The sequence below is a fragment of the Pantoea sp. EEL5 genome (assembly GCF_049892805.1).
Lineage (GTDB): Bacteria > Pseudomonadota > Gammaproteobacteria > Enterobacterales > Enterobacteriaceae > Pantoea > Pantoea ananatis.
This window is the reverse complement of the sequence record NZ_JBNDNJ010000001.1, coordinates 2225474-2339320: the sequence shown is the minus strand read 5'-3', so window position 1 is coordinate 2339320 and position 113847 is coordinate 2225474. Positions and strand designations below refer to the sequence as shown.

At 53.7% G+C, this 113847-nt stretch carries 111 protein-coding genes, 6 tRNA genes and 3 other RNA genes (2 of these 120 only partly in view); 69 read left to right on the top strand and 51 right to left on the bottom strand.

Annotation, left to right across the window (positions count from 1 at the left end; genetic code table 11):
- On the top strand, positions 1-167 hold the final stretch of the coding sequence (locus tag ACPXSQ_RS11005; RefSeq protein ID WP_013026686.1) for an AI-2E family transporter. Its footprint begins 904 nt before the window's first position; only the last 167 of its 1071 coding nucleotides appear in the window; the start codon falls outside the window, past its left edge; the stop codon is at positions 165-167.
- A 37-nt stretch (positions 168-204) separates the two neighbouring features.
- Here ACPXSQ_RS11005 and bcp read toward each other — a convergent pair whose 3' ends face one another.
- Positions 205-672 carry a thioredoxin-dependent thiol peroxidase gene (gene bcp, locus ACPXSQ_RS11000; RefSeq protein WP_014605294.1) on the bottom strand — a complete coding sequence of 156 codons (468 nt, stop codon included), beginning with the start codon at positions 670-672 and terminating at the stop codon, positions 205-207.
- 142 nt (positions 673-814) lie between these two features.
- Positions 815-1396 carry a glycine cleavage system transcriptional repressor gene (locus tag ACPXSQ_RS10995; RefSeq protein WP_089517136.1) on the bottom strand — a complete coding sequence of 194 codons (582 nt, stop codon included), beginning with the start codon at positions 1394-1396 and terminating at the stop codon, positions 815-817.
- 143 nt (positions 1397-1539) lie between these two features.
- On the opposite strand from ACPXSQ_RS10995, the gene dapA reads away from it, so the two are divergent.
- From dapA to ypfH, 6 genes are all read left to right on the top strand, one after another.
- Positions 1540-2418, top strand: a complete 879-nt coding sequence (gene dapA / locus ACPXSQ_RS10990; protein WP_014594282.1) for a 4-hydroxy-tetrahydrodipicolinate synthase — start codon at positions 1540-1542, stop codon at positions 2416-2418.
- A gap of 14 nt (positions 2419-2432) precedes the next feature.
- Positions 2433-3464: an outer membrane protein assembly factor BamC gene (bamC, locus tag ACPXSQ_RS10985; protein WP_015699760.1), complete on the top strand. Its 1032-nt coding sequence runs from the start codon at positions 2433-2435 to the stop codon at positions 3462-3464.
- A 146-nt stretch (positions 3465-3610) separates the two neighbouring features.
- Positions 3611-4324, top strand: a complete 714-nt coding sequence (gene purC, locus ACPXSQ_RS10980; protein ID WP_014605296.1) for a phosphoribosylaminoimidazolesuccinocarboxamide synthase — start codon at positions 3611-3613, stop codon at positions 4322-4324.
- Positions 4325-4455: 131 nt separating this feature from the next.
- Entirely contained in the window at positions 4456-5319 is an 864-nt protein-coding gene (gene ypfJ, locus ACPXSQ_RS10975) for a KPN_02809 family neutral zinc metallopeptidase (protein WP_014594278.1), read from the top strand.
- Entirely contained in the window at positions 5316-7283 is a 1968-nt protein-coding gene (locus ACPXSQ_RS10970) for a tRNA(Met) cytidine acetyltransferase TmcA (protein WP_426143681.1), read from the top strand. The genes ypfJ and ACPXSQ_RS10970 overlap by 4 nt, the downstream gene beginning before the upstream one ends.
- A gap of 73 nt (positions 7284-7356) precedes the next feature.
- On the top strand, positions 7357-8037 hold the full coding sequence (ypfH, locus tag ACPXSQ_RS10965) for an esterase (protein WP_014605298.1): 681 nt from the start codon (positions 7357-7359) through the stop codon (positions 8035-8037).
- Positions 8038-8072: 35 nt separating this feature from the next.
- On the opposite strand, the gene ACPXSQ_RS10960 is transcribed toward ypfH, so the two are convergent.
- Genes ACPXSQ_RS10960 through ACPXSQ_RS10950 form a run of 3 tightly spaced genes read right to left on the bottom strand, consistent with a single transcriptional unit; the run spans position 8073 to position 9781 of the window.
- On the bottom strand, positions 8073-8261 hold the full coding sequence (locus ACPXSQ_RS10960; RefSeq protein WP_013026677.1) for a YpfN family protein: 189 nt from the start codon (positions 8259-8261) through the stop codon (positions 8073-8075).
- Between the two features lie 22 nt (positions 8262-8283).
- On the bottom strand, positions 8284-9411 hold the full coding sequence (dapE, locus tag ACPXSQ_RS10955; RefSeq protein ID WP_013026676.1) for a succinyl-diaminopimelate desuccinylase: 1128 nt from the start codon (positions 9409-9411) through the stop codon (positions 8284-8286).
- 1 nt (position 9412) lies between these two features.
- Positions 9413-9781, bottom strand: coding sequence for an ArsC family reductase (locus tag ACPXSQ_RS10950; protein WP_014605300.1), 369 nt, complete (start codon positions 9779-9781; stop codon positions 9413-9415).
- Positions 9782-10093: 312 nt separating this feature from the next.
- Between ACPXSQ_RS10950 and ypfM the strand changes: the two genes are divergently transcribed.
- Positions 10094-10228 carry a protein YpfM gene (gene ypfM / locus ACPXSQ_RS10945; RefSeq protein WP_022623485.1) on the top strand — a complete coding sequence of 45 codons (135 nt, stop codon included), beginning with the start codon at positions 10094-10096 and terminating at the stop codon, positions 10226-10228.
- A gap of 129 nt (positions 10229-10357) precedes the next feature.
- Here the strand turns inward: ypfM and acrD are convergent, their stop codons facing one another.
- The 3 genes from acrD to narQ form a co-directional block, all read right to left on the bottom strand.
- Entirely contained in the window at positions 10358-13474 is a 3117-nt protein-coding gene (gene acrD / locus ACPXSQ_RS10940) for a multidrug efflux RND transporter permease AcrD (RefSeq protein ID WP_014594274.1), read from the bottom strand.
- 165 nt (positions 13475-13639) lie between these two features.
- Complete coding sequence (locus ACPXSQ_RS10935) at positions 13640-14272, bottom strand: response regulator (RefSeq protein WP_013026673.1); 633 nt, start codon at positions 14270-14272, stop codon at positions 13640-13642.
- 189 nt (positions 14273-14461) lie between these two features.
- Complete coding sequence (gene narQ / locus ACPXSQ_RS10930) at positions 14462-16150, bottom strand: nitrate/nitrite two-component system sensor histidine kinase NarQ (RefSeq protein WP_426143678.1); 1689 nt, start codon at positions 16148-16150, stop codon at positions 14462-14464.
- Positions 16151-16403: 253 nt separating this feature from the next.
- Here narQ and ACPXSQ_RS10925 point away from each other — a divergent pair, with 253 nt between their 5' ends.
- From ACPXSQ_RS10925 to nudK, 3 genes are all read left to right on the top strand, one after another.
- Complete coding sequence (locus ACPXSQ_RS10925; protein ID WP_013026671.1) at positions 16404-16676, top strand: DUF1471 domain-containing protein; 273 nt, start codon at positions 16404-16406, stop codon at positions 16674-16676.
- Between the two features lie 272 nt (positions 16677-16948).
- Positions 16949-18421: an L-asparagine permease gene (gene ansP / locus ACPXSQ_RS10920; protein ID WP_014605303.1), complete on the top strand. Its 1473-nt coding sequence runs from the start codon at positions 16949-16951 to the stop codon at positions 18419-18421.
- 155 nt (positions 18422-18576) lie between these two features.
- Entirely contained in the window at positions 18577-19155 is a 579-nt protein-coding gene (nudK, locus tag ACPXSQ_RS10915) for a GDP-mannose pyrophosphatase NudK (protein WP_013026669.1), read from the top strand.
- A gap of 44 nt (positions 19156-19199) precedes the next feature.
- Here nudK and ACPXSQ_RS10910 read toward each other — a convergent pair whose 3' ends face one another.
- The 8 genes from ACPXSQ_RS10910 to ACPXSQ_RS10875 are packed head-to-tail and all read right to left on the bottom strand — an operon-like array spanning position 19200 to position 27120.
- The gene (locus ACPXSQ_RS10910; protein ID WP_015699767.1) at positions 19200-20159 is read right to left on the bottom strand and encodes a ribokinase; all 960 of its coding nucleotides are present in this window, start codon (positions 20157-20159) and stop codon (positions 19200-19202) included.
- The gene (gene alsK / locus ACPXSQ_RS10905) at positions 20156-21052 is read right to left on the bottom strand and encodes an allose kinase (protein ID WP_088900722.1); all 897 of its coding nucleotides are present in this window, start codon (positions 21050-21052) and stop codon (positions 20156-20158) included. Before alsK ends, ACPXSQ_RS10910 begins: the two co-directional genes overlap by 4 nt.
- A complete protein-coding gene (gene alsE, locus ACPXSQ_RS10900) occupies positions 21049-21741 on the bottom strand; it encodes a D-allulose 6-phosphate 3-epimerase (protein ID WP_015699768.1) in 693 nt (230 codons plus the stop codon). Before alsE ends, alsK begins: the two co-directional genes overlap by 4 nt.
- Positions 21741-22793: an ABC transporter permease gene (locus ACPXSQ_RS10895; protein WP_426143674.1), complete on the bottom strand. Its 1053-nt coding sequence runs from the start codon at positions 22791-22793 to the stop codon at positions 21741-21743. The genes alsE and ACPXSQ_RS10895 overlap by 1 nt, the downstream gene beginning before the upstream one ends.
- A 14-nt stretch (positions 22794-22807) precedes the next feature.
- Positions 22808-23797, bottom strand: coding sequence for an ABC transporter permease (locus tag ACPXSQ_RS10890; protein ID WP_024471243.1), 990 nt, complete (start codon positions 23795-23797; stop codon positions 22808-22810).
- Complete coding sequence (locus tag ACPXSQ_RS10885; protein ID WP_013026664.1) at positions 23790-25295, bottom strand: sugar ABC transporter ATP-binding protein; 1506 nt, start codon at positions 25293-25295, stop codon at positions 23790-23792. Before ACPXSQ_RS10885 ends, ACPXSQ_RS10890 begins: the two co-directional genes overlap by 8 nt.
- A gap of 2 nt (positions 25296-25297) precedes the next feature.
- Entirely contained in the window at positions 25298-26278 is a 981-nt protein-coding gene (locus ACPXSQ_RS10880) for a substrate-binding domain-containing protein (RefSeq protein ID WP_064374165.1), read from the bottom strand.
- A gap of 11 nt (positions 26279-26289) precedes the next feature.
- Complete coding sequence (locus ACPXSQ_RS10875) at positions 26290-27120, bottom strand: DeoR/GlpR family DNA-binding transcription regulator (protein WP_013026662.1); 831 nt, start codon at positions 27118-27120, stop codon at positions 26290-26292.
- Between the two features lie 490 nt (positions 27121-27610).
- Between ACPXSQ_RS10875 and ACPXSQ_RS10870 the strand changes: the two genes are divergently transcribed.
- Complete coding sequence (locus ACPXSQ_RS10870; RefSeq protein ID WP_029570414.1) at positions 27611-28678, top strand: DUF1176 domain-containing protein; 1068 nt, start codon at positions 27611-27613, stop codon at positions 28676-28678.
- Here ACPXSQ_RS10870 and ampH read toward each other — a convergent pair.
- The 3 genes from ampH to ACPXSQ_RS10855 all read right to left on the bottom strand — a co-directional run bounded on the left by ampH (position 28675) and on the right by ACPXSQ_RS10855 (position 32364).
- Positions 28675-29838: a D-alanyl-D-alanine-carboxypeptidase/endopeptidase AmpH gene (gene ampH / locus ACPXSQ_RS10865; protein ID WP_014594262.1), complete on the bottom strand. Its 1164-nt coding sequence runs from the start codon at positions 29836-29838 to the stop codon at positions 28675-28677. The genes ACPXSQ_RS10870 and ampH overlap by 4 nt on opposite strands.
- A gap of 212 nt (positions 29839-30050) precedes the next feature.
- Complete coding sequence (locus tag ACPXSQ_RS10860; RefSeq protein WP_013026659.1) at positions 30051-30737, bottom strand: response regulator; 687 nt, start codon at positions 30735-30737, stop codon at positions 30051-30053.
- Positions 30727-32364, bottom strand: a complete 1638-nt coding sequence (locus ACPXSQ_RS10855; RefSeq protein ID WP_029570413.1) for an ATP-binding protein — start codon at positions 32362-32364, stop codon at positions 30727-30729. The genes ACPXSQ_RS10860 and ACPXSQ_RS10855 overlap by 11 nt, the downstream gene beginning before the upstream one ends.
- 304 nt (positions 32365-32668) lie before the next feature.
- Between ACPXSQ_RS10855 and ACPXSQ_RS10850 the strand changes: the two genes are divergently transcribed.
- Complete coding sequence (locus ACPXSQ_RS10850; RefSeq protein WP_014594259.1) at positions 32669-34030, top strand: 2-hydroxycarboxylate transporter family protein; 1362 nt, start codon at positions 32669-32671, stop codon at positions 34028-34030.
- Between the two features lie 222 nt (positions 34031-34252).
- Here the strand turns inward: ACPXSQ_RS10850 and tkt are convergent, their stop codons facing one another.
- Both tkt and tal read right to left on the bottom strand, forming a co-directional pair.
- Positions 34253-36253 carry a transketolase gene (gene tkt, locus ACPXSQ_RS10845; RefSeq protein ID WP_019106053.1) on the bottom strand — a complete coding sequence of 667 codons (2001 nt, stop codon included), beginning with the start codon at positions 36251-36253 and terminating at the stop codon, positions 34253-34255.
- A gap of 63 nt (positions 36254-36316) precedes the next feature.
- Complete coding sequence (gene tal / locus ACPXSQ_RS10840; RefSeq protein WP_014594257.1) at positions 36317-37267, bottom strand: transaldolase; 951 nt, start codon at positions 37265-37267, stop codon at positions 36317-36319.
- A 360-nt stretch (positions 37268-37627) separates the two neighbouring features.
- On the opposite strand from tal, the gene maeB reads away from it, so the two are divergent.
- On the top strand, positions 37628-39907 hold the full coding sequence (maeB, locus tag ACPXSQ_RS10835; protein ID WP_013026654.1) for an NADP-dependent oxaloacetate-decarboxylating malate dehydrogenase: 2280 nt from the start codon (positions 37628-37630) through the stop codon (positions 39905-39907).
- A gap of 98 nt (positions 39908-40005) precedes the next feature.
- On the opposite strand, the gene hemF is transcribed toward maeB, so the two are convergent.
- Positions 40006-40920 carry an oxygen-dependent coproporphyrinogen oxidase gene (hemF, locus tag ACPXSQ_RS10830; RefSeq protein WP_013026653.1) on the bottom strand — a complete coding sequence of 305 codons (915 nt, stop codon included), beginning with the start codon at positions 40918-40920 and terminating at the stop codon, positions 40006-40008.
- Positions 40921-40968: 48 nt separating this feature from the next.
- Entirely contained in the window at positions 40969-41814 is an 846-nt protein-coding gene (gene amiA, locus ACPXSQ_RS10825) for an N-acetylmuramoyl-L-alanine amidase AmiA (RefSeq protein ID WP_029568366.1), read from the bottom strand.
- A gap of 209 nt (positions 41815-42023) precedes the next feature.
- Here amiA and ACPXSQ_RS10820 point away from each other — a divergent pair, with 209 nt between their 5' ends.
- The 10 genes from ACPXSQ_RS10820 to ACPXSQ_RS10775 all read left to right on the top strand — a co-directional run bounded on the left by ACPXSQ_RS10820 (position 42024) and on the right by ACPXSQ_RS10775 (position 50804).
- Positions 42024-42449 (top strand): GNAT family acetyltransferase, encoded by a 426-nt coding sequence (locus ACPXSQ_RS10820; RefSeq protein ID WP_006117810.1) that lies wholly within the window; start codon positions 42024-42026, stop codon positions 42447-42449.
- A complete protein-coding gene (locus ACPXSQ_RS10815; RefSeq protein WP_013026651.1) occupies positions 42439-42900 on the top strand; it encodes a DUF2919 family protein in 462 nt (153 codons plus the stop codon). The genes ACPXSQ_RS10820 and ACPXSQ_RS10815 overlap by 11 nt, the downstream gene beginning before the upstream one ends.
- 65 nt (positions 42901-42965) lie before the next feature.
- On the top strand, positions 42966-43586 hold the full coding sequence (locus ACPXSQ_RS10810) for an RpoE-regulated lipoprotein (protein WP_014605310.1): 621 nt from the start codon (positions 42966-42968) through the stop codon (positions 43584-43586).
- A 207-nt stretch (positions 43587-43793) separates the two neighbouring features.
- On the top strand, positions 43794-44807 hold the full coding sequence (locus ACPXSQ_RS10805) for a sulfate ABC transporter substrate-binding protein (protein WP_015699780.1): 1014 nt from the start codon (positions 43794-43796) through the stop codon (positions 44805-44807).
- A gap of 2 nt (positions 44808-44809) precedes the next feature.
- Positions 44810-45643: a sulfate/thiosulfate ABC transporter permease CysT gene (cysT, locus tag ACPXSQ_RS10800; RefSeq protein ID WP_014594252.1), complete on the top strand. Its 834-nt coding sequence runs from the start codon at positions 44810-44812 to the stop codon at positions 45641-45643.
- A complete protein-coding gene (gene cysW, locus ACPXSQ_RS10795) occupies positions 45643-46518 on the top strand; it encodes a sulfate/thiosulfate ABC transporter permease CysW (RefSeq protein ID WP_426143665.1) in 876 nt (291 codons plus the stop codon). Before cysT ends, cysW begins: the two co-directional genes overlap by 1 nt.
- Positions 46508-47596 (top strand): sulfate/thiosulfate ABC transporter ATP-binding protein CysA, encoded by a 1089-nt coding sequence (cysA, locus tag ACPXSQ_RS10790; RefSeq protein WP_013026646.1) that lies wholly within the window; start codon positions 46508-46510, stop codon positions 47594-47596. The genes cysW and cysA overlap by 11 nt, the downstream gene beginning before the upstream one ends.
- A 117-nt stretch (positions 47597-47713) precedes the next feature.
- Positions 47714-48595 (top strand): cysteine synthase CysM, encoded by an 882-nt coding sequence (gene cysM, locus ACPXSQ_RS10785; RefSeq protein WP_028725107.1) that lies wholly within the window; start codon positions 47714-47716, stop codon positions 48593-48595.
- A 179-nt stretch (positions 48596-48774) separates the two neighbouring features.
- The gene (locus ACPXSQ_RS10780; RefSeq protein WP_013026644.1) at positions 48775-49455 is read left to right on the top strand and encodes a response regulator transcription factor; all 681 of its coding nucleotides are present in this window, start codon (positions 48775-48777) and stop codon (positions 49453-49455) included.
- Complete coding sequence (locus ACPXSQ_RS10775) at positions 49452-50804, top strand: ATP-binding protein (protein WP_013026643.1); 1353 nt, start codon at positions 49452-49454, stop codon at positions 50802-50804. The genes ACPXSQ_RS10780 and ACPXSQ_RS10775 overlap by 4 nt, the downstream gene beginning before the upstream one ends.
- A gap of 49 nt (positions 50805-50853) precedes the next feature.
- On the opposite strand, the gene crr is transcribed toward ACPXSQ_RS10775, so the two are convergent.
- The 5 genes from crr to cysZ all read right to left on the bottom strand — a co-directional run bounded on the left by crr (position 50854) and on the right by cysZ (position 55806).
- The gene (gene crr / locus ACPXSQ_RS10770; RefSeq protein WP_013026642.1) at positions 50854-51354 is read right to left on the bottom strand and encodes a PTS glucose transporter subunit IIA; all 501 of its coding nucleotides are present in this window, start codon (positions 51352-51354) and stop codon (positions 50854-50856) included.
- Positions 51355-51396: 42 nt separating this feature from the next.
- Positions 51397-53124, bottom strand: coding sequence for a phosphoenolpyruvate-protein phosphotransferase PtsI (gene ptsI / locus ACPXSQ_RS10765; protein ID WP_013026641.1), 1728 nt, complete (start codon positions 53122-53124; stop codon positions 51397-51399).
- Positions 53125-53284: 160 nt separating this feature from the next.
- Complete coding sequence (ptsH, locus tag ACPXSQ_RS10760) at positions 53285-53542, bottom strand: phosphocarrier protein Hpr (protein WP_003848868.1); 258 nt, start codon at positions 53540-53542, stop codon at positions 53285-53287.
- A gap of 388 nt (positions 53543-53930) precedes the next feature.
- On the bottom strand, positions 53931-54899 hold the full coding sequence (cysK, locus tag ACPXSQ_RS10755; protein WP_013026640.1) for a cysteine synthase A: 969 nt from the start codon (positions 54897-54899) through the stop codon (positions 53931-53933).
- A gap of 145 nt (positions 54900-55044) precedes the next feature.
- A complete protein-coding gene (gene cysZ / locus ACPXSQ_RS10750; protein WP_013026639.1) occupies positions 55045-55806 on the bottom strand; it encodes a sulfate transporter CysZ in 762 nt (253 codons plus the stop codon).
- Positions 55807-56024: 218 nt separating this feature from the next.
- Between cysZ and zipA the strand changes: the two genes are divergently transcribed.
- From zipA to ACPXSQ_RS10735, 3 genes are all read left to right on the top strand, one after another.
- Positions 56025-57023 (top strand): cell division protein ZipA, encoded by a 999-nt coding sequence (zipA, locus tag ACPXSQ_RS10745; RefSeq protein ID WP_014594250.1) that lies wholly within the window; start codon positions 56025-56027, stop codon positions 57021-57023.
- A gap of 67 nt (positions 57024-57090) precedes the next feature.
- Entirely contained in the window at positions 57091-59109 is a 2019-nt protein-coding gene (gene ligA, locus ACPXSQ_RS10740) for an NAD-dependent DNA ligase LigA (protein ID WP_013026637.1), read from the top strand.
- Position 59110: 1 nt separating this feature from the next.
- Positions 59111-59329, top strand: a complete 219-nt coding sequence (locus tag ACPXSQ_RS10735) for a DUF3820 family protein (protein WP_013026636.1) — start codon at positions 59111-59113, stop codon at positions 59327-59329.
- A gap of 55 nt (positions 59330-59384) precedes the next feature.
- Here the strand turns inward: ACPXSQ_RS10735 and ACPXSQ_RS10730 are convergent, their stop codons facing one another.
- Complete coding sequence (locus ACPXSQ_RS10730) at positions 59385-60392, bottom strand: bile acid:sodium symporter family protein (RefSeq protein WP_013026635.1); 1008 nt, start codon at positions 60390-60392, stop codon at positions 59385-59387.
- Between the two features lie 95 nt (positions 60393-60487).
- On the opposite strand from ACPXSQ_RS10730, the gene ACPXSQ_RS10725 reads away from it, so the two are divergent.
- Positions 60488-61408 carry a LysR family transcriptional regulator gene (locus ACPXSQ_RS10725; RefSeq protein WP_014605313.1) on the top strand — a complete coding sequence of 307 codons (921 nt, stop codon included), beginning with the start codon at positions 60488-60490 and terminating at the stop codon, positions 61406-61408.
- On the opposite strand, the gene ACPXSQ_RS10720 is transcribed toward ACPXSQ_RS10725, so the two are convergent.
- The 8 genes from ACPXSQ_RS10720 to ACPXSQ_RS10685 form a co-directional block, all read right to left on the bottom strand.
- Positions 61405-61755: a FlxA-like family protein gene (locus tag ACPXSQ_RS10720; RefSeq protein WP_013026633.1), complete on the bottom strand. Its 351-nt coding sequence runs from the start codon at positions 61753-61755 to the stop codon at positions 61405-61407. The two genes, ACPXSQ_RS10725 and ACPXSQ_RS10720, sit on opposite strands and share 4 nt — an antisense overlap.
- 119 nt (positions 61756-61874) lie before the next feature.
- Positions 61875-62006, bottom strand: a non-coding RNA gene (locus ACPXSQ_RS10715) — RtT sRNA.
- 43 nt (positions 62007-62049) lie between these two features.
- Positions 62050-62181, bottom strand: a non-coding RNA gene (locus tag ACPXSQ_RS10710) — RtT sRNA.
- 43 nt (positions 62182-62224) lie between these two features.
- Positions 62225-62356: non-coding RNA, RtT sRNA (locus ACPXSQ_RS10705), on the bottom strand.
- A gap of 31 nt (positions 62357-62387) precedes the next feature.
- A tRNA-Lys gene (locus ACPXSQ_RS10700) sits at positions 62388-62463 on the bottom strand.
- 4 nt (positions 62464-62467) lie between these two features.
- Positions 62468-62543: transfer RNA gene (locus ACPXSQ_RS10695), tRNA-Val, on the bottom strand.
- A gap of 41 nt (positions 62544-62584) precedes the next feature.
- Positions 62585-62660 (bottom strand) — tRNA-Val (locus ACPXSQ_RS10690).
- Positions 62661-62707: 47 nt separating this feature from the next.
- A tRNA-Val gene (locus ACPXSQ_RS10685) sits at positions 62708-62783 on the bottom strand.
- Between the two features lie 270 nt (positions 62784-63053).
- On the opposite strand from ACPXSQ_RS10685, the gene gltX reads away from it, so the two are divergent.
- Complete coding sequence (gene gltX / locus ACPXSQ_RS10680; protein WP_426143654.1) at positions 63054-64472, top strand: glutamate--tRNA ligase; 1419 nt, start codon at positions 63054-63056, stop codon at positions 64470-64472.
- Positions 64473-64608: 136 nt separating this feature from the next.
- On the opposite strand, the gene ACPXSQ_RS10675 is transcribed toward gltX, so the two are convergent.
- Positions 64609-64962: a YfeC-like transcriptional regulator gene (locus ACPXSQ_RS10675; RefSeq protein ID WP_024471562.1), complete on the bottom strand. Its 354-nt coding sequence runs from the start codon at positions 64960-64962 to the stop codon at positions 64609-64611.
- A gap of 112 nt (positions 64963-65074) precedes the next feature.
- Positions 65075-65863 (bottom strand): formate/nitrite transporter family protein, encoded by a 789-nt coding sequence (locus tag ACPXSQ_RS10670; protein ID WP_013026630.1) that lies wholly within the window; start codon positions 65861-65863, stop codon positions 65075-65077.
- Between the two features lie 360 nt (positions 65864-66223).
- On the opposite strand from ACPXSQ_RS10670, the gene ACPXSQ_RS10665 reads away from it, so the two are divergent.
- A tRNA-Ala gene (locus ACPXSQ_RS10665) sits at positions 66224-66299 on the top strand.
- 46 nt (positions 66300-66345) lie between these two features.
- Positions 66346-66421 (top strand) — tRNA-Ala (locus ACPXSQ_RS10660).
- Positions 66422-66564: 143 nt separating this feature from the next.
- Here the strand turns inward: ACPXSQ_RS10660 and ACPXSQ_RS10655 are convergent.
- The gene (locus tag ACPXSQ_RS10655; protein ID WP_105082234.1) at positions 66565-67326 is read right to left on the bottom strand and encodes a nucleotidyltransferase domain-containing protein; all 762 of its coding nucleotides are present in this window, start codon (positions 67324-67326) and stop codon (positions 66565-66567) included.
- A gap of 225 nt (positions 67327-67551) precedes the next feature.
- Positions 67552-68742, bottom strand: coding sequence for a NupC/NupG family nucleoside CNT transporter (locus ACPXSQ_RS10650; protein ID WP_014594244.1), 1191 nt, complete (start codon positions 68740-68742; stop codon positions 67552-67554).
- A gap of 361 nt (positions 68743-69103) precedes the next feature.
- Here ACPXSQ_RS10650 and ACPXSQ_RS10645 point away from each other — a divergent pair, with 361 nt between their 5' ends.
- Positions 69104-70345 (top strand): Nramp family divalent metal transporter, encoded by a 1242-nt coding sequence (locus ACPXSQ_RS10645; RefSeq protein ID WP_013026627.1) that lies wholly within the window; start codon positions 69104-69106, stop codon positions 70343-70345.
- 117 nt (positions 70346-70462) lie between these two features.
- A complete protein-coding gene (locus tag ACPXSQ_RS10640; protein WP_019106046.1) occupies positions 70463-71140 on the top strand; it encodes an O-methyltransferase in 678 nt (225 codons plus the stop codon).
- A 56-nt stretch (positions 71141-71196) separates the two neighbouring features.
- Here ACPXSQ_RS10640 and ACPXSQ_RS10635 read toward each other — a convergent pair whose 3' ends face one another.
- Complete coding sequence (locus ACPXSQ_RS10635; RefSeq protein WP_064374160.1) at positions 71197-71559, bottom strand: DUF2502 domain-containing protein; 363 nt, start codon at positions 71557-71559, stop codon at positions 71197-71199.
- 152 nt (positions 71560-71711) lie between these two features.
- On the bottom strand, positions 71712-72701 hold the full coding sequence (gene mgrA, locus ACPXSQ_RS10630; protein WP_014594242.1) for an L-glyceraldehyde 3-phosphate reductase: 990 nt from the start codon (positions 72699-72701) through the stop codon (positions 71712-71714).
- 220 nt (positions 72702-72921) lie between these two features.
- Between mgrA and ACPXSQ_RS10625 the strand changes: the two genes are divergently transcribed.
- Together ACPXSQ_RS10625 and glk are read left to right on the top strand one after the other, a co-directional pair.
- Entirely contained in the window at positions 72922-74574 is a 1653-nt protein-coding gene (locus ACPXSQ_RS10625; protein WP_029569052.1) for a thiamine pyrophosphate-binding protein, read from the top strand.
- Between the two features lie 162 nt (positions 74575-74736).
- Positions 74737-75702 (top strand): glucokinase, encoded by a 966-nt coding sequence (gene glk, locus ACPXSQ_RS10620; RefSeq protein ID WP_014594240.1) that lies wholly within the window; start codon positions 74737-74739, stop codon positions 75700-75702.
- A 53-nt stretch (positions 75703-75755) separates the two neighbouring features.
- Here the strand turns inward: glk and ACPXSQ_RS10615 are convergent, their stop codons facing one another.
- Together ACPXSQ_RS10615 and ACPXSQ_RS10610 are read right to left on the bottom strand one after the other, a co-directional pair.
- Positions 75756-76484, bottom strand: coding sequence for a LytR/AlgR family response regulator transcription factor (locus ACPXSQ_RS10615; protein WP_013026621.1), 729 nt, complete (start codon positions 76482-76484; stop codon positions 75756-75758).
- Positions 76481-78151 carry a LytS/YhcK type 5TM receptor domain-containing protein gene (locus tag ACPXSQ_RS10610; protein ID WP_426143804.1) on the bottom strand — a complete coding sequence of 557 codons (1671 nt, stop codon included), beginning with the start codon at positions 78149-78151 and terminating at the stop codon, positions 76481-76483. The genes ACPXSQ_RS10615 and ACPXSQ_RS10610 overlap by 4 nt, the downstream gene beginning before the upstream one ends.
- A 265-nt stretch (positions 78152-78416) precedes the next feature.
- On the opposite strand from ACPXSQ_RS10610, the gene ACPXSQ_RS10605 reads away from it, so the two are divergent.
- Positions 78417-78941 carry a GNAT family N-acetyltransferase gene (locus ACPXSQ_RS10605; RefSeq protein WP_013026619.1) on the top strand — a complete coding sequence of 175 codons (525 nt, stop codon included), beginning with the start codon at positions 78417-78419 and terminating at the stop codon, positions 78939-78941.
- Between the two features lie 117 nt (positions 78942-79058).
- The gene (gene alaC / locus ACPXSQ_RS10600) at positions 79059-80294 is read left to right on the top strand and encodes an alanine transaminase (protein ID WP_013026618.1); all 1236 of its coding nucleotides are present in this window, start codon (positions 79059-79061) and stop codon (positions 80292-80294) included.
- A 50-nt stretch (positions 80295-80344) separates the two neighbouring features.
- Here alaC and ypdK read toward each other — a convergent pair whose 3' ends face one another.
- The 3 genes from ypdK to ACPXSQ_RS10585 all read right to left on the bottom strand — a co-directional run bounded on the left by ypdK (position 80345) and on the right by ACPXSQ_RS10585 (position 83251).
- On the bottom strand, positions 80345-80416 hold the full coding sequence (gene ypdK / locus ACPXSQ_RS10595; protein ID WP_006120362.1) for a membrane protein YpdK: 72 nt from the start codon (positions 80414-80416) through the stop codon (positions 80345-80347).
- Positions 80417-80614: 198 nt separating this feature from the next.
- Complete coding sequence (locus tag ACPXSQ_RS10590) at positions 80615-81643, bottom strand: HlyD family secretion protein (RefSeq protein ID WP_013026616.1); 1029 nt, start codon at positions 81641-81643, stop codon at positions 80615-80617.
- A gap of 6 nt (positions 81644-81649) precedes the next feature.
- Positions 81650-83251 carry an MFS transporter gene (locus ACPXSQ_RS10585; protein ID WP_105091648.1) on the bottom strand — a complete coding sequence of 534 codons (1602 nt, stop codon included), beginning with the start codon at positions 83249-83251 and terminating at the stop codon, positions 81650-81652.
- A 150-nt stretch (positions 83252-83401) separates the two neighbouring features.
- Between ACPXSQ_RS10585 and ACPXSQ_RS10580 the strand changes: the two genes are divergently transcribed.
- From ACPXSQ_RS10580 to ACPXSQ_RS10560, 5 genes are all read left to right on the top strand, one after another.
- On the top strand, positions 83402-84187 hold the full coding sequence (locus ACPXSQ_RS10580) for an IclR family transcriptional regulator (protein WP_072138917.1): 786 nt from the start codon (positions 83402-83404) through the stop codon (positions 84185-84187).
- 7 nt (positions 84188-84194) lie between these two features.
- Positions 84195-84647 carry a universal stress protein gene (locus ACPXSQ_RS10575; protein ID WP_014605321.1) on the top strand — a complete coding sequence of 151 codons (453 nt, stop codon included), beginning with the start codon at positions 84195-84197 and terminating at the stop codon, positions 84645-84647.
- Between the two features lie 9 nt (positions 84648-84656).
- The gene (locus ACPXSQ_RS10570; protein WP_013026612.1) at positions 84657-85466 is read left to right on the top strand and encodes a hypothetical protein; all 810 of its coding nucleotides are present in this window, start codon (positions 84657-84659) and stop codon (positions 85464-85466) included.
- 257 nt (positions 85467-85723) lie between these two features.
- Positions 85724-86005 carry a lipoprotein gene (locus ACPXSQ_RS10565; RefSeq protein ID WP_014605322.1) on the top strand — a complete coding sequence of 94 codons (282 nt, stop codon included), beginning with the start codon at positions 85724-85726 and terminating at the stop codon, positions 86003-86005.
- Between the two features lie 467 nt (positions 86006-86472).
- Complete coding sequence (locus ACPXSQ_RS10560; RefSeq protein WP_426143645.1) at positions 86473-87348, top strand: SMP-30/gluconolactonase/LRE family protein; 876 nt, start codon at positions 86473-86475, stop codon at positions 87346-87348.
- A 32-nt stretch (positions 87349-87380) separates the two neighbouring features.
- Here ACPXSQ_RS10560 and ACPXSQ_RS10555 read toward each other — a convergent pair whose 3' ends face one another.
- Complete coding sequence (locus ACPXSQ_RS10555) at positions 87381-88601, bottom strand: L-lactate MFS transporter (protein WP_014605324.1); 1221 nt, start codon at positions 88599-88601, stop codon at positions 87381-87383.
- 265 nt (positions 88602-88866) lie between these two features.
- On the opposite strand from ACPXSQ_RS10555, the gene ACPXSQ_RS10550 reads away from it, so the two are divergent.
- The 17 genes from ACPXSQ_RS10550 (at position 88867) to ACPXSQ_RS10470 (ending at position 102228) form a co-directional block, all read left to right on the top strand.
- Entirely contained in the window at positions 88867-89106 is a 240-nt protein-coding gene (locus tag ACPXSQ_RS10550; protein ID WP_013026608.1) for a hypothetical protein, read from the top strand.
- A gap of 383 nt (positions 89107-89489) precedes the next feature.
- Entirely contained in the window at positions 89490-89819 is a 330-nt protein-coding gene (locus ACPXSQ_RS10545) for an STN domain-containing protein (RefSeq protein ID WP_210456128.1), read from the top strand.
- A 321-nt stretch (positions 89820-90140) separates the two neighbouring features.
- Entirely contained in the window at positions 90141-90674 is a 534-nt protein-coding gene (locus tag ACPXSQ_RS10540; RefSeq protein ID WP_014594232.1) for an RES family NAD+ phosphorylase, read from the top strand.
- Between the two features lie 56 nt (positions 90675-90730).
- Positions 90731-91099, top strand: coding sequence for a hypothetical protein (locus ACPXSQ_RS10535; protein WP_246872860.1), 369 nt, complete (start codon positions 90731-90733; stop codon positions 91097-91099).
- A gap of 1023 nt (positions 91100-92122) precedes the next feature.
- Positions 92123-92698, top strand: a complete 576-nt coding sequence (locus tag ACPXSQ_RS10530; protein WP_013026604.1) for a fimbrial protein — start codon at positions 92123-92125, stop codon at positions 92696-92698.
- A 75-nt stretch (positions 92699-92773) separates the two neighbouring features.
- Positions 92774-93310: a fimbrial protein gene (locus ACPXSQ_RS10525; protein ID WP_013026603.1), complete on the top strand. Its 537-nt coding sequence runs from the start codon at positions 92774-92776 to the stop codon at positions 93308-93310.
- Between the two features lie 42 nt (positions 93311-93352).
- Positions 93353-95827, top strand: a complete 2475-nt coding sequence (locus ACPXSQ_RS10520; RefSeq protein WP_426143640.1) for a fimbria/pilus outer membrane usher protein — start codon at positions 93353-93355, stop codon at positions 95825-95827.
- Positions 95828-95884: 57 nt separating this feature from the next.
- Positions 95885-96634, top strand: coding sequence for a fimbrial biogenesis chaperone (locus tag ACPXSQ_RS10515; RefSeq protein ID WP_210456131.1), 750 nt, complete (start codon positions 95885-95887; stop codon positions 96632-96634).
- 58 nt (positions 96635-96692) lie between these two features.
- A complete protein-coding gene (locus ACPXSQ_RS10510) occupies positions 96693-97271 on the top strand; it encodes a fimbrial protein (RefSeq protein WP_217268014.1) in 579 nt (192 codons plus the stop codon).
- Positions 97271-97825 (top strand): fimbrial protein, encoded by a 555-nt coding sequence (locus ACPXSQ_RS10505; RefSeq protein WP_019106037.1) that lies wholly within the window; start codon positions 97271-97273, stop codon positions 97823-97825. The genes ACPXSQ_RS10510 and ACPXSQ_RS10505 overlap by 1 nt, the downstream gene beginning before the upstream one ends.
- 161 nt (positions 97826-97986) lie before the next feature.
- Entirely contained in the window at positions 97987-98205 is a 219-nt protein-coding gene (locus tag ACPXSQ_RS10500) for a FaeA/PapI family transcriptional regulator (RefSeq protein ID WP_014605330.1), read from the top strand.
- Positions 98205-98879, top strand: a complete 675-nt coding sequence (locus tag ACPXSQ_RS10495; RefSeq protein WP_426143637.1) for a hypothetical protein — start codon at positions 98205-98207, stop codon at positions 98877-98879. Before ACPXSQ_RS10500 ends, ACPXSQ_RS10495 begins: the two co-directional genes overlap by 1 nt.
- Positions 98858-99652, top strand: coding sequence for a fimbria/pilus periplasmic chaperone (locus ACPXSQ_RS10490; RefSeq protein WP_015699801.1), 795 nt, complete (start codon positions 98858-98860; stop codon positions 99650-99652). Before ACPXSQ_RS10495 ends, ACPXSQ_RS10490 begins: the two co-directional genes overlap by 22 nt.
- Entirely contained in the window at positions 99642-100154 is a 513-nt protein-coding gene (locus ACPXSQ_RS10485; RefSeq protein WP_072138912.1) for a fimbrial protein, read from the top strand. The genes ACPXSQ_RS10490 and ACPXSQ_RS10485 overlap by 11 nt, the downstream gene beginning before the upstream one ends.
- Positions 100155-100163: 9 nt before the next feature.
- A complete protein-coding gene (locus ACPXSQ_RS10480; protein WP_072138911.1) occupies positions 100164-100667 on the top strand; it encodes a fimbrial protein in 504 nt (167 codons plus the stop codon).
- A gap of 87 nt (positions 100668-100754) precedes the next feature.
- The gene (locus ACPXSQ_RS10475) at positions 100755-101234 is read left to right on the top strand and encodes a fimbrial protein (protein ID WP_233516634.1); all 480 of its coding nucleotides are present in this window, start codon (positions 100755-100757) and stop codon (positions 101232-101234) included.
- 136 nt (positions 101235-101370) lie between these two features.
- The gene (locus ACPXSQ_RS10470; protein WP_013026593.1) at positions 101371-102228 is read left to right on the top strand and encodes a hypothetical protein; all 858 of its coding nucleotides are present in this window, start codon (positions 101371-101373) and stop codon (positions 102226-102228) included.
- Between the two features lie 201 nt (positions 102229-102429).
- Here the strand turns inward: ACPXSQ_RS10470 and ACPXSQ_RS10465 are convergent, their stop codons facing one another.
- Positions 102430-103620 carry an ROK family transcriptional regulator gene (locus ACPXSQ_RS10465; protein WP_042676770.1) on the bottom strand — a complete coding sequence of 397 codons (1191 nt, stop codon included), beginning with the start codon at positions 103618-103620 and terminating at the stop codon, positions 102430-102432.
- 60 nt (positions 103621-103680) lie between these two features.
- Between ACPXSQ_RS10465 and ACPXSQ_RS10460 the strand changes: the two genes are divergently transcribed.
- The 6 genes from ACPXSQ_RS10460 to ACPXSQ_RS10435 all read left to right on the top strand — a co-directional run bounded on the left by ACPXSQ_RS10460 (position 103681) and on the right by ACPXSQ_RS10435 (position 110015).
- Positions 103681-105057 (top strand): ABC transporter substrate-binding protein, encoded by a 1377-nt coding sequence (locus ACPXSQ_RS10460; protein WP_014594220.1) that lies wholly within the window; start codon positions 103681-103683, stop codon positions 105055-105057.
- 44 nt (positions 105058-105101) lie between these two features.
- A complete protein-coding gene (locus ACPXSQ_RS10455; protein ID WP_013026590.1) occupies positions 105102-106016 on the top strand; it encodes a carbohydrate ABC transporter permease in 915 nt (304 codons plus the stop codon).
- On the top strand, positions 106016-107080 hold the full coding sequence (locus ACPXSQ_RS10450; RefSeq protein ID WP_014594219.1) for a carbohydrate ABC transporter permease: 1065 nt from the start codon (positions 106016-106018) through the stop codon (positions 107078-107080). Before ACPXSQ_RS10455 ends, ACPXSQ_RS10450 begins: the two co-directional genes overlap by 1 nt.
- A 5-nt stretch (positions 107081-107085) precedes the next feature.
- Positions 107086-108195, top strand: a complete 1110-nt coding sequence (locus ACPXSQ_RS10445) for an ABC transporter ATP-binding protein (RefSeq protein ID WP_015699810.1) — start codon at positions 107086-107088, stop codon at positions 108193-108195.
- A 15-nt stretch (positions 108196-108210) separates the two neighbouring features.
- Positions 108211-108924 carry a glycerophosphodiester phosphodiesterase family protein gene (locus tag ACPXSQ_RS10440; RefSeq protein ID WP_014594217.1) on the top strand — a complete coding sequence of 238 codons (714 nt, stop codon included), beginning with the start codon at positions 108211-108213 and terminating at the stop codon, positions 108922-108924.
- Positions 108925-109691: 767 nt separating this feature from the next.
- Positions 109692-110015 (top strand): hypothetical protein, encoded by a 324-nt coding sequence (locus ACPXSQ_RS10435; protein ID WP_013026586.1) that lies wholly within the window; start codon positions 109692-109694, stop codon positions 110013-110015.
- Here ACPXSQ_RS10435 and ACPXSQ_RS10430 read toward each other — a convergent pair.
- The gene (locus tag ACPXSQ_RS10430) at positions 110012-110830 is read right to left on the bottom strand and encodes a DUF4225 domain-containing protein (RefSeq protein WP_426143628.1); all 819 of its coding nucleotides are present in this window, start codon (positions 110828-110830) and stop codon (positions 110012-110014) included. The two genes, ACPXSQ_RS10435 and ACPXSQ_RS10430, sit on opposite strands and share 4 nt — an antisense overlap.
- Positions 110831-111380: 550 nt before the next feature.
- Between ACPXSQ_RS10430 and ACPXSQ_RS10425 the strand changes: the two genes are divergently transcribed.
- The 4 genes from ACPXSQ_RS10425 to ACPXSQ_RS10410 all read left to right on the top strand — a co-directional run.
- Positions 111381-112193 (top strand): DUF6387 family protein, encoded by an 813-nt coding sequence (locus ACPXSQ_RS10425; RefSeq protein WP_426143626.1) that lies wholly within the window; start codon positions 111381-111383, stop codon positions 112191-112193.
- Between the two features lie 320 nt (positions 112194-112513).
- Positions 112514-112795 (top strand): hypothetical protein, encoded by a 282-nt coding sequence (locus tag ACPXSQ_RS10420; RefSeq protein WP_426143624.1) that lies wholly within the window; start codon positions 112514-112516, stop codon positions 112793-112795.
- A gap of 17 nt (positions 112796-112812) precedes the next feature.
- Entirely contained in the window at positions 112813-113499 is a 687-nt protein-coding gene (locus ACPXSQ_RS10415; RefSeq protein WP_426143622.1) for a hypothetical protein, read from the top strand.
- Positions 113500-113847, top strand: partial view of a hypothetical protein gene (locus tag ACPXSQ_RS10410; RefSeq protein ID WP_426143620.1) — the 5' portion only. 216 nt of this gene lie beyond the right edge of the window; only the first 348 of its 564 coding nucleotides appear in the window; it begins with the start codon at positions 113500-113502; its stop codon lies off the right edge, out of view.

Sequence of the window (113847 nt, the reverse complement as noted above, 5' to 3'; positions counted from 1 at the left end):
CAGAAGCGGTCAATCTGCATCCGCTGGTGATCATCTTGTCAGTGGTGATCTTTGGCGGAATGTGGGGATTCTGGGGCGTGTTTTTTGCGATTCCGCTCGCCACCCTGGTCAAGGCGGTGGTGCACGCGTGGCCTGAAGCCCCGCTGGATGAAACGCTGAGTCGCTAAACGTTCAGGGCGCGGACGATGCCGCGCCCTGAAGACATCAGGCTGACTTGAGGTAGTCCATCACGATGTCGTGGTGGTTTGACGTTTTGAAATCGTCGAACACCTTTTCGATTTTGCCATTCGCATCCACCAGGAAACTGATGCGATGAATGCCGTCGTAGGTTTTCCCCATAAAGGTTTTTTCACCCCAGACGCCAAACTGCTCGCAAACCTGATGCTCCTGGTCCGACAGCAGCGTGAAGTTAAGCAGCTCTTTTTCTGCAAAACGTGACAGCTTTTCGGGTTTATCCGTGCTGATCCCCAGCACCTCGACGCCAGCTTTTTTCAGTTCATCCATGTTGTCACGCAGACCGCATGCCTGCACGGTACAACCCGGCGTCATGGCTTTTGGATAGAAATAGACCAGAACACGCTGCCCCTGGAAGTCGGCTAAATTTACTTGTTCGCCATCCTGATCGGGCAAGCTAAATTTCGGTGCGGTATCACCGGCTTTCAGTGGATTCATCACATCTCTCCATTTTGAGTTCATGCTGTGGTTAATACACCAAGAGGCGAGAAACTGCCAAATGGAAAATTATCTGTTTCAGACGTATTCCTCACCTGACTGCACTTTTAACGTAGCAGAACAGTCACGGGGGCGCTCGTCTTTACCTGCCGGGTGCGGCCAGTTCACGATTATCGGCATCGCTCAGGCTGTAGAGACGCAACGAACCCTGCGCGTTAAGCTCCTGGCATAATTCATTAAAGGCCTGTTCAAAGGCCGGACCATCGCTCCGCGTCGGGCTGTGCGCCGTCATCTGAATATAGAGCGTAGCGGGCCTGTCGTGCTGGGCTGGCTGAATGCGTGACACCAGTTCAGCGATGTTCATCAGGTGCTTGTCCGTTAAATCCGTAAAGCGCTCAATAATATGCGGTGAGTCAGCGACTTCGACCTGAATAAACGCCGTATCCGGCATCGGAGGGCGGGCGGTCGCATGGGTGCGTTTCATCACGATGAGCAGCTCCAGCTCTGCGCCTTTAAGCGGCAGCGTTGACTCAATCAGCGTAATGGCGTTCCAGCTACCGGACAGCAGCATAATGAACGTGAATTCATCCCCAAGCATGGCAAGGCGACTGTCTTCGATGTTGCAACCGCAACTGCTGACGTGACGGGTAATCGTATTGACGATACCCGGGCGGTCAACACCCAGTGCGGTGATCACCAAGTGGTGGGGTTGAGATTGCTGCAAAATAGGATTCCCTGTGCATTTGCTAATAACCATAAGGTAAACATAAAAAAAACTGCTGACAAGCGCGGGAATAGCGGAGCTTGCTTGCTTTTCCCTAAGTGTAAAACGTACCATGAAGCACTTGTTTGTCGAGGGGATCGCCAATGTTTACGGGAAGTATTGTTGCACTCGTTACGCCGATGGATGACAAAGGTAATGTCTGCCGTGCGAGTTTGAGAAAACTGATTGATTACCATGTCGCCAGCGGTACGGCGGCGATCGTTTCCGTCGGCACCACCGGCGAGTCTGCCACGCTGAGCCATGACGAACATGGTGATGTCGTGCTGCAAACCCTGGAACTGGCGGATGGGCGTATTCCCGTGATTGCCGGAACCGGTGCGAATGCCACCGCTGAAGGCATCTCTCTAACCAAACGCTTTGAAAATTCTGGCGTTATTGGCTGCCTCACCGTCACGCCTTACTATAACCGCCCCACGCAGGAAGGCCTGTTTCAGCACTTTAAAGCGATTGCCGACAGTACCAGCCTGCCACAAATGCTGTATAACGTACCTTCGCGCACCGGCTGTGATATGTTGCCGGAAACCGTTGCCCGCCTCGCCGAAATCAAAAATATTATCGGAATCAAAGAGGCAACGGGGAACTTATCCCGTGTCAGCCAGATCCAAGAGCTGGTTAATGATGAGTTCATCCTGGTGAGCGGCGACGATGCCAGCGCACTGGACTTTATGCAACTGGGCGGCAAAGGCGTCATTTCGGTGACGGCTAACATAGCAGCACGCGAAATGGCCGAGCTGTGCAGGCTCGCACAGCAGGGTAATTTCGTTGAAGCTCGCCGTCTCAATCAGCGTCTGATGCACCTGCACCAGACGCTTTTCTGTGAACCTAATCCAATCCCGGTTAAATGGGCGGCAAAACAGCTAGGATTAATCGCTAATGACACGCTGCGTCTGCCAATGACACCACTGACTGCGGTTGCACAGCCGAAAGTGGAGCAGGCGCTGGTGAAAGCGGGTTTGCGATAATTTAGGGAGTTTGAATGAATTACTCAGTAAAGCGGTCAACGATTGCAACAGTGGTGGGGCTTTCCACCCTGATGCTATTGTCGGCCTGTTCGAACGATCAGCGTTACAAACGCCAGGTCAGCGGTGATGAGTCCTACCTGCAGGCCAGTGGTCTGCGGGAGCTGAAGGCACCGTCGGGCATGATTCTGCCTGTCCAGAACGGGGAATACGATATTCCGCCTTCAACCAGCAAAGCACCGGTTGGCAAGCAGCTGGATATTCGTCCACCAGCCCAGCCTCTGGCTCTGATGAACGGCTCACGCGCCCAGTTCAGTAATAACACTGGTGTGCTGATGTTTGATAACAGCCGCGGATCGATTTGGTCGCAGGTTGTGGGTGTCGTCCAGTCTAATAACTTCCCGATCGCTTCCCGTAATGACGCCGGACAACAGCTGACCACCGACTGGGTACAGTGGAACCGTGCAGACGAAGATAAGCAGTACCGTGGTCGTTACCAAATCAGCGTTCAGTCGCAGAGTTATCAGCAGGTCCTGACCGTCCGTCTGCTGGAGCTGCAGCAGGAAGGCAACAGCGTGACCTCGCCAGTGCAGATTCAGCGTTATACCGCGCAGATGCTGAACGACATCGCCGCAGGAATGGACAAAATCGCCACCGCGAATGAAAACGCTGCCGCCGGCCGCGTCAGCGGTGCGATTGATGTGCAAAGCGGTGCCGACGACACCGGCCTGCCTATGCTGGTGTTACGCACGCCGTTCAATGTTGCCTGGCAGCGTCTGCCTGCGGCCATGAGCCGTGTAGGAATGGACGTTACCGACAGCACGCGCTCAACCGGCAGCATGAAAGTGACCTACAAAGCGCCGGGCAGCAGCACCTGGGACAGCGTGGGCGCCAAAGATCCTGAGTTGCCAAACGGCGATTACAAGGTTCAGGTTGGCGACCTCGACAACCGTACCAGTCTGCAATTTATTGATCCTAAAGGCCATGTGCTGACGCAGGCGCAAAACGACGCGCTCGTGGCAGTGTTCCAGGCCGCAATGAACAAATAAAAAATTACCCCAGGCCGGAGATTCTCCGGCCTTTTTATTTCGTTTTTTGGCATAATAGCGCGAGACGAGGTAATCGATTGCGTCACGGCAATCAACGCAAAATGCCTGCCTCAGAACCGGATCTTTCATGTTTGGAGTTAAATAAGATGCAAAAGCGAGCTGAGTTGTATCGCGGTAAAGCGAAAACCGTATACAGCACCGATAACCCGGATCTGCTGATACTTGAATTCCGCAACGATACATCAGCAGGCGACGGCGCCCGCATTGAGCAGTTTGATCGCAAGGGCATGGTGAATAACAAGTTCAACCATTTCATCATGACGAAGCTGCAGGAAGCGGGCATCCCGACACAGATGGAAGCCCTGCTGTCAGATAACGAAGCGCTGGTGAAAAAGCTGGACATGGTCCCGGTCGAGTGCGTAATCCGTAACCGTGCGGCCGGTTCGCTGGTGAAGCGTCTTGGCGTCGAAGAAGGGATTGTGCTGAACCCGCCGCTGTTCGACCTGTTCCTGAAGGACGATGCTAAACACGATCCGATGGTTAACGAATCTTACTGCGAAACCTTTGGTTGGGTCAGCAAAGAGAATCTGGCCCGTATGCGTGAGCTGACCTATAAAGCCAACGACGTACTGAGCAATCTGTTTGATAAGGCAGGTTTGATTCTGGTGGACTTCAAGCTGGAGTTTGGCCTGTTCAACGGCGAAGTGGTACTGGGGGACGAATTCTCACCCGATGGTGCGCGCCTGTGGGACAAAGAAACCCTGGATAAAATGGACAAAGACCGTTTCCGTCAGAGCCTGGGTGGCCTGATTGAAGCCTATGAAGCGGTAGCCCGTCGCCTGGGCGTCAAACTTGACTGAGTAACGCTCAGCAGGTCACGAAAAGGAGAGCGCAGGCTCTCCTTTTTCATTTTGGTGTAAAGCTGGTGATTGCGCCGTCACGCATCTAAAATCATGCCATCTGAGTTAATACGCCACAGGGAGCAAAAACCATGCGCTGGCAAGGACGTCGCGAAAGCGACAATGTCGAAGATCGCCGTAATCAGTCATCCGGTAACCGGGGAGGACGCATTCCTCTGCCACGCGGCAAGGCGGGCATTATCATGCTGATTCTGGTCGCGGTGGCGGGTTATTACGGTTATGACCTGACCCCGTTGCTGACCGGGGGCGAGGTGACATCGGGCAACCAACAGCAGCAGCGCACCGCCAACCCGAATCAGGATGAGGCGGCAAAGTTTACGTCGGTCATGCTGGCGACAACCGAAGACACCTGGGACAAGTTGTTCAAACAGATGAACAAACAGTATACGCCGCCGAAGCTGGTGATGTATCGCGGCGCTACGCGCACCGGCTGCGGCACCGGACAGTCTGTTATGGGGCCCTTTTACTGCCCGGCAGACCAGACTGTTTATATCGATCTGTCATTCTATGACGAAATGAAAAACAAGCTTGGGGCAGGCGGCGATTTTGCCCAGGGCTATGTCATTGCGCATGAAGTCGGCCACCATGTGCAGAAGTTGCTGGGCATTGAACCCCGGGTACGTCAGATGCAGCAGGGGGCCAGCCAGACTCAGATTAATCAACTGTCCGTGAAAATGGAGCTTCAGGCCGACTGCTTTGCGGGCGTCTGGGGCCACTATATGGAACAGGAAAAAATCCTCGAAGTGGGGGATTTACAGGAAGCGTTAAACGCAGCCGAAGCCATTGGTGACGATCGTCTGCAGCAGAAAACCCAGGGCCGGGTTGTGCCGGACAGCTTTACGCATGGTACGTCCGCGCAGCGGTATACCTGGTTCAAACGCGGATTCGACAGCGGTAACCCTGGCCAGTGCGACACCTTTGCTCTTAAAGGATGAACCTGAAAGCAGCGACCTGTGCCATGCAGGCCGCCGGTATACGGCGGCTGGCCGTGATCGGCGGCGAAGCCGACTGGTGCCGGGACACCGCGCTCTCATGGAGCCAGACGCTGGAAGGCGACTGGCTGTGGCTGAGCGATAACCCACCGGAAACCGGCACGCACTGCGCCCCGACCGCATTTCGTACGCTGCTGGGGCGTGAATTCCATCATGCCGTGTTTGATGCCCGCCAGGGGTTCCATGCCGAGGCGCTGGCGGCGCTGGCCGGAACGCTGACGGCCGGTAGCTGGCTGCTTCTGTTAGTGCCCCCCTGGGCGCGCTGGGCGCAGCAGCCCGATGCGGACAGCCTGCGCTGGGCTGATGTCAGCGAGCCGATTGCCACGCCCCATTTTGTCCATCACCTGCAACGCCTGACGGAAGACGATCAGCAGGCGCTGTTGCATCAGCAGCCGCAGCCGCTCGCGCTGCCCAACTGGTCGTCTCGGCCGGCCTGGCACTGTCAGGCCGCGAGTCAGCAGCAAAGCATTCTGCAAGAGCTGACGCATTTTTCTGCTGGCGTGGCGGTCATCACCGCCGCGCGCGGCAGAGGCAAATCGGCGCTCGCAGGCATGCTGGCGCGACAGAATACGCGCTGCCTGGTAACCGCACCGGCAAAAATTACCACCACAGTGTTAGCCTCTTTCGCCGGAGAACATTATCGGTTTATGGCACCGGATGCGATTCTGGCGCTGCCCGACCAGCCCGAGTTTGACTGGCTCATCGTGGATGAAGCCGCGGCCATTCCCGCTCCGCTGCTCCATGCGCTGGTAGCACGTTTCCCGCGCGTGTTGCTGGTAACGACCATTCAGGGTTACGAAGGCAGCGGCCGTGGCTTTATGCTCAAGTTCTGCGCTGAGCTGCAGCAGGTGCGCTACTTTACGCTGGACGAACCGTTACGCTGGGCTCGCCACGATCCCCTGGAACACTGGCTCAACCGGGTTCTGCTGTTTGAGGATGCCGCTGAAACCCCGTCCCTGGAGGAGCGTGCGCCCCGGCGAGCAGATGCGTCTGATTTCGCCGCCCAGCAGGCGGCTTACCAACTGCTGACCAGTGCGCATTACCGCACCTCACCGCTGGATCTGCGTCGCCTGTTGGATGCGCCAGGCATGCATCTGTGGCTGGCGGGCGAGGTTCCGGCGCTACAGGGCGCGCTATGGTTGGTAGAAGAGGGCGGGCTGACGGATGAACTGGCGCAAGCGGTATGGGCGGGCCACAGGCGGCCTCGCGGTAATCTGGTGGCGCAGTCGCTGGCCGCGCACGCCGGGCTGACGGAAGCCGCCACGCTGCGCGCCTTGCGAATTAGCCGGATTGCCATTGCCGCACCTGCGCGCCGCCGGGGAATCGGCCAGCAACTGGTGGCCGCCGCCTGCGCGGATGCCGCCGGATATGATTACCTCTCGGTCAGCTTTGGCTACACTGAACCTCTCTGGGCTTTCTGGCAAGCCTGTGGCTTTACGCTGGCGCGAATTGGCAGTCAGCGAGAAGCCAGCAGCGGTTGTTATGCGGCGATGGCCGTGCTGGGGCTGACGACGGCCGGCAAAGCGCTGCAGCAGAAGGCGGAGGGAAGCCTGGCCCGTGACTGGCCGCTGCTCAGACCGCACATTCCGCTGGACCTGCCGCTACCGGCAGCCTGTGACCACGCGTTTACCCGGCGCGATGCCTGGCTGGCCGCCGGTTTTGCCTGGGCGCAACGCCCGCTGGAAGCAAGCCTGGCGGTACTTCAGCGGCTGGTTGGCATCAGCCAGCAGCCTTTGCCGCTCCTGCGACAGGCGGTGAACGCTGACACCAGCCTGGCTGAACTGGCTCAGTCTGCCCGGCTCAACGGACGCAAGATGCTGATTACGGCCTTACGCGCTGAAGCCGCCGCTGCGCTACTGGCGTTACCCGGCAGAGAAGGCGAAGCGTTGCGTGAGCAATTGCAATAAATCCACCAAGACATTCAAATATTCCCACTATCATCCTGCGCCCGGGGGCGTAGAGTAGTCGCAGGAGGTCGATATGACACTGAAATATGTAATTGTTCAGCAGCCCACTCAGGCTGCCCAGCTGTTTCTGCTTTATCATGCCGTGGGGGACAATCCCGACGCGATGGGCCAAATTGGCAGCTGGTTTGCTAAAACGTTTCCGGCGGCGCTGGTGGTGTCGGTGGGATCGCCGGGGCCGGGCGGTCAATGGTTTAACGAAGCCGGCCTGCATGATAAAAGCGAGCAGGCCTGTGTAGACAGCAGCATGCCGCAGTTTGTCGAGTCGGTGCGTCACTGGCAGCAGAAAAGCGGGGTGCGTCCCGAAGCCACGGCACTGGTGGGGTTTTCACAGGGGGCCAGCATGGTGCTGGAAGGCATCAAAGCCCACGACGATCTGGCTGGCCGGGCGGTTGCCTTTAGCGGTCGCTTTGTGACGCTACCGGAAAAGGCCAGCACGCGGACTACCGTGCATCTGATCCATGGTGATTATGATGACCATATCCCGCTGATGCAGGCGCAACAGGCGGAACAGCGTTTAACCGCGCTAGGCGGTGATGTCACGCTGAATATCGTAGAGGATTTGGCGCATGCCATCGATCAGCGCAGCATGGATTTTGCGCTGCATCATTTGCAGTATACCGTGCCGAAACGTTACTTCGATGAAGCCTCAGGCGGGGCAAAACCTGGCGATGACGATGTCATTATGATGATGTAACCGCGCGCCCTCGCGATGGCGGGGGCGCATGACCGTTATTTTTTCTTCGGCCAGTTGTCGTCCTCGTCCCACTTGTCGTTGAAATCACGATGAGGCGGGAGATCGGGTTTGTTATCCATAAATTTTTTATGATCGATGCGTTTCAGATCTTTATAGACGTTCATTAACACGCCCACCATCAGCAGGATCACCAGGATCCACCAGTAATCTTTAATAAACTCCATAGGCCCGCTCCTTCCCTCGCTGTCAGGCGATCAATTGTTCCATGATGCGTTGATACATCCGACTCAGCATTTGTAAGTCTGATGCTTTCACGCATTCGTTAATTTTGTGAATCGTGGCATTCACCGGACCCAGTTCCACCACCTGCGAGCCCATACGAGCGATAAAACGTCCGTCAGAGGTTCCACCAGAAGTCTGCAACTGCGGCTTAATTTCATTATAGTGCGTAACGGCGTTGACCACGGCATCAACCAGCTTGCCGCGTGAGGTCAGGAATGGCTGGCCGGAAAGCTTCCACTCAATGGTGTAACGCAACTGATGGCGGTCCAGCAGTTCTGCGACACGCTGCTGAATCAGGGTATCGGTGAGTTCCGTACTGAAACGGAAGTTGAACTGCACAAACAGCTCGCCGGGGATGACGTTGTTACTGCCGGTTCCCGCCTGAATGTTGGCGATCTGCATGCTGGTGGCCGGGAAAAAGGCGTTACCCTGATCCCATTCCGTGGCGACCAGCTCGTTAAGCGCCGGCAGAGCACGGTGCACGGGATTATCCGCCAGTTGCGGATAGGCTACATGGCCCTGTACGCCATGCACGGTCAGGTTCGCGGTGATGGAGCCACGACGACCATTTTTCACGACGTCACCCACGACTTCGTTGCTGGAAGGTTCTCCGACCAGGCAATAATCCAGACGCTCGTTACGCGCCATGAGGCGCTCAACCACTTTTACCGTTCCGTTCGCGCCGCTGGCTTCTTCGTCAGACGTAATTAAAAAGGCCAGACGCCCCTTGTGATGAGGATGAACGGCGACAAACCGCTCGGCGGCAACAACCATGGCGGCCAGCGATCCTTTCATATCTGCTGCACCTCGCCCAAACAGCATGCCGTCGCGGATGGTGGGTTCAAACGGGGGATTAATCCAGCGGCTGGCATCGCCCGGGGGAACAATATCGGTGTGGCCGGCAAACGCCAGGGTTTCGCCTTCGCCGCGCGTGGCCCAGAAATTCAGCGTGTCGTTGATGTTCATGGTTTCGATGTGGAAACCTATCGCTTCCAGGCGTGCGATCAGCAGCGCCTGACATCCGGCGTCATCGGGGCTGAGAGAAGGGCGACGAATAAGCTGCTGCGTCAGCTCAATGACCGGACAAAACATATTATGACTTCTCCTGAAGACGATTCTGGTAAAGAGATTCGCTGAAGCCCAGCAGCAGCGAGCCGTCGGGTGCGCGCAGGACAGGGCGCTTGATGATAGCAGGCTGGGCCAGCATCAGCGCTTTTGCACTGGCGGCATCGGTGACGGCCTCGCGCTCTGCCTCGGGTAGCTTACGCCAGGTCGTGCCGCGCGTGTTGAGCAGATCCTGATAGCCCAGTACGTCGATAAACTGCTGCAGCTGGTCACCGGTCAGGCCGTCAGCACGATAATCATGGAAGCGATAGTCCACGCCCGCCGCCTCTAAACAGCGACGTGCTTTTTTAATCGTGTCGCAATTTTTAATCCCAAACATGACCCACTGCGCGCTCATCGCCTGCTCCTGTCATTAAAATTAGCTCTGGAGTTTACCATAGTGTGATCTGATGCAGCATCCGCCCGATCGCGCCTGTATCGAAAAATACCCTGCACAGAGGCGTTTCCCGTCGGGGGTAAACGGTTTCAGTTTTGCCTCTAATGATTTCGCGGTTTATCATTTCGGAATTAAGAATTTCCTTAATTGTGATTTTTAGGCTACGTCCTGGTCAAAACCGCATTAAAACCTGTCAGCTTAGGCCCTTGCTGAAGTGTGCGTCAGCCAGCAAATCAGAAAATACTCAGCTTTTTGTCGCCTTTGCCGATAGTAATGACAGGTGTAAACGTATTCACCAGGCGAAAAAAAAGGCGTAATATTGCCACTACAATAAGAGAGGGTTCTATGATTGACACCGAAATGGGGAACTGGAAAGAATTCATCGAAGCGATGTTACGCAACAAGTAACACGTGAGGAGAAAAGCAGGGCACTTTCCCCTCTGCTGTAATTCTGACCACACACACGAATAAAACGGCCGCTGCGAACAGAGGCCGTTTTTTTTGCCTGATTGAGGCGCCGTCAGGAAAGCGGGTTAATCAGTCCCGATGCTTCTCTTTCAGGGGAAAGCGGCGACGCACCAGCACAAAGAACAGCGGCACAAACAGAATGGCCAGAATCGTGGCAGAAATCATCCCGCCCATCACGCCCGTTCCCACAGAATGCTGACTGCCGGAGCCTGCGCCGCTGCTGATCGCCATCGGCAGCACACCGAAGATAAAGGCCAGCGACGTCATCAGGATCGGCCGCAGGCGCTGGCGTGACGCCGCCAGCGTCGATTCAATCAGTTCACCTCCCTTACTGTTAAGCTCGTTAGCAAACTCGACAATCAGGATGGCGTTCTTGGCCGAAAGCCCGACCACGGTCAGCAAGCCCACCTGGAAATAGACGTCGTTCTCCAGCCCGCGCGTCCAGGTGGCAATCAGCGCACCGATCACGCCAAGCGGGACGACCAGCATGACAGAGAACGGGATCGACCAGCTTTCATACAGAGCTGCCAGGCAGAGGAAGACAACCAGCAGTGAAACCACGTACAGCGCGGGTGCCTGAGAGCCCGATAACCGCTCCTGATAGGATGCTCCCGTCCACTGGAAACCCACGCCAAGCGGCAGGGATTCGACCAGTTTCTCCATTTCATTCATCGCTGTACCGCTACTCACGCCCTCTGCGGCTTCCCCCACGATTTCCAGGGAGGAGTAGCCGTTATAGCGTTCCAGACGCGGTGAACCGGTTTGCCAGCGGCTGGTGGCAAATGCCGAGAAGGGCACCATGGTGCCACTGCTGTTACGCACGTACCATTTATCGACATCGCCGGGCAGCATGCGGTAGGGCGCATCAGCCTGCACATACACTTTTTTTACCCGTCCACGATCCAGAAAGTCGTTCACGTAGCTTGAGCCCCAGGCAGTGGCTAGCGTGTCGTTAATGGTATCCAGTGATACGCCCAGCGCCTGGGCTTTGCGCTCATCGATATCAATTTGCAACTGCGGGCTGTCATCAAGGCCGTTATGACGGACACGGGACAGGAGCTTATCTTTGCTGGCCTTGTCGAGCAGCATGTCGCGCATCGCCATGAGCTTGTCATGCCCGATGCCGCCATGATCCTGTATTTCCAGGTCAAAGCCCGATGAGCTGCCCAGACCGGTAATCGCCGGCGGACTGCTCGCAATGACCGTGGCCTCATTGATGTGTTTGAACGCTTTTCCGGCGCGCTTAATGATGGCGAACGACGTGCGATCGGCCCCGGGTCTGTCACCCCAGTCTTTCAAACGAATAAACAGACGCGCGACGTTCTGCCCGTTCCCGCCGGGGCCGGAACCGATCGTTGAGAAGACCGACAGCACGTTATCTTTCTCTTTCGTCAGGTAGTACTTTTCCACTTTTGCCACTACCGCCGAGGTCTGATTCATGCTGGAACCGGCGGGAAGCTGGACCTGGGTCAAAATCATGCCCCGATCTTCCTGGGGCAGAAAAGACGAAGGCAGATGAAGAAACAGGAACGCCATGATGCCAATAATCCCCACATACAACAGCAGCCAGCGGCCGCCCGTGCGCAGAATGTGGGCGACACCACGCTGATAGCGGTCGGCGTTGCGGTTGAAATGGTGGTTAAACCAGCGAAAGAAGCCGCGCTCGCCGTGATGTTCCCCTTTGGCGATGGGCTTAAGCAGCGTGGCACACAGGGCGGGTGTCAGGATCATCGCGACCAACACCGACAGGATCATGGCGGAGACAATAGTCACCGAAAACTGGCGGTAGATTGCCCCGACGGTGCCACCAAAAAAGGCCATAGGAATAAATACAGCGGAGAGTACCAGCGCAATTCCGACCAGTGCCCCCTGGATTTGCCCCATCGATTTGCGGGTGGCAGCGCGCGGCGAGATCCCTTCCTCGCTCATGATACGTTCAACGTTCTCCACGACCACAATCGCATCGTCCACGAGCAGGCCTATCGCCAGCACCATAGCGAACATGGTCAGGGTGTTGATGCTGTAGCCGAAGGCAAAGATCACACAAAAGGTGCCAAGCAGCACGACGGGCACCGCGATGGTAGGGATTAACGTGGCCCGGAAGTTCTGCATAAACAGATACATCACGCCAAATACCAGCAGAATAGCTTCCAGCAGGGTTTTGACCACGTCGGTGATAGAGGCTTTAACAAAGGGCGTGGTTTCATACGCGATTTTCGCTTCCAGCCCGTGCGGAAAATAGTGTGATAATTCATCCAGCCGCGCCCGCACCAGTTTATCGGTGTTCATCTCGTTGGCACCGGAGGCCAGTTTTATGCCCAGGCCGGAGGCGGACTGGCCATTATAGCGGCTGAGGGAATCGTATTTTTCAGCGCCGAGCGCCACCGTTGCGACATCACCTAGCGTCACCACGGAGCCATCGGGATTATTCTTCAGGGTAATCGCTTTAAACTGGTCGGGGGTTTGCAGCATCGCCTGCGCGTTCACCGTGGCGTTCAGCGCCTGATTATTGACGGCCGGTAGCCCGCCCACCTGGCCCACTGCAACCTGGGTATTCTGGGATTTGATCGCATTGACCACATCATCGGTGGTCAGGGCATAGGCGGTTAGCTTGTAGGGATCGAGCCAGATGCGCATAGCATATTGCGTACCGTAGGCATCCACTTCACCCACCCCATCAATACGGCTTAAGGGCTCCTGAATATTACTGGCGACATAATCAGCAATATCTTGTTTGTTCATGCTGCCGTCAGTTGAGACAAACGCCACCATCAAAATGTTACTGTCGCCGGTTTTATTGACGGTCACCCCTTGTGACTGCACCGGTTGAGGTAACTGGCGCAGGGCCGACTGCAACTGATTCTGAACCTGCTGACGGGCTTCATCAGGATTGGTACCCGCGGTAAAGGTGAGGGTGATTTGCGCCTGGCCGGTATTACTGCTGTTGGAGGACATATACATCAGGTTATCGATACCGGTCATGTTCTGTTCGATAACCTGAGTGACGGTATTTTCCAGCGTTTGCGCTGAGGCGCCGGGATAAGTGGCGGTAATACGCACGTTGGGCGGGGCGAGATCGGGATATTGCTCAACAGGAAGTGAAATAATGGCGAGCGTGCCGCAAAGACACAATAAAATAGCCAAAACCCAGGCGAAAATTGGGCGGTCGATAAAGAAATTCGACATTGAACCGACACTCCTCACTGCTTTTATTATTAATATGAGCGATGCAGCGCGTGACGCACGGAAAAATCCACGCAAACCACGCACGGGTAGGACTCTACTTTACGTGCGAGGCGGGTTTGAAAAGTGGAGAAATTGTAGAGAATGTGTAAGTTTGCGCGTTTTTTATCAACTGTTTCGGCGCTCAATCCACATAATTGTTGCAGCAACGCGTGAACGTACATCAAGTTTGCGCAGGACATTACGAATGTGGACCTTCACCGTTTCTTCCGAGATATGAAGTGCATGAGCCACGTCTTTATTAGACAAGCCCCGCGCCACTTCCTGCATCACGCCGCGTTCGCGTTCGGTCAGCAAGCGGAAGGGATCGTCACTGTTATGTCGCATGGACAGAGCGTGCCTTACCGCATCGCTAAACACCGTCTCACCCTGTAGGGCCTGCATGATCTGGCGCAACAAGATTTCGGGTTCGCTGTCTTTGAGTAAATAGCCGTCCGCTCCTGCATCCACCAGGGCGTAAATGTCGCTGCGCGCGTCAGAGACCGTCAGCACCAGAATACGTGAGCTGATGCCTTCATGACGAAGCGCTTTTAACGTATCCAGCCCTGACATCCCTTTCATGTTGAGATCGAGCAGGATGATATCCGGTGTCAGACGGCGGGCTTCCGCCAGCGCTTCAGTCCCGTTACTGGCTTCAGCGATGACCTGCAACTGCGGCTCCAGCGCCAGTAGCTGGCGGATGCCCCGGCGCATAAGGGGATGATCGTCCACGATCATAATGGTTAAAGCAGGTTGTGCCATGTTAGCTCCCTGTGCACTGGATGTCAGACGGCGGTACGGGCAGTACGAACGATCGGCTTTCCAGACCGTTCCAGAATGGTGATGCGCAGAATGTTGATTGTAATGGTTAATTCTGCCTTCAGGTGTTGATCTGCCACATCTTGTATGATCTCAGGATGTTATTAAAATACACAATGGCGGGCAACAGCACTACTCACGCGGCAGCGCCGGACGCGATGGAAAACGCAGTGTGACACGTGTTCCGCGTGGCTGTGCCGTAATCTGTAAGGATCCGGCTAGCCGTTCAGCCCGCTCCGTCATGGTCGTCAGCCCGTAATGCCCCTGCGGTTCCTCTGTCGTGCCGATCCCAATACCATCATCCGTCACGCTCAGTATATGTTCGCCTTCATCTGTGTGCTGATAGTCGAGGGTAATCATCTGTGCATTTGCATGGCGAATGGCGTTAAGCAGCGCCTCGCGGGCAATCTGGAGTACGTGTACCTGCTGTTGAGCATCCAGCGCCTCAAGCCCTGGCTGGCAGGTGAAATGGATGTCGGCCTCAGACTGCTTCTGCAAGGGGGCGATCATTGCGTGCAGTGCGGCCATCAGATCGGATTTTTCAATCGTTAAACGGAAGGTGGCAAGCAACTCACGGAGCTGACGGTAAGCTTCGGCCAGCGCAAGATCGAATTCGGCAATAATGTCATGTGCTGCCCTATCGCGCGCATCGACAGTGCGCCGCAGCAGCGTCAGTTGAATACGCAGGTAGGTCAGTGCCTGAGCCAGCGAATCATGCAGCTCGCGTGCAATGGTGGCGCGCTCTTCAATTAATAGCATCTGCTGCTGCTGTTTTTGGGTCTGCCAGATCCAGACTGACCGGGCCAGCATTGCCGCCAGGCTCTGCATTAATGCTACAGGCGGCGTCGTAACGGTCGTTTGCCAGTGCAGGGTGCCAATAGGGTGATCGCCCTGCTGCAAGGGTAACTGATGCCAGGCCTGAGAAGGGGCGATTTGCCCGGACTCAAAGGTAAACTGCTCGCCTTCCAGGCGGATAAACGCAAGCTTTTCTCTGGCAAGCACGCTGGCCAACACGCTGTTGAACAGAGCCGGATGCAGGGGGCCGCGCGCTAAAATCTGAGAGCTCTGATAGAGCAGCGAAAGCGTGCGGTTTGCCTGGGTCAGATCCCGGGTTTTATCGCGGACCCGCTGCTCCAGGAGCTGATAGTGCGCGTGCAACTGGGCGGCCATGCTGCTGAAGGTGTGTGACAGCACCTTAAGTTCATTCTGCTGCTGGACGTGCAGAGGCGGGAACGCAAAATTGCCCTTTTCCACATAACGACTGGCGGTGACCAGCGCGTTCAGCGGCTTAACGACCTGCTGACGGGTAAAGCGTATCGTCATCAACGCCAGCGCCACGATCGCCACCAGGCCCGTCAGGCTACTGATCGCCACCACCCGCATTTTCAGTTCAGCATAACGCTGCAGTTCCAGGACAAAGCGGTCAATTTCCCCCACGTAGACGGGCATTTGAAGCTGCCAGGCTTCTGCTGCATCGGCATCAAGATGCTGAGCTAACTCCGGCCAGCCCGCGCGCAAACGTTGATAGTGGTTAATAACTTTATGTGGCACCCAGGGGCGGTCGAGGCCTTGTAAAACGGGGGCATCAAGGGTGTGCTGGAACTGCGCAAGATGCGCTACCAGCAGGCGAGGCTCCAGCCTGGCATCCCAGGCCAGCCGGTAACTCTGCATCCGTAGCGAACCGGCCAGATTAATGGCTTCCGCGTCACGCAGGCTGCTGGAAAGGGTGAGCAGAGCCAGACCGGTTGTCAGCAAAGCCAGCAACACAATCAGCGTTAAAGACTGCGCAATACTTCGGGTAACAGAGCGTTTAACAATCACAGCAAATAACCCCTTCAGTAACAGGGAAGGATAAATGAGGTGGCAGAGGACGCCAGGCGACCTGTCATGAAATAGCCCGAAATGAGACCGTTCAGCAGCTTTACTCACCCGGATTGACGTTTCCCAGGAATCCCGACGTCAGACCGACCATTACTCGCACAGCTTTACAACTCACAAAGGTTGCCTTGCATTGTCTCGCCAATAATCAATAACGTGTTTAACCACAGCGACCAACGCGAGTACAGGAGTATTTATGAAACGATTACCTGCTTACCTCACCGCCGCCCTGTTGGCCACTGCGTCATTTTCTACCTTGGCCGCCACGGCGGTGGACCAACGCGAGGCACAGGATCTGCAAAAAATCGGCAGCGTCTCTGTTTCCAGCGTAAATGGTTCACTTGACGATGTGACTCGCCAGCTTTCACAACAGGCGAAAGCCGAAGGCGCCAGCCACTTCCGGGTCATCGGTGTGAACACGCCGGGTGATTCCAGCCTCTGGACCGGCACCGCAGAGATTTACCGCTAAACCCTCTCTATTCCATCCCTGTAGTGTTTACCGGCCAGCCAATGGCCGGTTTTTTTGTGATCTCAGAAAAATTTTTTACAAATCGTCCCGCATATCCCCTCGGTATATTTTGCTTCGATGTTACATAACGGTTAGGATTCATCGCCGTAAATTCCCGCGCCGCTTTCCGTAAACTCACAGGCGGACGCACAGAGGAAGACAACCCATTTCGCAGTGCTGAACGCAATCGTTTGGATGCGCTATGACTTATGGTCAGGACAAACAGGAAGGCTATGAAATCTACAAAGAAATCCGCAGCGGACATGCGCGCTGCGAAACGACGCTGGCTCAATTCCCACGACTCCGGCTATAAGAAGGCCATGGGCAATCGTCACGTGCAGATGATTGCCATCGGGGGAGCCATCGGTACGGGGCTGTTTCTGGGCGCAGGCGCCCGTTTACAGGCGGCAGGTCCGGCCCTCGCCATCATCTATCTGGTCTGCGGTATCTTCTCATTCTTCATCCTGCGCGCACTGGGCGAACTGGTTTTACACCGTCCCAGCAGCGGAAGCTTTGTCTCCTATGCTCGTGAGTTCATGGGCGAGAAAGCCTCTTATGTGGCGGGCTGGATGTACTTTGTTAACTGGGCCATGACCGGGATTGTGGATATCACTGCCGTTGCGCTTTATATGCATTACTGGGGCGCGTTTGGTGATGTGCCGCAGTGGGTATTTGCGTTAGGGGCGCTGGCGATTGTCGGTACCATGAACATGATCGGCGTAAAGTGGTTCGCCGAAATGGAGTTTTGGTTCGCGCTGGTCAAAGTGCTGGCGATTGTCATTTTCCTGGTTGTCGGTGTCGTGTTCCTCGGCACGGGTAAACCGCTCGATGGAAATGCAACCGGCTTCCACCTGATCACGGATAACGGCGGCTTGTTCCCGCACGGTCTGTTGCCGGCGCTGGTGCTGGTGCAGGGCGTCGTATTTGCCTTCGCCTCGATTGAACTGGTCGGTACGGCAGCAGGCGAGTGTAAAGATCCGGAAACCATGTTGCCGAAGGCGATCAACAGCGTTATCTGGCGTATTGGTTTGTTCTATGTCGGTTCCGTGGTGCTGTTAGTGATGTTGTTGCCGTGGAATGCCTACCAGGCTGGGCAAAGTCCGTTTGTGACCTTCTTCTCTAAGCTGGGCGTGCCTTACATTGGCAGCATTATGAATATTGTGGTGCTGAGTGCGGCGTTATCCAGCCTGAACTCCGGTCTCTACTCGACGGGCCGTATTCTGCGCTCAATGTCGATGGGCGGTTCCGCACCGAAGTTCATGTCTAAAATGAGCAGCCAGCAGGTGCCCTATGCCGGGATTCTGGTGACCGTCGGCGTCTATATCATCGGCGTGGTGCTTAACTACTATGTGCCGTCTCAGGTGTTTGAGATCGTATTAAACGTGGCGTCACTCGGCATTATCTCTTCCTGGGGCTTTATCGTGCTTTGCCAGCTACGCCTGCGTAAAGCGATCAAAGAAGGCAAGGCAGACGACGTCAGCTTCAAGCTGCCAGGCGCGCCTTTTACCTCATGGCTGACGCTGCTGTTCCTGTTCAGCGTACTGGTATTGATGGCGTTCGACTATCCAAACGGCACCTATACTATCGCCTCCATTCCGTTGATTGCGGTGATTCTGGTACTGGGCTGGTTTGGCGTGCGTAAGCGTGTGAACGCCATCGCAGCGACCGAACACGATCATCACGAGCACGACGGTAAATCGTCGTAACCGAGACGTTTCGCATAGAATGCCAGCCAGCGTGCTGGCATTTTTTTTGCCTGTGAGGATGGACGATGACGTGCGCAAGGCCCGTAATTCAGATAGTTTTCTTTTAACGTACGTCCTATTATCTCAGGCTCCCTTCCTGTCGCTGCGGAGCGTCCATGTCCTTCAAGATCAACATCATCAAAGATAAGCTGCTGTCAGAGAACTGGTTTGTCCTGCGTAATATCACTTATGAGATTACCGACAACCGGGGCGAACTCGTGCGTCACAAGCGTGAAGTTTACGACCGCGGCAACGGTGCCACCATTCTGCTGTATAACCGTGACAAGAACAGCGTGGTACTGACGCGCCAGTTCCGCATTGCCACCTACGTTAACGGTAATGAAGACGGTATGTTGATTGAAGCCTGTGCAGGCTTGCTGGATGATGACTCGCCTGAAGACTGCATTCGCAAAGAGGCCATTGAAGAAACCGGCTATGCGGTGGGCGAGGTGGAAACCCTCTATTCGGTTTACATGTCGCCGGGCGGCGTGACCGAGCTGGTGCATTTCTTTGCGGCTGAATACCACGACGCGCTGCGGGAAAATGCGGGCGGCGGCGTAGAGGATGAAGCCATCGACGTGCTGGAAATCACGTTTCCTGAGGCCATGCAGTGGGTGAAAGCGGGGCGCATCCGCGATGGCAAAACCATTATGTTATTGCAGCATGCGCTTATTGCAGGCTGGCTCACGCTCTGATGGAGTACAGAGCAGACGCGCCACCAGGCGCCTCTGCCTGAATGTTACGCGCAGGCCAGCACGCTTTCGGCCACGCATTCCGGGTGCGCCTGCAGGCGTGCCAGTGCATCGGCATAAGCGGGCATAGCATGAGCGGCTCCCTGTCGTTCAACGCACAGGGAGGCAAACGCTGCGGCGAACAGTGCAGCCTGTTCCAGAGAAACGCCGGCGGCCAGCCGGGCAGCCAGCGCACCGTTAAAGGCATCGCCCGCGCCGGTTGTATCAAGCGGCGTGGCGGGAAACACCGGAATATGCAGCAGCTGTTGCCCGTCAGACAGTAAGGCCCCCGCCGTACCCAGGGTAATAATTACCTGACGTGCGCCCTTGCGGTGCAGCACAAGGGCGGCCTGCCGGGCGCTGGCGAGGTCCGTGACCTTCACGCCGGTCAGCAGCATGGCTTCGGTACTGTTGGGCGTCAGCAGATCGACCTTTGCCAGCAGAGCGTCACTGATTTTTTGAAACGGTGCCGGATTAAGGATGACAAAGGTATTTGCCGCCCGGGCATGATCGATCATGCGCTGAATCGCGCTCAGATTATTTTCCAGCTGTACCAGCAAAATATCCGCCGCGGCAACAGTCGGCCTGCAGCGCGTCACTTCCGCTGCGCTGACGGTGAGATTCGCCCCAGGATAAACAGAAATCATATTCTCAGCGTCATTACCGGCCACGTAAATCAACGCATTGCCGGTGGGTTTCTCTTTGCAGGTGAACAGCGTAATGGCATCAAAGCCGGTTTTTTCCAGATGCCGGCGGGCAAATATGCCGAAGTCGTCGTTGCCCACTTTGCCGATGTAGTGCACCCGGGCGCCCGCACGAAGCGCGGCGGTGGCCTGATTCGCGCCTTTGCCGCCGGGCCCCATCATGCTGTGCTGGGCAATTAACGATTCACCCGGTAGCGGAAAGCGGGCCATGCCTGCCACGATATCCAGGTTGAAGGAACCGAACACGCACACTTTGCCTTTCATTTTTTCCCTCCAAAACAGCGCTCGGCGGCCAGACAGGCACCGCGACAGCCCGTGTGATCGGTTGCATGGCTGAAAACGATTTTTAAACCCTGGCGCGTAACAGGCGGTCGCAGATGTTGCTGAATGGCGCTGCGCAACTGCACCAAGGGAAAATCCGCCATCGACAGTACGCCACCGCCCAGAATCAGGTACTCGGGATCCAGAATGTTCATTTCGCTGGCGATCAGCTGTGCCAGCCGCTGCACAAACGCCCGCAGATCAGGGTGATCGCCATGCCGGGTAAAGAGTTGCGAAATCCCCGTATCCGGCTGTTGTGCTGCCGCCCAGGTGCTGAGCCAGTGACCGGATATCAGGGTTTCGGCACAGCCCCGGTTGCCGCACGGGCAGGGCAGGTCGTTGTTCGCCAGCGGAATATGGCCCAGCTCGCCTGAGCCGCCATGATGACCATGATAAAAGCGGCCTTCCAGCCACAGGCTGTTACCCAGACCGGTGCCGGGATATAACCCCACGGCATTATTGGGTAACGTCTCCAGCTGCAGCAGATCCCACAGCATCAGGTGGTTCACATCTTTATCCATGGCAACCGGTACACCAAGGCGCGCGCTGAGCCGTGCCACGACGGGTTGTTGATCCAGCGCCTGAATAAAGGGCAGCGAGATCACCTGCTGGCGGTCACGGCTGAGAATGCCGGGCAGGCCAAGCATCACCCCGCTTACCGGCTGCGCCTCCAGCGTTTCGCAAATCAGATCCCCAAGCGCGACCAGCGCATCCGCCTGTTGCGACCAACTGGCGGTCGGCACTTTACGGAAGCCGCACCAGTTCCGGCCTTCTTCCATCAGCTGCAAACGGGTACTGGTGCCGCCAATATCAATGCCAAGCCAGCGTGATTTCATGCAGACTCCTGCGCCAGTCCCTGCGCGGCATCAATACTGTCGCGCATCATTGTCCAGGCGGTGGAGAGATCGTCATGCAGGTTGAACAGGCCCGAGGTGCCGACAATCAGCACTTCCGCTCCGGCTTCCAGCAGGGTGCGATAAGTGCGTTGATTACAGGAGCCATCGATCTCAATCAAATAGTGGTGGCCGTGGGCGCGTTTTAACGCACTGAGTGCCCGAATCTTCTCCACCATTTCCGGTATGAAGGGTTGCCCGGCATAACCCGGATCCACCGTCATCACCGTGATCTTATCCAGCAGATGCAGGTAATGATGAATAAAGGACACCGGCGTGGCGGGGTTCAATACCACGCCCGGTTTTTTCCCCAAACTGCGAATCAGGTTGATCACCCGGAAGGCATCCCGATTGATCGTCTCTGCGTGCGGGCAAATATAGTCCGCTCCGGCGTTGGCGACTGCCTCAATAAAATCGGTGGGCTGCTCAACCATCAAATGCACATCGATAGCCACTGGCGTGTGCGGGCGAATTTGCTCAATAAAGAACGGTGAGAGCGTGATATTTTTGACGTAGTGACCATCCATGATATCAACATGCAGGAAGTCAGCGCGGGTGTTCAGCACAGCCAACTGCTGCTTGATCTCCATCAGGTTCATACACATCAACGACGGGGAGATTTGAATTCGCATCATACTTCCTTTTTCTCAGTCAGAGGATTCAGTACCGCACTCAGGCGCTTGCTGCGCTTCATGGCACGGCGTTCATTGAGTCGGGCTTTACCCTGTTTCACGGCTAGCACCACAATCAGCACTGCGCCCCACATCGCCAGGCTGACGTGCTGGCTGATATTCATCAGGTTGAAGCCAGTTGAGAGGATCTGCAGGGCAATCAGCGCCAGCACGACGCCGGTCACACGGCCAAAACCGCCGTTGGGATCGGTGCCGCCAAGAATAATGGCCAGCACGGTCAGCAGCAGGTACGCATCGCCATAGCCCATACGCGCAGAGTTAAATCGCGCCATCATGACCAGCCCCGCCAGCACGCATAGCAGGCTGGAAATCACATACACCAGCACGATCATGCGATGCGTATTAATTCCGCTAAACCAGGTGGCATTAATGTTGCTACCGCCCATATAGATGCACTTACCTGCACGGGTTTTCCCCAGGAACACCGCCAGCAGCGCCGCGGCCACGAAAAAGACCCACAGCGGCAGAGGAATGCCCAGCAGCGTGTCGGCGCCCAGTGCGCGCACCACCGGCGGCATGCCGCTCACCGCGGCGCCTTTTGTCAGCCAGATGCCGATGCCGTTGAGGGTAATCATGGTGGCCAGGGTCACCAGAATGGGATGGACACCGATGCGGGTTACCATCACGCCGGTGATCAGGCCAATCAGTGCAGCAATCAACATGGCACCCAGCACCGCCAGCAGCAGCCAGGCCAGCTGCTGACCGGTTCCCGCCCCGTCTGGCAACATGCCGAGTAGCACCCAGGCGATGAACAGGCTGGTCAGGTTGGCGATGGTAATAATCGCCAGGTTTAATCCGCCACTCAGAATGGCAATAAACATCGCCAGGGTGAGCAAGCCCAGCTCAGGTAGTTGAAAGGCCATGCTGAGAAAGGTGGAATCGGTAAAAAAACGGCCGGGCAGCAGGATGCTGAACAGCGCCAGCGCAAAGGCGATGAGCAGCAGCAGGCCGGTATTGGTACCGTCAGGTTTCAACGCAGATAAAGGTTTCATGTGTGCTTCTCCCATCAGACAAAGCTGACGTCAGTCTCTTTGCGCTTTTTATAGTGCGTGACGGCGATGGCGACCATAATCACGCCACCGACCACGATGTTCATGAAATAGTTGGATACGCCAATCAGGTTGAGGCCGTTCTTTAAAATGGCGATCAGGAAAACCCCCATTAAGGTGCCGCTGACCGTGCCTTTTCCGCCCATCAGGCTGGCACCACCCAGCACGGTGGCAGCCAGCACATCCAGTTCACCGCCGACCAACGCGTTTGGCACCACTTCACCCATGCGATAAACCTGCACCAGTCCGCCAATGGCCGCCATCGCCCCCAGCCAGCCGTAGGCAAAGAGGTGAATCAAACCAACGCGAATCCCGATGCGCCGCGCGGACTCCGCATCACCGCCCACGGCATAAAGCTGGCGGCCCAGATGCGTTTTGTTGAGTAACACGGCCGTCAGGGTGGCGATGACCAGCAGGACGAGCAGGGGCAGGCCAAGCTGAAACGTCTGGCCCTGCCACTCAAACGGCAGCACGCTGCGAAGGGTGATCCACCATTCAGGCAACTGATAGAGGCTGCGTCCGCCGGTTGACCACATCAGCAGCCCAAACAGCAGCGACTGCATGCTGATCGTGATGATGATGGAGACCACCCGCAGCCAGGTAATGAGCCAGGCGTTGATCATGCCGAACAGCGTGCCGCAGGCCACCGCCAGGCCAATACTCAGCAGGGCGTGATCAAACTGATAGCGTATAAACAGGGTGGCGATGAAGTACTGCACCACCGAGGCCACGGCAGCAAAGGAGATATCGATGCCGCCGGTGACCAGCACCACAAAGAGCCCAAGTGCGAAGATGCCGGTGACCGCATAGCTTTCGGCTAAATCCAGCAGGTTTTGTACGCTGAGGAACTGGTCGCTGGACAGCGAAAACACCCCAATAAACAGCAGTAAAACCCAGGTCAGCCAGCCCTGGCTGGAATGAGGACGTAAACGGGATAAGTCAGGCATTGATGACCTCCGCCAGTTGCTGTTCTTGCACTCGGTCTGGCTGGTATTCGGCATGGATCGTCCCCTCACGGAAATGCAAAATGCGGTCGCAGTTGTGCCAGACCTCTGGGACTTCATCGGAAATCAACATAATCGATAAGCCTTCTCGCGCCAGTTCGTGGATCAGCTGGTAAATACTGGCCTTCGCGCCGACATCGACGCCGACGGTGGGCGAGTCAAGAATTAACAGGCGAGGTTGAGTGAGTACCCACTTGGCTAAAACAATCTTTTGCTGGTTGCCGCCGGAAAGCGTGGAAATTGCCTGCTCGGGATCGGCAACCCGGACGCCAAGCTGCTGAATCCACTGCAAGATCAGCCTGTTCTTACGGTATTCATCAATCAGGTGAAAGCGGTTTTGCAGCTTATCGAGAATCGGCAACACCATGTTATCGGCCACCGACTGTTGCTGAACCAGCCCCAGCGTCAGACGGTCTTCTGAGACATAGCCAATACCGGCTTTGATGGCGTCTTCATGGCTACGGAAGCGTACCGGTTTCGTGTCCAGCCAAATCTTGCCGCTGTCGGGCTGGGTCATACCAAATAGCGACAGAGCCAGCTCGGTACGACCCGAACCCAGCAGGCCACAGAGCCCCAGCACCTCGCCTTCGTACAAACGAAAATTCACGTCGTGGTACTGCCCGCTCCGGCTGAGGTGTTCGACTTCCAGCAACACGCGATCGCGCCTGCGCGTGACGTTTTTCAACGGATATTCCAGCTTCTGTCCGGTCATCAGTTCTGTCAGACGGTGCGGCGTCATGTCCTGTGCTGGCCAGCTGCCAACCCTGCGGCCATCGCGAATAACCGTCACCCGATCGGAGATTTCCAGTACTTCATCCAGTCGATGGCTGACAAACACCACACAGATGTTTTTCTGTTTGAGATAGCGCACCGTGCGCAGCAGCTGATTCACTTCTGTACGGGTTAGCGAGGCTGTGGGTTCGTCCATGATCACCAGCCGGGCATCGGCAACCAGTGCCCGGCAAATCGCGACCTGTTGCCGCTGGGCAATGGAGAGGTGCGCCACTTTCTCGTTGAGATCGAGTTCAAACTGAAGCTCGTCAACGATACGTCGGGCGCTGGCATGCAGCCTTTTACGCTGATGCCAGCCGAACAGGCCACGCAGGTTGTGTTCAAACGCAATGTTTTCGGCCACGCTCAGGTTAGGGAACAGAGACAGATCCTGATAGATCACCTGTATACCAAAGTCTCTGGCCTGCTGGGTTGAGAGGCGGGGCAAAATTTCCCCTTCGCCCAGACGGATCTCGCTGCCCTCATCCGGCGCATGAACGCCTGAAATCACCTTAATGAGCGTGCTTTTGCCACAACCATTGGTCCCGGCAAGGCAGTGCACTTCTCCGGCCAGCAGCGTCAGCGAAATATCGCTCAGCGCACGATGACCACCAAACGTTTTCGACAACGCATCTAACGTCACGAGCGTCTGCGGTGCGACAGGTCTCATCTCTACAGCCCCAGCTTAATCAGTTTCGGCAGGTTGGCTTTATCCAGGCTTTCGGTGTTATTGCCCAGAAGGGTATGCGTCGTGTCATCGACCCGGACCTTGCCTAATCCCTCAATGGTCATGCCATCTTTAATGGGTGTGTTTTTCTCCATCATCTCGGCAAGACGGACAAACACTTCACCGGCCGTATGGGGATTCCAGATATAGCCGCCTTTGATCGCGCCCCGGTTGACGAGCTGCGCGCCCTGGCCCGGACTGAAGGCCCCGATGACGCACACCTGGTTAATCTTATTACGGTTCATTACGGCCCGGCCTGCGCCGATAGGGCCCTGTGAGCCAAAGGCTAAAATCCCTTTCAGATTGGGATATTTAGACATCAGCTCGTTGGTGGTACGGATAGAATCATCCAGCGATTCGCCTACGCCAAATTTGTCGGCGACCAACTGCATTTTGGGATAATGCTGTTTTTGATACGCCAGCGCGGCGTCGGTCCACTGCTGGTGGAGCGGCACCGTCAGGCTGCCAACGTACATGGCGTATTGCCCTTCATCGTGCATACAGGCTGCCAGCGCTTTCATATGGTTGATGCCGTGGGTGGCTGCATCCACTAACTCAAAGTCCCAGTTGGCGAATTTCTGACCCGGTGATTCATGGGTAATCACTTTGATGCCCGCATCGCGCGCCCGCTGTAAGACGGGCTCCAGGACTTTAGGATCGTTGGGGACCACGCCAATGATATCGACTTTCTGCGCAATCAAATCCTCAATAGCGCGAACCTGCAAGGCGGGATCGGCTGCGGTGGGTCCGACCATCCATGCATCTATGCCGCTTTTCGCCGCTTCACTTTTAATCCCGGCTTCCATCGCGTTGAACCATGGAATACCGCCAATTTTCACCACGATGCCCATACGTATTTTTTCTGCTGCCTGAGCCTGGAATGCGAATAATGCGATCAGGGAGCAGGCGATAAGCTGTTTTTTCATAGTGACTCCATTTATTGATTAATAAGCTGCACGGACTGAGGCCGTTGTGAACAGTCGATAATATTTACCCCGTTCCACGCCAGTTCCTGTTCCAGCTCTTTATCTTTTAACTGGTCGGTAATAAGAAAATCCACATCGCGATAATGACAAACACGCGCGAATGAGGGCCGAAGAAACTTAGAGCTATCCATTAATAAATGTTTGCGTTCAGCTGCCAGAATGAGTTGTTGTTTTAAATGTGCATTATGTTCATTCCCCTCGCGTAAATAACCGTCGTTGCCCAAACTGCTACAGGAAAAAAAGATTTTATTTATTTGAAACTCTTTTAACGGTTGTTCAGTTACGATGCCGTGAAAATCTTCATAGCGATCGGAATATTCGCCACCCAGGCAGATTGTGCGAATACTGCTGCGCGCCGCCAGGGTCTGCACAATGCGTAAAGAATTAGTTAATACAGTTAATTCAATATCCGGTAACTGTCGGGCCAGATAAAAACACGTGGTACTACTATCGAGTAATAAACAATCGCCTGGGCTAATAAACCCCAGCGCCCGCTTAGCAATGGTCATTTTGGCATCGACATGTTCATTAATTCGCTGCCGGAAAGATAATTCATACTCATTAATGGCCCGGTTATTTATCTGAATGGCTGCATTATATTGTTTAACCGGAACAGCGCCGCCATGGCTTCGCTGGAGTATGCCTTTCTTTTCCAGTTGGGCTAAATCCCGACGAATCGTTTCCTGCGAAACCTGACATAAGGCGGTCAGTTCAGCGACAATCACGCGTCCATTACGCATTAATTCATCAATAATTCTCTGCTGGCGTTCAATCGGCAACATGCTGGCCTCCGAAGGTTATAAAGTACTGGAAGGCACGCGGCAAAAATGTGGCCTGAGCGTGGCTACGCAGGTCACTCTTCTCACAGCGTGCGTAAAGAGATATTTGTTGGGTTTTTTATGAAAAACTATGTAATAGGTATATTAAAGACGTGACTGATATCACTAAATTAGGGTTAATTAACCGTAAGAAACAGGGCTGACAGGCTTTTATGCCTGCACCTGTGGCGACTATAACATGCCTGTTTTTGACCGTTTATGTGTATTTGACCGATTCGACTGGCGGGAATGTCCGACGAATCCGATTGAGCGCAACAGAGTGAAACAGCATGATGACTATTCTGCAGAGATCACCGCCTTTCTTTTGTTGTAAAGCGGATGTTTTTTAGTCGGTTAGCTGCGCTTGCTGAGCACTTCACAGAATGCGGCCCTCGTGACGTGCGCTATTGCGCTATCATCTTCCACTCAAAGAAGTTGGGGTTCGATTTTCTTAATGTGGTATGGGATGAAATCGCTGTTTGCGTTGTCTGTTTTTATGGTTGCCGCTGCTCAGGCTGATCCGGTACAGAAGCTGTTTTCTGACTGGCAACTCACCTGCAATAATGCGGCGCATTGCGTTGCGCGCAGCATACCTGGCGACCAGGGCCTGGTTATGACGCTTTCCCGCAGTGCGGGATCCGATGACAAACCGTTACTGCGCATCGATTACGGCAGTGCATACAGCGGCGCGCTGCCCGGCCCGGCGCTGCAAGATAATCTTTTAGTCGATCAACGTCGGCTGCGGCCTGACTTCAAGCACTGGACGGTTGAGCCACACCATCTTGCTACCAGCAATCCTATCGCCATTAACGAATTTCTTGAACTGACCATGGATGCGAAAAGCCTGCAGCTGACGTTCAATGCCGGTCCGCAGATCTCGTTGCGCGGTATGAAAGCCGCGTTGTTATTTATGGACAATGTGCAGGGCCGGGTGAATAGCATGAGTGCTTGGGTCAGGCGCGGAGGAAGAACCGGCGTCCCGGCCGCACCGGCCGTACCGCAACTGCCGCCGGCGATGGCTGCGCCTGCGCCACTGACGCGTGACGAGACCAGCGGGCTGATCGACTACGGAACGTGGCGGGTAAATTCGGATACCTGTTCCCTTGATCCCCTGCGCCGCGAAGTCAGCGTCTCGCCGCTGACAGACAAAAAAGCGCTGCTGCTGGTCAGCTGTGAAATGGGCGCATATAACGTGATCGATCTGGCTTTTGAAGTAACGCGTGCGCCGCCCTATGTGGCGCGTGGGATTACGCTGACCTTGCCTTTTACCCCGCCGGGCGCATCAGAGCGCCAGCTGGAGCTGATTAACGCAGATTATGATGCGGCAAGCGGGCAGCTCTATACCTTTGGCAAAGGACGCGGACTTGGCGACTGTGGTACCGCGACCCGCTGGCAGTTTGACGGCGAGCATTTTGTTTTAGCCGAGTATGCCGAGGAGTCAACCTGCGATGCCTGGCACAGCAGTGACGACTGGCCCACGCTTTGGGTGAGCCAGTCAGCCTCATCAGCGGTGAGCGGTTAAGGAATCGCCTGGACCATCATCGGCGAGCCGTTCTGATTGCCCACCAGCTCAGCGAGCAGGTTGTTTACGCCGTCACTCATCGGCGTAAAGCGCGTCAGAGGCGAGCGGGTAACGACCACAAAAACCCCGACGTTTTGCTGGGGAACCATCGCCATATAGGTGATGAAGCCGCCGCCGCCGCCGGTTTTCTGGATAATGCCAGGGCGACCGTTGGCCGGCCCCATATAAACCCACCCCATTCCCAGCGCGTCGGCTTTGCCCGGCACGTCCATGCCGTCAACTTTATGCAACTGGTCGCGACGGTAGATCAGCGTCTGCAGGCGGTCGATCTGTGGCGTACGGTGATTTACCGAGGAGTTGAGGAACTGCTGCATCCAGCGGCCCATATCATCAGGCGTCGAATATACGCCACCGCTGCCGATGGCCGCCAGCGTGTTATTACAGGGGCTGGCGCCTTTTTCCGCCACCATCAGGCGTGCGCACTGCTCAGGTGACGGCGTAAAGGTGGTGTCTTTCATCCCCAGTGGACGGGTAATTAACTGCTGCAGCAGGGCAGGATAAGGCTTACCGGCCGCGCGCGACAGCGCATCGCCCAGCAGGTCATAACCGAGATTGGAATAGGCCGCATTGGTGCCGGGGGCGGCTTTCAGGCTGGCCGTGTTTAACCAACGCCAGCGTTCACTCTGTGTCGGCCAGACAAACACCGGACGATGGGGTTTGCCGCCGGGCTGCTCTCGCGGCAGACCGCTGGTATGGGTAGACAGGTTAATCAGCCGAATGGGCTGACCATCAAAACTGGGCACCCGCTTTCCGGGCGGTGCATATTTACTGAGCGGATCGTCAAGGCGAATCTCCCCGCGCTCGGCCATCTTCACCATGACTTCACTGGTCATCAGTTTGCTGAGTGAGGCAATACGAATTAACGAATCCTTTTGGGGGCGAATATTGTTTCCTGGCCGCGTGTCACCAAAGCTGGCGAAAACCCGCTGATTACCATCTATTGCGACCAGCGCCATGCCTGTCGCACCGCTGGCATAGAAGATATGCTCCGCATAGCGGTCAACAATTTGGGATGCCAGCAACGGATCGGGCGCAACCTGCGCCATGCTTTTAAGGGGAAGCAAAGAAACCAGTAGAGCCAGTACGTAAGGAGTGCGCATTTTCAACGGAGAGGGCTTCGCTATAGGAATCGGGTGAAAACCTATAGTAATCAGTTTGCGGATGACGGGAAGAGCAAAGGACAGTTTTTTTTGTTTCGGATTACAGCATGCGGGCCAGACGTACCGGTGACGTCATGGGATTGGCGCCGCATTTTGCCCCTGAAAGCCACCTGACTGAACCGGCGCAGGGCGAGCACGGGACACCCGTTCGGTCAGGTGCGTTTGTACATGCGCCGGGGATGGCCCACCTTGCCATACAGCATTTCGACCGTCAGAAAGCCGGTTTCCACGCAGTGCTCTAGGTAGCGGCGGGCGGTCGTTTTACTCAGCCCGGTTTCTGTCATCACCTCATCGACCGAAAAAAGGCGCGTTGTGGCGGGCGTAAACAGTGTCTGAACCCGGGCCAGGGTATTTTCCTCAATGCCTTTGCTGCCGTTATCGTGCGGGTAGTTCTTCGCCTGCAACTGATACAGCACATCGACATTTTTCTGATCGACAATTTTCCATGTGCGCTGTTGGTCTGCAAAGGCGATGAAGTTGGCAAGCGAGCGGTTAAGGCGTTTCCAGGATACCGGCTTAAGCACGTAATCAAAGGCACCGTTGCGAATGGCCTGGCTGCAGGTATCCATATCACTGGCCGCCGTAATAAAAATAATGGAGCAGTTCGCGTTGGCCAGCAACGGATCGCCAATCAGGGTGATGCCTTTGCCATCAGGCAGGTAGTTATCCAGCAGCACCAACTGTGGCGCGGTCAGTTCAAGCTGCTGTCTGGCTTCTGCCAGGGAGCTGGCTATGCCGACCAGCCTGAGCTCAGGGTGCTTACCAATCAGTTCTGCATGAAGCTGAGCCAGTTCAGGCTCATCTTCAACAATCAGGACGGTAACAGGATCATGTTGCATCGCGGACGTTCTCCGTTTCCGTTACGGGACAGCTGTTGGTTTGCGCACAGGGGATAAACAGCGAGAACACCGCGCCACGGGGCACGTTGTCGCTGACCTCAATGGTTCCCCCTGCACGGGTAATATAGCTTTCGGTTAAATACAACCCGATGCCGTGATCGCCTCGGGTTTTGGTGGTCATGCCACGTTCAAACATGTGCTCGCGGATTGCCGGCGTAATGCCCACGCCGCGATCCGCCACTTCGATGATCAGCTCACGGGTACTGAGTTTAATCAGTACTTCAACAGGTTCATGAGGCAACGGGGCGCGCTGGGTGGCTTCAATGGCGTTGTCCAGCAGGTTGCCAATCACCGAAATCAGTTCGGCATCGGAAAGCGCGGGAAACGGCTTATCCATCAGGCACGCGGGATCAAAGTGGAGAATGACGCCTTTTTCTCTGGCGCGAGCGGCTTTGCCCAGTAATAAGCCGCACAGCAGAGGCGAAGTGAATCGGGCCGAGACAAAGTCCAGCAACTCCTGCTCGTGCTCGGACTGCGCTTCAATGTAACCAATCGCTTCGTCAAAACGCCCCATGTGCAGCAGCCCGGAAAGCGTGTTCATGCGGTTAAGCTGTTCATGACGCATGATGCGCAGGTTATCGACATAACGTTTCACCTGGCTGAGTTGGGCGCTGAGGGAATCGATGTCGTTAAAATCGCGAAAGGTGATCACCCATCCCATTAGCGCGTCCTCCAGCATGATGCGCACCCGGCTGGCGATGACGGTCAGCGAGTTAAATTGGCAAATCTCATCGTGGGTATCTTTTTCCAGCATCACGGGCTGCGATAAAAAGGGCACGGGGGAGACGATCTGGCTGACAGACTCGCCGCGCAGCGCCTCGGCGGACTGTGACAGTCCCAGCAGCTTGCGGGCAGCCTGATTAATCACTTCGATCCGCAGTTGTTCATTGATAACAATGACGCCTTCATAGATCGATTCCATCATGGCTTTTTGCTGGCGGACCATCAGGCCGATCTCGCGCGGTTCCAGCGAGAAAATCTGTTTTTTAATATTGCAGGTAAAAAACCAGGAGAAAATAAACAGGGCAATAAGCACCAGCGCCGCCACGATCAACAGGTTGATCATGTTGCTGAAGGTGATGGCATCCAGATAGCGGGCGAGGTAGCCAACAGAAACAATACCGACGACCTGGCCGCGATCGTTGAGGATAGGCGCCTTACTTCGCAGTGACATTCCCAGGCCGCCTGTCCGAATGGTGGTGATACTTTTCCCTGCCAGCACCGCTGCGTTATCGCCGCCCACCAGCGGTTTGCCAATTCGGTCCGCCGTCACCGAGTGAAAAAGATGCAGGGCCTGGTTATCGCCAATCACAATAAAACTGGCATCGCTTTTCCGGGCGATAGCCTTCATCAGCACATTGATGGTCGGGATGTCACGATCCGCCACTGCTTTTTTCAGTTCCGGAATCAGCGCGATCTCGTCTGCCTGAACCTTCGCGCGCATGCTCATCGCCTGATAAAGCTGCCGGGTGATGCTGACGTAATAATAGCTTCCCAGTAACACGAACAGGACAGACGAAAAAACCACGAGCGAAAGAAACAGCTTCGTTTGAAATGACAACTTCATGACTGTCACACGTATTTTGGAATAATAACTTCAATGTATCATCTTTTTAACAATAGGAACTGCATCGGTTTAATTGTTTGATAAATAGTGATTTTTATCGATTCCCTACGCTAAAAAAGCCCCTTAAAAGGCTGAGTAACGGCAGCGGGGAATAAAAACCATAAACACCACGGCGATTATCACGATGCGGATCACGCTCTGGAAATAACACCATTAAAACTTTATGCCAGATACCTTCTTCTTCACGTAATTCCGCCTTTTTTCCCGGCATCCTGAAAAAAACGATGACGCAAAGAGGATAATAATGAGCTCACCTGATAATTCTTTTCTGTCTGACACGCTGACCCGTTCACCGCGCAGGAAAACCCTGAAAGAGCAGTGGTGGCATATTATGGATAACTGGAAAGTCGGGATTATTCCTCTGCCGCTGTTTGTGCTGGCCGGTGCGCTCATTGCGGTAGACTGCCTGAGTGGAACGCTAAAAAGCGATATCGTGGTCATGGTCGCCACGCTGGCCTTTTTTGGCTTTGCCTGCGGAGAGTTTGGCAAACGCCTGCCCGTGGTGGGCCGTTTAGGGGCAGCGGCTATCTGCGCCACCTTCATTCCTTCTGCGCTGGTGTACTACGGTTTGCTTCCCGACATCGTGGTAACGTCCACGACGCAATTCTACAAATCGACCAATATTCTCTATCTTTACATTTGCTGCATCATTGTCGGCAGCATCATGAGCATGAACCGCACGGTGCTGATCCAGGGCTTTCTGCGCATCTTTTTCCCCATGCTCTGTGGTGAAATCGTGGGGATGATTGTCGGCATGGGCGTGGGTTTAGCGCTGGGGCTGGAACCCTTCCAGATTTTCTTTTTCATCATTCTGCCCATTATGGCGGGAGGCGTCGGTGAAGGTGCCATTCCGCTCTCCATCGGCTATGCGGCATTGCTCCATATGGATCAGGGCGTGGCGCTGGGCCGCATCCTGCCCATGGTTATGCTGGGTGGCGTGACCGCCATTATTATCTCCGGCTGTCTGAACCAACTGGGTAAACGTTATCCGCACCTCACCGGGGAAGGCCAGCTGATGCCAAACGTGACCAATGTTGAACCCGAGCCGCTGCAGTCCGTTTTCTCCGGTAAAGTTGACGTGACGGCGATTGCGTCCGGGGCGCTGCTGGCGGTGCTGCTCTATATGGTAGGGATGTTAGGGCAGAAGCTGACAGGACTGCCTGCGCCGGTAGGGATGCTGTTCCTGGCCGTGCTGGTAAAACTGGTGAATGGGGTTTCTCCGCGTATTCTGGCCGGTTCTCAGGTGGTCTATCGCTTCTTCCGCACGGCGGTAACCTATCCGGTTCTGTTTGCCGTCGGTGTCGCCATCACGCCCTGGCATATTCTTGTTACCGCGTTTACGCTCACCAACCTGCTGGTGATTATCAGCACGGTCAGTGCGCTGGTCGCAACGGGCTTCTTTGTCGGGAAAAAGATTGGCATGCATCCCATCGATGTTGCCATTGTTTCCTGCTGCCAGAGTGGGCAGGGCGGTACAGGCGATGTGGCGATTCTTACCGCCGGTAACCGCATGGGCCTGATGCCGTTTGCGCAGATCGCCACGCGCATCGGCGGGGCCATTAACGTTTCGCTCTCGTTGTTATTACTGAGCCATTTTCTCAAGTAAACCTGTTACGCCGACTGAAGCGCTCGCAAAGCAGCATGGCTCCCGAACGGTGCAGGCGTGAGATAGCCTGAATCCCTTGCCGGGAGTAGGGCTGAGAAAGTGGGAGAGGCTGAGAGAGACGAAAGCAGGCGTTCAGAAAAGCGACGTGCCAGCGCAGGGCTGGCACGTCGTGTTGGCCAGGCGACCTGACGCGAAGCAGCAGGTCGCTCAGCAGCAAGTGGATTATGCGGGTTTCAGCAGTGCTTCTGCATGGCTGACGATGTTTTCCACCGTAAAGCCAAATTCAGCAAACAGCTTCTCGGCCGGTGCCGACTCGCCGAAGGTCGTCATGCCCACAATGGCACCGTCCAGGCCAACATATTTATACCAGTAGTCGGCGATGCCTGCTTCTACCGCCACGCGCGCTTTAACCGCAGAAGGCAGCACCGACTCACGGTAAGCGGCATCCTGTGCGTCAAACAGGTCAGTGGAGGGCAGTGAAACCACGCGCACCTTGTGACCGCCAGTTGTCAACTTCGTCGCGGCACCCAGGGTTATTTCTACCTCGGAGCCGGTCGCAATCAGGATGATGTCTGGCGTGCCGTCGCACTCCTTCAGCACATAACCGCCGCGCTTGATGTTAGCCACCTGCTCTGCGGTACGCTCAGGCTGAGCCAGGTTCTGACGCGACAGGATCAGCGCTGTCGGGCCATGGTGGCGCTCAATCGCTGCCTGCCAGGCTATTGCCGTCTCCACCTGGTCACAGGGGCGCCATACGCTCATGTTTGGCGTCACGCGCAGGCTGGCAATTTGCTCAACCGGCTGGTGGGTCGGGCCGTCCTCGCCCAGGCCAATGGAGTCATGGGTATACACCATAATCTGCCGGGCCTTCATGAGTGCCGCCATGCGCGCCGCGTTACGGGCGTACTCAACGAACATCAGGAAGGTGGCGGTATAGGGCACGAAGCCGCCGTGGTGGGCAATGCCGTTACCGATCGCCGTCATGCCAAATTCACGCACGCCGTAATGGATGTAGTTTCCGGCCGGATCGTCTTTGATGGATTTTGAGCCAGACCAGATGGTGAGGTTGCTCGGTGCCAGGTCGGCAGAACCGCCCAGAAACTCTGGCAGCAGTTTGCCATAGGCTTCCAGGGCATTCTGCGAGGCCTTGCGGCTGGCAATTTTTTGCGGATTGGCCTGCAGCTCGGCAATAAACTTCGCGGTTTCCGCTTCCCAGTTTGCCGGCATGCCGCCGTTCATGCGGCGCTCGTACTCGGCCGCCAGCTCTGGATAAGCCTGCTTATAGGCCGCCAGTTTGTTGTTCCAGGCTTTTTCGCGCTCAGCGCCGGCCTGTTTGGCATCCCACTGCTGGTAAATCTCTTTGGGGATCTCAAACGCCGGATAGTTCCAGCCCAGTTGCTTACGGGTCAGCGCCACTTCTTCTTCGCCTAACGCCGCGCCGTGGGCTTCTTCTTTACCGGCTTTATTCGGTGAGCCGAAGCCAATGACCGTACGGCAGATGATCAGTGACGGCTTGTCGGTGACGCTCTGCGCTTCCTGAATCGCGGCTTTAACCGCATCGGCGTCATGACCGTCGATTTCACCCACAACGTGCCAGTTATAGGCTTCAAAGCGTTTGTGCGTATCGTCGGTAAACCAGCCTTCGGTTTCACCATCAATAGAAATACCGTTGTGATCGTAGAAGCCAATCAGTTTGCCCAGTCCGAGCGTACCGGCCAGCGAGCAGACTTCATGAGAAATGCCTTCCATCAGACAACCGTCGCCCATGAAAACATAGGTGAAGTGATCGACGATATCGTGATCGGGACGGTTAAACTGGGCCGCCAGCGTGCGCTCAGCAATCGCCAGACCAACGGCGTTCGCCAGGCCCTGGCCCAGCGGACCTGTGGTCGTTTCCACGCCTGGCGTATAGCCAATTTCCGGGTGGCCCGGCGTTTTAGAGTGGAGCTGGCGGAAGTTTTTCAGTTCTTCAATCGGCAGATCGTATCCGGTCAGGTGCAACAGACTGTACAGCAGCATGGAGCCGTGGCCATTTGAAAGGATAAAGCGGTCACGATCCAGCCAGGCGGGGTTGGTTGGATTGTGCTGGAGGAAATCGCGCCACAGGACTTCGGCGATATCAGCCATGCCCATTGGCGCACCAGGATGACCTGATTTTGCTTTTTGTACCGCATCCATACTTAATGCGCGAATCGCATTAGCCAACTCTCTGCGTGAGGACATAAAGGGTCTCCCTTGTTAAGCATCAGGGCGGGAGTGCTCCCGCCCGGTAAAAGAGGGGGAAAACTACAGACGCGCTGCCAGCACATCTTCCAGTTTTTGCTGGTCAACGGCGAACTGACGAATACCGTCTGCCAGTTTCTCTACCGCCATCGGGTCCTGATTATGTTCCCAACGGAATTCGGCTTCGGACAGCGGGGAAGGCTGGTGGAAACATTCTGTTGAGGGTTCGAGCTTGCGCTCTACGGGCTCCTCACTGTTTTGCAACTCTTCCAGCAGGTTAGGCGAAAGCGTCAGGCGGTCACAACCGGCCAGGGCAAGCACCTGCTCAACTTTACGGAAGCTGGCGCCCATGATGATGGTGTCATAGCGGTGCTTCTTGTAGTAATCGTAAATGCGGCGTACGGATTTCACGCCGGGATCTTCATCCACGTGGTACGGGTCCATCGGTTTGCGGGTGTTGTACCAGTCGTAAATACGGCCCACAAAAGGTGAAATCAGGTAAACACCGGCTTCGGCACAGGCACGGGCCTGCGCGAAGGAGAACAGCAAGGTCAGGTTGCACTGGATACCATTTTTTTCCAGTTCTTCAGCCGCCTTAATGCCTTCCCAGGTGGAAGCCAGTTTGATCAGGATGCGTGAGCGGTCAATGCCGTGTTCTTCATACATGCGAACCAGCTTTTCCGCTTTCGTGACGCACATGCCACGATCGAAGGAGAGGCGCGCATCCACTTCGGTCGAAACACGGCCCGGTATGCTTTTCAGGATTTCCATACCGAGATTGATTGCCACTTTGTCGCTGGCGTTGATGATCTGCGTCTCTTTGCTGCCGCCCTGCTTTTTCGCATAGTCGATGGCGTCATCAATCAGGTGTTTGTAAGGCTGGAGAGCAGATGCTTTAAGAATAAGCGAGGGGTTGGTGGTCGCATCTTGTGGGTGATAATTTCGAATCGATTCGATATCGCCACTGTCAGCCACCACGGTAGTGAACTGTTTAAGGGCTTCAAGCTGGTTCATTTCTACACTCCTTGAAAAAAACGTTGTAACGAAAGGGAACACCTCTGGCCTCGTGCCCTAATCAGTGCAGACATTACCGGTCGCAGTAACGCCGACTCACCACCTTGCAACAGACAGGGTGCAGTGAAAATGCGTTTTCTCTGAATGTTGTGCGATGAGGGTAGCGCGCAATCATCCGAGATGACATTTCAGCGGATAACGACTGCCCGGTTATTAAGAATAGCAGCCATGACAAATGACGCAGACCAGACTGTAACAATCTGTGCCTTAAGAAATGAGGTTCTTTGAAGCGCCTCACCGCTTTGCGGTTGTCTGCTTTCTATACTGGGCGTTCACTTACCTGGCGAAGAAGGATGTCAAATGGATGACCAACTGAAGCAAAGTGCGCTCGATTTTCACCAGTATCCCACTCCCGGCAAGATTCAGGTCTCGCCCACTAAACCGCTGGCCACCCAGCGCGATCTGGCCCTGGCCTATTCACCCGGCGTCGCCGCACCCTGCTTAGAAATTGCCGCCGATCCCCTGGCCGCCCATAAATACACCGCACGCGGTAATCTGGTGGCGGTCATTTCTAACGGCACGGCGGTGCTGGGCCTGGGCAACATTGGTGCGCTGGCCGGTAAGCCGGTGATGGAAGGCAAGGGCGTTTTATTCAAGAAGTTTGCCGGTATTGACGTCTTTGATATTGAGGTCGATGAGCACGATCCCGATAAGCTGATTGAGATCGTCGCGGCGCTGGAACCCACCTTCGGCGGCATCAACCTGGAAGATATCAAAGCGCCAGAGTGTTTCTATATTGAGCAGCAGCTACGGCAACGCATGAAAATCCCGGTGTTCCACGACGATCAGCACGGCACGGCGATTATCTGCACGGCGGCGGTGTTAAACGGATTGCGTATTATCAAGAAGGCGATTTCCGACGTGCGGCTGGTGGTCTCCGGCGCGGGCGCCTCGGCGATTGCCTGCATGAATCTGCTGGTCGCGTTGGGTTTGCAGAAGCACAATATTCAGGTGTGCGATTCAAAAGGGCTGATCTACCGAGGGCGCGAGCCCAATATGGCGGAGACCAAGGCCGACTATGCGGTTGAGGATCAGGGAAAACGTACGCTGGCCGAGGTTATTGAGGGCGCCGACATTTTTCTGGGCTGCTCTGGCCCGGATGTCCTGACGCCTGACATGGTCAAAACCATGGCCAGCGATCCGCTGATTCTGGCGCTGGCGAATCCGCAGCCAGAAATTCTGCCGCCGCTCGCTAAGGCCGTGCGGCCCGACGCCATTATCTGCACCGGCCGTTCTGACTATCCTAATCAGGTGAATAACGTCCTGTGCTTTCCGTTTATCTTTCGGGGAGCGCTGGATGTTGGCGCAACGGCCATCAATGAAGAGATGAAGCTGGCGGCGGTGCACGCGATAGCCGAGCTGGCGCAGGCGGAGCAGAGCGATGTGGTGGCTTCGGCCTATAGCGATCAGGACCTGAGCTTTGGCCCGGAATATCTGATCCCCAAACCCTTCGATCCCCGGTTAATTGTGCAGATCGCCCCGGCGGTGGCGAAGGCGGCGATGGATTCCGGTGTGGCGACCCGGCCCATTAGCGACTTCGACGCCTATCGCGAACAGCTCACGGAATTCGTCTATAAAACCAATCTGTTTATGAAACCGATTTTCTCTCAGGCGCGCAAAGCGCCGAAGCGCGTGGTGCTGGCAGAGGGGGAAGAGGTTCGGGTGCTGCATGCGACGCAGGAATTAGTGTCGTTGGGGCTGGCAAAACCTGTTCTGATAGGCCGCCCGAACGTTATCGCGATGCGCCTTGAAAAGCAGGGGCTGAAGATCGAAGCCGGAAAGGATTTCGAAATCGTCAACAACGAATCCGATCCCCGTTTTAAAGCATACTGGAACGAGTATTACCAGATGATGAAGCGGCGCGGCGTAACGCCCGAGCAGGCACAGCGCGCGGTGATCGGTAATCCGACGCTCATTGGGGCCATCATGGTCTATCGCGGTGAAGCGGATGCGCTCATCTGCGGCACCATCGGGGATTACAACGAGCACTACGAGATTGTGGAGAAAGTGCTGGGCCTGCGTTCCGATGTGAAAGTGGCAGGGGCCATGAATGCCTTGCTGCTGCCGCACGGCAACACCTTTATTGCGGATACCTACGTAAATGAAGATCCCACACCCGAGCAGTTAGCGGACATCACGTTAATGGCGGCCGAAACTGTGCGGCGATTTGGTATTGAACCGCGGGTTGCCCTGCTGTCGCACTCCAGCTTTGGCACCTCAAATTCTCCTGGCGCTCGAAAAATGCGTGACGTACTGGCGCTGGTGCAGCAGCGCGCACCTGAGCTGGAAATTGACGGCGAGATGCACGGCGATGCGGCACTGGTAGAGAGCATTCGTCGGGAGATCATGCCCGACAGCCCGCTGAAAGGCAGCGCCAACCTGTTGATTATGCCCAACGTGGAGGCGGCACGAATCAGCTACAACCTGCTGCGCGTCTCGCACGCTGACGGCGTGACGGTGGGGCCGGTGCTGATGGGGATGACCAAACCGGTGCACGTACTCACCCGTATCGCCTCCGTGCGGCGCATCGTTAATATGGTGGCGCTGGCGGTGGTAGAAGCACAAACCCAGCCGCTGTAACACAACGGGGCCGGATGCAGCCCCAATTTTCACCTTCGCGCATGAAAGCGCTGTTAACTTTGTCTTCCTGCCCGTTACGCGGGGCAGGAAGACGGACGTCACTCGGGCAGGTTAAGCCAGTTCTTCACCGGCAGAAAATCGCGGTAGAGCGCGGCCTCTGGCGAATCCGGCTCAGGATGATAATCATATTCCCAGCGTACCAGAGGCGGCAGAGACATCAGTATCGATTCCGTTCTGCCTCCGGTTTGCAGGCCAAACAGCGTGCCGCGATCCCACACCAGATTAAATTCCACGTAGCGACCACGACGATAGAGCTGAAACTGACGTTCACGCTCGCCAAACGGCAACGACTTGCGGCGCGCCACGATGGGCTGATAGGCGTCCAGGAATCCCCGGCCCACCGCCTGAATCAGCGCGAAGCTTTTTTCAAAGCCAGGCAGATGAACATCATCGAAGAATAGCCCACCAATCCCGCGCTGCTCGTCACGGTGTTTTAGGTAGAAATAGTCGTCGCACCACTTTTTAAAGCGCGGGTACACGTCCTCGCCAAAAGGCTGGCAGAGATCAAAAGCCGTCTGATGCCAGTGCAGCGCATCCTCTTCGAAACCGTAAAACGGTGTCATATCGAAGCCGCCGCCAAACCACCAGATAGGCTCGGCACCCGGTTTTTCGGCAATAAAGAAACGCACGTTGGCATGGCTGGTCGGCACATAGGGATTGTGCGGATGAATCACCAGCGACACGCCCATGGCTTCAAAACTGCACCCGGCCAGTTCAGGCCGATGCGCGGTAGCGGACGCGGGCATCTGATCGCCATGAACGTGCGAAAAGTTGACGCCGGCCTGTTCAAAGACGGCGCCATCACGCAGCACGCGGCTTCGTCCGCCGCCGCCGCCGGGGCGCTGCCAGCTGTCTTCAATAAAATGGGCACCGCCGTCTTCGGCGGTCAGCTTGCGACAAATCTCATCCTGCAAATCCAACAGGAACGTTTTTACACGGGAGATATCTGGCATGTGATGAGCTTCTCTTGGTAAAAATTGGACGTGATTATAGCTGATTCATTATGACATTCGGCGATCGTACTCATCAAAGTAGTTGATTATTCCCGTGGCGATAGCCGACGCGATTTTTTGACGAAACGCGCTGGTGCCCAATAGCTGCTCTTCCCGTGGGTTGGTGATAAACGAGGTTTCCACCAGTACCGAGGGAATCGACGGCGATTTTAATACGGCAAAAGCGGCCTGTTCGGTGTGCTGACTGTGAAGGTGGTGCACCGGCCGGATCTGATCCAGCACATGTTTACCCAGCGTCAGGCTGTTCTTAATGGTATCCGTTTGCACCAGGTCAAACAGGATCTGCTGCAGATAGTGATCCTGCGCTTCCACCTTTGCGCCACCGACCTTGTCGGCATCGTTCTCTCTGTTTGACAGATAGCGCGCCATGCTACTGCTGGCACCGCGGTTGGACAGGGCGAAGACTGAGGCGCCGTTGGCATCGGGGCTGGTGTAGCCATCGGCATGGATGGACATAAACAGATTCGCGCCATGCTGATGGGCAATTTCCACGCGCTGATAAAGCGGAATAAAGTGATCGCTGTCGCGCGTCAGCCGCACTTCAATGCGGGGATGGGACTGCAGCTCACGGCGCACGTTGTTGGCGATTTCTAAGACAATATGTTTCTCTTCCGCGCCTTCTTCGCCCACCGCACCCGAATCAATCCCGCCGTGCCCCGGATCGATCATCACAATGCGTTTACCGTTACTGGCGGGTGGCTTGGGTGAGGAGTGACGAGAAGAGAGCGAAGCCTGCTGTTCTTTCGCCTGTACGGCGCGCGGGGACAAAACAGCCAGCGCCAGTCCTGACAGCAGAAGCTGGCGGCGGTGAATCAAACGTTTAAGCAAATGCATGTGCAGGTCCATAAGCAACAATCATGCAAAGTGTTATAGCGTAACGTTAGCGCCAGGGCGATCTTTCAAGCATTTCAGGTTATTACTTTGTATTTCAGCCCACTAACAGCCAAATCCCTTTTTTTTAACGTTGCCGCCAGTGGGGAGGGTTGCGCCCGACGAAGAAAGCGTGATAATCAGCAAATTGTGGTAAATAGCAGGAAAAGAAGATGGAAATCCGCACCTTCCGCCAGGAAGACTTTGAAGAAGTAATCACGCTCTGGGAACGCTGTGATTTGTTACGCCCGTGGAACGATCCGGAACTGGATATCGAACGTAAAATGCATCACGACGCCGATCTTTTTCTGGTGGCTGAAGTGGGCGGTGAAGTTGTCGGAACGGTCATGGGCGGCTACGACGGGCATCGCGGGGCGGCCTACTATCTGGCCGTGCATCCTGATTATCAGGGGCGTGGTTTTGCCAATGCCTTGATGAACCGGCTTGAAAAAAAACTCATTGCGCGCGGCTGCCCAAAAATCCATTTGATGGTACGTGAAGAAAACGATCAGGTCGTCGCCTTCTATGAAAAACTCGACTATGAAACGGTCGATGTGGTGTTGCTGGGTAAACGTTTAATCGAAGATCGTGAATATTAATTCCGTCTGGCCGCCTGAAGAGTACGACGATAAAGGTCAGCTGCGTCTGCCGTTTCTTTTTTGGCTGATTCTGCTGCTGCAGTCGCGTACCTGGCTGTTGCTGATCATGGCTGGCGCCTCACGCCAGCAGGGAAACGATCTTCTGGCGCTCTTTTATCCCGATCGCCAGGCCTTCTGGGTAGGGCTGGCGCTTGGCTTACCGGCGCTGGCGGGCCTGCTGCTGACCGGCTATCGTTCGCGTTTGCCCCGAGTGTGGCGCAGCTGGCGTCAGGTGTTGATGCTTTCCGTCGCAATTAACCTGATTTGGCAAGGCGCACAGCTGTATCTGGCGGACTTCCTCAGTTCACCGCTTCCCCTGTTACTGACGCTATTCGATCTGCTCGCGCTGCTCTGGTTATTCAGCAGCGTTCGGCTTCGCGCCTGCTTTTTACCCCAACCGCATGCTGAATAAACTTTTTGCCGCTTTGCGACTCCAATCAGTTCTGCCTTAATGTTCTTTTATTAACAGGAGTTTTCATGAAAGCTGTTCGTTACACGTTACTGACTGTGGCCATGCTGGTCAGTGGGTGTGCCAGTTCCTCCGGTACTGATGCTAACAGCAGCCAGCAGGTAAGCTGGTGGAATCCACTGAGCTATCACTGGTCTGCCGCGCTGCCGTGGAACTGGTTTGGTTCCTCGCTTACGGCCACAGAGCAGGGCGTGGGCGGCATCAATGGCTCAACGACCATGACCGAAGCCGCCATAAAAGAGGGGTTGAAAGGCAAGTACGATCTGCGTCAGGGCATGCGCGGCCATAACGGCCAGGTGGTGTCGTTCTGGCAGGCTATGGATGACGGCAAAGTGATGCTGGTGATTTATGGTCAGACGCAGGTCGATCGCATTGAGGTGCTGGACAGCCGTATCGCCAGCGCCGATGGCAGCAAAATCGGTGACGCGTTCAGCGCCAAATTCGACAAAGCCTTCAACAACTGCGTGCTGGCGAGCGGACTGGACAACCGTGACGTGGAGTGCCGCGCGCCCAACAGTCAGCATCTTCGCTATGTCTACAGCGGAACCTGGCACGGGCCAGAAGGGTTGATGCCGTCGGATGACACACTCAAGAGCTGGACGCTCAGCAAAATTGTCTGGCAGCGCTAAGTCTTTTTTCACACCGCTCAACCGCAGGGCATAACCGGCCCTGCGCGTCCAATTCTGTTTTTCGTCTGTCTTTTCCCGCCGCCTTATGCCTTTTTCGACTTTGAAATCAGCAAACGATATATAAAACCGTTACGGGTTTACGCTGAGTTATAAATAAACTGCTGTATCTGCAGATGAGATCTGCATCAAATTTCCTCAGGGTGAACCATGACCTTACCAGCGATGAAAAAAATCGTGAGCGGACTCGCACTGTCGCTGAGTCTGGCCGGTGCCGCAAACGCGACCGAGCTGTTGAACAGCTCTTACGATGTCGCACGTGAATTATTTGTCGCCCTGAATGCGCCTTTTGTCAGCCAGTGGGATGCCAGCCATCCTGACGACAAGCTGACCATTAAGATGTCCCATGCCGGGTCATCCAAACAGGCGCTGGCGATCCTGCAAGGCCTGCGTGCCGATGTGGTGACCTATAACCAGGTCACCGATGTGCAGGTGCTGCACGATAAAGGCAAACTGATCCCTGCCGACTGGCAAACCCGCCTGCCGAATAACAGTTCGCCGTTTTACTCCACCATGGCGTTCCTGGTGCGCAAGGGAAACCCAAAGCAGATTCACGACTGGTCCGATTTAACCCGTGACGATGTGAAGCTGATTTTTCCTAATCCCAAAACCTCGGGCAACGGACGTTATACCTATCTTGCTGCCTGGGGCGCCGCCAGCAACGCTGACGGGGGCGATCAGGCTAAAACCCGCGCTTTTATGACAAAATTTCTGAAAAATGTTGAAGTCTTCGATACCGGTGGCCGAGGTGCTACGACCACCTTTGCTGAACGCGGTCTGGGCGATGTGTTGATCAGTTTTGAGTCTGAAGTGAATAACATCCGCAACCAGTACGGCAAAGACGACTACGAAGTCGTGGTGCCTAAAACCGATATTCTCGCGGAGTTTCCCGTTGCCTGGGTAGATAAAAACGTCGAGCAGAATAAAACAGCCGATGCAGCGAAAGCCTATCTGACCTGGCTGTATTCTCCTGCGGCGCAGAAAATTATTACGGATTTCTATTACCGCGTGAACAATCCGCAGTTAATGGCGCAGCAAAAAGCCCGTTTTCCTGCCACGAACCTGTTTCGTGTTGAAGACATTTTTGGCGGCTGGGATAACGTGATGAAAACCCATTTCGCCAGCGGTGGCGAGCTAGACCAGTTATTAGCGGCGGGGCGGTGATCATGTTTGCAGCCAGCCAAAAACGCGTCCTGCCCGGTTTCGGTCTCAGCCTGGGCACCAGTCTGCTCTTTACCTGTCTGGTGCTGCTGCTGCCAATTAGCGCACTGATTATGCAGCTGTCGCAGATGACGTTGCAGCAATACTGGGACGTGGTCACCAATCCGCAGCTCATCGCGGCCTATAAGGTCACGCTGCTGTCGGCCGGTGTGGCCTCACTGTTTAATGCCGTATTCGGCATGTTAATGGCGTGGATCTTAACGCGTTACCGTTTTCCGGGCCGCACGCTGCTTGATGGTCTGATGGATCTGCCGTTTGCGCTGCCGACCGCGGTTGCTGGCCTGACGCTGGCCGGTCTGTTTTCCGTGAACGGCTGGTATGGACAGTGGTTCGCGCATTTTGATATCAAGATCTCCTATACCTGGATCGGTATCGCGCTCGCGATGGCCTTCACCAGTATTCCGTTTGTGGTGCGTACCGTGCAGCCGGTGTTGGAAGAGCTGGGGCCTGAATATGAGGAAGCGGCTCAAACGCTGGGCGCCACGCCCTGGCAGAGTTTCCGCCGGGTCGTTCTGCCTGAAGTGGCACCGGCCTTACTTGCGGGCACCGCGCTGTCGTTTACCCGCAGCCTGGGCGAGTTTGGTGCGGTAATCTTTATTGCCGGCAACATTGCCTGGAAAACCGAAGTGACCTCGCTGATGATCTTCGTGCGCCTGCAGGAGTTTGACTATCCGGCAGCCAGCGCCATTGCCTCGGTCATTCTGGCGGCATCGCTGCTGTTACTTTTCGCTATCAACACCTTACAAAGCCGCTTTGGTCGTCGTCTGGGAGGCCATTAATGGCAGAGATTTCGCAACTCAATCATGCCGACTGCCAGCCTGTTAACTGGGCCAAGTGGCTGCTTATTGGTATCGGTGCGCTGATATCCTTGCTGCTGCTGGTCGTGCCGATGGTGTCCATCTTCTGGGAGGCCCTGCATAAAGGACTGGGCGTCACCTTAAGCAATCTGACCGACAGCGACATGCTCCATGCCATATGGCTCACGGTGCTGGTCGCATTGATTACCGTGCCGGTGAATTTAGTGTTCGGCACGCTGCTGGCCTGGCTGGTGACACGCTTTACCTTTCCGGGACGTCAGCTGCTTTTGACGCTGTTCGATATTCCCTTTGCGGTATCGCCTGTCGTGGCGGGCCTGATGTATCTCCTGTTCTGGGGCATTAACGGCCCGGCGGGCGGCTGGCTGGATGCCCATAATATTCAGGTGATGTTCTCCTGGCCTGGCATGGTGCTGGTCACCGTCTTCGTTACCTGTCCGTTTGTGGTGCGCGAACTGGTGCCGGTGATGCTGAGCCAGGGCAGTCATGAAGATGAAGCCGCGGTGCTGTTAGGTGCCTCGGGCTGGCAGATGTTCCGTCGCGTGACGCTGCCGAATATTCGCTGGGCCATGCTGTATGGCGTCGTGCTGACCAACGCCCGCGCGATTGGTGAGTTTGGCGCGGTTTCCGTGGTTTCGGGTTCTATTCGCGGTGAAACCTACACCTTACCGCTTCAGGTTGAATTACTGCATCAGGATTACAACACGGTGGGCGCCTTTACTGCCGCAGCCTTACTGACCGTGATGGCAATCGTGACGCTGTTTCTGAAAAGCATTGTGCAATGGCGTTTAGAGCAACAGCACAAACGCCTGCAACTGGAGGACAATCATGAGCATTGAGATTAACCAGATCAACAAATCCTTTGGTCGCACAGCGGTGCTGAACGATATCTCACTGGATATTCCGTCTGGCCAGATGGTGGCCTTACTGGGGCCGTCCGGTTCCGGTAAAACCACGCTGCTGCGCATCATTGCTGGACTGGAACATCAGAACAGCGGTCAGATTCGTTTTCACGACCACGATGTCAGCCGCCTGCACGCCCGCGATCGCCAGGTCGGATTTGTCTTCCAGCACTATGCGCTGTTCCGTCATATGACGGTCTTCGACAATATTGCCTTTGGCCTGACCGTGCTGCCGCGCCGTGAGCGTCCGTCCAGTGCGGAAATTAAAAAACGCGTCACGCGCCTGCTGGAGATGGTGCAGCTTTCCCATCTGGCGAACCGTTTCCCGGCCCAGCTTTCGGGAGGGCAGAAGCAGCGCGTCGCGCTGGCAAGAGCCCTGGCCGTGGAACCGCAAATCCTGTTGCTGGATGAGCCCTTTGGTGCGCTGGACGCTCAGGTGCGTAAAGAGCTGCGCCGTTGGTTACGTCAGCTGCACGAAGAATTGAAGTTCACCAGCGTGTTCGTCACCCACGATCAGGAAGAGGCGATGGAAGTGGCCGATCGCGTGGTGGTGATGAGCCAGGGCAGCATCGAACAGGTGGGGACGCCGGATGAAGTCTGGCGCGATCCCGCCACGCGCTTCGTGCTGGAATTCCTGGGTGAGGTTAACCGCTTCGACGGTGAAGTGCATGGTTCTCAGTTCCATGTCGGGGCGCACCACTGGCCGTTAGGCTATACCTCTGCACATCAGGGCGCGGTCGATCTGTTCCTGCGCCCGTGGGAAATCGACGTTTCGCGCAGAAGTAGCCTGGAAACGCCGCTGCCCGTTCAGGTCTTAGAAGTGAGTCCTCGTGGTCACTTCTGGCAGCTGGTGGTGCAGCCAACGGGATGGCAGAGCGAGCCCTTCTCGCTGGTCTTTGACGGTGAACAGACCGCGCCGTTGCGCGGCGAGCGCCTGTTTGTGGGGCTGCAGCAGGCCAGACTGTACCAGGGCGCGACACCGTTACGGGCTGTTGCCTTTGCACACAGCGCCTGATATTTTCTTTTTCACGCAGGGCGGGACAGTGTCCCGCCTTTTTAATGACCTGAATACCGCGATAACCCGGGCTGTGGCCTGGATCAGGGCGGAGAGGGTTTTGCCAGGAAATGCATCGTGACCACTCTGGAAGACACCATCGGCAATACGCCGCTCATCAGATTACAGCGCCTGGCGCCTGACAACGGCAGTGAAGTCTGGCTTAAGCTGGAAGGCAATAACCCTGCCGGTTCAGTGAAAGATCGGGCCGCCTGGTCGATGATCCACCAGGCCGAGTTGCGCGGCGACATTACGCCGGGCGACCAGTTGATCGAAGCCACCAGTGGCAATACCGGCATTGCGCTGGCGATGATTGCCGCGATGAAGGGGTATCGGCTGCGGCTGCTGATGCCCGACAACATGAGTCAGGAGCGGCAGGATGCGATGCGCGCCTACGGCGCAGAACTGGTGCTGATTAGCCGCGAGCAGGGGATGGAAGGCGCACGCGATCGGGCTCAGGAGATGGCGGCACGGGGCGAAGGAAGGGTACTGGACCAGTTCAATAACCCGGATAACCCGCTCGGCCATTACCAAACCACCGGGCCTGAGCTGTGGCAGCAGTCGAAACAGCGAATGACCCACTTTGTTTCCAGCATGGGTACCACGGGAACCATTACTGGCGTAGGCCGGTTTTTAAAGGATCACCAGACCGGCGTTAAAGTGATTGGCCTGCAGCCTACCGAAGGCAGCAGCATTCCCGGCATCCGCCGCTGGCCGCAGGCTTACATGCCGGGCATTTATCGCCCTGAGTTGGTGGATGACATCATTGATATGGGACAGCAGGAAGCCGAAGAAACCATGCGCGCGTTAGCGCGACGTGAAGGCATCTTCTGCGGCGTCAGTTCCGGCGGTTCGGTTGCTGGCGCACTGCGCATCGCCCGGGCGAATCCGGGGAGTGTGGTGGTGGCTATCGTCTGCGACCGGGGCGATCGCTATCTCTCAACCGGAATTTATCAGTAGCGTCCTCCTCAATACCGATGCGTTAAAAAAGGCGTGTGTTGCCCACCAGGGCGCATAAGCCTTTTTTATTTACCGGAGTTGGCACTATGCTTAGTCGCATCTGTAAGGATCGCGTAAAACCGGCTGCGCATTACGCTGGCTCGGTTCAAAATAGCGCCAGTTACGCATGAGAGATAACAATGAAAATCTTGCTGGTAGATGACGACGTAGAGTTAGGCACCATGTTAAGCCAATACCTGATAACAGAAGGTTTTGACGCTCAGCTGGTGTTAACCGGCAGTGCCGGGGTTCAGGGAGCGCTGTCGGGGGAGTTTAGCGCCATGATACTGGACATTATGTTGCCCGATATGAGTGGCACCGACGTGCTGCGCCAGGTACGTCAGCAAAGCCGCCTGCCGGTAATTATGCTGACCGCCAAAGGCGATAATATTGATCGGGTCATCGGGCTGGAAATGGGCGCGGATGACTATATGCCCAAACCCTGTTATCCCCGTGAACTGGTTGCGCGTTTGCGCGCGGTCCTGCGCCGGGTTGAGGAGCTTGCACCACAGCAGGACAAAAAAGAGATACTGCAGTGGGGCGAGCTCACCCTTAATTCTGCCAGGCGGATTACGGAGTGGAAGGGCAAAACGTTTGACCTGACCGCCTCAGAATTTAACCTGCTCGATTTGCTGCTGCGTTCACCCGACCGGGTAGTGACGAAAGACGAACTGTCAGAAAAAGGTCTGGGCCGACCGCGCGAAGCTTACGATCGCAGCGTGGATGTTCACATCAGTAATATTCGTCAGAAGCTCAGTGCGCTCACGGCGGAGAGCATTACGATTGAAACCGTTCGCAGCATTGGCTATCGCATTCGATGAGTCACAGCTATCGCGGACGCATGTTCTGGAAAATCCTGCTGGGCTTTTGGCTGGTATTTTTCATCATCAGCCAGCTTATCTGGCTGGGGTTTTCACTTTCCGGAACCCGCCACCATCCGCCTGAACTCCAGGTAACACAGCGTCTGGCGGATGTGTTAATGGCATCCGCCACGTCCGTGCTGGAACGTGAAGGGCCAGCCGCACTCAAGGTGATGACAGCAGAGTGGACGCCTGAGGAACGCCAGTTCCTGAGCATAAGTCCTGTTGATGACCTTCAGCCCGCCGTCAGCGCGCCGCCGCCGGTTTCCGATACCACTGATAAATCGTTTTTCCCCAATCGGTTGGTGCGTCAGGTAAAGGGTGCAGACGGCAACGATTATGAACTGATGTACGACCTCAGAGGAATGCGCGAGCTGAGTCGGGAAGGGCGACCACACAACTTTCTGAACATACCTGAACCCATGTTTATTTTTGCTGGCTCGGTAGGGCTGCTGTTCAGTTTGCTATTGGCCTGGAACCTGACCCGACCAATGCGACAGCTACGCGAAGGGTTTTCGCGCGTGGCTAATGGGGATTTACGCGTCCGGCTTTATCCGGCACTGCGTAAACGCCACGATGAGCTGTCGAGCGTGGCTCAGGCATTCGATGCCATGGTAGAACGGCTGGATACGCTGGTGAAGGCGCGTGAGGCGCTGCTTCATGATATCTCTCACGAACTGCGCTCACCGCTTGCTCGCCTGCAGTTGGCCACCGGGCTGGCACGTCAAAGGCCAGAGAATGTCAGTACCTCACTGGATCGCATTGACGAAGAAGCGCAACGACTTGATAAGATGATCGGCGAGCTGTTGACTCTGGCGCGTGCAGAACACGAAAGCATGCCGGGAGAACACTATTTTGACCTTGCGGGATTGCTGGAGGCGGTGGTGACAGACTTACGTTATGAAGCGCAGATCCCCGGTGTGGATGTCGTGTATGACGTTGATGAGCGCGCCGATCATACGGTGCGTGGTAATGCGGAACTGTGCCGCCGTGGCATTGAAAACGTATTACGTAATGCCCTGCGCTTCTCGCTGCCGGGACAACGTATTCATGTGAGCCTGAAGGTGGAATCGCAGTGGCTGGCTATTCACGTACGTGACCAGGGGCCGGGTGTGGAAGAAACCAAACTTTCCAGTATCTTTGACCCGTTTGTACGCGTGAATTCTCCGCTGATGGGCAAAGGTTACGGGCTGGGGTTGGCTATCGTACGTAAAGTGGTGTTGGCGCATCATGGGGAAGTGCACGCCGTTAACCGACCGGAAGGCGGGCTGGAGCTCACGCTGCGTTTGCCGCGCTGGCAGCCGGATTAACGCGGAAAACGAACATAAAAAAACGGCACCCTCAGGTGCCGTTTTTCGTTTACTTCCTGATGCGAATCACAGGGGTTTCACCCACAATGACCTGACCAGAAAGCTTCGTCAGATCTTTGATTTCATCCATGTTGGAGATGACAACAGGCGTCAAGGTTGATTTCGCTTTCTCTTCCAGCAGCGCCAGATCGAACTCAATAACCACGTCGCCTTTTTTAACCTTCTGACCTTCTTCAGCGATACGTTTGAAGCCTTCGCCTTTCAGTTCAACGGTATCAATACCGAAGTGAACAAAAAGCTCAATGCCGTTATCTGATTCGATTGAAAATGCGTGGTTGGTTTCGAAAATCTTGCCGATAGTCCCGTCAACCGGAGCAACCATTTTGTTGCCGCTTGGTTTGATCGCAATACCGTCACCCACGATTTTTTCTGCAAACACCACATCTGGTACGTCTTCAATGTTCACGATTTCGCCTGACAGAGGCGCTACGATATCAATTGTCCCAGCGCTATCTGTTTTTTCGCCAAAAAGTTTAGAAAACAAACCCATGATCTTCTCCTAAGCAGTAATTTGGGGCCAGCATCTCGTGGATCAGCAGAGCGTTTTTTCTTTAATGAACTTGTTAACCAGGTTCATTAAGTCTTCCGCCGTAGGTTGAGCCAGTGCCTGCTCTGCCAACGCCTTCGCATCTTCGAAATGTGTATTACGAATAATTTTCTTGATGCCAGGGATAGAAATGGCACTCATGCTGAATTCGTCCAGCCCCATTCCCAGTAACAGTAGTGTAGCACGTTCGTCACCTGCCAGCTCACCACACATGCCAGTCCATTTACCTTCAGCATGAGACGCATCAATAACTTGCTTGATGAGGTTCAGCACTGACGGTGTCATTGGGTTATACAGGTGCGAAATCAAATCATTACCACGATCTACTGCGAGAGTATACTGCGTCAAATCGTTTGTCCCAATGCTAAAGAAGTCGACTTCTTTAGCCAGGTGGCGGGCAATCACGGCTGAGGCAGGCGTTTCGACCATAATGCCGACTTCGATTGACTCATCAAACGCTTTGCCTTCTTCGCGTAACTGCGCTTTAAGCATGTCCAGCTCGGCTTTCAGACTGCGGACTTCTTCGACCGAAATAATCATCGGGAACATGATACGCAGCTTGCCGAACGAGGAGGCACGCAGAATGGCGCGCAGCTGAGCATGCAGGATCTCTTTACGATCCATCGCGATACGAATAGCACGCCAGCCGAGGAAGGGGTTCTCTTCTTTTGGCAGATTCATGTAAGGCAGGTCTTTATCACCGCCAATGTCCATGGTGCGCACGATAACGGCCTGCGAGCCCATCGCTTCAGCAACGGCTTTGTACGCCTGGAACTGCTCTTCTTCGGTCGGCAGCGAATCGCGATCCATAAACAGGAACTCGGTGCGATACAAACCGACACCTTCAGCGCCGTTACGCTCTGCGCCGGCGATATCACGCACGGTGCCGATGTTGGCGCAGACTTCAACCTGATGACCATCCAGAGTTACCGCGGGCAGATCTTTCAGCTTAGCCAGTTCATGTTTTTCGGACAGGTACTGGTTCTGAACCGCTTTCAGCTCTTCCTGAACGGCGTCAGACGGATTGACGTGAATCGCATTGTTCACGCCATCCAGAATGATGAAGTCACCGTTCTTAATGGAGGTGGTCACGTTACCGGTGCCGACGATCGCAGGGATTTCTAACGAACGCGCCATGATGGACGTGTGCGACGTCCGACCGCCCAGGTCGGTAATAAAGCCCAGCACCTTTTTCAGGTTTAGCTGTGCGGTCTCTGACGGCGTTAAATCTTTCGCCACCAGAATAGATTCGTCCTGGATTGCGCTCAGATCGACAATGTGCAGACCTAAAATATTTTGCAGCAGGCGTTTACCGATGTCGCGCACGTCCGCCGCACGCTCTTTCAGGTATTCATCATCCAGCTCTTCCAGCGCTTTAGCCTGAGCGTCAATCACGGAATTCACCGCGGCATCGGCAGTTGCGTGATCTTTTTTGATCAGGTCGGTGATTTCCTGCTCCAGCTCTTCATCTTCCAGCAACATGATGTGGCCTTCGAAGATCGCTGCTTTTTCTTCACCCAGGGATTCGCTGGCTTTGATGCGAATGGCTTCCAGCTGTTCAGCCGCTTTGCCGCGGCCCTGAAGAAAGCGCTGGATCTCCTGCTCAACCTGATCATCTGAAATCTTTTTACGGTTGATGACGATCTCGTCTTCTTTCAGCAGCAGAGCTTTGCCGAAAGCGATACCTGGTGATGCTAAAATGCCTGAAATCATAACCCTACCTTTTAATCACGATGGCTGACTGGACTCGTTGCATTGCCATAGTCGTGGGACACGTACTCTACGAAAGCAATAACGCGGACAGTTTGTCCGCGATCAAGATGTTGCACGCAATGGCGCAGAAGAGTCGTTTTAAAGCGGTGCAGAAAGGAGATTACTCCAGTTCCGCCATCAGCTTAACTAAATGCTCTACGGCTTTTTGCTCATCTTCACCTTCCGCAGAAAGGGTCACAACGGTGCCCTGGGTCAGACCCAGCGTCTGCAGCTTGAACAGGCTTTTAGCGCTGGCAGATTTACCATTGGAGGTGACAGTGATTTCTGACTGGAAGGCTTTAGCTTCTTTGACAAATTGCGCAGCAGGGCGAGTATGCAGTCCGTTTGGTGCGGTAATGGTAACTTCTTGCTGGAACATTCTATTTCCCCAACTTTTTCAGGATTAGTGTTATGGATCTAAAGTCTAGCCTGGAGCCCTAACTTTAGCCTGTGAAGGTGCGCGGGTATACATCTTACTGTCTAACAATGCGCTTGAATGAGTCTTTCATTCCCGCTGAGTGTCAAAAAGCGATTTGAGCACGTCACCGGTTAATTATGCCGTGATTTGCCCTTTCACTAAATCTGAATCTTGACTCAGCTTGATCCACTTCAAAGGAGGATTAATTTCAGGCTTCGAAATAATTGGCAGTCTAAATACCAGAGCCACGTGAGTGAAATCAATCTGCGACATGGTGAAAGTGAGATCTGGGCCACAAAAAAGCACCCATCCGGGTGCTTTTTAGGCATTTATCCGCATCTGTTTCGGGCTATTGCAGCTCTTTTTCGGTAAAGAGATCGGCAAACAGGGCGGTACTGAGATAGCGTTCGCCGGAAGAGGGGAGAATCACGACGATATTTTTATTGGCGTAAGCTTCATCTTCCTGCAGCTTCAGCGCGGCAGCAACGGCGGCGCCAGATGAAATACCGGCCAGGATGCCTTCTTCTTCCATCAGACGACGTGCAGTGGAGATAGCTTCTTCGTTGGTGATAGCCACTGCCAGGTCAATCAGCGACAGCTCCAGGTTGCCTGGAATAAAGCCAGCACCGATCCCCTGAATCTTGTGGGGGCCGGGTTTCAATTCTTCGCCCGCCATTGCCTGGGCAATGACCGGTGAGTCGGTTGGCTCAACCGCGACCGTGATCAATTCTTTTTTGCCTTTGGTGTTTTTTATGTAACGACTTACCCCGGTCAGGGTACCGCCGGTACCCACACCGGCGATGAACACGTCCACTTCGCCATCCGTATCTTCCCAGATTTCCGGGCCGGTGGTCTTTTCATGAATTTCCGGGTTAGCCGGGTTGCTGAACTGCTGCAGCAGCAGGAATTTGTCTGGATCGCTGGCAACAATCTCTTCAGCTCTTGAGATGGCACCTTTCATGCCTTTTGCGCCTTCGGTCAGCACCAGATTTGCGCCTAACGCTTTCAGCAGCTTGCGCCGCTCAACAGACATGGTATCCGGCATGGTGAGTGTCAGTTTATAGCCGCGTGCCGCCGCCACGTAGGCCAGCGCGATGCCGGTGTTGCCGCTCGTCGGCTCAACCAGTTCAATGCCAGGCTTAAGAATACCGCGTTTTTCCGCGTCCCAAATCATATTGGCACCGATACGGCATTTCACACTGAAGCTCGGGTTACGGGACTCCACCTTCGCCAGGATGCGGCCGTTACCGATGCGGTTCAGTCGAACCAGCGGCGTATGACCAATTGTTAAAGAGTTGTCTTCATAAATCTTGCTCATAGCCTGTCCTTAACTGTATGAATTATTGGGAACCCTCAGAGCATACCTGTTCTTCTTTCTGGCGGAAGGAAAGAAATCATATATCTATATGTCTCATGGCAATAAGACCTGCCAAAAATTGCATAAGGATAGTTGATGTTTTAGCTCAGGTGCCACGAGCAAGCTTCGCACGATAACGATCGACCCACATTGCCGTTGCGCCACAAACAGCTACCGGCATAATGGCCAGATTAACGACCGGAATCATCGTAAACAGGCTGACCAGTGCACCAAACTGCATGTTTGCCGTCTTGTGCTGACGCAGCGCCTGGCGCATCTGCTGAAAACCCACCTTATGGTTATCGAAAGGATAGTCACAGTACTGAATCGATAACATCCACGCGCTGAACATAAACCATAAAACGGGCGCGACGGTCTGCCCAAAGCCCGGAATAAAGTAGAGCAGCAGTAAGCCCAGCGCGCGTGGCAGGTAGTAGCCCAGCTTCTGCAATTCGCGTTTCATAATGCGGGGAACATCTTTGAGCAGGCCTACCCAGCCGCTGTCAGGTAGCGGTTTCCCGGTCAGGCGCGCTTCCAGTTGTTCGGCCAGTAGCCCACAAAAGGGGGCGGCAATCAGGTTGGCAAGGGTGGAAAAGAAGTAACTGAACACCAGTACCACGGAAATCACCGACAGCGGCCACAGCAAATAGCTCAGCCACTGTAGCCAGTCGGGAACGTGGGACATTAACTGCGGGATCCAGCTATCAAGCTGGTAAAAAAGCCACACGAAAGCCCCGCCCAGCAGAAGGATGTTGACCAGTAAAGGGATAATCACAAAGCGTCGAATACCGGGCAATCTGACCAGCTTCCAGCCCTCGCTGAAGTAATGCAAACCGTTAAAAGCGGAAACCGAATTGTTGACAACCATAAAGCCCGTTCTCCTGAAGATGGTAAGGCGCGTCTACTATAACCTGGCTTTTTCACCTCTCCAGGTGCCGTTTGGGTAAAAAAACAGCGAAAAAGCGTGGGTGGTCTATCTTATTTGTGAGAAAATACTGCACAGACTTGCACTTATCTGGCAGGGCAAATACAGTTAGAGAATAAAGTTTGCCGCGGTGGCAAGGTATTGGAACAACAGAGAATACAATGATGCAGGATTTGCGTCTGATATTAATCGTTGTTGGCGCGATCGCCATTATAGCGCTTCTTATTCACGGACTGTGGACCAGCCGTAAAGAGCGCTCTTCAGTGTTCCGCGATCGCCCGCACAAACGTTTGAAACAACGTGATGAACATGATGATGAGACGCTTACCGACGACGTTGATGACGGCGTGGGTGAAGTGCGTGTGCGCCATGCCCGCGACCATCAGGAACCTCACTTCGATGATATTCGCGATACGCAGCCAGACGAGCAGCACGCGCCTGTAACGCCACAGCGTGCACGCCAGCCTGCCACATCAGCGCCGGAAAGCGATCCCCTGTTTGCGCCAGCACCTAAGCCTGAATCCGCACAGCCGCGGCCAGCGCCTGCACGCCAACAGCCCGCGCCTCAGCCAACCTTTGTTGCGCCACCGGTACAGGCAGATCCTCTGCTGGATTCTGACCCGCTGGATAGCGTTCAGCCCAATCCCGTTTATCAGGCTGAGCCTGAACCCGCGCCTGAGGTCGTCAGCCCGCCGCCGCCTAAGCAACCTGAAGCGCGCCCTGCAACCAGCAGCAAGCCGAAAGAAGCGGTGCTGGTTCTGCATGTCGCCGCTCATTCCGGTGGTCAGCTAAATGGTGAAGCCCTGTTACAGGGGATTTTGCAGGCCGGTTTTCAGTTTGGTGAAATGAATATTTTCCATCGTCACCTCAGCCCGGCGGGCAGCGGCCCTGTGCTGTTTAGCCTGGCCAATATGGTGAAACCTGGCTCGTTCAATCCGGATGAAATGACTGATTTCACCACGCCCGGCGTGTCTATTTTTATGATGGTGCCGTCGTATGGCGATGCGAATCAAAACTTTAAGCTGATGCTACAGTCCGCACAGCGTATTGCGGACGATGTGGGCGGTGTGGTTCTCGATGACGAGCGCCGTATGATGACGCCACAAAAACTGGAAACCTACAAAGCGCGTATCCGCGATGTGGTTGAATCCCGGGACTAATCCACACTTTTTCAATTTGTTATGATAAACCCCCGCCTGTCGGGGGTTTTTTATCTGATGGGGTTATATGAAATCCGTCCAGGAACACATCACCGAACTGCGCACGACGCTGCGCCATCATGAATACCTTTATCACGTTATGGACGCACCGGAAGTACCGGATGCGGAATATGACCGCCTGATGCGCGAGCTGCGCGAGCTTGAAGAACAGCATCCTGACCTGATTACGCCTGACTCACCTACGCAGCGCGTCGGGGCGGCTCCCTTAATGGTGTTTGAGCAGGTCCGCCATGAAGTGCCCATGCTGTCACTGGATAATGCCTTTGACGAAGCCAGCTTCAGAGCATTTAACAAGCGCGTGCAGGATCGGCTAAAAAGCAGTGACGATCTGGTCTACTGCTGTGAACTCAAACTGGATGGCCTGGCCGTGAGCCTGTTGTATGAAGACGGACTGTTAACCCGTGCGGCAACCCGCGGTGACGGCACAACCGGCGAGAATATTACAAGCAACGTGCGGACAATCCGCGCCATCCCACTGCGGCTCAAAGGCGAGAACATTCCTGCCCGCGTCGAAGTACGGGGCGAGGTGTTTATGACGCAAAACGGCTTTGAAAAGCTGAATGCGGAAGCGCGCCGCACCGAAGGCAAAGTCTTTGCCAATCCGCGCAACGCCGCGGCAGGTTCACTGCGCCAGCTCGATCCCCGTATTACGGCAAAACGACCACTTACGTTTTTCTGTTATGGCATTGGCCTGCTGGAAGGCGGCGAGATGCCGCGCAGCCATATGGCGCGTCTGCAACAGTTTAAAGCGTGGGGCTTGCCGGTCAGCGATCGTATTCGTCTGGTTCATAACGTGGATGAAGCGCTGGCCTTTTACCACGAGGTTGACGCGCAGCGTGCAGAACTGGGGTTTGACATCGACGGCGTCGTGATCAAAGTCGATTCTCAGGATCTGCAGGAGAAGCTGGGCTTTGTCGCCCGTGCGCCGCGTTGGGCGGTAGCCTTTAAGTTTGCCGCTCAGGAGCAGATGACCATCGTGCGCGATGTTGAATTCCAGGTGGGCCGCACTGGCGCGATTACGCCTGTGGCGCGCCTGGAGCCGGTGCAGGTCGCTGGCGTAATGGTCAGCAATGCGACCTTGCATAATGCCGATGAGATAGAACGTCTTGGTTTGCGTATTGGCGATAAAGTTGTGATTCGCCGTGCCGGTGACGTGATTCCTCAGGTGGTGAATGTCGTTGTCAGCGAACGCCCTGAAGACGCACGTGAAATCCTGTTCCCTTCCCACTGTCCGGTATGCGGATCCGATGTTGAACGCGTCGAAGGCGAAGCTGTCACACGCTGTACCGGCGGGTTGATCTGTGGTGCCCAACGTAAAGAAGCGCTGAAACATTTTGTCTCGCGCCGCGCCATGGACGTCGAGGGGATGGGCGATAAGATTATCGATCAACTGGTAGAGAAAGAGTACGTCAAGACGCCGGCAGACCTGTTTCGATTAACCCGTGAAACCTTAACCGGCCTGGATCGGATGGGGGCGAAATCGGCGCAGAATGTGGTCGACGCCCTGGAAAAAGCCAAATCCACTACGCTGGCGCGTTTCCTGTATGCGCTCGGTATTCGCGAGGTTGGCGAAGCGACCGCGGCTAACCTGGCTAACCACTTTGGCGAGCTGCAAAAGGTAATGGATGCCGATCTGGACGCGCTGATCGCAGTGCAGGATGTGGGCACCGTGGTGGCGAAGCACGTACGTCACTTTATGGAAGAAGAGAGCAATCGCGACGTAATTCGCCAGCTGGTCGAAGACATTGGTATCAACTGGCCCCAGGTGATGGTGGTTAAAGCGGAAGAGATTGACAGTCCGTTTGCAGGCAAAACCGTGGTGCTCACCGGCTCGCTGTCACAGATGAACCGTGACGACGCGAAAGCGCGCCTTACCGAACTCGGCGCGAAAGTCAGTGGAAGCGTATCGAAGAAAACCGATCTGCTTATCGCGGGCGAAGCGGCCGGTTCAAAACTGGCGAAGGCGCAGGAACTGGGCATCGAAGTGATCGATGAAGCTGAAATGATTCGTCTGCTGGGAGCCTGACATGGACAAACAGTATCTGGTTGAAATAGCTAACACAGTCATGCCGTTTGGCAAATACAAAGGCCGGGTGCTGATTGATTTGCCTGAACCTTACCTGCTGTGGTTCGCCCGCAGTGGCGACTTTCCTTCAGGACGTTTAGGTGAGCTGATGCAACTGACGTTGACGATTAAAATTGAAGGGCTGGAAGGCCTGGTGAAGCCCCTGAAGCGCGGTGAGTAATTACGCTGCCTCGTTATATTGAGCAAACGAGGCAGCGATTTCCTACGCGTTTCGGTTATTTCTGCGATTCCACCACGGCGGCTTTATCTTTTTTAGCCTGCAACGCATTGGTTTTCTTATAACGCCCGGCAATAAACGAACATACCATCAGCTGCACCTGATGAAAGATCATCAGTGGCAAGACGATAATGCCCACGGCGCTGGCGGGGAACAGAATGTTCGCCATCGGCACACCGTTTGCCAGACTCTTTTTGGAACCACAGAACAGGACTACGATCTCATCCTGACGGCTGAAGCCAAACAGGCGAGAGGCAAAGTAGTTAATCAACAGAACGATAGTCAGCAGCAGTAGACATCCCGCCAGAATCCACAGCAGCGTATCAACGCCAACCCGTTTCCAGATGCCGTTTACCACCGCTTCACTGAAGGCGGAATAGACCACCAACAGAATAGAGGTTTGATCCGTAATACCAATCAGACTCCGGTTTCTTTCCACCCAGCCGCTGATCCAGCGACGTGACAGATGGCCTAAAACAAAAGGCACCAACAGCTGCAGCATGATTTTACCCACCTGCTCAAGGCCATCACCCGGTCCGCTGTTGTTAACGTCCATAACCAGATTCACCAGCAGGGGAGAGATAAATACGCCCAGCAGGGAAGATGCCGAGGCGCTACAGACCGCGGCAGCAACGTTTCCGCCCGCCATTGAGGTAAAGGCGATAGCTGACTGTACCGTGGCCGGTAAAATACACAGATAGAGGAAGCCGGTATAAATCTCGGCACCAACTTTCACCGGATGCCACCAGACAATTAACATACCGATAGCCGGGAACAGCACAAAGGTACTGCACATAATCCAGAGATGGAGCCGCCAGTGGCTGCTACCGGCAATGATTTTTTCCCGCGACAATTTGGCGCCATGCATAAAGAAAAGCAGCGCAATCGCGGCGGTGGTCAGGTACTGAAAAAAGTCAACAAAATGACCTCTGGCAGGAATAAAAGAGGCCAATAATACGGTGATGATAAGCTTTATCATCATTGGGTCTATACGTAAAAATCCCATCGTTAAAATCCGGTTAAATTTAGGCTGAGGTGATTGTGCGCGATGTGGGTTTAGAAATAAAATTGATTTATTAGATTAATCTATGTGAGAAATCGATGAATTACTCTTTGCGTCAGCTACGCACCTTTGTTGCTGTAGCGCATTACGGCGGTTTTAGTCAGGCAGGGCAGGCTATTGGTCTGAGCCAGTCGGCCGTAAGCCACAGCATAAAAGAGCTGGAAAATGAAATTGGCGTTCGCCTGCTGGACAGGACGACGCGCGAAGTCGTGCTGACCGAGGCGGGCCAACAGCTGGCCTCCCGCATGGAAAGGCTGCTCGAAGAGATAAACACGACGCTGCTTGATATTCGCAGCTACGGTGAACAGCGCAGTGGCACGGTGCGAATCGCGGCCAGTCAGACCATCTCTGCGCACCTGATGCCGCAGTGCCTTGCTGCCAGCCAGCATAGCTATCCGGACATAAAAATCATTTTGCACGACCGCGTACAGCAGTGGGTGTTAGAAAGCGTCCGCAATGCTGAAGTGGATTTTGGCATCGTCATCGGACCGCTTAACGACACCGATTTTGACGGCTGCGCTATTCTGGATGAACCTTTTTTGCTGTTGTGTCGTGAGGACGATCCGCTTGCCGAGGTAGCACAGGCGCAGTGGTCTATGTTGGACGGCAGGACGATGGTGCTGCAGGATTACGCGTCAGGTAGCCGGGTATTAATTGATGCGGCTTTACGCCAGCAAAATATCAACGTTAATGTCGTTCAGGAGATCGGCCATCCCGCAACGCTGTTTCCTATGGTCGATGCCGGCATTGGGATTAGCATTTTACCGGCGCTAGCGTTACCGCTTCCGGCAGGACGGGCGCTGACGGTGCGCCGTCTTTATCCGGAGATCAATCGCACCCTGACTTTAATTAAGCGTAAAAATCGCTCATTAACGCCAGCGGCCGAAGCGATCTGGCAGGAGGTGCGTCAGCAGGCAAGATTGCTGACGCAACAACGCGAGTCAAGACCGGCGTTTTAGATATAGACATCGAGTTGATTGGTCTGCGTCGGGCGGTTAACGCCATCTGCAGATGCAGTATTACCTTCTTTTTGCGCCTGCTTTGCTTCAGCTTTCTGTTGCTCTTTGCGTTGTAACTGCTGGATTTGCGCTTCTAAAACCTGGATTTGTGCCTTAATCGTATCTTGCTGCTTCTTTTTCTGCTCTGTGGTCATCGTCTTATCGTCACCCAAACTTTTCAGTTGGTCGTTGAGACGAGAAATCTGCTTATTCAGGCTGGCGATTTGTGATGCGGTATCACTTGAGTTGGTTGTGTCTGATGAACTGCTGCTTCCGATACTCGGCGTGCTGGTTAATATCGTTGTCATTATGATCTCCTTGCAAATAGACGTTTTAGGTTATCGGACGCTTGCCGCAAAAGCTTAATGCCCCAAAATGTTAATTTTACGAAAAGATTCTTACAGTCTGGCGTCAGGACGGATAAATTTGGTGGGTCGTGCAGGATTGCCTCGGCCCGGTGGGCCTCGCCCTTCGGGTGATGCTGGCGCATCAGCCTGAACCGCTTTGCGATTCAGTCGAACCTGCGGCAGGTTCTCATCCTGCACTATAGACACTGGCGCACAGAAACGAAAAAAGCGCCTTCAGGCGCTTTTTTCTGAATTTGGTGGGTCGTGCAGGATTGCCTCGGCCTGGTGGGCCTCGCCCTGCGGGTGATGCTGGCGCATCAGCCTGAACCGCTTTGCGATTCAGTCGAACCTGCGGCAGGTTCTCATCCCGCACTATAGACACTGGCGCACAGAAACGAAAAAAGCGCCTGAAGGCGCTTTTTTCTGAATTTGGTGGGTCGTGCAGGATTGCCTCGGCCTGGTGGGCCTCGCCCTTCGGGTGATGCTGGCGCATCAGCCTGAATCGCTTTGCGATTCAGTCGAACCTGCAGCAGGTTCTCATCCCGCACGTTTTACGCACAGCAAAAAGGCGCCTTTAGGGCGCCTTTCAACATTGGTGGGTCGTGCAGGATTCGAACCTGCGACCAATTGATTAAAAGTCAACTGCTCTACCAACTGAGCTAACGACCCGAAGTGGTGGGTGATGACGGGTTCGAACCGCCGACCCCCTCCTTGTAAGGGAGATGCTCTACCAACTGAGCTAATCACCCACTTCGGTACTGCTTCACAAGAGTGTCATCTGACTAAGATATGGTGGGTGATGACGGGTTCGAACCGCCGACCCCCTCCTTGTAAGGGAGATGCTCTACCAACTGAGCTAATCACCCATATCTTATCTCTTGTCACTGCGGGCCACCTTAAACCTTCTTAAGAATGGTGGGTGATGACGGGTTCGAACCGCCGACCCCCTCCTTGTAAGGGAGATGCTCTACCAACTGAGCTAATCACCCCCGCTGTGTGGAGTCGCATTATAGGGATAGTTGATTTTGAGTCAACGCTTTTTAAAACATAATTGTGCGTTCGGTTTAATTTTAAACATCCCGCAGGGATTTTATCCAATGTGCTGGTTTTCTTAGCAGAAATACAGGCTTTGCTGCCGCTCTGCTGTCTTGCATGCATTGAGGATTCATCATCAGATGCTAGAATATGCGCACTGTTTTCGCGTCTAACCCGTTTTTTGTCATCCAGACAACGAACCTGCGCATTTAAGGCAATACTGAATGAAAATCAAAACTCGCTTCGCGCCAAGCCCTACCGGCTTCTTACACGTAGGTGGCGCTCGTACCGCACTCTACTCATGGCTCTTTGCCCGTCATCATCAGGGCGAGTTTGTACTGCGCATTGAAGATACCGATCTTGAGCGTTCTACACCGGAAGCCATCGAAGCTATTATGGATGGGATGAACTGGCTGAGCCTGGACTGGGATGAAGGCCCTTATTACCAGACCAAACGCTTCGACCGCTACAACGCCGTCATTGATGAAATGCAGGAAGCGGGTACTGCCTATAAATGTTACTGCTCGAAAGAACGTCTTGAAGCGCTGCGTGAAACGCAGATGGCCAACGGCGAAAAACCCCGCTATGACGGCCGCTGCCGTGACAGCCATGAGCATCATGCCGCTGATGAGCCGCATGTAGTGCGCTTCCGTAATCCACAGGAAGGCTCTGTTATTTTTGACGATCAGATTCGCGGTCCGATTGAGTTCAGTAACCAGGAGCTGGACGATCTGATCATCCGCCGTACCGATGGCTCACCGACTTACAACTTCTGCGTCGTGGTCGATGACTGGGACATGGGCATCACCCACGTTGTGCGCGGTGAAGACCACATCAACAACACACCGCGTCAGATCAATATCCTGAAGGCGATAGGCGCACAGGTACCGGTTTATGCCCACGTTTCGATGATTCTGGGTGACGACGGTAAGAAACTGTCTAAACGTCATGGTGCAGTAGGCGTGATGCAATACCGTGATGACGGCTATCTGCCAGAGGCGTTGCTTAACTATCTGGTACGTCTGGGCTGGTCACATGGCGATCAGGAAATTTTCTCTGTCAAAGAGATGACGGCGCTGTTTAGCCTGGATGCGGTCAGTAAATCGGCCAGCGCCTTTAATACCGAAAAACTGCAGTGGCTAAATCACCACTATATTAATGCGCTGCCGCCCGAGTACGTGGCAACCCATCTGCAGTGGCATATTGAACAGCAGAACATCGATACCCGCACTGGCCCGGAACTGGCAAAGTTGGTGACCTTGCTGGGCGAGCGCTGCAAGACGCTGAAAGAGATGGCGGCATCGTGTCACTATTTCTATCAGGATTTTTCAGAATTCGATGCCGATGCCGCGAAAAAGCATTTACGTCCAGTCGCGCGTCAGCCGCTGGAAGTGGTTCGCGACAAGCTGGTCGCATTGACTGACTGGAATGCAGAAACGGTGCATCAGGCTATTCAGCAGAGCGCGGATGAGCTGGGTGTGGGCATGGGCAAAGTCGGCATGCCGCTGCGCGTCGCCGTCACCGGCGCCGGTCAGTCTCCCGGACTGGATGTGACGGTGGAGGCCATTGGCCGTAACCGCAGCGTTGAGCGTATTGAAAAAGCACTGGCCTTTATTGCTGAGCGTGAAGCACAGAGCCAGTAACCGTTCTCTTCCACGAGAGGCGGCTTGCGCCCTGATGGTGTCAGAGCGCTTTCTGGCATTAACCGATGAAGGCCAGGCCGCGGGACGTGATTGTCTGAGACGAAAAAAAACCGGAAGCATCGCGCTTCCGGTTTTTTTATTGTTCGTGAATGCCCAGTCGGTCAAGCACACCTTTTATCCCTTCCCGCAAAATCAACGCCGTGAGCTGATCTTGCTCGTTCTGACTCATTTGCTGGACAGAACTTATCAATAACGCAGGTAATGAATTCGGTGGGGGAGTATAATTTGCCGTGGGTTCATTAAGGTTGCGCGTCGACTGAATGAAACTTTTCACGCGTTCATCAATATGAATCAATCTGGCTTTTCCGCCCTGAACGCCGGGTTTTGGCGTGGTCGTCCAGTTCTCGCGTTTGATCCATTTGTTCACCGTCTGCCGACTGTAGCCCGTTTCGATTGCCAGTTCTTCCGGAGTTAGCCATTCCTTTTTCACGATGCTGTCCCTGTTCAATACATTAGCCATACATATTACAGCAAATCGTAACGCGTGAAAGTAACAGGAAACGAAATTGCCTTTTGTCTCTCAACAAAAGGCAGGGGATTGTTTATTGCGCAGTGCTTGGCTGCTCGGCTGCGGGGCGGAAAGCGAGGAAGTAAGCCAGACCAACGAAAACGGCGCCGCCGACGGCGTTACCTAAGAATACCGCCACGAAGTTAGGCAAATATTCAGCCCAGCTCATCTGTCCGGCAAAGATCGCAGCAGGAATAATGAACATATTCGCCACAACGTGCTGGAAACCAATGGCCACAAACGCCATGACCGGGAACCACATCGCGAAAATTTTGCCGACCACATCTTTACTGGCGAAGGCCAGCCACACGGCAAGACATACCAGCCAGTTACAACCGATGCCAGAAATGAACGCATGCAGGAAATCGGCATGGACTTTGGCATTCGCAATCGCCAGCGTCTTTTTAAGGTAATCACCCTCGGTCATGGCCAGCATGTGGCCAAAGAACCAGGCGATAGCGATGCTGCCAAGGAAGTTGGCAATCGTTACCCAGAACCAGTTGCGTAATACGCTGTAGCCACTAATACGGCGTGCAAACCAGGCAACAGGCAACGTCATCATATTACCGGTTAACAGTTCACCACCGGCCAGAATGGTCAGGATCAATCCCACCGGGAACACCGCAGCCCCTAAGAAGCCGCCAAATGAGCCCCAGTCAGCAGGGAGAGAGTTAATGACATGAACATCCAGCAAGAAACCTGTAGCAATAAAGGCACCTGCCATGAAGCCAAGAATGATTAAGGAGCTAATGGAAGCATGGCTTTTTGCCACGCCAGCCTGAATCGCCAGCTGGGCGATCTCTTTGGGTGTATGCAGCGACATATATTCTCTATTGATTTTAGTATTGGAGCGAAAACGCCTGGTTGAAGAACGGTGCGCTGGAGAAAACCATGCAGCCGTATTAGATAGCGGGCTAAGTTTTACACGACATTACCGGGAAGACAAGATAATTCCCATAACATATTTAACCGTGAATTAACTTAACTACCGATAAAAACTTACTCTTCAACCAGGCTCCTTTCACGATGTTAACAAGGACAGGAGAGAAACAAACGCACGTCATCACGCTGAGTTTGCCGTCTTTTTCAGCGATCAAACACAGAATGTGATTTTGCCGTTGACACTCCATGGGGGGTTGCATATTATGCCGTCCGTCGCTTAACACGACGGTTTTTTCGGTTCGGGGCTATAGCTCAGCTGGGAGAGCGCTTGCATGGCATGCAAGAGGTCAGCGGTTCGATCCCGCTTAGCTCCACCAAACTTCTTCCCAAAAGTTTGGCACTGAAAAAATGATTTCCAGATGTGGGGGTATAGCTCAGCTGGGAGAGCGCTTGCATGGCATGCAAGAGGTCAGCGGTTCGATCCCGCTTATCTCCACCAAATCTCTGGCTTCTCAGCCTTTCTGATATTTCTCTTCGTCAATCCACACACAAGCGTATATAGCGTGCCTGTGCGATTTATCCTCTTTGACGTTATCTTTCTGCAACACAGCAGGCGTTTATCACCTGGCGTTGTGCCTGAATTCAGCCTAATTGTTGCGTCAGCCATCGACGGAAGTCATTAAGCTGTAGAATAAACGCCTCAGCCGTCGCCCGTGGTGCCTGACTTTCTGCGAAAAAGAAGGCCATTGCCGCTTCACGCCCCGGATAACGCGCAACGAACCGCTCAACGTGCTCCTCAAGGCTGCGCGGCCAGTCCGTGTCGCTATCTTTACGTAACATATTGGTGGCGCGAATCAGCTTTTTGGCAGCCGCGCGCTGAAGTGGCCGCTGCTGCCAGGGCTGGCTGGCGCGGGACAGACGCGTTGCATACTCGCTCAGCACCTCTGTGACATCGCGGTTTATCGCCCAGGCCAGCGCGCGGGATGGCCTGTAAAGCCCAAAAAGCACAGAGAGATCCTGGCCATAGAGACAACGGCAATGGTGCTTCAGCCAGAATCCCCAGGAAAGGCTGTTCTCCGGCGCGCGGGCCTCATCGAGCGTGCCGATATCAAAATCGACTTTACTCACTACCGGATGCTTTACGGCCAGCGCCTTTTTCAGAGCGGCCAGGCTGTTTTGCTGCGCCCGATCAGGTGAATGGCGGAATATCAGGCACAGGTCCAAATCAGATTCTTCCTCAACGGCGCTTCCCGACGCTACGCTGCCGTAAAGATAAACGCTGTGCAGGCTATCCCGATAGTCAGCGCTCAGGTGGGCCAGGGCATCGTCAATGACAGCCTGAAACGCGGGCTGAACGTCTGCAAAGGGCTGGGTAAGGATAAAACCCTGTGGATCCAGGCTCATAATGGCTCCTGTATGGCAAACACAGTCGATAACTGAACGATGCGGAGGTGCGTGGTAAACCGCGAGATCTTCCGCTCAGCAGACAAGGGCAGTATTTATCAGGGCGACAGATGGGGTCAACTTTCTTGCCCGGCACTCAGGTTCCGGCGGGCAAGGAGTTATGGATGGGAGGGTGACAAAAAAGGCGAGTCGTTTGACTCGCCTTAATGTGGGCAGAACGCGAACTCAGAATGCCAGTACCAGGCCTGCAATCGCCGCAGACAGCACGCTGACCAGCGTTGAGCCGTACAGCAGTTTCAGACCGAAGCGTGAAACCACGTTACCTTGCTCTTCGTTCAGTCCCTTGATGGCGCCAGCGACGATGCCGATAGACGAGAAGTTGGCGAATGAGACTAAGAATACTGACAGGATGCCCTCCGCGTTCGGTGACAGCTGACCGGCAATTTTCTGCAGATCCATCATGGCCACAAACTCGTTGGAAACCAGTTTGGTTGCCATGATGCTGCCGACCTGCAGGGCTTCACCTGATGGCACGCCCATCACCCACGCAAAGGGGTAGAAGACATAACCCAGCACGCCCTGGAAGGTCACGCCGAAGATGAAGTCAAACAGCGCGTTCAGGCCCGAAATCAGCGCGATAAAACCGATCAGCATGGCTGCAACGATGATGGCGACGCGGAAACCGGCAAGAATGTACTCGCCCAGCATTTCAAAGAAGCTCTGACCCTGATGCAGATCCTGCAGTTGCAGATCTTCTTCGCTGTCAACGCGGTAAGGGTTGATGAGCGACAGCACGATAAAGGTACTGAACATATTCAGCACCAGCGCAGCGACAACATACTTAGGTTGCAGCATGGTCATGTAAGCGCCCACGATAGACATGGAAACCGTCGACATCGCAGTGGCCGCCATGGTGTACATACGGCGTTGAGACATTTTGCCCAGAATATCTTTGTACGCGATAAAGTTCTCAGACTGTCCCAAAATCAGAGAGCTTACGGCGTTGAAAGATTCCAGTTTGCCCATGCCGTTGATCTTAGACAGCACGGTACCAATTCCACGGATGACCCATGGCAGGATGCGGAAGTGTTGAAGAATACCAATCAGGGCTGAGATGAACACGATGGGGCACAATACGTTCAGGAAGAAGAACGCCAGGCCTTTATCATTCATGTTACCGAACACGAAGTTGGTACCCTGAGCGGCATATTTCAGAAGATGATCGAAGAAACCGGCAAATCCTTTGACGAATCCCAGACCGGCTTCCGAGTTCAGGAAGAACCATGCCAGAACGATCTCGATAACCAGAAGCTGTACGATGTAGCGAACCCGAATACTTTTTCTGTCGTGGCTGACCAGCAGGGCCAGCACGCCAACGACCACTAGTGCTAAAAGAAACTGCAAAATATGGGACATGATTGCTCCAAATTTGAGGAGGATTGTATTTTGCTGCGTATTCTATGTAACGGCTTACCGAAAAACGAGATCTCCACCACAATATAAGTATTCAATATCGCCAATTTTCTCAGAATACTCTCACCGATCACGCCCTGTAACCAAATTGTTCACATCATATTCACTTAAACCTATTGTCTGTAATTTAAACAACACGTAGAGTAGGGGAATTGCGCCTGACCTTGAGGCTTTCTGCACCTCCAATTTATAGCAATGGCTATACTTTATAGCACTATCTATTACACTGATTACTAAAACCGCATTTCACTTGCACCTGTGTCGCTTTAAGCTGCACAGGTAAACCAACGACAGGGTAGCCAATATGTTTGAAAGCCGTGCCGCCGAGCGCGCCGCTCGCGGAGCAAGAAAAGTGAAACTCGCCCTGTTGGGGCCCGCCTTTATCGCCGCTATCGGGTATATCGATCCGGGCAACTTTGCGACCAATATCCAGGCGGGTGCTGCTTACGGTTACCAGCTCCTTTGGGTCGTGGTATGGGCCAATATCATGGCGATGCTTATCCAGTTGATGTCAGCCAAATTGGGCATTGCGACGGGCAAAAACCTCGCGGAACACATCCGCGATCGTTTTCCCCGTCCGGCGGTGTGGTTCTATTGGGTACAGGCGGAGATCATCGCGATGGCGACCGATCTCGCAGAATTTATCGGTGCCGCTCTGGGCTTTAAACTGCTGCTGGGTGTGTCCCTGATGCAGGGCGCTGTGCTTACCGGCGTGGCCACCGTGCTTATTTTGATGCTGCAAAACCGTGGGCAGAAGCCGCTGGAGCTGGTGATTGGTGGCCTGCTGCTGTTTGTGGCGGCAGCGTACATAGTGGAGCTGTTTTTCTCCCAGCCCAAGGTCAGTGAACTGGTGACAGGTATGGCGCTGCCGTCTCTGCCCAACGCGGATGCGGTCTTTCTGGCCGCGGGTGTGCTGGGCGCCACCATTATGCCGCACGTGATTTATCTGCATTCTGCATTGACCCAGGGAAAAAGCAGTGACAGTCAGGCCCGGCGCTATTCATCCACCAAGCTTGATGTCGCCATTGCCATGACCATTGCGGGATTTGTCAATCTGGCGATGATGGCCACGGCCGCTGCCGCCTTCCATTTTAGCGGCCACAGCGGGATTGCCGAGCTCGATCAGGCTTACACCACGTTGCAGCCGTTACTGGGCCACGCTGCCGCCACGGTATTTGGCTTAAGCCTGGTCGCGGCGGGGCTGTCTTCTACCGTGGTGGGCACCCTGGCCGGACAGGTGGTCATGCAGGGATTTATAAAATTCTATATTCCGCTGTGGGTGCGACGCGCAGTAACCATGGTGCCTTCGTTTATTGTGATCTGGGCCGGCTGGGATCCTACGCGCGTGTTAGTCATGAGTCAGGTGTTGCTGAGCTTTGGTATCGCGCTGGCTCTCATTCCGCTGCTGGCCTTCACCGGCAACCGTGAGCTGATGGGCGAGGCATTGGTCAATTCACGGCTGATGCAAAACACCGGCCGCGTCATCGTGGTGCTGGTGGTGAGTCTTAACGCCTATCTGCTGATCGGCCAGATGATGGGAATGTAATGCCGCTGCCTGGCAACCCGTCAGGCAGCCCATATTTAGCTTTTAAAGCCTGTTGCCTTGAGCTTTATCCGTATCCGTTTATATTTTCTTCTGTCTTGTTGATTCAGGAGCGGAACGATGCGGACACCGGATTATCCTTCAGAAGACCAGCCAAAATGGGCTGCGGTCGACGACTACTTTTCTCAGCAACTTATTCCTGCCGATAGCCATTTTCAAGCCGCGCTTGTCGCTAACCGTCAGGCGGGGCTGCCTGCTCACGATGTTTCTGCCCTGCAAGGCAAGATGCTCGGGCTGTTTATCAAAATGATTAATGCCTCACGCGTGCTGGAAATTGGCACGCTGGGAGGTTACAGCACCCTCTGGATGGCTCAGGCGCTGGGTGCGGAAGGTAAAATTACCACTCTCGAAGCTGACAGCCATCATGCGCAGGTTGCCAGGCAGAACATCCACCGTGCAGGGCTGGCCGAACGTGTCGATCTGCGTCTCGGTGCAGCACTGGACGTGCTGCCTCAACTGCAGGGGCCGTTCGACCTGATCTTTATTGATGCGGATAAGCGAAACAATCCGCACTACCTGCGTTGGGCAGTCACTCTGGCGCGCCCCGGCACGGTCATTATTGCCGACAACGTTGTACGAGGCGGGGCGGTAACAGAGGGGACGTCCACAGACTGCAACGTGCAGGGCGTGCGTGAATTTTTCCAACTGCTTGCCAGCGATCCCCGGCTGGACGCGACGGCGATTCAAACCGTAGGCGAAAAGGGCTGGGATGGCTTTGTCATGGCCAGAGTGAAGTAGAGCTGGCACTATCACCTCAGGTGGCCTGCCAACCCGTACGGGCTAACAGGCGCGCTTTAGCGATAGCGTTCAGGATAGCGATGGTGTTCGCGGCGTTCAGCGTGCCAGTGGCGATGCTCATGCTCCCAGCGATGTTGTCTGTCGCGTGCGTGCCAGCGGCGTTCGCGTTCCCACTGTTGATGACGTCGCCACGCTTCGTGTCGCCACCAGCGACGCTCTTTATAAGCATAGCGATCGTTAAACCAGCGCGGCTCACGCCAGTGGTGACCGTCCCAGTAATAACCTCGGCGATCGCGATCGCCCAGATGAAGCGTTACGCCGGGCGCGAGACGCACGGATGTATCTGAGGCCTGAGCGGTGTGCATTGCCAGCGGCATTAACATGGCTACAACGGCAGCCAGTAAGATTCCACGTATCATGATTTTCTCCTGACGGCAGCGTGTCTCCGCTGCTGATACGCTATTTTGTCGGTATCAGGCCGGAGAAACCTGTGGAAGCCGTCTGAAAAACCGTTAAAGCTCAAGGTTTGAGAGTTTTCTGGCGCAGCCGCCTGGCGAACCAGGCGGTGCGGTTACAGCAGCGCGGACTCAATTGCGGCCAGTTCATCATCCCTGAGGGGCGCCTGACTCAGCATCTGTAGGGCATCATCGATTTGCGCCGTTTTACTCGCGCCTATCAGTACCGAGGTAATGCGGGGATCGCGCAGTACCCACGTCAGCGCCATCTGTGCCAGCTTCTGGCCGCGCTGTTGCGCAATAGCATTAAGCCTGCGAACTTTTTCCATCTTTTCGTCGGTAAGCTGGCTTTCGTTCAGGAATTTGCTGCCGCTGGCAACGCGAGAATCCTGCGGGATGCCCTGCAAATAGCGATCGGTCAGCACGCCACCCGCCAGCGGCGAGAACGCAATACAGCCTGCTCCATGCGCATCCAGCGTCTGAAGTAATCCCTGCTCCGGTGTACGTTCAAAGAGCGAATAACGAGGCTGATGGATCAGGCACGGCGTGCCCAGATCGCGCAGAATCGCCATCGCGTCGGCCGCCCGTTCCGCGGGATAGTTTGAAATCGCCGCATACAGCGCTTTACCCTGCCTGACCACATGATCCAGCGCCCGCATGGTTTCTTCTAGCGGCGTGTCCGGATCCGGACGGTGGTGATAGAAGATATCGACATATTCCAGCCCCATCCGACGCAGGCTCTGGTCCAGGCTCGCGACCAGATATTTTCGGGAGCCCCAGTCGCCATAAGGACCTTCCCACATGGTGTAACCGGCTTTGGTCGAAATAATCAGTTCATCGCGATGAGCCTGAAAATCTTCACGCATGATGCGGCCAAAATTGACTTCGGCGGAGCCGGGAGGCGGGCCGTAGTTATTCGCCAGGTCGAAATGCGTAATGCCGTGGTCAAACGCGTGGCGCAGCAGTTGGCGGCTCACGTCCAGTTGCGTGTTGTCGCCAAAGTTATGCCACAGGCCCAGTGAAATCGCGGGAAGTTTCAGGCCGCTGCGCCCACTGCGACGCCACTGCATATGCTGATATCGGTCCGGATGAGGGAAAGCTGTCATAGTAAGGTCCTGAGTAAAAAACAATTAAATGTGCCAAAACCGCCTCAGTGTATACGCTTACACTCAGTATTAATTCGTGTGAAGTCGCATATTCACGGAATAATGCACGGTCGTAACGCGGGCTTGCCATGCAATGCATCGGCTAAATTTGCTGCCATTCTCGCCAAATTTTCGCCATGTCAGATACTTATCAGAACAATCCCCCTCAAAGGAATTCGCTATGTCCGATTTTACGGTTGGTGATTATCTGTTGGCTCGCTTACAGGAGTGCGGCGTCAGGCATTTGTTCGGCGTACCGGGTGACTACAATCTGCAGTTTCTGGACCGCGTTATTGCGCACCCGGATATTGGCTGGGTGGGATGCGCCAATGAGCTGAACGCCGCTTACGCCGCAGACGGCTACGCGCGTTGCACGGGCGCAGCCGCCTTGCTGACCACCTTTGGCGTGGGAGAACTCAGCGCCATTAATGGTCTGGCAGGCAGCTTTGCCGAATACCTGCCGGTCATCCACATCGTGGGCGCGCCATCAAGCCAGGCGATGCAGCAGGGGGATTGTGTGCATCATACGCTGGGAGATGGGGACTTCGGCCACTTCATCCGAATGGCGAAGGAGGTCAGCGCCGCAACGGCAGCGTTGACGGCTGACAATGCCACGGCTGAAATCGACAGGGTTATACTGACTGCGCTTCAGCAGCATCGTCCGGGCTATTTAATGCTGCCGGTTGACGTTGCACAGCGGCAAACCTCTGCGCCTGATCAGCCGCTAATGCCCACTACCGCGTCGTCTGATGAGGTGCGCATCGCATTTCAGCAGGCGGCAGAGCGGTTGCTGGCACCTGCGAAGCGGGTTTCGCTGCTCGCCGATTTTCTTGCCCAGCGCTGGCAACAGCAGCCGGCGCTGGCGGCCTTACGGGCAGGACGTGCGTTTCCCTGTGCCACGTTGTTAATGGGTAAAGGTGTACTGGATGAACAGCAGCCGGGCTTTGTCGGAACCTATGCCGGCGAAGGCAGTGAAGGTGACGTGCGGCAGCAAATTGAAGAGGTGGACGTGACGATTTGTGCTGGCGTGCGGTTTACCGACACCATTACGGCGGGTTTTACGCAGCAGTTCAGTCAGGCACGACTTATCGATATTCAGCCGCACAGCGCGAGCGTAGCGGGACAGACGTTTGCCCCGTTGTCGATGGCAGAGGCATTGCAGGCGCTGCTGCCTGTCTTCGAACGCCTGGGGGCAGGCTGGCAGGCCGCCTGTGCGCCACGGGCGGCAGAGCCGGTTTCCGACGCCGCCCTTATCAGCCAGTCTGCTTTTTGGCAGGCGATGCAGGAGTTTCTGCAGCCTGGCGATATTATTCTGGCGGATCAGGGAACGGCGGCATTTGGTGCCGCATCTCTGCGGTTGCCCGTTGGGGCACAGCTTTTAGTGCAGCCGCTCTGGGGCTCTATCGGCTATACGTTACCCGCCGCGTTTGGTGCGCAAACGGCCTGTCCCGGGCAGCGCGTTATCCTGATTATTGGCGACGGTTCGGCCCAGTTGACCATCCAGGAGTTAGGATCCATGCTGCGAGATCAACAGCATCCCCTCATTTTTCTGCTAAACAATGAAGGCTATACTGTGGAGCGGGCGATTCATGGCGCCGCGCAACGTTATAATGATATTGCCCAATGGAACTGGACAGCGCTGCCGCAGGCGATGAGCCTGGAATGCCAGGCGCAGAGTTGGCGCATCAGTGAAACCGTGCAGCTCCAGGCGCTGATGGCGCAGCTCACACAGCAGCGCAGGCTGTCGTTTATTGAAGTGGTGATGCAAAAAGATGACCTGCCGCCGTTATTGCGCAAAGTCTCAGCCTGCCTGAGCCAGCGCAACGGCGGTTGAGATTCGGAAAGTTGCCTCTGTGCAGGCCAGCCTAACGCGGTTAGGCTGTTGCACACACGAGTCAGACGCTCACCAATAACTTCGGTGAGCGTTGTTGTTTTATCGGCAGGATTTTATAGTGTCCTCCAACTCTTTAAGACCCCCAAGCGGAGCACCAGAAGAATGACAACTTATGCCTTGGTCGGCGATGTCGGCGGCACCAATGCCCGTCTCGCTTTGTGTGAGGTGGAAAACGGCAGCATCTCCCAGGCCAAAACATTCGCAACATCAGACTACGACAGCCTCGAAGCCGTCATCCGCCACTATCTTGATGAACAAAAGCAGGATATCAAAGACGGTTGTATCGCCATTGCCTGCCCGATTACCGATGACTGGGTTGAGATGACCAACCACGACTGGGCATTTTCGACCAAAAAGCTGAAAGAAAACATCGGTTTTGAACACCTGGAAATTATTAACGACTTCACCGCGGTTTCCATGGCCATCCCTATGCTGGGTGCGGAACATGTCATTCAGTTTGGTGGCAAAGAGCCGATCAAGGATAAGCCTGTGGCCATTTACGGCGCGGGTACCGGGCTGGGCGTGAGTCATCTGGTCCATGTTGATAAGCGTTGGGTCAGTCTGCCCGGCGAAGGCGGCCACGTTGACTTTGCGGCCAACAGCGAAGAAGAAGATCAAATCCTCGAAGTGTTGCGGGAAGAGCTAGGCCATGTGTCGGCCGAGCGCGTTCTGTCCGGCGCGGGGCTGGTCAATCTTTATCGGGCGATTGTGAAAGTCGATCATCGTGTACCCGAAAATCTCAAGCCCAAAGAAGTGAGTGAGCGTGCGCTTGCTGACAGCTGCACCGACTGCCGTCGTGCACTGTCGCTGTTCTGCGTGATTATGGGACGTTTCGGCGGTAACCTGGCCCTGAACCTTGGCACCTTCGGTGGAGTGTACATCGCGGGCGGTATCGTGCCGCGCTTCCTGGAGTTCTTCAAATCGTCGGGCTTCCGGGCGGCCTTCGAAGACAAAGGGCGCTTTCGCGATTATGTCGCCACGATTCCGGTCTATATGATCACCCACGATCAACCCGGATTATTAGGCGCTGGCGCGCACCTGCGCCAAACGCTGGGCCGCATTATCTAATGCCTGCCGTTGCCCTTCCCGGTGGGAAGGGCTGTGTCCATTCCGCCCTTCCCCTACAAGCGCATGAGCAGCCGGAAGGTTTTGACCTTGCTACGACTGACCGGCACCTGAAAATCCTTGTCCCTTAGCTTCAGCAGATAAGTATTATTGAACCAGGGTTCAATCTCTCTGATCTTATTCAGGTTGACGCAGTACGAGCGGTGACAGCGAAAGAATTGCTGTTCAGGCAGGCGTGCGCAAAATTCGCTGATGTTCATCGACATCACGTAATCTTCGCGGCGCGTATACACGAAGGTTAATTTTTCGTGGGCTTCAACGTAGTAAATATCGTTTACGTCGGTCACGATGATGCGCTCATCTTTGATCAGGTTAACCGTGAGGGCATGTTGCGCACTCGGTGCCTGGGTAATCGTATGCTGCTGTTGCCAGCTGGCTTCCAGCTTGTTGAGCATCGTGATAATACGTGACTCATGATAGGGCTTGAGAATATAGTCAAATGCTTCCAGCTCAAAGGCCTCGACCGCATGCTCTTTCCAGGCGGTAATAAAGACAATGAGCGGCTTGTGAACGAACTGATGGATATTCTGCGCCAGTAACATGCCATCCAGAGACGGGATATTAATGTCGAGAAAGATCACATCAACCCGGTGCTGTTGCAGATATTTCAGCACGTCGAGTCCGTCATCAAAGCAGGCTTCAATGTCAATTTTACTGTGCTGCTGAATCATCCAGCTCAGCTCTTGCTGGGCAAGGAATTCATCCTCTACGATGATGGCTTTCATGCAAGATTCCTCACCAGTGGCTGTCCGTTTTTGCCCAGCGTAAAGGCAATCTCTGTGCCGGGTTGATGACGCACGATATGCAGCCCCTGGCCCGAAAGCAATTTGACCCGGTGATGCACGTTTAACAGACCGATTTTATTGCCCGGCATGTCGTTGCGCGCGACCTTGTCGATCACCTCATCGCTAATGCCTTGTCCTGTATCCCGCACGGCAATGCGGACCTTGTCGCCCAAATCGCGCACGCTCAGCGTGACCACGCCTTTGCCTTTACAGGGTTGAATGCCATGCACGATGGCGTTTTCGACCAACGGCTGAATCAGCAGGCTGGGCAGCGAGAAATGCAAATCCTCATCCACGTCATAAATCATCGTCAGCTTGTCGCCGAAGCGAGCCTGTTCAATGGCGATGTAATCCTTTACCTGCCACAGCTCTTTTTTAATATCGATCAGCTCATCGTCATTCAGTTCGAGGTTGTAACGCAGATAACGCGATAAGTTAATGACCAACTGACGCGCCGTATCCGGATTAAGGCGGATAGAAGATGAAATCGCATTGAGCGCATTAAACAGGAAATGCGGATTTATTTTACTCTGGAGCGCACGCAGTTCCGCTTTATTGGCCATCTCTCGCAGCTGCTCGGTGCGGGAAACTTCAAGCTGGGTGGAGATAATCTGCGACAGGCCCACGGCCATCTCTTTTAGTGAACCCGTGATACGGTACGCACGGCGATAGTAGATTTTTAAGGTGCCGGTAACCTGTCCTTTTTCCCGCAGTGGAATGACGATCATTGAATGAATGTCTTTTGTCCGATGGGCTTCATCATTGTTTTTAATGATGATTTTTCCGCTGTGAATCGCCTGAGCCGTGGTGGGGCTGATACCGTCATCGCCGTGCTGATAGTTGTGCTCGCCATAGCCAACATAGGCCAAAATCTTCTGTTTATTGGTCATGGCGACGGCATCCGCTTTGATTTCCCGCCGGATAATATCGCAAATGTTGCGAAGTGAATCGCTGTTCACCTGCCTGAAGAGCGGCAGCGTCTGGTTAGCAATATCCAGCGCCAGCTTGGCCTGACGCGCTGCAATGGCCTCTTTCTCGCCCTCTACGCTCTGCACCAGCAACACGATTAAGCCAATGCTGGAGGCACCGAGAATCATCGGCAGGGCGATTTCAGACACAATCGCCAGCCCCAGCGCGACAGGTTTGGCCCATAGCACAATCAGCAGCATCGTCAGACTTTCACAAAACATACCGCCCAGAATCCCCACCAACCAGCGCCGTTCGCGCTGCACCCGACGGTTGATTCCCCCCGCGACGATCCCGGCTATGATGCTGGTGATCAGGCAAGGCACAGAGGTAACGCCATGAACATCAATCAGAAAGCGGTGCAGGCCGGCAATCACGCCTGTGGCAATTCCCACCCAGGGGCCAAAGAGAATGCCGCCCGCCATCACCGCAATCACCCGCACGTTAAGCAGTGATCCCTCCACGTTAACGCCTGACCAGGTACTGAATAGGGCGAACAGGGAAAAAATCGCAATGACGGCGGCTTTTTCCAGCGAGGTATGCTCATCCTTTTGTAACAGCTGACGAAAAGGCCGGGTTCGCGTCAAAAAAAACAGGCAGATCAGCATCAGCGCGGCGCGATCAAAGACGGCGAGGAGCATGTTAAAGTGTGAAGTCACAGGCGACTCTTCAGCTATGTTAAAGAACGCCATGATAAAAAATGTGATGATGATGCGCCAGCATGCCTGACGGTCAGCGCGGCTGTTCATGTTTTAGATCAATTTATCTAAAACAGGGAAAAGCGGAAATGTTGAGTGCATTAAAGGGGAACAGATTATTCCTCGCTGAATTTGGGGCAGGGCGCGGACGCCTGACAAGGTGATTCGCGCCGTTATCCTCGTTTAAGCCCTCGCTCGGGAGTAGAGTATGCAGGTAATGACTTCACGTTTGACGCTAACGACATTACGTCCTGAAGACTGGCAACTGTTCAGGGCTGTGCATGAAGATCGCGATACGATGAAGTGGGTGAGTGACATTCCCGACGAAGATGATATCCGCGAACGTTTCACCCAACGTCTGGCACCCTGGCAGGTGGGCAGCTTTCACATGTTGTGTCTGGTCGTCAGGCGGCGCGATAGCGGAGAGGCCATTGGCCTACTGGGCTGCACGCCGGAGTGGCAGCCTGCCCGCCAGGCCGAGATCGGCTACATGCTGCTGCATCGCCACTGCGGCCAGGGCTTTGGCAGTGAAGCCCTGGAGGCACTGTGTGAGTGTTTGTTTGATGCTGATTTCCTCAAACTCAAGGCGATGGTGGTAGAGGGGAACTGGGCATCACGTCGGATTCTGGAAAAAAATGGCTTCACGCTACAGCGCACACTACAACATAATTATCTGTTAAATGACCGCTGGGTGAATGACTGGCTGCTTGAGCGGCTCCATCCGCAAATATAAAAAATTTTCTGCTCCTATCGACAAAGTTGTTATTGGCACGTTATGTTCTTGTTGTGGTCACCGCAGTGACCAGCGTCGCTCGGACGGTCCGGGCGCTAACGTTTTCCAGAGGATATCATGGCTGATAACAGCACAACCCGTCGTTTCTCACGCATAGAACGCCTGCCGCCTTACGTATTTAACATCACCGCTGAACTGAAGATGGCTGCGCGTCGGCGCGGTGAAGACATCATTGATCTTTCAATGGGTAATCCTGATGGGGCGACGCCGCCTCATATCGTAGAAAAACTGTGCCAGGTGGCTCAACGCGAAGATACGCACGGTTACTCGACGTCGCGGGGAATTCCTCGTCTGCGCCGCGCGATTTCACGCTGGTATGAAGAGCGTTATCAGGTTGATATCGATCCGGAATCTGAAGCTATCGTCACGATTGGCTCCAAAGAAGGCCTGGCCCACCTGATGCTGGCAACGCTCGATCACGGCGACACGGTGCTGGTGCCTAACCCCAGTTATCCTATTCATATCTACGGCGCAGTGATCGCCGGTGCCCAGGTGCGTTCTGTACCGCTGGTGGAAGGCATTGATTTTTTCAATGAGCTGGAGCGTGCCATCCGGGAAAGCTATCCTAAACCTAAGATGATGGTACTGGGCTTTCCCTCGAATCCGACGTCTCAATGCGTTGAACTGGACTTTTTCGAACGCGTGATTGCGCTGGCGAAGCAGTATAACGTCCTGGTGATCCACGATCTGGCTTATGCCGATATCGTTTATGACGGCTGGAAAGCGCCTTCTATCATGCAGGTGCCGGGTGCACGCGATGTGGCAGTCGAATTCTTTACCCTGTCTAAAAGCTACAACATGGCAGGCTGGCGCATTGGCTTTATGGTCGGGAACAAAGAACTGGTCGCTGCGCTGGCACGTATCAAGAGCTATCACGATTACGGGACTTTTACGCCCTTGCAGGTGGCGGCGATTGCGGCGCTGGAAGGCGATCAGCAATGCGTGCGTGATATTGCCGAGCAATATAAACGCCGTCGCGATGTGCTGGTAAAAGGGCTCCACGAAGCGGGCTGGATGGTTGATATCCCTAAAGCCTCTATGTACGTGTGGGCAAAAATACCTGACCACTACGCTCATCTCGGTTCACTGGAATTTGCCAAGCATATGCTGCAGGAGGCGAAAGTCTGCGTCTCGCCAGGCGTGGGATTTGGTGATTACGGTGACACGCATGTCCGCTTTGCGCTGATTGAAAACAGCGATCGTATTCGTCAGGCAGTAAGAGGGATTAAAGCGATGTTTCGTGCTGACGGCATTCTGCCAGGCAGCGTGAAAAGCATGGAAGAACAAATATAGTACGCCACTGGGGCGACCGTCTGTCGCCCCCTACGGACTGCTTGCAAAAACTACAGCATCAGCACAAAGGTGCCGACCCAAAGCAGTACGAAGAAAGAAATTCCCATCAATGCATATTTCACACACGAACTCCTCTGAGCGGTTACGATATTGGCGATCCCGATCCAGCGCAACGCGGACAGAAGGGATAAGGCCGCCGTTCAGGTCAACGGTCAACGGTTTCCCGGACGAACTGAATAACTCAGTACAGGATCGGGGCTAATCTACGCGTATTCAGACCGAAAAGAAATAGTTTGGTTCTGAGAGTTTGTTCACATTTTTTACTGAGTGTTAATTTCCGGAACGGCGGACATCCCGACACGTAACTGGGCCAGATTCGGCTGCCCTTTATCCAGCACAATTTTCACCGGCAAGCGCTGAACGATCTTAGTGTAGTTGCCGGTCGCATTGTCGGGAGAAATCGCCGAGAATGTCGCGCCCGTCGCGGGTGCAATGCTGTCAACATGGCCGGTAAAGACCTGATCGGGTAACGCATCCACTTTGATGCGCACGGGTTGCCCGGGGCGAACATCTTTCAACTGCGTTTCCAGATAGTTGGCTGTGATATAGGTTTGCTGCAGCGGTACAACCGCCAGCAGACGCGTGCCAGCGGAAACCCAGGCCCCCAGCCGCACCGTACGCTGTCCCACCATGCCTGCCACCGGCGCCACAATACGGGTGTAGGAAAGATTCAGACGTGCCTGATCGACGTTGGCTTTCGCCGCGGCGACATCGGCCTGTGACGACCTGACGGCCGCCTGCAATACGCCAACCTGCTTAATGGCGGCAGCCAGCGCCGCTTCGCTCTGGCGCACCGTGGCCGTGGCCGAACGCTGTGCAGAACTGGCTTTTTGCTGCTCGTCTGCGGCCACCGTACCGCTTTTATAAAGGCGGTTATAACGTTCAGCACTCTGACCGGCATACTGAGCCGTGGCCTGGCTGGCCGCGACGCTGGCCTTTTGCTGCGCAATAACTGACTGCTGTTGCTCCAGCTGTGCCTGGCTGCTCAACAGTTTGGCTTCACTGACCTGCAAATCAGCTTCGGCGCTTTCAAGCGCCACGCGATAATCGCGATCGTCCAGCGTGGCTAAGCGTTCGCCCGCCGCCACCTGCTGGTTATCCTTCACGTCGATATGGGCGACATAGCCGGACACTTTTGGCGCGACGATGGTGTAATCAGCATTCACCCAGGCATCATTAGTACGATGATCGTTACGGGTCATGACCGCCCAGACAGCCAGCGCCATCGCCAGTAAAACCAGCAGCAGCAGTGAAAGCAGCAGGTTTTTTCTCATTACTAAAGCACGCATATTCAGTTATCCCGACGTGGAGGTTGCAGAGTGGATCAAGGTTTGTGGCGGCCAGACCCGTTTGGGTAGCAGAGCAGTGATCAGCAGCAGCAGTAGCGCAAAACCGATCAGCAGCAGCCAGGTATCACTCAGGCCGAGCACCAGCGCCTGGTGCTTGACCTGGGTGGCGAAAGCGCGCAGGTTTTCAACAGAGCTTGCGCTGCCGTCTGGCAGAAGCGGATAGCGGCCACTGGCCTGGCCGCTGTCGGGGGCCGTCATTAGCCAGGGTCTGCTGGCCGCCTGATTAATCAGGATGCTGGAGTGAAACTGCTCACGATGGCTGACGAACCATGACACCAGGGTTGAGGCGGCGATGCTGGAGAATCCCCGCACGGTATTAAACATCGCTGAGGCGAACGGGCCTTCCGGCGGGGCAACGACGCTGGTGGCGCTCATCAGGACCGGCAAAATGACCATCGGTTGGCCCGCGGCCTGTAAGGCCTGAATCAGCCAAAAGTTGTCTCTCGCCCAGCCGGTGGTGATCTGCATGCCGAGCAGACAAGCGGCGATAAGCAACCCCAGGCCGAGCGACAGCACCCAGCGACAGTCGATCCAGCGAATATTCAGCAGGGCGGCGATAAAGGGCGCGATAATCAGCTGCGGTAAGCCGATGGTTAAGGCCAGCGGCGCAAACTGGGCAATACGGAACCCCTCAACCTGAGCAAAATAGGTTGAGGGCAGCGCCGAGCCGGACAGTGACACAATGAGTACGCCCGCCAGTACCAGTAAGCCGTGCATCAAATTACGCCGCCTCAGCATCTGCAACTTAAACAGCGGCAGCGGATGAAACCACTCGTTAATCAAAAACACAATCAGTAGCGGCAACGCAGCAAGAAGCATGGCCGCAATGAGCTGCGAATCAAGCCAGTCGAGCCGTTCGCCTTGCGTGAGCACCAGAACGACCAGCGCCATGCCGCTACAGCCGGTGAGCATGCCAAACAGGTCGATCTGCTGAAACCGTTCGGTGCGCAGGGGATCCTGAGGTAATCCCCAGGCCATCAATACGAGGGCAATCAGCATGCCGGGCACGACCTGCCAGAACACAAACATCCAGCTGACTTCATCTGTCCAAAAGGCCGCCAGCGAGGCGGCCATGTTCGGGCCAAATGTGGCGGTAAGCGCATAGGCGCCCAGGCCATAAAGCTTAACCGGAGGGGGCAAAAATCGCAGCGCGACGGTCATCAGCATCGGGGGAAGCGCGCCGCCAAACAGGCCCTGCACGACGCGCAAGGCAATAAACAGAGCAGGGTTCGTCATCAGCGGCAGCAGCACGCCGGATAATAAAAAACCGGCGGACATGATCAGCGAAAAACGGCGCAGGGAAAACGTCACGGCAAACCACGGCGCAATCATCATGGCGGCGACTTCGGCGGCCTGATAAACAGAAACAATCCAGCTACCCTGGTCGTAGCCGATGCCCAGCGCGGCACGAATATCGGCCAGGGCGATATCACTGACCCGATCGTTAAGGCCTGATGTCAGTGCGGCGATCCAGACGCCAAGCAGGCCTAATGCCAGTCGCAGGGTAAAGGGATGCAGCGTCGGCGCATTGCCGGGCCGGGTTGTCATAGCAGGTGCTCTCATTATTATGGTTCGATGTATTGCAATGCGATACATCGCGGCGATATTACATGGCAATATGCTGTATTGCAATGCGGTACATGCTGTAAAACGTGCGCTTTTCGGGTTACAGTAAGTCAGCTCAAAAAGGACGACGCTATGACTCATCAATCATCCAGCCGCGAGGATGAAAAAACGGGCGGCATTCAGGTGATTGCCCGGGCGGCAAAAATTCTTAATGCCTTAGGCGAACATCCCAGTGGCATGAGTCTGGGCGAGATTGCGCAGGTGGTCGATCTGCCGCGTTCCACCGTACAACGTATCGTGGCAGCGCTGGATAGCGCAGAGCTGGTGCGAAGCAGCGGGGCGGGCGGGCTGCGCCTGGGGCCGGCTTTGCTGAAACTGCTGTCCAGCGTCAACACGGATGTGGTGGATTTAGTGAAACCCCTGCTGGAAAAACTCTCTGCCGATACCAATGAAACCGTATCGCTGGCCCGCGCAAGCGGCTCACAGCTGGCGGTTGTGCATTATGTTGTGGCGTCACGCGAGCTGCGTGTGGTGCCGCGCATCGGACTGGATCTGCCGCTTTACAGCACCTCAGGCGGCAGAGCATTGCTGGCGCTGGAAAGCGATGCCGACGTGCAGGCGAGGGTAGGCGATGACTGGCGCGAACTGACCGATAAAACGGTTAAAACGCTGGCGGCGCTTTTGCAGATGATTCACGAGGTGCGTAAAACCAGTATTTCCTACGATCGCGGTGAAACGCTTGAAGGCGTTTCAACCATGGCTTTCGCGTTGGATACGATCTTCGGCCGCTTTGCGGTGTCATTACTGGTGCCTACGGCACGTTTTAAGAAACACGAGGCACGTTATCGTGAGGAAATGCTGCAATGTAAACAGGCGCTGATTCGCGAAATTGGCAAAATCGCCGCTGTTGAAGGATAACGTCCCGATGAAAACAGTCTTAATGGCTATTGATAACACCCCCGTTGCGAAGAAAGTGATTTCCCTGACGATTGAAGAAGCGCTGGCACATCGTGCAGAAGTGATGGTGTTATGCTGCATCGATCCCGCTTATTCATCCTGCAGCCAGCCTATCGATATTGATGCGGGTGAAGATCCGGCGGATTTTGTCGCGGCTCAGGATGAACAGAACACCGCTGAAATGGTGGTGCGCCATGCGCTGGCCCCCTTATTGCAGGCTGGAATCAAGGCGCGGGGCATGATACTGGCCGGCGAAGCGGCGGACACGATTGTGGCGCAGTCGCAACAGTTAAACGCCAGCATGATTATTATGGGGCGACGCCATTTGTCTCCCTTTAACCGTTTATTGAAAGGATCTGTGAGTGCGGCCGTTGTTGAACGCGCGCATTGCCCGGTACTGATTGATGTGCGTAAGGATTAACAACGTAGTATGACTTCCCTGCTTTTAATTACGCTGGTGGCCTTTGTGCTGCTGGCGATTATCATTTTTATGTTGGTCAGAACGACCCGGTTGCGCGTCTGGCAGGGCATCGTCCTGTTTATCCTGCCGCTCATCCTGTCGAATATTTTATTGTTCAAGTGGATTTTGCCTCAGCAACAGCAGGAAAAACGCTACGAACGGGCTGCGGACTATATGGCGCAGGCAACGGTCTATCGGGTATTGCGTACTCAGGAACCGGCCCTGTGGCAATTACTGACACGCGAACTCGCCCACAAACTGCGTGAAGGGGAACCCATGATTCAGGCCGTTGGCGAGCTGAGAGGCTGGCTGACGGATGTGATTAATCAGCGTCTGATGCGCGCGTCAAACCATGCCATCGTTAATTACATTGGCGTTTCTGTCGAAGAAATGCAGGCGCTAAATAAACGCGATCCCGGCCTCTGTTTTCAGTTTCTCTATCCGCAGGTAAAGGGCGGCGTAAATCTGGCAAAAACGCTGCCGGCCGCGCTGAACCAAAAAGAGGCGGAAGCCACGGAATATTTGCTGCTTAACAGCCTGGCGGAAGAACAGCCGATGGATCGCGATCAGGCTCAGGATGATTTGAAGAATATTGTTGATCGCCTATACCAGAAATGGGGCGATAAGCTGCAGCAGCTCAATATGCCAGCAGACACGGCAGTGGACCGCTCTTCAATGTGTGCCATGTCCATCGATCTCTACAGTGCAATTCTCGCACTCCCGGACAAGCAGGCCGCGAATCTGCTTCGTAGAATGATTGCGCTTTCCGGTGAGGGATAAGCAAAAAAAGCCCGCTTAACGCGGGCTAAATTGAGAGGCTTTTTTTAGTGAGGCTTTTTATTAGTAGAGTCATACCTGGTGTTGTGCTTTGACTGTTTCTCGTTAGATGCAGTTTCGCAGTTTAATGGCACATTATGCCAACTGTTTAACCGTATTGAATCAATTGGTAAAACTTCGTAAATACGCGACAGTCGCGTACTATTCCTATAGATACGCATTTTGCAGCACCTTACACTGCGTCAAAATGTGAGGGAAAAATGAAAAAAACACTTATTGGTGCACTGGCACTTATTTTGCTGAGCGGCTGTACCGCCAGCAAACCCGGGGCGTTTGAGCGGGTCGATGAAGACACCTCCTCAAATACGGTACAGTACCGTTTCGATCCGTCAAAAGTTAATCGCGATGCCATGGAAATTGATGTGGCGAAATACTGCATGGATAAGGGTTTTGATAAGGTAGAAAATCTGCCTGCTCAGGACAGCACAATACCAGGCCTGAAGAAAACCTGGTATCAGTGTAATTACGCGGTGAAGAGTTAACGAATAAAACGAGGTGGGATTGAATCCCACCTTCTTTTTTATATTATGCTGTGTGAAATCTTTGCCCTTCAGTTTTTCTCATATCTGGCGGACATCCTTTCCTGTTGCCGCCTGTCGCTATCCTGCCCTGATATCATTTTTGACCCGCTGATAAAATAACCCGCTGATACTGTGGACAGGACAGTGGTACTTAATGCTTTCATACGACATCTCCACTTTTTCGATGCTTAAAATATTACGCTGAAATAGTGGAGTAAACATGTAGCCAGTGTAGAGTTACTTCGATAATTATTTCTTTATATTTCAAAATGGGCGGTGGCGGATAAAGAATCTGACTATTCCAATCAGAACAGGATGAATAAGCGCTAATATGCGTAAGACCTGTCTTAAAAACAAGTAAGAAAAGCGTTGTCCCGGTTGGGGAAATCGGAGCTACATTATTAGCAGGTCTATAAAGGGAGGCAAACATGGCTCACAAGGTAAAAAATATTCTGCCACTTCAGGCGGAGTTAGCGGAATGCCCGCTTTGGTCGGTAAAGGAGCAGGTATTGTGGTGCGTTGATATCCTGGCACCGGCGATTCATCGTTTTGATCCCCTTAGTGGCGAACTGACGACCTTTCCTCAGCAGGAGGAGGTAGGGTGCATAGGCTTGCGTGAACAGGGCGGTATCATCGCCGCGCTGCGCGGTGGCGTGTGGCTGCTGAATGAGCAGGGCAAACCACAGAAAAAAGTGGCTGATAATCCCGGTATCGCGGAGAAAAGCCGGTTCAATGACGGACGTGTCGATCCCTGGGGCAATTTCTGGTGCGGCAGCTTGTGGGAGCCACAGGATAAAAACGGCGGTTTGCTGTGCCGTGTGACGCCAGACCTGAAACTTGAGGTGAAAGCGCGTGATATCAAGATCTCAAACGGCGTGGCATTCTCCCCCGATCGCCAATGGATGTATCACACGGATACGCCCAATGAAGTGCTTTACCGCTATCCGTTGGATGCGCAGGGCGAACCGGGCGAGCGGGAGGTTTTTCGACGTTTTGACGCCAGCGGCGGTTTACCCGATGGCGCAGCGGTAGACAGCGAAGGTTTTTACTGGTCGGCACTCTTCGATGGCGGCCGGGTTGTGCGCATCCATCCTCAGAATGGTGAAATCGTCGATGAGATCAGGCTGCCGGTTAAGTGGCCAACGATGGTGGCCTTTGGCGGAAGCGAGTTAAAGACGTTGTATATCACCAGTTCACGAGAAAATCTCAGTAAAGAAGATCGGGAACGTTACCCGGAATCGGGAGATATTTTCGCGGTTGAGCTGGACGTGGCCGGCATAGCGGAACCGCTGTTTCGCGGCTAAAAAGGGAGGCCAGGCTGTCCTGGCCTCTGAAATTACTGGCGTTGCAGCTGCGGCGCGCTCCCGGACTGACTCTGCGGCATCCGGATAGTGAGCGACAGCAGTAAGGACATGACCAATAGCGTCATGATAAGGCTGAACGTCACGGTAAAACCGCCAAACAGTGAGGCAACCAGCGATCCCAACACGCTGCCAATGCCAAACCCCAAATAAATCAGACCATAGTTTTTCGTCAGGTTATTCAGGCCGAAAAAGTCACTGACCAGGGAAGGGAACACGGTAATCGTGCCGCCGAAGCTGAAAGCGACACAGGCCAGCGACAGGAAAAAGGTGGTCTGGTTCATGTGCGTAAACAGTAATACGCTCATGCCTGTCAGAGCGATCAACTGGGCCAGGGAAATAACCCGGATACGAACCATTTTGTCCGACAGGACGCCCAGCACCAACCGACCACTCAGGTTAGCGACGGCAATGACGGTGACCGCGTTAGCCGCTGTCTGAGTGCTGAGGTGCACCAGGCCTTCCCCGATATCTTTGGCGACGCCAATGACGTAAAGCCCGCTCATGCACGCCGTCAGGAACATCAGCGCCAGCATCCAGTACTGCGGAAGGCGCACTGACTCAGCGAGCGTATAATTGCGGGTTGCCTGATGTTGCGCCGTTGACGAACGTTGCAATGGCGCATCGCGCATCATCAGCGCACCGATAACTATCATCGTCATGGCTAATAACCCCCAGAGAATAAAGGTTTTTTCAAGCCCAAACTCAGCCAGTAGCGCTCCACAGATAAATTTGAAACCCAGGCTGCCCAGGCCGTAGGCACCAATCGCGCAGGCGGATATCATCCCTTTACGTTCAGGAAACCATTTCACGCAGTTAGACAATGTCATCAGGTAACCTGCGCCGTCAGCCAGCCCCAGCAGAATGCCTGCGCTCAGGTACAGCATGACCAGGTTATCGGCATGTGAAGTCAGCCATAAGCCCAGCGCCATCATTACTCCCGCGCCAATCGTCACCTTACGGACACCAAAACGTTCCTGCAGCTTACCGGCAAGCGAAGAGGCTACCGCCAGGCCCAGACTCAGTAATCCAAATGAAAAGGCCACCTGGCTCACCGATGCCGCCAGCTTTTGCGACAGCTGACCGTTAAACAAACTCCAGGTATAAACCGATCCCAACGCAAACTGGGTAATCACTGTGCCGAAAAGGGTTAACCAGCGTGTACGCTGACCAACAGCCTGTTGTCGCTCATTCATTATTTTTACTCCCACAGGAAAACTGGAAACTGCGGCCAGATTAAACAAATGCCTGACGCGCGGGAGGGAAAAGAGCATGAACGGAATGCAGAATGGAATGAAATGCCGTGAGAGCGGCATGAATGGCAGGCCCGATAAACGTAACCAGACTAACCATGTGATGAGTTCAGGTAAACAGACGTAAGGGAGTGTTACAGGTAGCGGTTTTTACCGGCAGGTTGCATGTTTTTTTGCCAGGCTTAAAGTCCATTCAACAGGAGGAAATATGAAAGACCGGACATATGAATCCATCACCAGTGAGGATGAAGTTTGCTGCATTATCGGTCAGGCAGTGATCGAATTGAGCACAGAGCAGCAGCCTGTCACGAAATCTACGCTGGCGCTAAAATTATTGTCAATGGCGGATCGTGACAGCGACGATGAGCGAGTTCTGCTCTACTGGATTGCGCGCAAGGCGATCAATCAACCACAATATCTTGTCAATCAGCAGCAACAATGGGCATGAGGCCCTGACAGGAAAGGGTTCCACGCCCGGTACGGTTCAGCGTAACGCACAGCGCGTAATCGTAACGCGTACAGCACACCTGAAAACTGACCGTAAAATCGTGGTAAAGCCAGGGATGGCATCGACCTCCTCTTCTCCCCCCAGTGATCTCTCTTCCCCGACCCGGCTGCCGTTTCACTTTACATTCTGATCTGTCTCGCGCTGTGGCGCTTCCCGATGCTGCGGCCCGCGTTCTGGTGAGTCTCACGCTGGACGGGGCGGTTCAAAGAATCGGATGAAAGACGCCCGCGGACCTGTGATCACACTCAGACATATTCCCCCTGCTGACAGGCACCACCCGTTGTGGGAATAATGAATGCCTGTTTTCCCTGCCGGAGAGGTTTATGAATTCAGTCCCCCTCAAGTGCCTTGGCGTAATGATATTCGCTATCCTCACTTCGGCATGCAGCCCTTCATCCAATGGTCACATTCCTCTGGGTAAATGTGACGTTAAAGGGACTTACAGTATAAATTTCCCACGCTTTGACGAAACGGCACAGCAGTTAGCCCATGCATCTGGCTGTTTTATTGAGACGGACTTGTCACGAACCGGCGCTGTCCACGTCAATCCTGTGCAGGGAACCATGACGATTCGGGAAGCGGTCAGTCAGGCGATTAAAGGCACCTCACTTACCATCGTGGCGCAAAAACCGGACACCATCACCGTTGAATAATCAGGGCGAAGAATATGCGTAACTTAGCGGCGCTAACAGGAATGGTGTGGCTCTTATCCGTGTCAGCCTGCTACGCCGGTCATGGCGGAGCGGACAGCAATGGCGGAAGTGGCCTTCCAGGAAAGAACGGGCAACGCGGGATGGCGGGCTGTCCCGGTGGCACGCCACGCTCAACAGACGGTCACTTTTATTTGCCGGGTACACAGGAGCGGTGCAATCCGCCCTCTGCCAAAAAACACCACTGGGGCCCGCAGCGGAGCGTTGAGAGCATTTAGGCTAACCCGCCTGAATGCCTCACGGGCACGTTAAAAGGTGAGAACGATGAACCCTGACGCTTTTTTGCCCCTTGCGGGCCAGTTTTATCGCGCGGTGTTATCTGAGAATGCCCGGGCTGTCCTCGCTGCGCCCGGGCTGCAAAGTGCTGGTCGTTATCATCGGCAGGGGCAATCAGCGTTATATATGAGCCCCAGGCCTGAATGGTCTGTAATCGCGGTTTCAGGTTACATGCGGGAAGATGGCTTACCGCGCGTGCTCATTCCGCTACGCGTGATGGGGGCCAGGGTTGTCGATCAGCGGGATAAAGCGCGTTGTCTGCAAATGGGAATTATCCCCGAGCTATCGAATCGCCCCTGGCGTCCCGCGCTGCAGCAGGGACAAACGCCGGACGCCTGGGAAAATGCGGACAGAGCAAGAGCATTAGGCGCCGATGGGATAATTGACTGTTCCCGTATGATTCCCGGCGGTTGGCACCTCTGTCTGTTCCGCTGGAATACAGAGAATGCGCCATGCGTTGCGGTATGCGGCAAACCCATTACGATCACGCTTTCACAGAATGGCCCCAAATGGGGATTATAACGGGTGCAGTGCAGCCGAAAACCTCCCCTCTGAAACCCTTCAGACAGGTGAATAACATGAGAACCGCTTCTCTGCTGCTGTGCTCGCTCCTCCCATTAATGGCCCTGGCGACAGCGCCAGATTATCCGGGATGCGACCTCAATGTGCAGCATCCGCTGATGGCGGCGCCAGTTGGCAGCATGACGGACGTGCGTGAGGCGCACATTGTTATGCGTGCCGATGTCCTACAGGCCGATATCGGCAATGCCCGGAAAGCGCGCCAGCTCACGCAGCCAGAAGCCCGCGCGCTGTGGCAGGACATTGCACAGGTGCGCAAAGACAGTGCCCGGTGGGTGAAAGTCCAGGGGTTTTTAAGTGCGGCGGAGCGGGCCAGTTATGACCGCGCGCTGGATCGCGTGGCGGTGCAACTCTGTAAACGCGGATGAACCCTGACAAATTAATGTTTTGATCAAAATGGATAATCTGATTTCACTGTCAGTAGCCTTAAAAACAACTAAAAAAGCAATGCTTTTCTATTTTCATAATTCATATTTATAACGCCGTTCACAATTATAAGCTTTTCCACTCTTTAACCGAAAATACCCTACTTTAGCTTTACTAAAGCCTGTGTCCGGAAATCACAGAAAGGATGGACGTTATGCTCGCTATCCCTGCCGATATTTGCGCCCGGCACGTCACGCGCTTTAACCGGCATTTCCCTGCCAGACTGTAAACATGCCCCTCAGAAACTATTTTTTTATTTATGAATGTTTTTAACGAATCAATGTGGTTTGGGGGCTTTACTATGTCGTCATAAAACCGGCCTTTCGCCAACCGCGGCATCATGCAATGTGCCCGGCGCAGGGTACGCCTTAAAATCACATCCGCAGGTAAAATGCCGCTGGCGGAGCTGGAAACGATCGTATTTTTCACAAGCGGAGGTCAGGTGCAATGAAATAATTTCGGAAAAGGATAATATTATCCGGAATAATTATTAACCGTGTGGTTTGTATCAAGTCATAATTTTTTGACATGAGCGTCATCATAACGAACGCGTGCTGTGCGCGCACGAATCTATATTGGGAATGTTATCACTTTGAGAAGAAAGCAGATGCCCTTAAGAATATTCGTCTCAATTAATATGTAACTCTGATGTATTTTACTTTTCGATCTTTAATTCTACATTTTTACACTTTAATGAGATAATAAACTATAGTTTAAATTTATCTGGTTTTATCTACTTTGCTGCAAGATTAAATTAGTATTAAAGATCGTATATACATTTAATTTCTTTATTTTGTTTGTAAATCAAAAACTCCAATGCATAATTGGCTTTGCCAGTTTTAAGGTGTGTTTTTAATTAATTTCTATGCTTTTGTTAAATGTATAAATATTTGTTAAATAGATATTGATCTGTTTGATGATATTTATTTGTTATTGCATTAATCAATTAACGGGATTAAATAGCTATGAAAATTAATAAAGTTGCAGTGGTTTTGATGCTTGCTCTGGGAATGGGCGCAACAGGTGCGCATGCGGCCAATCAGGGACAGGGAAAAATCACTTTCCATGGTCATATCATTGATGCTGCATGTTCCATCGGGAGTGACAGCGAAAAACAAACTGTTGAACTGGGCCAGATTTCAGCTCGACAGCTAGAAGATCAAGGAACATCCAGCCCAAAAGTTTTCACTATTGATCTGGAAAACTGCCGCATGAACAGCACCGACGATGGCAATGGTAACACTGTTATCACCTCGCCAACGGTGAAAGTGACCTTCGGTGGAACGGCTGCAGTAAAATCCGATGGCTCCACAGATAATAATAAGTTCGGCATTATGGGCACCGCATCCGGTGCGGGCGTGGTGATCACCGACGCGTCCAGCGCAATTATTCCCGTTGGCGGTTCCAGTGAAGCCCGTACCTTAATTGAAGGCAATAATACGTTGGCATTCTCTGCCTATCTGCAGGGACTGGACGACAATAATGCGATTAAATCCGGTGAGTTTACCTCGATTGCTGACTTTACGTTGGCGTATGACTAAGAGCTGATCACAAACGTTTCCCCTACCCGGTCAGCTCATGACCGGGTAGGGGAGTTATCTACAGGCATAAACAGGATGCATATTGTTTATTTGCGTTTGACGCTATTCATCTTTTTTATTTGCCATTTCACTGTCCAGGCGTCCCCGATTAAAGATGAGGGGCAGGGCCGTGTTTACGTTAATGGTCAGATTCTGACATCGGCGTGCAATATTCATACTGAAGATGTCTGGCAAGAATTTGTGTTCGATTCACTTACGCCGCATATCGTAGAGAATAATAATGGGCTCAATGAAAAACGATTTTCCATTCGCTTAGTGAATTGTGATCTTAGAGACGAAGATAAATGGCGAAGCATAGCGTTCACCTTTTCAGGTGAGGCGGTTTCTCACGCGCCCTCTTTATTTTCGCTGAGGGGCGAGGCCAAAGGGATTGCACTCAAAGTGACTGACAGTGACGGCGAGCAGGCATTGCCGGGCATACCTATGCACAGCGTTGTCCTGAGTCAGAATGAACATCAGTTTGATTATGTTATGCAGGTGGTTCCGGATGGAAAAGTCTATATAGAAGGCGACTGGGCGGGTGCAATACGTTTTATGCTGAGTTATCAGTAAATCCCTTTCTTGCACGATTCGCTATAACAAAAGATAACGTAAATGGGTAAATCACAACTATTACATCGATATTGTCTTTTTTTTAGCGTTTTAATAACGATGTCGGGTTATTGCGTCGATACACGCGCTGTTGAATTTAATACTGACATTCTTGATGCCGAAGATCGAAATAATATTGATTTATCCCGTTTCGCCCGTGCGGGTTACATCATGCCGGGTACCTATAGTCTCACACTTCGATTGAATGAGCGGAATATCATTGAACAGGAGGTGGTGTTTAAAGAGAAGAAAGGTGCCGAAGAAGTGCAGGCCTGTCTGACGCCTCAGCAGGTTGAGTTACTCGGTCTTAAGCACGCTGCGCTGGCAAAGATAAGCTTTGACCATAATGACGACTGCGCTGATTTTTCCGCGCTGGACGGTGTCAGGCTGCGCGGCGATCTTTCAACCTCGTCGCTCTATATTTCGGTACCCCAGGCCTGGCTCGAATATCAGGATGCCACCTGGCTGCCGCCTTCACGCTGGGAGAATGGCGTACCGGGGGTGATGCTGGATTATAACATCAATACCAGCTTCACCCGTCCGGTACACGGCAGTCAGTCACAGCGAGCCAGTGCCACCGGTACGCTCGGTGCAAACAGCGGGCCCTGGCGTTTGCGGGGCGACTGGCAGGCTAACTACAACAAGACCGGCGGCTCCAGCGGTGGCACGACCCAACGTATCGACTGGAGTCGCTTTTACCTTTATCGCGCGCTGCCGTCGCTTATGGCGAAACTCACTCTGGGTGAGGATTATCTTCGATCGGATATTTTTGATACATGGCGCTTCACCGGCGCGTCATTGGTCAGCGATGAAAGCCAGCTGCCCCCCAGGCTGCGCGGCTATGCGCCGGAGGTGAGCGGCATTGCACGCACCAATGCCAAAGTCATCATCAGCCAGCAGGGACGGATCATTTACGAAACCATGGTGGCGGCAGGACCGTTCCGCGTGCAGGAACTCAGCAGTGCGGTGAGTGGGCAACTGGACGTAAAGGTGGAAGAGCAGGACGGTAGCGTACAACACTTTCAGGTCACCACCGCCACCGTGCCCTATCTGACCCGGCCGGGCCAGGTGCGCTACAAGCTGGCCACCGGGCGCCCCTCCGATTTCCACCACCATGTGCAAGGACCGACATTTGGCACCGCCGAAATATCATGGGGCGTGGCTAACAGTTGGTCACTGTATGGCGGGAGTATTTTCTCTGCGGACTATCACAGTCTGGCCATTGGCGTGGCTCGTGATCTTTACCGGTTTGGTGCGCTCTCAGCGGATATCACCCAGTCTGCAACATCGTTACCGGACAGGGGACATTTACAGGGCCGTTCCTACCGTTTGAGTTATTCAAAGCGCTTTGACGACTTCAACAGCGATTTGACCTTTGCGGGCTACCGTTTTTCCGAACGCAATTACATGACCATGACGGAGTACCTTGACGCGCGCTATCGCAATGGCGTAACGGGCAGCAGTAAAGAACTTTATACCGTTACGGCGAGCAAAAGTTTTACGGATCTCAACCTTTCTGCCTACCTGAGCTGGTCTCACCAGACGTACTGGGATCGCCCGCGTGCCGACCGTTACAGCCTTTCTGCCAGTCGTTATTTCGATCTGAACCGTTGGCGCAATCTGTCCGCCACCGTTTCCGCCGTGCGAACGCGCGATTACGGCCGTAAGGATGATGCGCTCTGGCTAACGATAAGTGTTCCTTTTGGTCAGGGGACGGCCAGCTACAACGGCAACTGGAGTCAACAGACTTACAGCCAAACCGCAGGATGGTATGAACGCCTGGAAAACGGTGACAGTTATCGCCTGTCGGCCGGAACGCGAAGCGGAAAAAGCGAGAGCATCACGACCCAGGCGAGCGGGCTGTACAGCCACACAGGAACGGCTGCAGACATCACCGCCAATCTGGACTGGCAGCAGAACGGCTATACCTCAGCGGGCTTGTCGATTAGCGGCGGCCTGACAGCGACCAGCGAAGGGGGCGCGCTCCATGGCAGCAGCGTCAGAGGAGGCACCCGAGTGTTGGTCAGCACCGATGGCGTGGCGAATGTGCCGGTGGGCCGTAATGGCATGACCAACCGATTTGGCCTGGCCGTGGAACCCTCCGTACCCGGCTACTATCGCGCCACGGTCAAGGTAGATGTGAATCGGTTGCCGGATGACATCGAAATCAGTAGCGCGCCCGTTGCGGAAGTTTCACTGACCGAAGGGGCGATTGGTTTCCGCCGTTTTGACGTGCTCAAGGGTGCGAAAGTCGTGGCGACTGTCGCGATGGCTGACGGCACTTTTCCTCCTTTCGGGGCCAGCGTGCGCAATGCAAAAGATCAGGAGTTAGGCATGGTGAGTGAAGGGGGCTTAGCCTGGATTTCAGGGGTTAAACCCGACGAGGTGCTGACGCTGTTCTGGGGCGACAAGGCACAGTGCCGGGCAACGCTTCCGTCACTCATCCCCGACAGTCAACTGCTGCTGCCCTGCGAGTAACCTTCCCATGCAGCCTGTCTGGGATCTGAAAGCAAACGTATACAAGGTGCAAACGAGATGATGAAAAGACGCAAGGATAGGTGGGCATTACTGTTGATAACGAGTGTGCTGGCGACGTTGGCAGGGCAAACAGCGCAGGCCGCCATTGCCCTTGATCGCACGCGCGCCATTTTTAACGGAGGCGAAAAAAATCTCATCCTGAATATCAGCAACGACAATCAGAAAGAGCCCTATCTGGCTCAGGCCTGGCTGGAAGATGCACAGGGCAATAAGCTCACCAACTATCTCAGGGTCACGCCGCCCGTGCAGCGCGTGGAGCCGGGCGCAAAGAGCGTCATTCGCATTACCGCGTTGCCCTCTTCCGCCTCGCTGCCGCAGGACAGGGAAAGTGTGTTTTATTTCAGCGTCCGGGAAATTCCGCCGCGCAGCGACCGCGCCAACGTGTTGCAACTGGCCCTGCAGACCCGAATCAAACTGTTCTATCGACCAGCCAGCATCACCCCTGAGCGCTTCAGCCGCCATGATGATCAGTTAGTCCTGCACAAAGTGAAAGGCGGTTTCCGCGTGGAGAACCCAACACCTTATTACATGACGTTGCTGGGGATCATCAGTAAAGGCAACCGTGCTGTTGAGAAAAGCTTTGTGCCCGTCATGATCGCCCCGATGTCGAGCGAGACGGTGAAGTCCTCGGTTTCCCGCGATCCGCAAATTATCACCATTAATGATTTTGGTGGAAAACCTGTTCTGCCCTTTCTTTGCCAGGGCTCGGTATGTCGGGCCGCTCCCGTGGCCGTCACTCAGCACTGAAGAAGGAGACAGAATAGTGATAGTGCGAGCGTCTGAACTCTATGTCGGATGGAAACACATGATGGCAATAACCCTGATCGCAGTGCCGCTGATATCCACATTCCCGCGAGCTCACGGACGGGAAGCCCGGTGGGAAAATACGCTAAGAGGAATGTTGCAGGCCTCAGGCTCATTGATCACCTCGCCCTGTGTATTAATGCCGGAATCTCAGGTTCAACATATTACGCTCAGCCCTGTTGCGTTGGCGGCGTTAAACAAGACAGGCGATGTCACTGTGCCCGTGGATATTCATCTCGTACTGGATCACTGTCCCAGCGGCGCCCGGCATTCTGGCACCCCACAGGACCTGCGCCACAGGTTATGGCTCGCCGATCAGCGCTCGGTCAGACTGCGTCTCCTCGGCGACAGGGCCAATGATGATGCGCGATTTTTCAGCATAAAAGGCGCATCCGGTCTTTCTCTGCGCATGGAGGATCCTTTGGGTAACCTCCTGATTCCCGGCCTGTTAAGCCAACCCGTTCCGCTTGCCGAGGGGCGCAATGACCTGGTACTCAAAGCACAGCTCTGGCGTAACCGCGATCCGCTGGAAGCGGGCGAGTGGCAGGCCGTTATCAACATTGGCATGGAGTACGAGTGATGGAGAACCTAATCCGTTTTCGTCGCGCGGGCGGTGGTTTGCTGATAGCGATTGGCCTCACGATGTTCACCGCGCTGCTGCTGGTCAGGGCGAAAGCGGATGCGGGATCAACGGACGTTGTGTTCCGCGGAACGCTGCTTGCCGTGCCCTGTCTGGTCGACATGGATTCGGTGGATCAGACGGTAGCCTTCTCGCCCATCGTCGCCCGGCACTTTACCACCAATCATCAGTCCTATCCGGTCGACTTTTCCATTGCGCTAAAAGAGTGTGACCTGTCTGTCGGCTCGCAGGTAAGCGTCACGTTTTTTGGCGATAAAAACGCCGTAAATCCTGCACTTTTTGCGCTGAATGGCACGGTGGAAGGGTTGGGGCTGGCGGTCAACGATGCTCAGGGTAACGCGGTACTTCCCGGTGTGCTTCAGCCGCCTGTTGAACTCACCGACACGGAAAATCGGCTGGAGTGGCTGGCCCGATTGCAGCGTACGGCCGCAAATGGCGAGGTCACGTTAGGGGAATACAGTGCAATGATCACCTTTCAGTTGCAATACGAATAAAACAGCACCGTTACTGCCGCCTTGTAGTCAAGGCCGCAAAGCGCACAGCATCAGGAGGTACAGTCGTTGAATATCTTCAGCTTGTTAGATCAAGGCCATCAAGCCGGTACTCAAACTCATCCGGCCAGCGTGCGCGGCCGGGTACTGATCAGGGAGGTGATATGCGTAACGAACGCCTGAAACAACAGTGCCTTGCCGTGCTGGGCACCGCCAGGGACGTGGACAAAGGACTGTCCACCCGAGACATCGCTGACGCGCTGGATATTAGCGTGTACAAAACCCGATTGCTGTTGCTGGATCTTGAGAAAGAAGGGCGGGTTAAGGCGCTGCCGCGTGAAAAGCCCTGGCGGGGGGCGGCCCGGCGCTGGGCGGGTCGTTGATGACTGGCACAAGTGTGTGTTCAAACGCCTTCTTCCAGCTTGGGCTTGAGGCGATACAGCAGGTGCTGTCAGACCATTTGGGCAAGCAGATTCGCCTTCAGGGATTCTACTTTCCGACGATGCAAGCGCTGCTCGCCTGGAGCATGAATCCACGGCTCGCAAAGGGATGCATGATTGTGATTGCCGGCAGTAACCCGGTGCTGTCGGTGTTAAGCGGCCTGGTGGATCCGAAGCGCATCCTGCTGTCAGACGCGGGCGAATCCCGGCAGGCACTGATGGAGAAACTTTACATCAAGGCGCGATGCGCGCACCTGAAGGTGCCGGTAAAAAAAGAGGCCATTTACCTGACCCGGCGTGAAGTGATCTATATGCGCGCCTTTATACAGGGCAAACCACACCAGTCACACAGTAAACGTGACAGCGGTATTCGACTGGCTGTGATGAAGAAAATTGGGGCAACAGGGCCGGTTTCTCTGCTGATTCGTTTTCGCCTGTTGCGCGGCCTTAAAAGCGATTACCTGCTGAAACCTGCTCGGTTAGCGCACGGGCAGGCGGTGGAACAGCGCGGCGGCATCCCGCAGAACATCACGCCGACTGCGCAAAGAGACAGGCGTTGCCTCGGGCAGCCGGAAACACAACAGGACATTTTGCTATGTGGACAAAAGCGATATTGATAAAGCTCTGGGCCATTCTGGCGCTGGCAGGCAGTGTGAATGCCCATGGCGCGCTGACGGTTGATCGATCGCGCCTGATCCTTAATCAGGGGGAAAAGTCGATCAGCCTGAACGTAACCAACCGCAATGAAAAAGATCCCTACCTGGCGCAGGGCTGGATGGAAGATGTAGACGGAAAAAAAATCAGCGGTCCGCTGATGGTATTGCCGCCGGTGCAGCGTGTTGAAGCGGGCGGCAAGACGCTGGTGCGTATTCAGGTTCTCCCGGCCATCTCGTCGCTGCCGACAGACAGGGAAAGCGTTTTCTACCTTAATCTGCGGGAAATACCGCCAAAATCGGCTAAAGCCAACGTCCTGACGCTGGCGATGCAGATCCGGCTCAAAGTCTTCTATCGCCCTAAAGGACTGAACGTGGATCCGATGTCAGATACGGTTCCCGGCACGGAAACGCTGACGCTGATTAAGCAGGGAAACCAGTATGAAGTGCACAACCCAACGCCCTACCATTTTTCCTTCGTCGAAGTCAGACGAAGCCTGACCGGAAGCGGACTGGCACGTTTTGAACCCGTCATGGTGGCACCGAAAAGCCGCCAACTGCTCAGTCCGACCGTCAGTGAGTTAGGCAGCACGCCGGTTCTGATGTTCGTCAGCGATTACGGCAGCCAACGGTTGTTGCCGTTTATTTGCAACGGCAACACCTGCCAGGCAGAGAAATCGCGCATACCGGATGAGATTTCCTTTAGGCAACAGCAGGCGGAGCGCAATGAAAGCTAAATTCAGGCTGTGCAGCCTTCTGCTGCTGACTGCATTCATGGCGAGCAGCGTACAGGCAGAGGTTAACAATGGGGATATGACCACGCTGACCATCCGCGGCATTCTGGTGGAGACGCCGGAATGCGTGGTCAACAACCAGGAACCCATCGAGGTGGACTTTGGTGAGGATGTGGTGATTAGCCGAATAAACGGCGTTGATTATAAAAAGACACGAATCATGTACAGCCTGCTGTGTACATCCCTGGCTAAACAGGGGCTAAAAGTCACGATTATCGGCGAACCGGCTGCGTTTAATACTTCGCTGCTTGCAACCAGCAAATCGGCACTGGGTATTCAGTTAATGCATGAGAATGCCGCGCTGTCGCCGGGCAGCAGCGTTGCATTCAATTATAACGACGGCGCGTTGCCCGAATTATGGGCCGTGCTGGCAGTACAGAACAACGCTCTGCCCACGGCCGGTAACTTTACAGGTAATGGAACGATGGTGTTTGAGTATCAGTAAGGAGCCAGCATGCACCCTGTTTATATTCCGCTCGTGTTTAGCGCCGTATTCTGCTTGCCGTTTAACGCAGCCAGTGAGAACCCGAAGGCGGATGTGACGTTTCGCGGCACGCTAATCGAACGTATTCCCTGCACCGTTAATAACGGTGACACCATCACGGTGAATTTTGGTGATGATGTGATGACAACCCGGCTGGACGATGACAACAGCAATGTTTACAGCCGGGAGGTTGTGGTTCCGCTGGACTGCAGCTCACGCGATGTGCGGTTGCGCATTGATGGCATCACCTCGGCGTTCAACCCTGAACTGCTTGCCGGTCATCAGGCGGGATTCGGTTTTCGCCTGATCTATGGTGACAGAACGATGCCGCTCAACGACTGGATCCAAACGAACGTCAGCGCGCAGGGCATGCCCGATCTCACCTTTACCGTTCGGCCCGTCAGGCAGGAGGGCGTAACGCTCAACGGCGGAGAGTTCAGCGTCGTCGCGTCTTTGATAGCGAATTACCTGTAAACATGGAACATCATGACAAATCAAGGAGTCAGGATGCCTGGTTATGAAGGATATGCGAAAGGTCGACATCGGTGGCCCGGAATACGGATGGGCAGTCTGCTGTTGGGGGGATTAGCCCTGATTGCACCCGATGTCTACGCGAACAATCTTGCGCTCAAAGGAACGCTTATCACCCCGCCGTCCTGCATCCTTAACGGAGACAGCACGCTGGAAATCAGCTTTGGGGAAAGCATCAGAATTAAAAGCGTTCCCGATGGTCTGTATCGCCAGGCCGTTAACCCGGGGCTGGAGTGCGATAGCAGTAATCTGGCATGGAATTTGGTGTTAACCGTCGCCGGTACAGCGGCAGGATTTGATAACGAGAGCGCAACGGTCGTGACCGCAGAGCAGGCGGATCTGGGCGTGAAACTGTATATCGACGATGCGGCGTTTGAACTCAACAAAGCGTACAAGGTGAATGGCCAGACGCTACCGAAGATAGAAGCCGTGCTGGTTCAGCGTGAAGGTGCGGAGCTGGATGAAGGCGATTTCACGGCCAGGGTAACGTTACGCGCTGAGTTTCAGTGAAAACGGCGGGTGCCTTAACTTGAAAGGTGACGCCCACACGGCGCGGTTTTCACTCAAGGCGCCTCTCTGTCGCGAATCCTGTGGCGAAAGGCGGAGCTTAAGGCCTTTTGTAATGAATAGTCTGTGAGGAAACCTCATGCGTTTTTTTTATTTCCTAACCAGCGTGTTTTTTCTGCTGTTTTCGTCATGCCCGGTGAAAGCCTTATTGCATGAGAATGCACCTTTCCCGATTTTTGTGGGTAACACGCAAAAAGTGCCCGGCACACAGGTCGAATTTCATGTCGGACGCGCCACGAGTTACATCGATCCCCATCAACCTCACTACGTTACGGCAAACTCAGGGATTGCGATTTATTTTTACTGGTGCACACAAAGTGGTGGCAGTTGTGCAGGCCCCGGGAATACCAGTGTGCCACCCGAAAATATCATTGCTCGCGGGGAAGGCTGCCCCACCGATGACATACATCAATTTATCGATTGTCTGCATGAGAAAATAGATCCAGGCGGGCAATATATGGCGACCGTCCCTGATAATGTGGGGTCAGATTCGCGGCTGACGCGCGGCCGGGTTTGTTTACGCTATCTCAATGATGTTAATTCGGTGCTCGGCACAACGTTTACCTCCAGTTATAACTCTTGCAAGTTATCGCCGCCGACCCAAACCTGGTGCGCGATGGAAACTCCTAATGTGGATATCGATTTTGGCATAGTCCATGTGGGAGAGGCTGAAGGACAGACGCGGGAAAAGGATATCAGCGTGTATTGCTCGGGACCGGCCAACTATATTATCGATCTGACAAGTGAAGATTCCTCTGTCCCTTTAAGTAACGGCATGAAAGCCGAATTAACTATCGATGGGCAGTTGATACAATCCCAAAGGCTGGTTTCAACGGAGCAAGGCTCAACGACTTATAAGCTGCAAGCGGAATTGAAGGGGCAACCTGTGGCAGGGGCTTTTAACAGTACAGCAATACTGTTTATTTCCTACCCGTAATCGTGCTGGCAGGATTGATATTTACCGGGCCTGACAGGGCACAATGTTGAACGGGCCATTCTGGTCGGATCTAAACGCCTGTGGGAAGCCAGGCCTGTTAATCATCGCCCTCTGAGTCAGGGTAACAGGGAGCAACTGTTTTCACGCTGAATGCGCCCACTCATGGGCGCTGCATTTTAACCACTCAATGAGGCTGAGATGTCAGCTAAATCCCTGGCGATCCCCGCCATCCTGCTGGGCAACGTTATGCAGAACCATGGCGGCGGCCCCAAATGCGACGGTATCCGTGGCGGAGATATCCGGCAGGCAGATCTCGGGTTGCACGACACGGCTGCCCTTTAAGCTATCCAGCCTGGAGAAGTCGAGCCAGACCGCGAGCCTTTCACGAACGCTTTGAGGCAGAGTTCCCCCCACATAGATCGCCGCAGGGGCAAGAACAGCGTTCAGCATAAAGCCCAGACGAGCGATTTCCGGGCCTGTTCGTTCGATCCATTCGTCGAGAACGCTGACGTTTTCAGTAAGGAATCGCTGCCAGATGTCTTGTGAGCGCCCATCCGGTATCTGGCCGAGGCGATGCTGACACCATGCCGCAAGGTCAGTAAAGGAGGGGCGGGGCCTGTCGAGTGGCAGTAACAGACCAATTTCGCCCGCGTTGCCAAGATGACCGCGATAACGCTGTCTACCCAGAATAATGCCGCTGCCGACGCCTTCTGACAGATAGAGATAGAGAAAGTCTTCATGATTAGCCGCATTACCCAGTGCCATTTCACCCATCGCTGCAGCATTGGCATCATTCTCAATTAACACCGGACAGCCCAGCGCCTGCTGAATGGACTCGAACAGTCCGGGTTCATCCCAGGAAAGCACCTCGGGAGCCAGATGAAGGGGAGCAACGCCCCGCTGGAATCGCGTGGGCATGGCAATGCCTGCACCAATCACTAAAGTATCCGGAATGTGGTTTCTCTCAAGCAGGGCTCTGTGCCCTTTCTGAATCGCTGACCGGGCCGTGGCGAAGGTATCGTAAAGGCCGCGCAGCTCAATTTCGTCAACCCGCTTCCCTGTGAAATCAAGCAGCATCAGTGTAATAGAGAAGCGGCTGGCATGAACTCCAACGGCATAACCAATGGCGGAATTCAGCGTGAGATCAATGTGCGGAGCGCCCCGGCCAGACGGGCGACGCGCCCCTTCGACGATGATCCCTCGCCTGATGAGATCGCGGGTCATCATGCTGACGGCCGCCGCTGTTACGCCACAGCCCTCGGCGAGCTCGGCACGCGATGCGGCGTGGTTGCGACGCAGATAACGCAGCACTGCAGACTGCGTTGTACCGATTCCTTCCCAATGCTTCGATGAAGTCAATGCCGCTTCTCCCTGTCGTTGTCGCGTGGTCATGAACCTGTCATTTAAATAAATTAACTTACTTAAATAATAGGTACAACGGGAATAAAAACCATGTCGAAAAAACGCACTCTCCTGGCAAGCGTAATGATTTCCGCGCTCTGTGTCGGCATTGCCCATGCCGAAGAGATCACCATCAAACTCTCCACGCTTGCTGAGCGCAGCGCACCCAACCGCATCACCAATATTGAAGATGCCGCCGACATCATGAACAAGCAATTCAAGGCTGCGGGTGTCGATAAACATATTGTGATTCAGGCCAACAGCAGTGCGGTCAAAGGCTGGGACGACTTCGCGATGGACATGCTGAAGGCGATGTCCGTCGGGCAGGGGCCGGATATCTATGTACTGCCTCATGAGTGGATTGGCCAGTTTGCTAAGGACGGTTATGCCTTGCAAATGAACGATAAGATCGCTGCTGCGCCGTGGGTCTACAGCGATATCCTGCCTGTGCTGTGGGATGCAGCAAAAGCAAACGATGGCAAGATTTATGGCATACCGCAGGATGCCGAAATACGCATGTTTTTCTACAACAAAGATATGTTGAGAAAAATCGGCAAGGATGAAGCTTTTATTAACGCTATCCCTGCCAGGGTGGAATCCGGTGATTTTACGCTTGACGATCTGACTGCGCTGGCCAAAGAGGTCGTGGACGGTAAAGCGGCCCAGTATGGCATGCTGCACCGCCCGAACGTGGGTATTGATTATCTTATGGTTTTTCAGTCATACGGCGTGAAATTTATGGATGAGAAGACCGGCAAACTCATCTTCCCCAAAGCGGAAATGGCCGACGCCCTTGGCTGGTATGCGCGTAATGCTAAGCAGGGCGTTACGCCTGTCGATAATACGGCGATGAGCTGGGATGCCATTCAGGGTGCGTTCAAGCAGGAGAAGGCGTTTATTTTCCACCAGGGCGTTTGGGCGGTAGCCTGGCAACTGGGTGACAAAAATGGGGCCGTCTGGCCGTCGGACAAAGACGGTTATTTTCATAAGATAGGCTGGATTCCTGCTCCCGCGGCCAAAAAGGGCGGCCAGCCCTCAAACCTGTCGCATCCGCTTCTCTATACGGTGAATGCCAAAAGTAAAAATGCCGACATCGCTGCCGAACTCGTGGCACTGGCAACGTTGCCCTATTTTAACAACGAACATGCCGTAACCTCCTATCACACCGCCATCAGCAACGCGCAAACGGCGATGCCGAAATACCGGGATAACTGGGTGTTATCTGCTGCCTCGCCCATGATGGCGCATGCGAAGTTCGTGCCCAATCAGACGCAGTTTGGCAGCTACAACAAGGTACTGTTCAGCGGCCTTCAGGCCGTGGAAACAGGGAAAATGACCGCAAAACAGGCCGTGGATTTTATCGCTGAAGAGTTAGAACTGCAGTTCGGCGACGATATAGAAATCCGTTCGTCCGTTGCCAGCAAATAGGGTTTAGCCCGCCCAATGCGATCGTTAATATTGAGGGAGGTGAGATGATGTCGCAGTTCCAGCCTCGGGCGCACCGGCCCGCCCGGCCCGTCTTCTATCTCGCGCCCGCTATCGCGCTGTTGGTCGTCTTTTTCCTGGCGCCCATCATCGTCAATACCGTTATCGCCTTTACCGATATGGGCGCGGATCTTCGGGTCGGTCAATTGACACTGCATAACTTTGAGCGGATTGTGTCGCGTGATGCGCGTATTCCGGGCGTGCTACTAACAACGCTGATTTACGTAACGGCGACGCTGTTTCTTTTCAATGTCGGGCTGGGGGCGCTGCTGGCTATCACATCAACGGCAATCCCTGACCGACTCGGGAATCTGTTTCGCGGTCTCTGGCTTTTGCCGCGCATGTCACCGGCCGTGCTCTACAGCATTCTGTGGATATGGGTGGCCGATCCCACGCCGTCCGGTTTGCTTAATCAGATAACGGGTTCCTTCGGGCTGCAGCCGATGAATCTGCGCAATGATTTCCCCTTGTTTCTGATCGTGGTGGCAAATGGCCTGGTCGGCGCATCCTTTGCCATGGTCATTCTGACGTCAGCGATTCGTTCCATCCCTTCACATCTTGCCAATGCGGCACGGATAGATGGGGCGAGCGAGTGGGGCGTGCTGCGTTATGTTGTGGCCCCCGCGCTGTCTCAGCCCATTCGATTTATTACGATCTATCAGGGGCTCTCCCTGATGACGACCTACGAATACATTCTGCTCATCACCGGGGGCGGTCCCGTTTACGACTCCACACCTTATGCGCTCTACATCTACCGTCGTGCCTTTGAAAATGGTGCTTATGCCTATGGTGCGGCCCTGGCGCTGGGGTTGATGGTGATCGGCGTCGCCGCGACCTTAATACAGTGGCGTGTCAGCAATATGCGCGCGACATTCGCCGCGCCGAAAATCGAGGTATTGTGATGTCACGCGTCCAAACCACATCGGTTGCCACATCGAAATGGGCCCGTCTTGAACGCAGAGGTACCGTCAATCGTGTCGGCTTCCTTTCTGTGGTCATTCTCTTCCTGACGCTGATTTCGGTTCCGATCCTGCTGCCTTACCTCTGGCTTCTTGCGAAATCCCTGACCACCTCTGATGCATCTATCAGTCGGCTTGTTCTTTGGCGCACCAGCGCCATTGCGGGCGTGGCTTATCTCGGCGCGATCGTGCTTGCTTTTATGGCAGAGCGCTTGCGCAGGCCGGTATTGTCCTGGAGTGCGCTCGGCATCATCGTGCTGCTCCTCGTGATGATCTTTCTGATGCCCTATCTGACGTTGCACAACTACCGGTTTCTCTGGCTGCGGGATATCGCGAATACCGGCACAACGCGTGTGGATCTGATGCCGTCGGTCTGGACGGCACTGGGCAGCTCCCTGATCTTTGCCGTCTCTCAGACGCTGATTGTGACGATCGTCGCCACGCCAGCAGCCTACGCGCTATCCCGCTTTGCCTTTGCTGGCCGGGAAAATTTTCTTCGCGGTTTGCTGCTGTTACATGCTTTCCCCGCGCTGGCACTCACCATCGCCATCTTTATCCAGCTCCACTATATGGGCCTGCTCAACCATCTCTCCGGCGTGGTGATGGTCATGAGTGCGCTGGAACTGCCCTATGCGATCTTTATTCTTAAAGGCTTTTTTGACGGCGTGCCCTGGGATATTGAGATGAGTGCGGTGACTGATGGTGCCACCCGTTTTCAGGCCTTCCGCATGGTGGTGTTGCCCCAGGTGCGCAGCGGACTGATTGCGATCGCCACCTTTACCTTTCTGCGCGGTTGGGAGGAGTACGTCTTTGTTCAGACGTTACTCATCGACAAAAGCCAGATGACGATGAGCCTCTACCTCTTCTTTGTTGCACAGGACAATACGGGCGCGGATTACGGCATGATCGCCGCCGTCGGCATTATTTACCTGCTCCCCGTGCTCGTTCTCTACACCTTCACGCAGAAATACATCACCCAAATGAGTTTTGGCGGTATTAAGGGATAATTGTCATGGCCTCGATCACTCTCAACAATGTCACCAAAAACTGGGGCGAGACCCAGGTCCTGAAACCGATCAATCTTACCATTGAGAACGGCGAATTCGTCGCTATCCTCGGGCCATCTGGATGTGGTAAATCAACGACGCTGTTTCTGCTGGCGGGGCTTTATGCGCCAAGCAGTGGTGAGATCGCGTTTGACGGGCACAATGTGAATCGCATTGATGCCCGCGATCGTAATGTCGGTATCGTCTTCCAGTCTTATGCGCTTTACCCGAATTTGACGGTGCGTGAGAACATCGCGTTTCCGTTGCGCTTTAAAAAATTAGATAGAGATCAAATCGCCAGGCGCGTGGAAGAAGCGGCCAGTCTTGTACAAATCAGCGCACTACTCGATCGACGTCCGTCGCAGCTTTCAGGTGGGCAGCAGCAGCGCGTGGCGCTGGCTCGCGCCCTGGTCAAGGAACCGAATATCCTGTTACTTGACGAACCCCTTTCTAACCTTGATGCAACACTCCGTATCACCATGCGGACAGAGCTTAAGAATCTTCAGAAACGTCTTGGCTTCACCACCTTAATCGTCACTCATGACCAGATGGAAGCCATCACCATGGCCGATCGGATTATCTGTATGAATCAGGGCGAAATCGTCCAGATCGGTACGCCAGAGGATCTTTACCGACGTCCTGACGATCTCTTTGTGGCAGGATTTATCGGCTCGCCGCCCATGAATCTGGTGAAGGGGCAAGCCCTGGGGCGCTTCCTGCAACTGGGACAAATGTCACTCGAACTGAATCACGGATACGATGGCCCCGTCTGTTTTGGTCTGCGTCCAGAGGATATCAGCCTGGTTGCCCCTGATGATGCGCCGCTATGTGGAGAGGTGATGACCGTTGAGCCGATGGGACGCGAAGTGTTTTACACGATAGACACGCCAGCCGGCAGGCTCCATGCACTGGAATACGGTGAAGCAGTGCGTCATGCGCCCGGTTCCCGAATCGGTATCGCATGCCAATCCGCGCTGACCCTGATTTTTAATTCGTCCGGTAAACGCATTGTCGATCTTCATGCCAACCTCTCCGTATTCTGCCATCCCGGCAAACATGTCCATGCTGCCAGCTAACAGGAAATTACCCTAATGACCCGAATCGTCTCACATCGTGGCGCCAACCATTTTGCGCCAGAGAACACCTTCTTTTCCGCAGACCTGGCGCTGGAACAGGGGGCTGATTACATTGAGCTGGATGTGCGGGAAAGTGCCGATGGCGTGCTCTATGTCATCCATGATGAAACGCTGGATCGTACCACTAACGGCACCGGCCCTGTGGGTCATGCCTTATCGCGCGATATCGATGCGCTGGATGCAGGAAGCGGATTCGACGAGCGCTTTAAAGGTGCCATGGTGCCGCGGCTTGATGCTTATCTTGAGCATTTGCGCGGTCGCGCGGGCGTTTATATCGAGCTGAAATACTGCGATCCGGCTAAAGTAGCTGCATTGGTACGGGATCTCGGTATGGTCCGTGACACATTCTTCTTTTCGTTTTCCGAGGAAATGCGCCGCGGTCTTCAGGCCGCCGCGCCGGACTTTCGTAAAATGATCACCCTTGATATCGCGATGTCGCCCTCTCTTGTGAGAACCGTTCATCATGCATCGCTCATTGAGTTGAGCGTAGAACAGATGCGTAATCGCGCCATCCTTGAAGCGAGCCGTCAGGCCGAGCTTGAAATCATGGTTTATTACGGTGGTGACGACATAGCAATTCATCAGGAAATCGCGGCGGCGGGCGTCGATTATATTAACCTTAATCGGCCGGATATTTTTAGTACAATACGTAATCAAACAGCCATGTAATATGATCGAATAGCGCACCTGAAGGTGTTTTTCATTGGGAAGCACCTTTAGAACGTCGAAGCAAAATACTGCTTTGAAATCAAAATAATCTCGATGTTTGAATTGGACGAAGGTAGTGCAAGGTTTTTACAATGAAGAGAATATTTGGATAGTGAATTCTGATTTGATAAAAGTGTATTTCCAAAGGATGTAATTTGTACGCATAAGCGAAAAGATGTTTAACGTAAATGATTTTTTAAATGGTGCTATTTTTTATTATTACATTTAAGTTTTATATATGCATGCCGAAAAATATTTTCTTTTTTATATGCTAATTTCAATTTGAAACTCATTAAGGGTGAAAAAGGAAAAGCGAAAAATATTCTGACATTCTCTATCTTTAGATATTTTTGAGAAGGTTTTAGCTTGGTGGCTATATCTTAATTGTGTGATGAGTGTCATGGTTTTTTTGTTCAGGCAAGGTTTTCATTCTGTCTGAAACGATCTGAAAAGTTGCCCTGGATGTGCTGAATTTTTATAAAGCAACCAGGTTATATCTATTTTTTAATTTTCAATCTTTATTAAAAGCAATGATTTGACGTAAAGAAAAGAGCTTGGGAGTGATATGTTTCTTTAAATACATTGATATATGATTGCTGTGCTGGATTACTCCTATAAAAGAATTCGATGATAATTCTCCGTCAACAGAACATGTGGCATCTTAACTTTAAGCTATGATATGATATGATATGATAAATTTAATACCATATCGACTCAGGGCGCACTGAATGAACGATTTTGAGCAAAAACTTCTCGATAACGGTTTTTCTGCCAAGAATATCGGTAAACTCAAAAGCATCATTAACAAAGATGAATCTAAAAAAGACACACTTCAGAGTCTCGTGATTGATCTTAGCAAACGCTTTTGGGGAGGGGTCATTGCTCTGGTTATTTTGGCTCTAATTGGATTGAACGGCATTTTTAATGCAGACTCTTCAAATGCCATCCCATACATCATCGTCCTGACTTTCGCTTTCTTCGTGGTGTATTTCGTCACGCCTCTTAACTTAGCCTGGAAATCATACAAATTTATCAGGAAGAATAAACATTAGTTCTGTGCAGGATTGTTTTTCATTTGGTAAAGGTTCATACCTATTCCAGTTCCCTTGTGTATAGCACCCAAACCTTTGAGAGCGAGTGCTGGTTTACTCAGAAGCTGGACTTTGCGATAGTGATCGGTTGGTAGATATTTGTATAACCTCCATGCTTCAGGTTTTAGGGTAAGCTTGAAAAGGCCATAGTATGATGTTGTCAGGTCCACGACCTGGTAGGTTAACAATCCTAAGCGCTTATCAAAACCGAGAAAATCGGCTGCGTCTTCATATTTATCTCTTACTGGGTTAGATGGGTGAGGCACACCACTTAGCTTACCTATACTCTCAATCCCAGAACCCACACCATTCATCATCAGGGCTGAGCCTGCCACTACTCCGATAACATTGCCTGTTGTTACAGAGCCTACGATTAGACCAACCCCTGCAACAATTTGCATGCCACTCAGCACGACGCCGATACCGTCAATGACATACCCAATGACTTTTTCATGGTCATGGTAAAACTGCACAGAAGACGATACGACAGCTTCTCCTGTTCTGAGCATCCTGTCTTGAATCTTCAAGTTTTGGGTTTCCTGCTTGAGATTTTGGATGCACTCCTGACATTTGTCATCCGAGGTAGCAGTGCGGATGGTTTGAAGCTGCGAGCGGCTAAACTCTCGCACTTCATCCTGAAACTTCAGGCGAACAAGGGCATCCTTGAGATGGAACTGTGAGAGGGATGTTGCCACATTGACTAAGTGGTTGGCCTCCAGGCTTGCCATAGTCAGAAAGTAGCTTGATTGCCTGTTTCTGTCCCAGTAGTTGTCCATAACGATACCTTTGTTTAGCAGGATTTATCGAATATTAAAGTAGCGTGGGTTAAGAAACAAAACAAATACATCCAAAGCAAGGTTTGAAGAAGAGGGGGCAATGAACCCGGGATTTGACGTAGCGAAGGACAGGAGAGATTGATTCGTCTTTAACGCTTCGTCATGTAAGTGGCCTGATGTTGTTTATGAAGACACATCTAAGTTTTTAGTAGCTTAACTGAAGGAAGAAGGGTTCAGATGAATGTCTAAAATGAGGTTAAGTAGACTTGAAGAAAGGCATACATGGTGTCCCCTGCAGAAATCGAACTGGCGGTTAGTTTACTGATTTAAAAGGTTTTTATCGAAATTAAGTGTTTTATACCATCATAGATACCAACACTAAAAAATAACCTTAAAAACTGTTGTGAGACACTGAAAAAAGCGTCTTAATTATACTCAATTTTATCAGCCGTTGTTACTGTTTCACAGCTTGTTGATTGAAGAGCTGGTTCAAGGTGATGATGAGCTGACTTCTACATTGAGCTATAAAACACAAATGTAAGGCCTCGGTATGGATACGGTTCAGATCTACAAAGAGCTACAGGCTTGGTTTGACTACGACAACTATGTTGATGTTGAGTCTTGCACTTTGAAAGGCTTACATAAGGAGTTACAGGTAAGAAAGAACATCCTCGATTCAATTGAGTTTTTTGGAGAAGGGGATGTTTATTTAGACCAGATCTTTGCAGGTAACCCTCTAATTAGTACAAGAATTGACCTCGACACTCATCTGGCAGAAAGCCAAACGCACATACGACAAGTCACTTTTGGTCATATTGAAAGCCTCAGAAGATCACTTGAAATGTTCTCGCAAGAATCGTTTGTCAAAGGTAGAGATCAACTTAAGAAAGAGGTCAGGGAGAAGCCACTTACTCAAAGTATGAGAGCCGTTGTTCTGGGAACAAACGAAAGCCGTGTGTATACCTACTTTGACCTCGAAAGCTCTTCGGATGACGAAATCATAGGCTCGCTTCGTGCGCTACTTCCTATGTGGAGGAAAGAGTATGGAATCAAGGGCAGGAAGCAAGAGGCTTTCGGGCTGGGAAAGATTCTAAAGTTGGTTGACTACCGTATCCTTCCAATGATTGATCTGCTCTTGTGGGCTAAGTTAAATGATGTCTCTCTTTCTAACACCATCCTTTCCAGAGTGCTTTATCCTAAGCTGACTGATAAGGTTAGAGGAGATGAGCAACTCAAAGACACTGATCGTCCAATAGCTGAAAGAGCATTGTCAGGTGAGACCTGTAAAAACATTGAGGGTTTCATAAACAAAAACAATGATCTTCGTGATGTTAAGCTTTTAGATTTAAGAAAATTGTATTAATTAACAACCCTCATGGCATTTATTTAACTCAAACTTTGCATTTGAGACAGGGTTGGATCGAGATAAATATTTATTACCCACAACAGTTATCTGTTTTTTAATTTTTAAAATCAATAGGTTATGTGGAGTGGTGGGATGTGTAGAAGAGAAAGGAGGGATACAAGAATGTGGTATTGGAAGAGTACCTTTTTACTCAACTGTAGTTAAAAAATTGCTTAGAAGAGAGAATTTTAAGCATTATCAAGCTATTGTAAGGAAGATAAAAATGGTAGAATCAAAGCTAAATTGAAAAGTTATTATAATCAACGAGTTAAAAAATTATGAACACAAAAAAGAAAAGCACGCAAGGTAATCCACAGAATAAGAACAAAGGGGATTTTCTTGTTCGAAGAGTGCAACCAACATTTCCACATGGAGCTACTTCTAATGTTGCAGGGCCCAATTTAATATTAGAATTTGTAGGTGCCAACGTTGCACCAGATAGAAGAGAGGTTTTTTCTGCGATTATTTTAAATAAAAAAATAGCAATAGATATTAAAAAAAGATTGGATGAATACCTTGAGTATTTGAAAGATTATAAAGAAGATGATATTGATGTCTAATTTTGGGAGATTGGAAAATGAATGAAGACTCTTTGAAAAACTTCTTTAATAGTACAAGTGCTAATTTAAAAAAGTTCTCAATTGAAGAGGTTACCAGTAATTCTCAGGTTAGCGAAACTAAGTCAATTTATCTTATTGAAAGAAGTAGTAGCAAGTATGTCGCATCCTATTATACTAACCCAGAACAGTCTGCGACGAAGTCTGTGGCAAAGCACAACCAAAATTTTTCAGATTGGATGCAATTTCTTGAAAATAAAGCTAAAGAAGCTTTAGAAAATAAAAAAAAGGAAAAGGATAGTTATTACATAGTACAGCAACTAAAAAAAGAAGTTCAAAGTAAATGTAAAGAAAAAAAATATAACTATTTAGAGACTCTATTGGCGAATGATAATTTCAATATTGAAGTTAGTTTGCCTTCACTGTTTAATAGCATCAGATTTACATATGAAATGTCGTCAGATGTAATAGACAAGTCTGTATTTTTTATAGATACTGATTCCCAGTATGTTAATATGGCCTTTGTAAACAGCGAAAGTAGGCTAGATTTAACATTTAAAGATAATGGTGAAATAAGTTTTAGATTTATAGACTGTGATGGCGGACGCATTAGAATCACTGGAACATCATTCTTTGGCTTAGGTGGTAATCAAAAAGAAACAAGAAAAATAAATAAATTAATTGGATTGGCTAAAAAGGATTTTTAAATGTTCCATATCTTATTAAACGATAAAAAAGAAGAAAATAAATTAGATATCGATTTTATAAGGATTTGGAGATTAGCAACCAGAAAATTGAGAGAAACTCAACTTGATGATAATAAAGGAGTGATTTTTAATATCGTTACTCCTGATGCATTTAATTTAAAGCCTGCACATCGTTCAGTATCTCTCAATAGGTTAGAAATAGAAACAGATAATGAAGATGAAGACTCCAGAAATAATAGAAAGGTAATGGCATGTAAAGTTTCGAATTCACTTGATGAAAATGTGGCCTCAATTTTTATAGGGGCGGAGGATTTTTTGCAAGCTAAGTTGTCCGAAGATCCTGAATAT

Coding starts and splice junctions, on each gene's coding strand:
- ACPXSQ_RS10500 (WP_014605330.1), top strand. CDS start 97,987: ATGCGTAACGAACGCCTGAAACAACAGTGCCTTGCCGTGCTGGGCACC.
- ypfH (WP_014605298.1), top strand. CDS start 7,357: ATGACACTGAAATATGTAATTGTTCAGCAGCCCACTCAGGCTGCCCAG.
- ACPXSQ_RS10575 (WP_014605321.1), top strand. CDS start 84,195: ATGAAAACAGTCTTAATGGCTATTGATAACACCCCCGTTGCGAAGAAA.
- ypfJ (WP_014594278.1), top strand. CDS start 4,456: ATGCGCTGGCAAGGACGTCGCGAAAGCGACAATGTCGAAGATCGCCGT.
- ACPXSQ_RS10720 (WP_013026633.1), bottom strand. CDS start 61,755: ATGACAACGATATTAACCAGCACGCCGAGTATCGGAAGCAGCAGTTCA.
- ACPXSQ_RS10820 (WP_006117810.1), top strand. CDS start 42,024: ATGGAAATCCGCACCTTCCGCCAGGAAGACTTTGAAGAAGTAATCACG.
- ptsH (WP_003848868.1), bottom strand. CDS start 53,542: ATGTTCCAGCAAGAAGTTACCATTACCGCACCAAACGGACTGCATACT.
- ACPXSQ_RS10530 (WP_013026604.1), top strand. CDS start 92,123: ATGAAAATTAATAAAGTTGCAGTGGTTTTGATGCTTGCTCTGGGAATG.
- ACPXSQ_RS10480 (WP_072138911.1), top strand. CDS start 100,164: ATGCACCCTGTTTATATTCCGCTCGTGTTTAGCGCCGTATTCTGCTTG.
- ACPXSQ_RS10455 (WP_013026590.1), top strand. CDS start 105,102: ATGATGTCGCAGTTCCAGCCTCGGGCGCACCGGCCCGCCCGGCCCGTC.
- cysA (WP_013026646.1), top strand. CDS start 46,508: ATGAGCATTGAGATTAACCAGATCAACAAATCCTTTGGTCGCACAGCG.
- bcp (WP_014605294.1), bottom strand. CDS start 672: ATGAATCCACTGAAAGCCGGTGATACCGCACCGAAATTTAGCTTGCCC.
- ACPXSQ_RS10640 (WP_019106046.1), top strand. CDS start 70,463: ATGCGGACACCGGATTATCCTTCAGAAGACCAGCCAAAATGGGCTGCG.
- ACPXSQ_RS10495 (WP_426143637.1), top strand. CDS start 98,205: ATGACTGGCACAAGTGTGTGTTCAAACGCCTTCTTCCAGCTTGGGCTT.
- ACPXSQ_RS10850 (WP_014594259.1), top strand. CDS start 32,669: ATGAGCTCACCTGATAATTCTTTTCTGTCTGACACGCTGACCCGTTCA.
- crr (WP_013026642.1), bottom strand. CDS start 51,354: ATGGGTTTGTTTTCTAAACTTTTTGGCGAAAAAACAGATAGCGCTGGG.
- ACPXSQ_RS10540 (WP_014594232.1), top strand. CDS start 90,141: ATGAACCCTGACGCTTTTTTGCCCCTTGCGGGCCAGTTTTATCGCGCG.
- ACPXSQ_RS10650 (WP_014594244.1), bottom strand. CDS start 68,742: ATGTCCCATATTTTGCAGTTTCTTTTAGCACTAGTGGTCGTTGGCGTG.
- ACPXSQ_RS10450 (WP_014594219.1), top strand. CDS start 106,016: ATGTCACGCGTCCAAACCACATCGGTTGCCACATCGAAATGGGCCCGT.
- ACPXSQ_RS10420 (WP_426143624.1), top strand. CDS start 112,514: ATGAACACAAAAAAGAAAAGCACGCAAGGTAATCCACAGAATAAGAAC.
- gltX (WP_426143654.1), top strand. CDS start 63,054: ATGAAAATCAAAACTCGCTTCGCGCCAAGCCCTACCGGCTTCTTACAC.
- ACPXSQ_RS10545 (WP_210456128.1), top strand. CDS start 89,490: ATGAATTCAGTCCCCCTCAAGTGCCTTGGCGTAATGATATTCGCTATC.
- alsE (WP_015699768.1), bottom strand. CDS start 21,741: ATGCGAATTCAAATCTCCCCGTCGTTGATGTGTATGAACCTGATGGAG.
- ACPXSQ_RS10670 (WP_013026630.1), bottom strand. CDS start 65,863: ATGTCGCTGCATACACCCAAAGAGATCGCCCAGCTGGCGATTCAGGCT.
- ACPXSQ_RS10430 (WP_426143628.1), bottom strand. CDS start 110,830: ATGGACAACTACTGGGACAGAAACAGGCAATCAAGCTACTTTCTGACT.
- bamC (WP_015699760.1), top strand. CDS start 2,433: ATGAATTACTCAGTAAAGCGGTCAACGATTGCAACAGTGGTGGGGCTT.
- ligA (WP_013026637.1), top strand. CDS start 57,091: ATGAAATCCGTCCAGGAACACATCACCGAACTGCGCACGACGCTGCGC.
- ACPXSQ_RS10465 (WP_042676770.1), bottom strand. CDS start 103,620: ATGACCACGCGACAACGACAGGGAGAAGCGGCATTGACTTCATCGAAG.
- ACPXSQ_RS10490 (WP_015699801.1), top strand. CDS start 98,858: ATGTGGACAAAAGCGATATTGATAAAGCTCTGGGCCATTCTGGCGCTG.
- ACPXSQ_RS10860 (WP_013026659.1), bottom strand. CDS start 30,737: ATGCAACATGATCCTGTTACCGTCCTGATTGTTGAAGATGAGCCTGAA.
- dapA (WP_014594282.1), top strand. CDS start 1,540: ATGTTTACGGGAAGTATTGTTGCACTCGTTACGCCGATGGATGACAAA.
- ACPXSQ_RS10415 (WP_426143622.1), top strand. CDS start 112,813: ATGAATGAAGACTCTTTGAAAAACTTCTTTAATAGTACAAGTGCTAAT.
- ACPXSQ_RS10565 (WP_014605322.1), top strand. CDS start 85,724: ATGAAAAAAACACTTATTGGTGCACTGGCACTTATTTTGCTGAGCGGC.
- ACPXSQ_RS10605 (WP_013026619.1), top strand. CDS start 78,417: ATGCAGGTAATGACTTCACGTTTGACGCTAACGACATTACGTCCTGAA.
- glk (WP_014594240.1), top strand. CDS start 74,737: ATGACAACTTATGCCTTGGTCGGCGATGTCGGCGGCACCAATGCCCGT.
- ACPXSQ_RS10610 (WP_426143804.1), bottom strand. CDS start 78,151: ATGCTCCTCGCCGTCTTTGATCGCGCCGCGCTGATGCTGATCTGCCTG.
- ACPXSQ_RS10810 (WP_014605310.1), top strand. CDS start 42,966: ATGAAAGCTGTTCGTTACACGTTACTGACTGTGGCCATGCTGGTCAGT.
- amiA (WP_029568366.1), bottom strand. CDS start 41,814: ATGCATTTGCTTAAACGTTTGATTCACCGCCGCCAGCTTCTGCTGTCA.
- purC (WP_014605296.1), top strand. CDS start 3,611: ATGCAAAAGCGAGCTGAGTTGTATCGCGGTAAAGCGAAAACCGTATAC.
- ACPXSQ_RS10485 (WP_072138912.1), top strand. CDS start 99,642: ATGAAAGCTAAATTCAGGCTGTGCAGCCTTCTGCTGCTGACTGCATTC.
- mgrA (WP_014594242.1), bottom strand. CDS start 72,701: ATGACAGCTTTCCCTCATCCGGACCGATATCAGCATATGCAGTGGCGT.
- cysW (WP_426143665.1), top strand. CDS start 45,643: ATGGCAGAGATTTCGCAACTCAATCATGCCGACTGCCAGCCTGTTAAC.
- ACPXSQ_RS10470 (WP_013026593.1), top strand. CDS start 101,371: ATGCGTTTTTTTTATTTCCTAACCAGCGTGTTTTTTCTGCTGTTTTCG.
- ACPXSQ_RS10505 (WP_019106037.1), top strand. CDS start 97,271: ATGGAGAACCTAATCCGTTTTCGTCGCGCGGGCGGTGGTTTGCTGATA.
- ACPXSQ_RS10725 (WP_014605313.1), top strand. CDS start 60,488: ATGAATTACTCTTTGCGTCAGCTACGCACCTTTGTTGCTGTAGCGCAT.
- ACPXSQ_RS10615 (WP_013026621.1), bottom strand. CDS start 76,484: ATGAAAGCCATCATCGTAGAGGATGAATTCCTTGCCCAGCAAGAGCTG.
- ampH (WP_014594262.1), bottom strand. CDS start 29,838: ATGCGCACTCCTTACGTACTGGCTCTACTGGTTTCTTTGCTTCCCCTT.
- ACPXSQ_RS10935 (WP_013026673.1), bottom strand. CDS start 14,272: ATGGCACAACCTGCTTTAACCATTATGATCGTGGACGATCATCCCCTT.
- ACPXSQ_RS10550 (WP_013026608.1), top strand. CDS start 88,867: ATGAAAGACCGGACATATGAATCCATCACCAGTGAGGATGAAGTTTGC.
- cysZ (WP_013026639.1), bottom strand. CDS start 55,806: ATGGTTGTCAACAATTCGGTTTCCGCTTTTAACGGTTTGCATTACTTC.
- acrD (WP_014594274.1), bottom strand. CDS start 13,474: ATGTCGAATTTCTTTATCGACCGCCCAATTTTCGCCTGGGTTTTGGCT.
- ACPXSQ_RS10425 (WP_426143626.1), top strand. CDS start 111,381: ATGGATACGGTTCAGATCTACAAAGAGCTACAGGCTTGGTTTGACTAC.
- tkt (WP_019106053.1), bottom strand. CDS start 36,253: ATGTCCTCACGCAGAGAGTTGGCTAATGCGATTCGCGCATTAAGTATG.
- ACPXSQ_RS10560 (WP_426143645.1), top strand. CDS start 86,473: ATGGCTCACAAGGTAAAAAATATTCTGCCACTTCAGGCGGAGTTAGCG.
- ACPXSQ_RS10535 (WP_246872860.1), top strand. CDS start 90,731: ATGAGAACCGCTTCTCTGCTGCTGTGCTCGCTCCTCCCATTAATGGCC.
- ACPXSQ_RS10625 (WP_029569052.1), top strand. CDS start 72,922: ATGTCCGATTTTACGGTTGGTGATTATCTGTTGGCTCGCTTACAGGAG.
- ACPXSQ_RS10635 (WP_064374160.1), bottom strand. CDS start 71,559: ATGATACGTGGAATCTTACTGGCTGCCGTTGTAGCCATGTTAATGCCG.
- maeB (WP_013026654.1), top strand. CDS start 37,628: ATGGATGACCAACTGAAGCAAAGTGCGCTCGATTTTCACCAGTATCCC.
- ACPXSQ_RS10925 (WP_013026671.1), top strand. CDS start 16,404: ATGAAACGATTACCTGCTTACCTCACCGCCGCCCTGTTGGCCACTGCG.
- dapE (WP_013026676.1), bottom strand. CDS start 9,411: ATGTTTTGTCCGGTCATTGAGCTGACGCAGCAGCTTATTCGTCGCCCT.
- ACPXSQ_RS10475 (WP_233516634.1), top strand. CDS start 100,755: ATGGGCAGTCTGCTGTTGGGGGGATTAGCCCTGATTGCACCCGATGTC.
- ACPXSQ_RS10970 (WP_426143681.1), top strand. CDS start 5,316: ATGAACCTGAAAGCAGCGACCTGTGCCATGCAGGCCGCCGGTATACGG.
- nudK (WP_013026669.1), top strand. CDS start 18,577: ATGTCCTTCAAGATCAACATCATCAAAGATAAGCTGCTGTCAGAGAAC.
- ACPXSQ_RS10520 (WP_426143640.1), top strand. CDS start 93,353: ATGGGTAAATCACAACTATTACATCGATATTGTCTTTTTTTTAGCGTT.
- ACPXSQ_RS10460 (WP_014594220.1), top strand. CDS start 103,681: ATGTCGAAAAAACGCACTCTCCTGGCAAGCGTAATGATTTCCGCGCTC.
- ansP (WP_014605303.1), top strand. CDS start 16,949: ATGAAATCTACAAAGAAATCCGCAGCGGACATGCGCGCTGCGAAACGA.
- ACPXSQ_RS10730 (WP_013026635.1), bottom strand. CDS start 60,392: ATGGGATTTTTACGTATAGACCCAATGATGATAAAGCTTATCATCACC.
- ACPXSQ_RS10960 (WP_013026677.1), bottom strand. CDS start 8,261: ATGGAGTTTATTAAAGATTACTGGTGGATCCTGGTGATCCTGCTGATG.
- ACPXSQ_RS10910 (WP_015699767.1), bottom strand. CDS start 20,159: ATGAAAGGCAAAGTGTGCGTGTTCGGTTCCTTCAACCTGGATATCGTG.
- ACPXSQ_RS10445 (WP_015699810.1), top strand. CDS start 107,086: ATGGCCTCGATCACTCTCAACAATGTCACCAAAAACTGGGGCGAGACC.
- ACPXSQ_RS10885 (WP_013026664.1), bottom strand. CDS start 25,295: ATGAGACCTGTCGCACCGCAGACGCTCGTGACGTTAGATGCGTTGTCG.
- alaC (WP_013026618.1), top strand. CDS start 79,059: ATGGCTGATAACAGCACAACCCGTCGTTTCTCACGCATAGAACGCCTG.
- cysK (WP_013026640.1), bottom strand. CDS start 54,899: ATGAGCAAGATTTATGAAGACAACTCTTTAACAATTGGTCATACGCCG.
- ACPXSQ_RS10580 (WP_072138917.1), top strand. CDS start 83,402: ATGACTCATCAATCATCCAGCCGCGAGGATGAAAAAACGGGCGGCATT.
- ypfM (WP_022623485.1), top strand. CDS start 10,094: ATGACAGGTGTAAACGTATTCACCAGGCGAAAAAAAAGGCGTAATATT.
- ACPXSQ_RS10855 (WP_029570413.1), bottom strand. CDS start 32,364: ATGAAGTTGTCATTTCAAACGAAGCTGTTTCTTTCGCTCGTGGTTTTT.
- alsK (WP_088900722.1), bottom strand. CDS start 21,052: ATGAAATCACGCTGGCTTGGCATTGATATTGGCGGCACCAGTACCCGT.
- ACPXSQ_RS10510 (WP_217268014.1), top strand. CDS start 96,693: ATGATGGCAATAACCCTGATCGCAGTGCCGCTGATATCCACATTCCCG.
- ptsI (WP_013026641.1), bottom strand. CDS start 53,124: ATGATTTCAGGCATTTTAGCATCACCAGGTATCGCTTTCGGCAAAGCT.
- ACPXSQ_RS10440 (WP_014594217.1), top strand. CDS start 108,211: ATGACCCGAATCGTCTCACATCGTGGCGCCAACCATTTTGCGCCAGAG.
- ACPXSQ_RS10655 (WP_105082234.1), bottom strand. CDS start 67,326: ATGAGCCTGGATCCACAGGGTTTTATCCTTACCCAGCCCTTTGCAGAC.
- hemF (WP_013026653.1), bottom strand. CDS start 40,920: ATGCCAGATATCTCCCGTGTAAAAACGTTCCTGTTGGATTTGCAGGAT.
- ACPXSQ_RS10590 (WP_013026616.1), bottom strand. CDS start 81,643: ATGCGTGCTTTAGTAATGAGAAAAAACCTGCTGCTTTCACTGCTGCTG.
- ACPXSQ_RS10585 (WP_105091648.1), bottom strand. CDS start 83,251: ATGACAACCCGGCCCGGCAATGCGCCGACGCTGCATCCCTTTACCCTG.
- ACPXSQ_RS10870 (WP_029570414.1), top strand. CDS start 27,611: ATGTGGTATGGGATGAAATCGCTGTTTGCGTTGTCTGTTTTTATGGTT.
- ACPXSQ_RS10525 (WP_013026603.1), top strand. CDS start 92,774: ATGCATATTGTTTATTTGCGTTTGACGCTATTCATCTTTTTTATTTGC.
- ACPXSQ_RS10435 (WP_013026586.1), top strand. CDS start 109,692: ATGAACGATTTTGAGCAAAAACTTCTCGATAACGGTTTTTCTGCCAAG.
- ACPXSQ_RS10875 (WP_013026662.1), bottom strand. CDS start 27,120: ATGTTGCCGATTGAACGCCAGCAGAGAATTATTGATGAATTAATGCGT.
- ACPXSQ_RS10880 (WP_064374165.1), bottom strand. CDS start 26,278: ATGAAAAAACAGCTTATCGCCTGCTCCCTGATCGCATTATTCGCATTC.
- ACPXSQ_RS10570 (WP_013026612.1), top strand. CDS start 84,657: ATGACTTCCCTGCTTTTAATTACGCTGGTGGCCTTTGTGCTGCTGGCG.
- ACPXSQ_RS10950 (WP_014605300.1), bottom strand. CDS start 9,781: ATGAGCGCGCAGTGGGTCATGTTTGGGATTAAAAATTGCGACACGATT.
- ACPXSQ_RS10735 (WP_013026636.1), top strand. CDS start 59,111: ATGGACAAACAGTATCTGGTTGAAATAGCTAACACAGTCATGCCGTTT.
- ACPXSQ_RS10775 (WP_013026643.1), top strand. CDS start 49,452: ATGAGTCACAGCTATCGCGGACGCATGTTCTGGAAAATCCTGCTGGGC.
- ACPXSQ_RS10890 (WP_024471243.1), bottom strand. CDS start 23,797: ATGCCTGACTTATCCCGTTTACGTCCTCATTCCAGCCAGGGCTGGCTG.
- ACPXSQ_RS10515 (WP_210456131.1), top strand. CDS start 95,885: ATGATGAAAAGACGCAAGGATAGGTGGGCATTACTGTTGATAACGAGT.
- ACPXSQ_RS10895 (WP_426143674.1), bottom strand. CDS start 22,793: ATGAAACCTTTATCTGCGTTGAAACCTGACGGTACCAATACCGGCCTG.
- ACPXSQ_RS10780 (WP_013026644.1), top strand. CDS start 48,775: ATGAAAATCTTGCTGGTAGATGACGACGTAGAGTTAGGCACCATGTTA.
- ACPXSQ_RS10555 (WP_014605324.1), bottom strand. CDS start 88,601: ATGAATGAGCGACAACAGGCTGTTGGTCAGCGTACACGCTGGTTAACC.
- ACPXSQ_RS10805 (WP_015699780.1), top strand. CDS start 43,794: ATGACCTTACCAGCGATGAAAAAAATCGTGAGCGGACTCGCACTGTCG.
- ACPXSQ_RS10645 (WP_013026627.1), top strand. CDS start 69,104: ATGTTTGAAAGCCGTGCCGCCGAGCGCGCCGCTCGCGGAGCAAGAAAA.
- tal (WP_014594257.1), bottom strand. CDS start 37,267: ATGAACCAGCTTGAAGCCCTTAAACAGTTCACTACCGTGGTGGCTGAC.
- zipA (WP_014594250.1), top strand. CDS start 56,025: ATGATGCAGGATTTGCGTCTGATATTAATCGTTGTTGGCGCGATCGCC.
- cysT (WP_014594252.1), top strand. CDS start 44,810: ATGTTTGCAGCCAGCCAAAAACGCGTCCTGCCCGGTTTCGGTCTCAGC.